93 protein-coding genes and 3 tRNA genes (2 of these 96 running past the window's edge) are annotated in these 115343 nt (G+C 73.2%); 32 read left to right on the top strand and 64 right to left on the bottom strand.

Going from position 1 to position 115343, the window contains the following annotated elements:
* On the bottom strand, positions 1-66 hold the 5' end (the start) of the coding sequence (locus ITJ40_RS04070) for a M23 family metallopeptidase (RefSeq protein WP_194665863.1). 1230 nt of this gene lie to the left of the window's left edge; 66 of the gene's 1296 nt are visible here — the first part of the coding sequence; its start codon is at positions 64-66; its stop codon lies off the left edge, out of view.
* A gap of 427 nt (positions 67-493) precedes the next feature.
* On the opposite strand from ITJ40_RS04070, the gene ITJ40_RS04065 reads away from it, so the two are divergent.
* From ITJ40_RS04065 to ITJ40_RS04055, 3 genes are all read left to right on the top strand, one after another.
* A tRNA-Glu gene (locus tag ITJ40_RS04065) sits at positions 494-569 on the top strand.
* Between the two features lie 21 nt (positions 570-590).
* Positions 591-667 (top strand) — tRNA-Asp (locus tag ITJ40_RS04060).
* Between the two features lie 69 nt (positions 668-736).
* Positions 737-812: transfer RNA gene (locus ITJ40_RS04055), tRNA-Phe, on the top strand.
* A gap of 69 nt (positions 813-881) precedes the next feature.
* Here ITJ40_RS04055 and ITJ40_RS04050 read toward each other — a convergent pair.
* Positions 882-1415, bottom strand: a complete 534-nt coding sequence (locus ITJ40_RS04050; protein ID WP_194665862.1) for an O-acetyl-ADP-ribose deacetylase — start codon at positions 1413-1415, stop codon at positions 882-884.
* A gap of 238 nt (positions 1416-1653) precedes the next feature.
* Between ITJ40_RS04050 and ITJ40_RS04045 the strand changes: the two genes are divergently transcribed.
* A complete protein-coding gene (locus tag ITJ40_RS04045; protein WP_194665861.1) occupies positions 1654-3489 on the top strand; it encodes a glycoside hydrolase family 15 protein in 1836 nt (611 codons plus the stop codon).
* A 29-nt stretch (positions 3490-3518) separates the two neighbouring features.
* Here ITJ40_RS04045 and ITJ40_RS04040 read toward each other — a convergent pair whose 3' ends face one another.
* The gene (locus ITJ40_RS04040) at positions 3519-4259 is read right to left on the bottom strand and encodes a YqjF family protein (RefSeq protein ID WP_194665860.1); all 741 of its coding nucleotides are present in this window, start codon (positions 4257-4259) and stop codon (positions 3519-3521) included.
* Complete coding sequence (locus ITJ40_RS04035; protein ID WP_194665859.1) at positions 4256-4738, bottom strand: MarR family transcriptional regulator; 483 nt, start codon at positions 4736-4738, stop codon at positions 4256-4258. The genes ITJ40_RS04040 and ITJ40_RS04035 overlap by 4 nt, the downstream gene beginning before the upstream one ends.
* 79 nt (positions 4739-4817) lie before the next feature.
* Between ITJ40_RS04035 and ITJ40_RS04030 the strand changes: the two genes are divergently transcribed.
* Positions 4818-5639, top strand: coding sequence for a TspO/MBR family protein (locus ITJ40_RS04030; protein ID WP_194665858.1), 822 nt, complete (start codon positions 4818-4820; stop codon positions 5637-5639).
* Between the two features lie 24 nt (positions 5640-5663).
* On the opposite strand, the gene ITJ40_RS04025 is transcribed toward ITJ40_RS04030, so the two are convergent.
* The 3 genes from ITJ40_RS04025 to ITJ40_RS04015 all read right to left on the bottom strand — a co-directional run bounded on the left by ITJ40_RS04025 (position 5664) and on the right by ITJ40_RS04015 (position 9678).
* Complete coding sequence (locus ITJ40_RS04025) at positions 5664-6707, bottom strand: NAD-dependent epimerase/dehydratase family protein (RefSeq protein ID WP_194665857.1); 1044 nt, start codon at positions 6705-6707, stop codon at positions 5664-5666.
* Positions 6708-6849: 142 nt separating this feature from the next.
* Positions 6850-8463 (bottom strand): lipopolysaccharide biosynthesis protein, encoded by a 1614-nt coding sequence (locus ITJ40_RS04020; protein WP_194665856.1) that lies wholly within the window; start codon positions 8461-8463, stop codon positions 6850-6852.
* A 165-nt stretch (positions 8464-8628) separates the two neighbouring features.
* Positions 8629-9678, bottom strand: a complete 1050-nt coding sequence (locus ITJ40_RS04015) for a glycosyl transferase (protein ID WP_194665855.1) — start codon at positions 9676-9678, stop codon at positions 8629-8631.
* Between the two features lie 183 nt (positions 9679-9861).
* On the opposite strand from ITJ40_RS04015, the gene ITJ40_RS04010 reads away from it, so the two are divergent.
* From ITJ40_RS04010 to ITJ40_RS03990, 5 genes are all read left to right on the top strand, one after another.
* Positions 9862-11805: a glycosyltransferase gene (locus ITJ40_RS04010; protein ID WP_194665854.1), complete on the top strand. Its 1944-nt coding sequence runs from the start codon at positions 9862-9864 to the stop codon at positions 11803-11805.
* A 199-nt stretch (positions 11806-12004) separates the two neighbouring features.
* The gene (locus ITJ40_RS04005; RefSeq protein WP_194665853.1) at positions 12005-12652 is read left to right on the top strand and encodes a hypothetical protein; all 648 of its coding nucleotides are present in this window, start codon (positions 12005-12007) and stop codon (positions 12650-12652) included.
* 40 nt (positions 12653-12692) lie between these two features.
* A complete protein-coding gene (locus ITJ40_RS04000; protein ID WP_194665852.1) occupies positions 12693-13148 on the top strand; it encodes a VOC family protein in 456 nt (151 codons plus the stop codon).
* 751 nt (positions 13149-13899) lie between these two features.
* Complete coding sequence (locus ITJ40_RS03995; RefSeq protein ID WP_194665851.1) at positions 13900-14370, top strand: hypothetical protein; 471 nt, start codon at positions 13900-13902, stop codon at positions 14368-14370.
* A gap of 478 nt (positions 14371-14848) precedes the next feature.
* Entirely contained in the window at positions 14849-15214 is a 366-nt protein-coding gene (locus ITJ40_RS03990) for a hypothetical protein (protein ID WP_194665850.1), read from the top strand.
* A 579-nt stretch (positions 15215-15793) separates the two neighbouring features.
* On the opposite strand, the gene ITJ40_RS03985 is transcribed toward ITJ40_RS03990, so the two are convergent.
* From ITJ40_RS03985 to ITJ40_RS03945, 9 genes are all read right to left on the bottom strand, one after another.
* On the bottom strand, positions 15794-17182 hold the full coding sequence (locus ITJ40_RS03985; protein ID WP_194665849.1) for a polysaccharide biosynthesis tyrosine autokinase: 1389 nt from the start codon (positions 17180-17182) through the stop codon (positions 15794-15796).
* Positions 17179-18549, bottom strand: coding sequence for a hypothetical protein (locus ITJ40_RS03980; protein WP_194665848.1), 1371 nt, complete (start codon positions 18547-18549; stop codon positions 17179-17181). The genes ITJ40_RS03985 and ITJ40_RS03980 overlap by 4 nt, the downstream gene beginning before the upstream one ends.
* Positions 18550-18715: 166 nt before the next feature.
* Positions 18716-24610 carry a PKD domain-containing protein gene (locus ITJ40_RS03975; RefSeq protein WP_194665847.1) on the bottom strand — a complete coding sequence of 1965 codons (5895 nt, stop codon included), beginning with the start codon at positions 24608-24610 and terminating at the stop codon, positions 18716-18718.
* A 46-nt stretch (positions 24611-24656) separates the two neighbouring features.
* Positions 24657-25898, bottom strand: a complete 1242-nt coding sequence (locus ITJ40_RS03970) for a glycosyltransferase family 4 protein (protein ID WP_194665846.1) — start codon at positions 25896-25898, stop codon at positions 24657-24659.
* Positions 25895-26713, bottom strand: coding sequence for a CDP-alcohol phosphatidyltransferase family protein (locus tag ITJ40_RS03965; RefSeq protein WP_194665845.1), 819 nt, complete (start codon positions 26711-26713; stop codon positions 25895-25897). The genes ITJ40_RS03970 and ITJ40_RS03965 overlap by 4 nt, the downstream gene beginning before the upstream one ends.
* Positions 26710-27942, bottom strand: a complete 1233-nt coding sequence (locus ITJ40_RS03960) for a DUF1972 domain-containing protein (RefSeq protein ID WP_194665844.1) — start codon at positions 27940-27942, stop codon at positions 26710-26712. Before ITJ40_RS03960 ends, ITJ40_RS03965 begins: the two co-directional genes overlap by 4 nt.
* A gap of 1 nt (position 27943) precedes the next feature.
* Positions 27944-29488 carry a sugar transferase gene (locus ITJ40_RS03955; RefSeq protein WP_194665843.1) on the bottom strand — a complete coding sequence of 515 codons (1545 nt, stop codon included), beginning with the start codon at positions 29486-29488 and terminating at the stop codon, positions 27944-27946.
* A gap of 347 nt (positions 29489-29835) precedes the next feature.
* Positions 29836-32430, bottom strand: a complete 2595-nt coding sequence (locus ITJ40_RS03950; RefSeq protein WP_194665842.1) for a right-handed parallel beta-helix repeat-containing protein — start codon at positions 32428-32430, stop codon at positions 29836-29838.
* Positions 32431-32713: 283 nt separating this feature from the next.
* Positions 32714-35356, bottom strand: coding sequence for a right-handed parallel beta-helix repeat-containing protein (locus tag ITJ40_RS03945; RefSeq protein WP_194665841.1), 2643 nt, complete (start codon positions 35354-35356; stop codon positions 32714-32716).
* A gap of 377 nt (positions 35357-35733) precedes the next feature.
* Here ITJ40_RS03945 and ITJ40_RS03940 point away from each other — a divergent pair, with 377 nt between their 5' ends.
* Positions 35734-36231, top strand: coding sequence for an adenylyltransferase/cytidyltransferase family protein (locus ITJ40_RS03940; RefSeq protein WP_194665840.1), 498 nt, complete (start codon positions 35734-35736; stop codon positions 36229-36231).
* Here the strand turns inward: ITJ40_RS03940 and pip are convergent.
* The gene (gene pip, locus ITJ40_RS03935; protein WP_194665839.1) at positions 36228-37196 is read right to left on the bottom strand and encodes a prolyl aminopeptidase; all 969 of its coding nucleotides are present in this window, start codon (positions 37194-37196) and stop codon (positions 36228-36230) included. The two genes, ITJ40_RS03940 and pip, sit on opposite strands and share 4 nt — an antisense overlap.
* A 119-nt stretch (positions 37197-37315) precedes the next feature.
* Here pip and ITJ40_RS03930 point away from each other — a divergent pair, with 119 nt between their 5' ends.
* Together ITJ40_RS03930 and ITJ40_RS03925 are read left to right on the top strand one after the other, a co-directional pair.
* The gene (locus tag ITJ40_RS03930) at positions 37316-38107 is read left to right on the top strand and encodes a GDSL-type esterase/lipase family protein (protein WP_194665838.1); all 792 of its coding nucleotides are present in this window, start codon (positions 37316-37318) and stop codon (positions 38105-38107) included.
* Positions 38108-38208: 101 nt separating this feature from the next.
* Entirely contained in the window at positions 38209-38814 is a 606-nt protein-coding gene (locus ITJ40_RS03925; protein WP_194665837.1) for a DUF1349 domain-containing protein, read from the top strand.
* 155 nt (positions 38815-38969) lie between these two features.
* Here the strand turns inward: ITJ40_RS03925 and ITJ40_RS03920 are convergent, their stop codons facing one another.
* From ITJ40_RS03920 to ITJ40_RS03795, 26 genes are all read right to left on the bottom strand, one after another.
* Complete coding sequence (locus ITJ40_RS03920) at positions 38970-39350, bottom strand: hypothetical protein (RefSeq protein ID WP_194665836.1); 381 nt, start codon at positions 39348-39350, stop codon at positions 38970-38972.
* A gap of 129 nt (positions 39351-39479) precedes the next feature.
* Positions 39480-40016, bottom strand: a complete 537-nt coding sequence (locus tag ITJ40_RS03915; protein WP_194665835.1) for a hypothetical protein — start codon at positions 40014-40016, stop codon at positions 39480-39482.
* Between the two features lie 2 nt (positions 40017-40018).
* On the bottom strand, positions 40019-40534 hold the full coding sequence (locus ITJ40_RS03910) for a hypothetical protein (RefSeq protein WP_194665834.1): 516 nt from the start codon (positions 40532-40534) through the stop codon (positions 40019-40021).
* A gap of 6 nt (positions 40535-40540) precedes the next feature.
* Complete coding sequence (locus ITJ40_RS03905; protein ID WP_194665833.1) at positions 40541-41893, bottom strand: hypothetical protein; 1353 nt, start codon at positions 41891-41893, stop codon at positions 40541-40543.
* A gap of 97 nt (positions 41894-41990) precedes the next feature.
* Entirely contained in the window at positions 41991-42506 is a 516-nt protein-coding gene (locus tag ITJ40_RS03900) for a hypothetical protein (RefSeq protein ID WP_194665832.1), read from the bottom strand.
* A gap of 6 nt (positions 42507-42512) precedes the next feature.
* Positions 42513-44651 (bottom strand): hypothetical protein, encoded by a 2139-nt coding sequence (locus tag ITJ40_RS03895; RefSeq protein ID WP_194665831.1) that lies wholly within the window; start codon positions 44649-44651, stop codon positions 42513-42515.
* Positions 44651-45040, bottom strand: coding sequence for a DUF6507 family protein (locus tag ITJ40_RS03890; RefSeq protein WP_194665830.1), 390 nt, complete (start codon positions 45038-45040; stop codon positions 44651-44653). The genes ITJ40_RS03895 and ITJ40_RS03890 overlap by 1 nt, the downstream gene beginning before the upstream one ends.
* 221 nt (positions 45041-45261) lie before the next feature.
* A complete protein-coding gene (locus ITJ40_RS03885; RefSeq protein ID WP_194665829.1) occupies positions 45262-47481 on the bottom strand; it encodes an acyl-CoA dehydrogenase in 2220 nt (739 codons plus the stop codon).
* 196 nt (positions 47482-47677) lie between these two features.
* The gene (locus ITJ40_RS03880; RefSeq protein WP_194665828.1) at positions 47678-49189 is read right to left on the bottom strand and encodes an aldehyde dehydrogenase family protein; all 1512 of its coding nucleotides are present in this window, start codon (positions 49187-49189) and stop codon (positions 47678-47680) included.
* Positions 49190-49216: 27 nt separating this feature from the next.
* Positions 49217-50218, bottom strand: a complete 1002-nt coding sequence (locus ITJ40_RS03875) for a proline racemase family protein (RefSeq protein ID WP_194665827.1) — start codon at positions 50216-50218, stop codon at positions 49217-49219.
* Positions 50219-50225: 7 nt separating this feature from the next.
* Positions 50226-51143 (bottom strand): dihydrodipicolinate synthase family protein, encoded by a 918-nt coding sequence (locus tag ITJ40_RS03870; RefSeq protein ID WP_194665826.1) that lies wholly within the window; start codon positions 51141-51143, stop codon positions 50226-50228.
* Entirely contained in the window at positions 51140-52765 is a 1626-nt protein-coding gene (locus ITJ40_RS03865) for an FAD/NAD(P)-binding oxidoreductase (RefSeq protein ID WP_194665825.1), read from the bottom strand. The genes ITJ40_RS03870 and ITJ40_RS03865 overlap by 4 nt, the downstream gene beginning before the upstream one ends.
* The gene (locus tag ITJ40_RS03860) at positions 52762-53115 is read right to left on the bottom strand and encodes a (2Fe-2S)-binding protein (protein WP_194665824.1); all 354 of its coding nucleotides are present in this window, start codon (positions 53113-53115) and stop codon (positions 52762-52764) included. The genes ITJ40_RS03865 and ITJ40_RS03860 overlap by 4 nt, the downstream gene beginning before the upstream one ends.
* A complete protein-coding gene (locus ITJ40_RS03855) occupies positions 53112-54392 on the bottom strand; it encodes an NAD(P)/FAD-dependent oxidoreductase (RefSeq protein ID WP_370532029.1) in 1281 nt (426 codons plus the stop codon). Before ITJ40_RS03855 ends, ITJ40_RS03860 begins: the two co-directional genes overlap by 4 nt.
* A 47-nt stretch (positions 54393-54439) precedes the next feature.
* The gene (locus ITJ40_RS03850; protein ID WP_194665822.1) at positions 54440-55153 is read right to left on the bottom strand and encodes a GntR family transcriptional regulator; all 714 of its coding nucleotides are present in this window, start codon (positions 55151-55153) and stop codon (positions 54440-54442) included.
* Between the two features lie 19 nt (positions 55154-55172).
* The gene (locus ITJ40_RS03845; protein WP_194665821.1) at positions 55173-56630 is read right to left on the bottom strand and encodes an aminopeptidase P family protein; all 1458 of its coding nucleotides are present in this window, start codon (positions 56628-56630) and stop codon (positions 55173-55175) included.
* Entirely contained in the window at positions 56627-57934 is a 1308-nt protein-coding gene (locus tag ITJ40_RS03840) for an alpha/beta fold hydrolase (RefSeq protein ID WP_194665820.1), read from the bottom strand. Before ITJ40_RS03840 ends, ITJ40_RS03845 begins: the two co-directional genes overlap by 4 nt.
* On the bottom strand, positions 57931-58869 hold the full coding sequence (locus tag ITJ40_RS03835) for an ATP-binding cassette domain-containing protein (RefSeq protein ID WP_194665819.1): 939 nt from the start codon (positions 58867-58869) through the stop codon (positions 57931-57933). Before ITJ40_RS03835 ends, ITJ40_RS03840 begins: the two co-directional genes overlap by 4 nt.
* On the bottom strand, positions 58866-59732 hold the full coding sequence (locus tag ITJ40_RS03830; RefSeq protein WP_194665818.1) for an ABC transporter ATP-binding protein: 867 nt from the start codon (positions 59730-59732) through the stop codon (positions 58866-58868). Before ITJ40_RS03830 ends, ITJ40_RS03835 begins: the two co-directional genes overlap by 4 nt.
* On the bottom strand, positions 59729-60721 hold the full coding sequence (locus ITJ40_RS03825) for an ABC transporter permease (RefSeq protein ID WP_194665817.1): 993 nt from the start codon (positions 60719-60721) through the stop codon (positions 59729-59731). The genes ITJ40_RS03830 and ITJ40_RS03825 overlap by 4 nt, the downstream gene beginning before the upstream one ends.
* Positions 60718-61680, bottom strand: coding sequence for an ABC transporter permease (locus tag ITJ40_RS03820; protein WP_194665816.1), 963 nt, complete (start codon positions 61678-61680; stop codon positions 60718-60720). Before ITJ40_RS03820 ends, ITJ40_RS03825 begins: the two co-directional genes overlap by 4 nt.
* A gap of 3 nt (positions 61681-61683) precedes the next feature.
* Positions 61684-63363: an ABC transporter substrate-binding protein gene (locus tag ITJ40_RS03815; protein ID WP_194665815.1), complete on the bottom strand. Its 1680-nt coding sequence runs from the start codon at positions 63361-63363 to the stop codon at positions 61684-61686.
* 146 nt (positions 63364-63509) lie between these two features.
* Positions 63510-65516: a glycoside hydrolase family 127 protein gene (locus tag ITJ40_RS03810; protein WP_194665814.1), complete on the bottom strand. Its 2007-nt coding sequence runs from the start codon at positions 65514-65516 to the stop codon at positions 63510-63512.
* 399 nt (positions 65517-65915) lie between these two features.
* On the bottom strand, positions 65916-67802 hold the full coding sequence (gene recQ, locus ITJ40_RS03805) for a DNA helicase RecQ (RefSeq protein WP_194665813.1): 1887 nt from the start codon (positions 67800-67802) through the stop codon (positions 65916-65918).
* Between the two features lie 111 nt (positions 67803-67913).
* Positions 67914-68315, bottom strand: a complete 402-nt coding sequence (gene trxA / locus ITJ40_RS03800; protein ID WP_012037481.1) for a thioredoxin — start codon at positions 68313-68315, stop codon at positions 67914-67916.
* 85 nt (positions 68316-68400) lie between these two features.
* Complete coding sequence (locus ITJ40_RS03795) at positions 68401-70560, bottom strand: ExeM/NucH family extracellular endonuclease (RefSeq protein WP_194665812.1); 2160 nt, start codon at positions 70558-70560, stop codon at positions 68401-68403.
* A 306-nt stretch (positions 70561-70866) separates the two neighbouring features.
* Between ITJ40_RS03795 and ITJ40_RS03790 the strand changes: the two genes are divergently transcribed.
* From ITJ40_RS03790 to ITJ40_RS03745, 10 genes are all read left to right on the top strand, one after another.
* On the top strand, positions 70867-71784 hold the full coding sequence (locus ITJ40_RS03790) for a sugar phosphate isomerase/epimerase (RefSeq protein ID WP_194665811.1): 918 nt from the start codon (positions 70867-70869) through the stop codon (positions 71782-71784).
* A 59-nt stretch (positions 71785-71843) separates the two neighbouring features.
* On the top strand, positions 71844-72851 hold the full coding sequence (iolG, locus tag ITJ40_RS03785) for an inositol 2-dehydrogenase (protein ID WP_194665810.1): 1008 nt from the start codon (positions 71844-71846) through the stop codon (positions 72849-72851).
* Between the two features lie 253 nt (positions 72852-73104).
* Complete coding sequence (locus tag ITJ40_RS03780; protein WP_194665809.1) at positions 73105-74082, top strand: sugar ABC transporter substrate-binding protein; 978 nt, start codon at positions 73105-73107, stop codon at positions 74080-74082.
* 102 nt (positions 74083-74184) lie between these two features.
* Positions 74185-75228 carry an ABC transporter permease gene (locus ITJ40_RS03775; RefSeq protein WP_194665808.1) on the top strand — a complete coding sequence of 348 codons (1044 nt, stop codon included), beginning with the start codon at positions 74185-74187 and terminating at the stop codon, positions 75226-75228.
* Positions 75225-76175 (top strand): ATP-binding cassette domain-containing protein, encoded by a 951-nt coding sequence (locus tag ITJ40_RS03770; RefSeq protein ID WP_194665807.1) that lies wholly within the window; start codon positions 75225-75227, stop codon positions 76173-76175. The genes ITJ40_RS03775 and ITJ40_RS03770 overlap by 4 nt, the downstream gene beginning before the upstream one ends.
* Before the next feature lie 53 nt (positions 76176-76228).
* Positions 76229-76990, top strand: coding sequence for a GntR family transcriptional regulator (locus tag ITJ40_RS03765; protein ID WP_194665806.1), 762 nt, complete (start codon positions 76229-76231; stop codon positions 76988-76990).
* Positions 76991-77069: 79 nt separating this feature from the next.
* Positions 77070-78806, top strand: coding sequence for a dihydroxyacetone kinase family protein (locus tag ITJ40_RS03760; RefSeq protein WP_194665805.1), 1737 nt, complete (start codon positions 77070-77072; stop codon positions 78804-78806).
* Positions 78807-78837: 31 nt separating this feature from the next.
* On the top strand, positions 78838-79299 hold the full coding sequence (locus ITJ40_RS03755; protein ID WP_194665804.1) for a ribose-5-phosphate isomerase: 462 nt from the start codon (positions 78838-78840) through the stop codon (positions 79297-79299).
* 4 nt (positions 79300-79303) lie between these two features.
* Positions 79304-80101, top strand: coding sequence for a triose-phosphate isomerase family protein (locus ITJ40_RS03750; RefSeq protein WP_194665803.1), 798 nt, complete (start codon positions 79304-79306; stop codon positions 80099-80101).
* Positions 80102-80116: 15 nt separating this feature from the next.
* Positions 80117-80839, top strand: a complete 723-nt coding sequence (locus ITJ40_RS03745) for a GntR family transcriptional regulator (RefSeq protein ID WP_370531990.1) — start codon at positions 80117-80119, stop codon at positions 80837-80839.
* Between the two features lie 7 nt (positions 80840-80846).
* Here the strand turns inward: ITJ40_RS03745 and ITJ40_RS03740 are convergent, their stop codons facing one another.
* From ITJ40_RS03740 to ITJ40_RS03695, 10 genes are all read right to left on the bottom strand, one after another.
* Positions 80847-81488 (bottom strand): hypothetical protein, encoded by a 642-nt coding sequence (locus tag ITJ40_RS03740; protein ID WP_194665802.1) that lies wholly within the window; start codon positions 81486-81488, stop codon positions 80847-80849.
* Between the two features lie 134 nt (positions 81489-81622).
* Positions 81623-82576 carry a 3-hydroxyacyl-CoA dehydrogenase family protein gene (locus tag ITJ40_RS03735; protein WP_194665801.1) on the bottom strand — a complete coding sequence of 318 codons (954 nt, stop codon included), beginning with the start codon at positions 82574-82576 and terminating at the stop codon, positions 81623-81625.
* 11 nt (positions 82577-82587) lie between these two features.
* Positions 82588-83550 (bottom strand): sugar phosphate isomerase/epimerase, encoded by a 963-nt coding sequence (locus tag ITJ40_RS03730; RefSeq protein WP_194665800.1) that lies wholly within the window; start codon positions 83548-83550, stop codon positions 82588-82590.
* 99 nt (positions 83551-83649) lie between these two features.
* On the bottom strand, positions 83650-85566 hold the full coding sequence (gene iolD / locus ITJ40_RS03725; RefSeq protein WP_194665799.1) for a 3D-(3,5/4)-trihydroxycyclohexane-1,2-dione acylhydrolase (decyclizing): 1917 nt from the start codon (positions 85564-85566) through the stop codon (positions 83650-83652).
* On the bottom strand, positions 85563-86531 hold the full coding sequence (gene iolB / locus ITJ40_RS03720) for a 5-deoxy-glucuronate isomerase (protein ID WP_194665798.1): 969 nt from the start codon (positions 86529-86531) through the stop codon (positions 85563-85565). Before iolB ends, iolD begins: the two co-directional genes overlap by 4 nt.
* Before the next feature lie 48 nt (positions 86532-86579).
* Positions 86580-88085 (bottom strand): CoA-acylating methylmalonate-semialdehyde dehydrogenase, encoded by a 1506-nt coding sequence (locus ITJ40_RS03715; protein WP_194665797.1) that lies wholly within the window; start codon positions 88083-88085, stop codon positions 86580-86582.
* Between the two features lie 28 nt (positions 88086-88113).
* The gene (locus tag ITJ40_RS03710; protein WP_194665796.1) at positions 88114-89055 is read right to left on the bottom strand and encodes a deoxyribose-phosphate aldolase; all 942 of its coding nucleotides are present in this window, start codon (positions 89053-89055) and stop codon (positions 88114-88116) included.
* Positions 89052-90011 carry a 5-dehydro-2-deoxygluconokinase gene (gene iolC / locus ITJ40_RS03705; protein ID WP_194665795.1) on the bottom strand — a complete coding sequence of 320 codons (960 nt, stop codon included), beginning with the start codon at positions 90009-90011 and terminating at the stop codon, positions 89052-89054. Before iolC ends, ITJ40_RS03710 begins: the two co-directional genes overlap by 4 nt.
* Before the next feature lie 105 nt (positions 90012-90116).
* Complete coding sequence (locus tag ITJ40_RS03700; protein ID WP_194665794.1) at positions 90117-90608, bottom strand: GNAT family N-acetyltransferase; 492 nt, start codon at positions 90606-90608, stop codon at positions 90117-90119.
* 10 nt (positions 90609-90618) lie between these two features.
* The gene (locus ITJ40_RS03695; protein ID WP_194665793.1) at positions 90619-91245 is read right to left on the bottom strand and encodes a TetR/AcrR family transcriptional regulator; all 627 of its coding nucleotides are present in this window, start codon (positions 91243-91245) and stop codon (positions 90619-90621) included.
* A gap of 90 nt (positions 91246-91335) precedes the next feature.
* Between ITJ40_RS03695 and ITJ40_RS03690 the strand changes: the two genes are divergently transcribed.
* Positions 91336-92058: an SDR family oxidoreductase gene (locus ITJ40_RS03690; protein WP_194665792.1), complete on the top strand. Its 723-nt coding sequence runs from the start codon at positions 91336-91338 to the stop codon at positions 92056-92058.
* Positions 92059-92072: 14 nt separating this feature from the next.
* On the opposite strand, the gene ITJ40_RS03685 is transcribed toward ITJ40_RS03690, so the two are convergent.
* The 3 genes from ITJ40_RS03685 to ITJ40_RS03675 form a co-directional block, all read right to left on the bottom strand.
* Positions 92073-92603, bottom strand: coding sequence for a GNAT family N-acetyltransferase (locus ITJ40_RS03685; protein ID WP_370531989.1), 531 nt, complete (start codon positions 92601-92603; stop codon positions 92073-92075).
* Positions 92604-92701: 98 nt separating this feature from the next.
* Positions 92702-94891, bottom strand: a complete 2190-nt coding sequence (locus ITJ40_RS03680) for a DEAD/DEAH box helicase (RefSeq protein WP_194665790.1) — start codon at positions 94889-94891, stop codon at positions 92702-92704.
* Positions 94892-95210: 319 nt separating this feature from the next.
* On the bottom strand, positions 95211-98465 hold the full coding sequence (locus tag ITJ40_RS03675; protein WP_194666940.1) for an efflux RND transporter permease subunit: 3255 nt from the start codon (positions 98463-98465) through the stop codon (positions 95211-95213).
* A 188-nt stretch (positions 98466-98653) separates the two neighbouring features.
* Between ITJ40_RS03675 and ITJ40_RS03670 the strand changes: the two genes are divergently transcribed.
* From ITJ40_RS03670 to ITJ40_RS03660, 3 genes are read left to right on the top strand one after another with little or no spacing between them, the layout of a single operon-like run.
* On the top strand, positions 98654-99052 hold the full coding sequence (locus ITJ40_RS03670) for a DUF2256 and DUF3253 domain-containing protein (RefSeq protein ID WP_194665789.1): 399 nt from the start codon (positions 98654-98656) through the stop codon (positions 99050-99052).
* A gap of 17 nt (positions 99053-99069) precedes the next feature.
* Positions 99070-99468: a hypothetical protein gene (locus ITJ40_RS03665; protein ID WP_194665788.1), complete on the top strand. Its 399-nt coding sequence runs from the start codon at positions 99070-99072 to the stop codon at positions 99466-99468.
* 12 nt (positions 99469-99480) lie between these two features.
* The gene (locus tag ITJ40_RS03660; protein WP_194665787.1) at positions 99481-99774 is read left to right on the top strand and encodes a hypothetical protein; all 294 of its coding nucleotides are present in this window, start codon (positions 99481-99483) and stop codon (positions 99772-99774) included.
* On the opposite strand, the gene ITJ40_RS03655 is transcribed toward ITJ40_RS03660, so the two are convergent.
* The 4 genes from ITJ40_RS03655 to ITJ40_RS03640 all read right to left on the bottom strand — a co-directional run bounded on the left by ITJ40_RS03655 (position 99747) and on the right by ITJ40_RS03640 (position 105713).
* Positions 99747-100808 (bottom strand): FUSC family protein, encoded by a 1062-nt coding sequence (locus ITJ40_RS03655; RefSeq protein ID WP_194665786.1) that lies wholly within the window; start codon positions 100806-100808, stop codon positions 99747-99749. The genes ITJ40_RS03660 and ITJ40_RS03655 overlap by 28 nt on opposite strands.
* 127 nt (positions 100809-100935) lie before the next feature.
* Complete coding sequence (gene glgX / locus ITJ40_RS03650) at positions 100936-103017, bottom strand: glycogen debranching protein GlgX (RefSeq protein WP_194665785.1); 2082 nt, start codon at positions 103015-103017, stop codon at positions 100936-100938.
* 111 nt (positions 103018-103128) lie between these two features.
* The gene (locus ITJ40_RS03645) at positions 103129-104100 is read right to left on the bottom strand and encodes a serine protease (RefSeq protein ID WP_194665784.1); all 972 of its coding nucleotides are present in this window, start codon (positions 104098-104100) and stop codon (positions 103129-103131) included.
* A 164-nt stretch (positions 104101-104264) separates the two neighbouring features.
* On the bottom strand, positions 104265-105713 hold the full coding sequence (locus tag ITJ40_RS03640) for a PLP-dependent aminotransferase family protein (RefSeq protein WP_194665783.1): 1449 nt from the start codon (positions 105711-105713) through the stop codon (positions 104265-104267).
* A 63-nt stretch (positions 105714-105776) separates the two neighbouring features.
* Here ITJ40_RS03640 and ITJ40_RS03635 point away from each other — a divergent pair, with 63 nt between their 5' ends.
* On the top strand, positions 105777-106442 hold the full coding sequence (locus ITJ40_RS03635) for a YitT family protein (protein WP_194665782.1): 666 nt from the start codon (positions 105777-105779) through the stop codon (positions 106440-106442).
* Between the two features lie 88 nt (positions 106443-106530).
* Complete coding sequence (locus ITJ40_RS03630) at positions 106531-108591, top strand: APC family permease (RefSeq protein WP_194665781.1); 2061 nt, start codon at positions 106531-106533, stop codon at positions 108589-108591.
* 268 nt (positions 108592-108859) lie between these two features.
* Here the strand turns inward: ITJ40_RS03630 and ITJ40_RS03625 are convergent, their stop codons facing one another.
* On the bottom strand, positions 108860-109990 hold the full coding sequence (locus tag ITJ40_RS03625; RefSeq protein ID WP_194665780.1) for an FAD-dependent oxidoreductase: 1131 nt from the start codon (positions 109988-109990) through the stop codon (positions 108860-108862).
* 208 nt (positions 109991-110198) lie between these two features.
* On the opposite strand from ITJ40_RS03625, the gene ITJ40_RS03620 reads away from it, so the two are divergent.
* Entirely contained in the window at positions 110199-110408 is a 210-nt protein-coding gene (locus ITJ40_RS03620; protein WP_012037444.1) for a DUF3073 domain-containing protein, read from the top strand.
* A gap of 140 nt (positions 110409-110548) precedes the next feature.
* On the opposite strand, the gene purM is transcribed toward ITJ40_RS03620, so the two are convergent.
* Positions 110549-111658 carry a phosphoribosylformylglycinamidine cyclo-ligase gene (purM, locus tag ITJ40_RS03615; protein ID WP_194665779.1) on the bottom strand — a complete coding sequence of 370 codons (1110 nt, stop codon included), beginning with the start codon at positions 111656-111658 and terminating at the stop codon, positions 110549-110551.
* An 89-nt stretch (positions 111659-111747) separates the two neighbouring features.
* On the opposite strand from purM, the gene purF reads away from it, so the two are divergent.
* Positions 111748-113208: an amidophosphoribosyltransferase gene (purF, locus tag ITJ40_RS03610; RefSeq protein ID WP_194665778.1), complete on the top strand. Its 1461-nt coding sequence runs from the start codon at positions 111748-111750 to the stop codon at positions 113206-113208.
* 36 nt (positions 113209-113244) lie between these two features.
* On the opposite strand, the gene ITJ40_RS03605 is transcribed toward purF, so the two are convergent.
* A complete protein-coding gene (locus ITJ40_RS03605) occupies positions 113245-113553 on the bottom strand; it encodes a hypothetical protein (protein WP_194665777.1) in 309 nt (102 codons plus the stop codon).
* Between the two features lie 49 nt (positions 113554-113602).
* Positions 113603-113983, bottom strand: coding sequence for a sterol carrier family protein (locus tag ITJ40_RS03600; RefSeq protein ID WP_194665776.1), 381 nt, complete (start codon positions 113981-113983; stop codon positions 113603-113605).
* A 373-nt stretch (positions 113984-114356) separates the two neighbouring features.
* Between ITJ40_RS03600 and purD the strand changes: the two genes are divergently transcribed.
* Positions 114357-115343: the 5' portion of a phosphoribosylamine--glycine ligase gene (purD, locus tag ITJ40_RS03595; RefSeq protein WP_194665775.1), read on the top strand. It continues 264 nt past the right edge of the window; only the first 987 of its 1251 coding nucleotides appear in the window; the start codon lies at positions 114357-114359; its stop codon lies off the right edge, out of view.

The following is a 115343-nucleotide window of genomic DNA, read 5'->3' as shown; positions in this document are numbered from 1 at the left end:
GCGGCCTCGCGGGCGCGATCGTGTGGCGCCCGTGGTGCGCGGTCTCCGGAGGAGGTCGTGGTGCATGGTGGTCCCGATCATCGTGTCGCCCGGCTGGCCGGCTGTGCCTCCCTGCAGGGCCGGCGGGGAGCGCGGATCACATCCGTCACACCTTCACCGGCTCTCACAGTAGCAACGGGGATGCGCGGCGCACAGCGCGCCGATGCGGGGATCCACGCTGAGGATCCCCTCCCCGAGGAGGGTCGAGCGAAGGCTAACCCGGCGGCAGGGTGCCGCCGGGGCAGCGCGCTGGCCGTGTCGCGAACCTGACAGGAGGCCACGAAGGCCCTGCCCGCCGACTCCCGCCGGCCCCGCCGCGAGCAGGCGACACGCCGCCCGATCCGCATGCCCTCGGGCGCGGGGCCCACGCGGGGACGGCCGATTTGAGTCCTCGGCCGGAGTGCGGTTATGCTGACGTGTCGGTTGCTGCGAGACCTGGTCCGCCAGGGCGAGCGGCCCCATCGTTTAGTGGCCTAGGACGGCGCCCTTTCACGGCGTTAACACGGGTTCGAATCCCGTTGGGGTCACCAGGCAATGTGATCGACATGCAAGGCCCTGTAGCGCAGCTGGTTAGCGTGCCGCCCTGTCACGGCGGAGGTCGCGGGTTCAAGTCCCGTCAGGGTCGCCACGGATATGAGCCCTCTCTCACGAGAGGGCTTCTGTCCGATGTGGGCGTCTTCTCGCAAGCCGCCCGCTCGCCTGGGTAGCTCAGTTGGTAGAGCGTTCGACTGAAAATCGAAAGGTCCGCGGATCGACGCCGCGTCCAGGCACCATCCGCCGGTCCCCGTCCCAGACGGCAGGGCCGGCGTTCCTCTTCCTCGGCCCGCGTCGGACATCGCGGCTCACGCGTCGGATGCGAGCGCCGCCTCGAAGGCCGCGAGCGCCTGGTCCGAGAACAGCACGAAGCGCACCAGCTCGATGCCGTCGCCCGCGCCGTCCGCAAGCGCGCCGCGCACGGAGGCGACCGCGACGCGCGCCGCGTCGTCGAGCGGCCAACCGTAGACGCCGGCCGAGACCGCCGGGAAGGCGACGCTGCGGATCCCGAGGCCGGCCGCCACCTCGATCGACCGGCGGTACGCGCTCGCGAGGACCGCGGTGCGGTCGTCGGATGCGGACCAGACGGGGCCGACCGTGTGGATCACGTGGCGCGCGGGCAGGCGGAAGCCGGGCGTCGCGATCGCGTCGCCCGCCGGCAGGCCGTCGGGCAGCTCGTCGGCGCGGATGCGGCGGCAGGCGGCGATCAGCTCGGGACCGGCCGCGCGGTGGATCGCGCCGTCCATTCCCCCGCCGCCGAGGAGCGACGAGTTCGCGGCATCGACGATCGCGTCGACGTCCTGCAGGGTGATGTCGCCGCGCACGGCCTCGATGAGCGTCATGGATCCAGCCTGGCCCGGGTCGACGCGGGGAGGGAGACCCGCGCGGACGACGCTGTCCGACGGGCCGCGACCGGAACCGTTCGGGTGGGCTCCGGGCACATCGGCAGTATTCGGAGCCCGGGGAAGAACGGTTGGGACGGCCGCCGCGTCTCCGGCCGGATGACGGCCCGGTCGCCAGGGGGCGACCCGGGGATACTGGAGGGGTCGGTGCCCTCCTGCCGGCGTCGACAGGAGTCCCATGTCCCAGCCCACGTCCCGCCCCGCACCCGAGCGCACCGACGGGTACGTCGCTCTCCGCAGCTACGCCGCCATCGGGGACGGGCGCACCGTCGCGCTCATCGCGGAGGACGGCGACATCGACTGGCTCCCGCTCCCGAACCTGCACACGCCGCCCGCGTTCGCCGCGATCCTCGACGCCCCGCACGGCGGCCGGATCACGCTGCGTCCCGACGAGGACTTCGAGGTGACGCGCGCCTACGTGCCCGGCACCAACGTGCTCACCACCACCTTCACCACGGCGTCCGGAAGCGTGCGCGTGACCGACGCGCTCGTCACGGGCGTCGCCGGGCGGCTGCCGTGGTCCGAGCTCGGCCGGCGCATCGAGGGGCTGACGGGCGAGGTGGCGATGAGCTGGCTCATCGCGCCCGGGACCGCGCTCGGCACGTCGTCCCCCTGGGTGCAGGCGACGCACAACGGCCCGGTCATCCGCGTGGACGGCGTGACGCTCGCGGTCGTCGGCCTCGACCACGGCCCCGCCGAGCCCGGGACGCAGTCGCTGTCCGGCGCGTTCACCACGCAGGAGGGGTCGCGCCACGTCCTCACGATGGTGGGGACCGAGCGGGAGCCCGTGCGGATCCCGAACCCGGAGATCGTGGACGAGGGCATCGACCGCACCATCCGCAACTGGCAGGGCTGGAGCGCCGAGTTCCGCTACGAGGGCGAGTGGGCCGAGGCCGTGCAGCGCAGCGCCCTCGCGCTCAAGCTGCTCGTGCACGCGCCGACCGGATCCATCGCCGCGGCCGCGACGACCTCGCTGCCCGAGCGGATGGGCGGCGGCAAGAACTGGGACTACCGCTTCGCCTGGGTGCGCGACCTCGCCTACACGGTGAACGCCCTCGTGAAGTTCGGGCTCCGCGAGGAGACGCACGCGGCGGTCTCCTGGATGCTCCGCACGATCCGCGACAACGGCCCCGACCTCCACGTCTTCTACTCGCTCGAGGGCGGCGTGCCCGAGGGCAGCTCGAACCCGGAGGTGCCGGGATGGCGCGGCGTCGGGCCCGTCGTCGACGGCAACGACGCGCAGGCGCAGCTGCAGCTGGGCGTGTTCGGCGACCTGTTCGACGTGGTGCGCACCTACGTCCGCGACGGCAACGTGCTCGACGCCGACACCGGCCGGCTCCTCGCGACCTTCGCCGACCGCACCTGCGACATGTGGCAGAAGCGCGACGCCGGCATGTGGGAGCTCGAGGACGAGCAGCACTACACGACCTCGAAGCTCGGCTGCTGGCAGGCCCTCGACTGCGCCGTCGAGCTCGCGGAGCTGGGCCAGATCCCCGGCGTGCCGGACCGCTGGCGGGCCGAGCGCGACCGGATCCGCACGTGGGTCGAGGAGGAGTGCTGGGACGAGGGTCGGGGCGCCTACGTCATGCACCCGGGCAGCCAGCGGCTCGACGCGAGCATCCTGCTGCACTCGATCTCCGGCTTCGACCGCGGCGAGCGCATGTCCCGGACGCTCGACGCGCTGCGCTCGGAGCTCGGCCGCGGGCCGCTGCTGTACCGCTACTCCGGCATGCCCGAGGAGGAGGGCACGTTCACGGCGTGCGCGTTCTGGCTCGCGGGCGCCTACGCGTGCGTCGGCCGGATGGACGAGGCGCGCGAGCTCATGGACGAGCTGGTCGACCTCGGCAACGACGTGGGGCTGTACTCCGAGATGATCGACGCCGACGACCACGCGTTCCTCGGCAACCTGCCGCAGGGGCTCAGCCACCTCGCGCTCGTGAGCGCCGCGCTCACGATCGACGAGCTGTCGGGCGGGAAGCCGCGCTCGACGCGGACGCCGCGCTCCAAGCGGTAGCGGGGCTCGGCGGCCCGGGGCGCGACCGACTAGGCGCGCGGGCGGAGAGGGCCGGCGAACTCCGTGCGGACGCCGCGGGAGAACAGCACCGAGTCGGGCGCGCGGTCGACGATCCCCGGGAGACCGGCGGCCGCGACCAGCTCGTCGTCGAGGCCGACGAGCTCAGCACGCTGGAGGGTCCACGCGTCGTGCGTGTTCGGCCAGTACCGCGTGACGCCGCCGCGGGCCACGTGCATGCCCCAGCGCGCGGTGAGGAAGTCGGCGAGCGGATCCCCCTCGACCTCCTCGCCGAGCGGTCGCACCGAGATGCGCGACGACGGGCGGGCGCCCGTGTGCCGGCGGGACGTGTAGGTGACGACGCCGTCGTGCTCCTCGTGCGTCATCGACGCCCACATGTAGGGCAGGCCGAGGCCCACGCGCGCGCCGAGCGTCGGCAGGAGCTTCGCGGCCTCGAGCGAGCGGAAGACCACGCCGCGGCGACCGTCGTCGCCCACGCTGTAGAGGCGCACGTTGAGCTCGGCGAAGGTGCCGGCCCACGGCACGGCGGGCAGGGGCGGGAAGGCGCTGCGGGACAGGACGAACGGGATGAGGCCGACCCAGCTGGATCCGCCGTGGACGTCGGGACGCGTGCCCGGCGGGAGGAGCGGGGCGACGAGCGCGGGATCCACCCGCCAGTGCACGAACGCCAGGTCGCTCCAGACCTGGCGGATGACCGCGCGGCCGGGGAGGTCGGGCGCGGCGGCGGAGATCGGATCCGCGGGGCGGGTCATCGAGCGCGCCCCGGGGCGGCGGCGGACGACGCGGACGCGCCGTCGGCGGCGGATGCCGCGGGCGCCGGGCGGCCGGCCGCGCGGATCACGTCGATGAGGCCGCGGCGCATCTCCTCCGAGCGGGCGAGCTCGGGGACGACGTCCTGCTCGAGCGCCTGCGCGCGCTCCCAGGCGTCGGCGCCGGCCGCGGTGCGGGCGACGACGTGGCGGCGGCGGTCGGCGGGATCCGGCGCGCGGGACACGAGCCCCTCCCGCTCCAGCCGCTCGAGCGTGCGCGACATGGTCTGGGTCTCGACGTGCGCGGAGCGGGCGAGCTGGATCTGGCTGAGCGGCCCGTCACGGAGCAGGTGCAGCGCGATGAGGCCCGCGTGCGTGACGCCGAGCGTCGTGAGCGCCTCCGACCAGGCGTGCTCGACCGCGCGCGCGGCCGTGGACAGCAGCCGCCCCGTGGGCCAGCTGGCGAGCTCGTCGTCCTGCACGGCACTCCTCCTGCTACAGTGATCATCAGCAGGCTTACTATCCGCCTGCTGACATTCCCATCGTAGAGGAGCGGACCGCATGGGCACCGTGAAGGACATCGTCCGGCAGATCGTCGTCATCTCGAGCATGGCGTTCGCCGTCATCGGCTCCGCGTTCGGCTCGGGCGCGTTCAGCGACCGGAGCATCCAGAACGCGTCGAGCGGTGCCTTGAGCGCGAGCTACACGCCCGTCGCGCCGGCCGGCCCCGCGTTCTCGATCTGGAGCGTGATCTACCTCGGGCTCGTCGCGTACACGATCTGGCAGGCGCTCCCCGCGCAGCGCGCCGACGAGCGGCAGCGCCGGGTCGGCTACCCCGTCACCGTGACGCTCGTGCTCAACGCCGTGTGGATCCTCACCGCGCAGGCCGGGTTCCTCGCGCTCAGCGGCGTCGTGATCGTGGCGCTGCTCGTGACGCTCATGTGGGTCTTCCACGCGCTCATGGCGACGCGGCCGCGGAACGCGGTCGAGGGCGTCGTGCTCGACGGCACCATGGGCCTCTACCTCGGCTGGGTGAGCGTCGCGTCGATCGCGAACATCGCCTCGATCCTCACGGCGTCGGGCTTCCAGCCGGGCACCACCGGGCGCGACGCCTGGGCCGTCGTGCTGCTGGCGGTCGCCGGCCTCGTCGGCGTCCTGCTCGCGCTCCGCGACGGCGGGCGGCTGGCGCCCTCCGCGGCGATCGCGTGGGGCCTCGCGTGGGTCGCCGTCGGACGCCTCACGGGCGAGCTGCTCTCGACGCCGGCCGCGGTGGCGGCGCTCGTGGCGGCCGGCGCGGTCGTCGTCGTGACGCTCGTCGCGCGCGTCCGCGCCGGGTGGACCGGGCGGGTCACCGCGCGTCCCGCGGTCGCCGCCGCCCGCTAGCGCCGCGCGTCAGACCGCCGCGGCTCAGCCCTCCGCGGCCGCCCGGTAGGCGGCGTCGGCCGCGTGCTTCGCGTCGACGAGGCGCTGGATCCGGCGGTCGGTGTCCGCATCCGGCCGGGTGAGCTCCGGGTGCTCGGCCCGCCACGCGACGATGCCGCGCACCGCGATGTGGAACGGGATCCGCGGCTGGAACGCGGGCACGAGGCGGCGGATCCGGGTCGTGTCGAACACGGCGCTGTGCGAGAGGTCGCCCACCACCAGCTCCGACCAGCCCCAGTCCGGCTCCACCACCGGGAACTGCTCGGCGGGCACGTGCACCAGCCGCGCCTCGACGCCGAGCGCGTCGGCGACGAGGTGGTGGATCCGAACCCACGTGGAGACGTCGTCGCTCGTGATGTGCAGCGCCTCGCCCACGGCGCGCTCGTCGCCGAGGATCCCGACGAGGCCGACCGCGAAGTCGTCCGCGTGCGTGAGGGTCCAGAGCGAGGTGCCGTCGCCGGGGACCACGACCTCGTCGCCGCGCGCGATGCGGTCGACGACCGTCCAGCCGCCCGCGAGCGGCGGGCTCGCCTCGTCGTAGGTGTGCGAGGGGCGGACGATCACGACGGGGAAGCCGCTCGCGGCGTGGTGGCGGAGGAAGGCGTCCTCCATGGCGATCTTGTCGCGCGCATAGCAGAGGAACGGGTTGGCGCGGAGCGTCGACTCGGTGATGGGCGTCTGGAGCGCGGGCTTGCGGTAGATCGACGCCGAGCTGATGGCCACGAACTGCCGGGTGCGGCCGGCGAAGAGCTCCACGCGGCCGTCGGCGCCCGCGGCGTCGAAGGACAGGAAGTCGACGACCGCGTCGAAGGTGCGATCGCCGATCGCGGCGAGGAGCGCGGCCGGATCCGTGACGTCGGCGACGCGACTCGTCACGCCCTCGGGCGTGCCGCGGCCCTGGGCGTCGGCGCCGCGGTTCACGACCGTGACGTCCATCCCGGCGGCGACGGAGGCCCGGACGCACGCGGCGCTGATCGTGCCCGTCCCGCCGAGGTAGAGCACGGACAGGCGGGCGGCGTCGTGGGTCACAGGGGTCCTCGTCATCGAAGCGGGGGCGCCGGTGGATCCGCGCCCTGCGTGCACGCTACGCCCGCGCCGGCCCCTCCCCGCCCGGGTCGGCGGGGGAAAGGTTGCGGAAGGTGCGCGGCGCGGGGCCGCCCGACGCGCGGGGCTAGGACGGGACGCGTGCGGCCGCGGGCACGTCGGCGGGCGTCGCCTCCGGATCGGGTCCCGGATCGGCGTCGGGCCCCGCGGCGGGCGCGGCCACCCGGCGGGCGCGCGGCAGCACGCGCGCCAGGTCGAGCACCCCGCGCACGTCGCGGCGCACGGCCGGGACGATCGCGACCGAGAGCGCGTAGAGCACGGCGGTCGTGCCGACGCCCGCGAGGAGCTGCAGCACGTCGGATCCGGTGTCGACCAGGGCGAGGAGCGCACCCGTCGCGACGCTCACCGAGCCCACGACGCCGATGATCCGCAGGGCGCCCAGGTAGAGCCGGCGCGTGGGGATCGGGGCCGTGCGCGACAGCCACCACAGCGAGATCGGCCAGCAGATGGCGGGCGCGGCGGCGTACCCGGCCGCGATGCCGACGATGCCGCCGGTCGATCCGATGAGGATGCAGCTGACCTTGATCACCGCGCTCAGGAGCGAGAAGCGGAACAGGTCGCCCGTCAGGCCGCGCGACACGTAGACCCAGTAGCCGACGAAGGCGAGGGTGTCGAAGATGCCCGCGATGGCGAGGAGGCGGAGGATCGGCGCGACGCTGTCCCACTGCGGCCCGAGGAAGACCGCGGTGATCGGCACGGCCGTCGCGGCGACGAGGCCGAGGCCCGCGCCGAGCGTGTAGCCGAGGGCGAGCTGCCCGCGCGCGACGTAGTCGGCGAACCGGCGCTGCTCGTCGGCGAGGCGGGAGAGCACGGGGATGGCGACCGTGGTGAGGGGGCTGCGGATCTGCGCGAGCGGCGTCATCAGCAGCTGGAACGCGCGGTTGTAGATGCCGAGCGACCCGGCGCCGAAGCGGAGGCCCACGAGGAACGTGTCGATGTTGTTGCTGACGTAGCCGACCATCTGGCTGGAGACCATGTTCCAGCCGAAGCGCAGCAGCGGGCCCATCGGCTCACCGCGGCGCGGGAGGCGCGGGATCCACCGGGCGAAGCCGACCGCGAGCGCCAGCAGCACGAGCGTCTGGGTGAGCTGCTGCGCGACGAGCGCCCAGTAGCCCCAGCCGAGGAGCGCGCCGCCGATCGCGACGAGGAGCGCGACCGCGGGCGCCGTGACGTCCGCCGTCGCGAGCGCACGGAACCGGAGGCTGCGGGTGAGGCTCGCGCGGTACTGGGTCGCGAGGCCGTTGAAGACGAAGGTGAGGCTGAGGGCGTGCGCGATGGGGATCAGCTCGTCGTGGCCGAAGACCGCCGCGAGCGGCCAGGCCGCGCAGAAGACCAGGGCGGCGAGGACGAGGCCGATGCCCGCGTTGATCCACCAGAGGTTGTCGCGCTGGCCGCGGCTGAGGTCGCGCGCCTGGATGGCCGCGTTGGAGAGGCCGAAGTCGCGGAAGATCTCGCCGACGCCGATGATCGCGAGCACCATCGCGAGCAGGCCGTAGTCGGTGGGCGTGAGCAGCCGGGCGAGGACGACGACGGACGCGACCTGGATGAGGATCCGGACGAGCTGCGCGCCGATCGTGACGATCGCGCCGCGGGCCGCGCGGGCGCCGAGTCCCTGCGTGGCGGCGGGCGGCGCCGCGGTCGCAGGCGCGGCGGAGGGGTCGCCGGGCAGGGCGGAGGGCATGGGGCTCCATCGTCGGGTCGAGGAGGGGGTGGCGACCGGGTCGGCTGCGGGTGACAGCCGGATCACCGCGAGCTCGGGTGTCAGGAGGACCGCACGGGTATGCGGGCCCTGTCCGATGCTAGCCGCGGGGGCGCGGGGATCCAGCCCCCGAACGGGTGCCGCGCGTCAGCCCCGCTCGACGCCGCGGCGGATCCGGAGCGCGCGCCGGTACGCCGACGCGTGCGCGGTGCCCGCCCGGTCCCAGTCGCGCGCGGCGAGGTCGGGGGACGCCGCGCGCGCGCCGGTGCGCACGGCCTCGGTCGCGCGCAGCAGCTCCTCGGGGGTCAGGTCGCCGTCGAACAGGTGGATCCAGCCCGGGCCGACCTCCTCGGCGAGCGCGCGGTTCACGGCGTTGTCGGGCACGAGCACCGGCCGTTCGAGCGACAGAGCCGCGAGCGCGCCGCCGGAGTTGTGCATGAACCGGTACGGCAGCACGACGAGCTCGGAGGAGGTGACGATGTCCACGAGCTCGGCGTCGGTCTGGAAGCGGAGGTCGAGGCGGATGCGGTCGTCGCCCGCGGCGAGCGCGCGGATCATGCCGGCGAGCTCCTCGGAGGACGGGTTCCCGCCGATGCGCAGCGACAGGTCGGCGCCCGCGTCGCCCGCGCCGCGGAACGCCGCGACGAGCTGCTCGACGCCCTTGTACCGGCGCACCAGGCCGACATAGCCGAGGCGGCCGGGCACCGCGTCGGCGACCGGCTCGTCGCGGAACCAGTCGCGGTAGTGGCCGTGCAGGATCGTGGCGACCGGCTGCTCGGCGGGGATCTCCGTGACGGGGTTCACGCGCACCCGCAGCGTCGTCATCCGCTCCATGAGCACGAGCAGCAGCGACTCGCGGCGGCCGATTCCCTGCGGCCGCTCGAGGTTGTGCACGGTGCGGACGATGGGGATCCGCCGGAGCGTCAGCCTCGCGAGGAGCGCGACCGTGAACGCCTGGCGGACCGCCTTCTTCAGCGGGCTGTGCCCGTCGACGAGGATCTCGGGCCAGTGCACGTGGAACACGTCGTAGCGGCCGAGGAGCGCGGTGCGCCAGCTGAAGTGCAACGGGCGGACGCCGGGGGCCTGGGCGAGCGCGCGGCCGAGCATCACGATGTACGGGTTCGTCGTCGGGCGCGGCGCCGGCGACGACTGGAGGACGACGAGGTCGCGGCCGGGCGGACGGGAGGGGACGGTCATGGCGCTCCTGAGCGGGATGACCGGGCGGGTCGTCGGGCACGGCCACGGGCTCATCGGTCGAGGAAATAGACTATGCCACCACCCGCCCGCACCCGAGGGCGGGCCCCGCCGGCGCGACCCCTGCCCGGCGACACCCGCCGCACCCGCCGCACCCGCCGCACCCGCCCGATCGATCGGATGCCCATGCCCCGCCCCGCCCTCCTCGCCGTCGTGGTCGTCAACTACGGATCCGCCGACCTCGTGCGCGAGAACGTGCTGCCGCTGATCGAGCGCCTCGATGACGCGCTGCTCGTGGTCGTCGACAACCGCACGACCGACGCGGAGCGCGAGCGCGTGCGGGAGCTCGCCGCGCACCCGTCGACGCGCGTGCACGGCGTCTACCCGGACGGCAACACGGGCTTCGGCACGGGCATGAACATCGGCGTGGACGCGGCCCGCTCGCTCGGCGCGCGCGAGTTCCTGCTGCTCAACCCGGACGCGACCATCGCGCCCGACCAGCTCGCGGTGCTGCGGGGCGTCGTGGCGGCAGATCCGCTCACGCTCGCGGCCCCGACCATCCTCCGACCGGACGGCAGCACGTGGTTCCGCGGATCCGACCTCTACCTCGCCGACGGACGGATCCGCTCCGCCGCCCGCCGCGCGCAGCACCCCGGCCAGGCGACCGAGCCGTGGCTCACGGGCGCGTGCCTGCTCGTGACCGACGAGCTGTGGACCCGGGTCGGCGGCTTCTCCGACGACTACTTCCTGTACTGGGAGGACGTGGACCTGTCGCGCAAGGTCGTGGCGGCGGGCGGACGCTTGCGCGTCGTGGAGGAGGCCGTGGCCGTGCACGCGGAGGGCGGCACGCAGAGCGCCGGCCACGCGAGCGCGGGCCAGGCGAAGTCGGGCACGTACTACTACCACAACATCCGGAACCGGCTCCTCTACGGGGCGCGCCACCTCGACGCGGCGGCGCTCCGGCGGTGGCGGCTGCTCACGCCGGTGATCGCGTACGAGGTGCTGCTGCAGGGCGGGCGGCGGCAGTTCGCGCATCCGGTGGCGCCCGTGACGGCGGCCGTGCGCGGGATCCGCGACGGCTTCCGGCTCTCCGGCGGCTGGCGCGCGGTGCCGTCGCCCGCGCCGACGACCGCAGCGGCCGGGGTGCCCGCCCGCCCGGTCGCGCCCGTCTCCTCGCTCGTCGTCGCGATCCTCACCTACCGGCGCCCCGACGACATCCGCGCCGTGCTCCCCCTCGTCGCCGCGCAGGCCGCCGAGCTCCGGGAGGCCGCCGAGGTCGATCCCGCGCTCCCCCGCGCCGTGCGGATCGTCGTGGTCGACAACGACCCCGCGGGCGGCGCCGGCGCCGCGGTCGAGGACGCCGCCTCCGCCTCCCCCATGCCGATCGCCTACGTGCACGAGCCGACGCCCGGCATCTCCGCCGCCCGCAACCGCGCGCTCGACGCCGCGGCCGACGACGACCTGCTCGTGTTCCTCGACGACGACGAACGGCCGGATCCCGGCTGGCTCGCCGCCCTCGTCCGCGCCCGGCAGGCCACCGGCAGCGCGGGCGTCGCCGGTCCCGTGCGCAGCGAGTACGAGGTCGAGCCCGACGCGTGGGTGCGCGCCGGCGGCTTCTTCGTGCGCCGTCGCCCCGCGACGGGCACGCGCCTCGAGGTCGCCGCGACCAACAACCTGCTGCTCGACCTCCGCGCCGTGCGCGCGGCGGGCCTGCGCTTCGACGTGGACCTCGGCACGCAGGGCGGCGAGGACACGCTCTTCACCCGACAGCTCGTCGCCTCCGGCGGGCTCCTCACCTGGTGCGCCGAGGCGGGCGTCGTCGACGTCGTGCCGCGCGCCCGCACCACGCGCCGGTGGGTGGTGCTCCGCGCCTTCAGCAGCGGGAACTCCTGGAGCCTCACCTCGGTCGCGCTCGCGCCGGCGTCCCCGGTCGCGCGCACGCGGATCCGCGCCGCGGCCACCGCGCGCGGACTCGTGCGCGCGCTCGGCGGCACCGGGCGGATCGCGGTGGGCGCCGTCACGGGCAGCGTCGCGCACCGCGCGAAGGGCACCCGCACGCTCGCGCGCGGCGCCGGCATGGTGGCGGGCGCGTTCGGCTGGTCGTACCAGGAGTACGCGCGGCGCGACTGAGCGGAGCCGCGCGGCCCGGCCTCCGGCGACCTCCCCTGGACGGGGGTCTCGTCGGCGGGCGCCCGCCGACGTAGGATCCGAGGGCAGAAGACCCGGAATCCTGCGTCGGTCGACCACCCATCGCCCGCCCGCCCCGCGCCGCCGACCCGCCCTGGTCGTCGGGCCCGTCTTCCGCCGTACCCGACGAGCGAAGAAGGCCATGCCCGCACCCGAGAGCACCCCGTCCGACCTGCGTCCACGGCGCGAGCGTCGCGCCCGCAGCCGGCGCACCACCGTCGTCGTGATAGGCGCCGCCTCCGTCCTCGCGGTCGCCGCCGTGGTCGGCACCGTCGTGGTGAACGGATCCGGATCCGACGCCCCCGCGGCCGCCGCCGACACGAAGGACTGGTCGGAGGTCGCCCCCACCGCGGGCGCCACCGAGGCCCCGGCCCCGCTCCCCGACGGCGACACCCGCGCGCTCGGCCAGGAGGTCGCGACCACGGTCGGCCTCGACGAGACCGCGACGTTCCCCGGCTCGATCCAGGCCCGCATCGTCTCCGTCACGCCGACCAGCACCGACGGCGGACGCGTGGGCGAGCTGAGCGGCGACGCGGTCGACGTGCGGCTCGAGCTCGTGAACGTCACGGACGCGGTCGTCGCGGTCGACTCCGTGGCCGTCAACGTCTTCTACGGCGCCGACCGCACGCCCGCGACGCCCGCCGACTCCGACACCGTGATCCGCGGCTCGCTCGAGCCCGGCGCGTCCGCGACCGGGGACTACGTGTTCAGCGTGCCCGCCGCGTCGGCCGACGCGATCAGCGTGGTCGTGGCGCGCGACGCGGGGTCGCCGGTGGTCGTGTTCCAGTAGAGCGCGACGCTGCGGCGTGTCGGAGCTCGATACTGATGCCATGGCATCACCGCTCGTCTCCGACATCGCCCACTCCGGTCTCACCGTGGCCGACCTCGACGACGCGTTGGCGCTGTGGTGCTCCGGTCTGGGGTTCGTGCTCGAGCGCACCTTCACGCTCGACGTGGAGGTCACGGCGGCGACCACCGGCGTCCGTGGAGCCGTGATCCGCGCAGCGACGGTGACGCTCGGCCCCCACCGGGTGGAGCTGCTGCAGTACGACCCGCCCCGGCTGCCTGAGTCCGCCGGCTCGCCCGCACAGGTCGGAGTGGTGCACATCGCGCTCACGGTCTCCGACCTCGATCGTGTGCTCGAGCTCTGCGCTGGACACGGCTGGAGACCGGTCGGGACACCTCACCGGATGACCGGTGGCGCCCGAGCCGGCACACGCATCATCTACCTCGAAGGTGCCCTCGGTGGATTCCTCGAGCTGATCGCGCCCCCACAGCTCCCATAGTGCGCTTCGGCTGTCGGATCTCGTCTGGTTCTCGATGGCTCGACGACCGATCCGTCGCCGACCACCAGAACTCTGCTCGATCAGCTTGACCGGCGTTCGACCTCACCCGTCACTCGACGAGGTCTTCCCAGACGAACGTCGTGGTCTGGCCCGACTCCCGCTCGCGGCGGATGATCGCGTAGGCGACCGCCGCTAGCGGCTCCGCTCACACGGGGGCAGCTGGATGCCGGGGAGCCTCGACCTGCGGCTGCCCTTCTCGCTGCTCCGAATCCGGACCACCACGACATCAGGCCGCAGCGGTGCGTCTCGAGCAGATGGTCCGGCAATAGTTCCAGAGCGGAGACTCCCACGCAGACACGTGACGCACGGTCAGATGTCGTTCTTCCATGCCCAGAGGCGCGCGCAGGATCGGTGACGGACGGCTGCTGGTCAGGTCCTGTCCGCTGCACTGATGACGATGATCATGTTCCAGGAAGGCTCGTGCGTCGCTCTTTCTGAGCCGAGGGGCTCTCCATTCGACGCGAAGGCTCGCTACAGCGCCGCGCGTTGCAGCCTGCCAGCCCCGATCGCTGGCGGGCATACGAAGTATGTGTAACACGGACCTTCTCATGTTGTCTACACCTCAAACAAAGGACAGAGAACCTCAACGCTCCTGCTATCGTCCGAGTTCTAGGTAGACCAATCATGCCGCTTCGCAGGTATCACGAGCCTGCAACGAGTGGGTGCGAAGACGCGAGGGGACACTAACGCCATGGATCGATCAGCGCAAAGGACGATCACACCCACGAGAAACGCCAGGAAGCGAACGCCGAAGCGTTCACGAGCGATTGCCGCTATTTCCGTCACCGCAGGTCTGGTTCTCTCGACCGTCACGGGAACCACCGCGGCACAGGCAGCGGACCCGGCGTTCGAGATATTCTTCGGGAAGGACTGCAGCGGTGGCGGTTCCGCATCGCGCGTCTACACGGGTGAGAACCTGGGAGAGGGATGGGTCAACGACACCTTCAATAAAACCCAATGGGGCTCCTGGGGCGTCAACCAGAGAGTCCGCAACAACGCCGAATCCATCTACCTGAGCAACGCTCACGTGAGGATCTACATCAACGGCGACCGCAGCCTCGCCTGGGAAGAGCAGTCACGCGGGCAGTGCTACAACCTGCCGGACGGAGTCAGCAACCACAATACGCAGTGGGCGACCTACAACTATTCCTTGCCGGTCTGAGTCCGCTCCTTCCCGGCCCCATGCGGCGCAAGACCGCATGCGGCCGACACGACCACCCGGGGCAACCAGGGCGACGGTCAAGAGGTCCGCGACAACGCCGAATCGATCGACGTCGGCAACGCCCTCAAGCGGATCCACGCGGATGGCGATCCCCCATGGCCCCAGACGGGAACAGCGATCACGGGGCGCCAGCTCCAACGTGCCGCACGCCGTCCCCCATGACGACACGGGATGGTCGACGTTCAGTTGCACCGGCTCACCACGCAGCCGCGGCTGAGGCAGCGCCCGCCAGTGCTCGAAGTCGAGTGCACCGGCACCGCCGCACATCGGGCCGCACGGGCCCGGTCATATGAAGATACGAGGAGAAGGACACACCATGGATCAATCACCCCAGCCGCGCACCACAACCGCGAGCATCTCCGGCCGGCGCGATCGGAGGCGATCACGCACAATCGCCGCAGTGTCGGTAGCAGCGGGCGTGGCACTGTCCACGTTGACGGGAGCCACCGCCGCCCAGGCCGCACAACCGACACCCGCGTTCGAGATATTCTATGGAGTCAATTGCAGTTCCGGCGGAAGCGCCTCACGCGTCTACACAGGCGAGAACGCCCGCGAGGGGTGGGTCAACGACACCTTCAACAAGACGACGTGGGGCTCCGCAGGCAACGGCCAGAAGATCCGCGACAACGCCCAATCGATCTACCTCAGCAACGCCCGGGTTCGCATCATCACCGAAACGGGCTACCCAGACTGGGAGGAGCAGTCGTACGGGGCCTGCTACAACTTGCCGGCCGGCGTGCACGACCACAACATCATGTGGCAGACATATGGGATCCCGGGATGACAAGCCGCTCCCGATCATCCCAGCTCATCGAATGACGAGACTCGTATTCGCTCGTCGCTCGATTGCGTGACATCGAGGAGTTCGCGTCGGATCGGCGGCTTCAGCCGGCGTGACGCCGAACGCGTCGATCTTCGACGCAGCGGGACAGCCCGGGAAGAGGACGTGCAGTCACCTGGTCGACTGCACGCCCTCTTTCCCTCTCACCGGCCATCAGGCGAGAGGCTGACAGCGCCGGCTCGCCGGCGTGAGACCCCACACGTCACAGCCGCCTCACGCAGAGATCCAGTGCCCGGCCAAGAAGATCTGGATGCTGATGGTCGGACACGACGACCTCCGCGTCGCCGCGCCGGATGAGGCGCTCACATTGATGCTCGGCGACGCACGCCTCGCCCGCCGCTGACGCGTGGACGCGACTCCCCTGGTACTGCATCCGGGAGCCTCTGTCTCCGTCGACGGCATCATCGTCACCGACGGCGATGATCCCGGCCTGCTGCCGTCTCCTTCGATGCCTGCGCACATGGGCCAGGTCATGCGCATCGGAGCCGCTCCGGCGGCGCCCCTCGTCGCCGCCTCCGCTCGTCACCCCGCGACGTGCGCCTTCCCCGCCCCACGCCCCGCCCGCCCCGTCTGCTCGGCCTCCGCGCGGTAGTACGCGCGCTTGTCCTTCGTGGGGCGCACCTTGTTGAGCACGACACCGAGGACGGATCCGCCCGACTTCTCGACCGCGTCGAGCGCCTCGGAGAGCTGGCCGCGGTGCACGCGCGTCTGGTCGGCGACGACGATCGCGCCGTCGGTCATGCGCGCCACGAACGCGGCGTCGGCGACCGCGATGAGCGGCGCGGTGTCGATCACGATGACGTCGTAGGACGCCTTGGCCAGGCCGACCAGGTCCTCCATGCGGGACGACGCGAGCAGCTCGCTCGGGTTCGGCGGGATCTCGCCGCTGGTCAGCACGTGGAGCGTGCCGTCTCCCCACGGCTGCACGACGTCCTCGAGGAGCGCCTGGCCGACGAGCACGGTCGTGAGGCCCGCGTCGCCCTCGAGCCCGAGGTACTGCGCGACGACGGGCCGGCGGAGGTCGGCGTCGATGAGCAGCACGCGGCGCCCGCCCTCGCTGAGCGACATGGCGAGGTTCGCGGCGACCGTGGACTTGCCCTCGCCGGGGATCGACGACGTGACGACGATGCTCGACGACCGGTCGCCGAGGAGCACGAAGCGCAGGTTCGCCTTGAGCTGGCGGAAGCCCTCGGCCGCGGTCGACAGCGGCCGGACCGCCATCGCGAGGCCCGTGACGCCGCGCTCGCGCTCGAGCGACCCGAGCAGGGGCGCGGTCGTGAGGTGGGCGACGGCCTCGGCGGAGCGGACGCGCGTGTCGAGCAGGCGCACGAGCGCGAGGCCGAGGAGGCCCGCGAGGAGGCCGAGCAGCAGGCCCGCGAGCGTGTTCGTGCGGCCGTTCGGCGCGGACTGGTTCTCGGGCTCGGGGGCCTCCTGGATCACGCGGACAGACACCGTGGGCGAGCCCTCGGCGCCCGTCGGCGCGTACGCCTCGGCGGTGTCGCGGAGGCTGGTCGCCACCGCGTTGGCGATCTCCGCGGCCTCCGACGGCGACGGCTCGGTGACGCTGATCTCCATGATCACGGTGTTCTGCGGCGTCGTGACGGTCACGGCCCGCGCGAGCTCCTGCGGCGTCTGGTCGAGGCCGACGCGGGCGATCACGGGCTCGAGCACCGCGGGCGACTCCGCGAGCTCGCCGAACGACAGCATCTGGCTCTGCGTGTAGGTGGCGCCCTGGTTGAGGTCGCTCGCGCTGGATCCGCTGCTCAGCGAGAAGTAGAGGCGCGACTGCGCGGTGTAGACGGGCGTCGCGAGCTGGGACAGGCCGAACGCGACCGCGCCGCCCGCGAGCGTGGCGGCGACCACGACGTACCAGAGTCGGCGGAGCAGGGCGGTGAACTCGTGGAGCGTCATCGTGAGGGGGTTCTTCCGGGTAGGAGCGGCGGGACGGTGCTGCGGGCGGGATCGGGGTGGCCGGCGGCATCGGCGTCGGCCGGTGCGTCGACGGGGTCGGGCGGCGGCTCGGACAGGGGCACGCCTTCGCGGCGGAGGATCTGGCTCGTCGCCGCGACCCCCGCGAGGAACCACACGAGCGTCGCGAACTGCGTGATGAGCGCCACCGACGCGAGCGCCGGGATCTGCGCCACGAGCGCGATGGTCGCCGCGGTCGCATGCCCGCGCAGCACGAGCCAGACCCCGACCGAGAGGGCGACGAGCACGGCGCCCGCGACCAGCAGGCCGAAGGTGAGGCCCGTGAGCACGAGCTGGCTGTCGATGGAGCGGAACGGCCCGTAGAAGACGCGGCCGTCGCTGCCGCGGTGGGCCTCGGGGGTCGTGCCGAGGATCCCCATGCCGGGCACGAGGCTGTAGAGGTCGCCGCGGTAGTCGGAGCTGGCGCTCGCCTCCGTGCCGGCGTCGTCGAACACGGACTGCACGAAGGGGGCGACCGCGGCCGCGACGATGACCACGCCCGCGGTGACGGTCGCGCGCACGCGGAGCGAGATCGCGTCGCGGAGGAACACGATCGAGAGCGCGAGGCCGAGCACCGCCCCCAGCATGCCGACGCGGCTGAAGGTGAGGACCGCGGCGAGCATCATCAGGGCCGTCATGCCGAGGCGCGCCACGAGGCCGAAGCGGGACGCGAGCGTGAGCGGGATCGCGATCGCGAGCGCCGAGCCGAGCGCGATCGAGTGGCCGTACGCGCCCTCCGCCCGGAGGATCCCGCCGCGCCCCTGCAGCGTCGCCCACGTCTCGCGGAGCCCCGCGTTGCCGGGCAGGAGCACGAACGGGTTCCATCCCGTGATGAACTCCACGATCGCGAGCGCGGCGACGACCGTGAAGACGACGGCGGTCATCGCGTGGAGCGACGCCATGCCGATCCGGTGCGCCGCGAGCCGCCCGAGCAGGTACCCCGGCAGCGCGTAGGTGAGGAACGTCACGAGCGTGGACATGCCGATGCCCGCTCCGCCGCCCACGACCACGCCGGCGAACCCGGCCGCGGTCATCAGCACTACCAGCACGTCGAGCGGCGAGACCCGGAAGCCGGGCACGGGCACGATCGCGAGGATCACGAGGACGGCGACCACCGTCGACGGCGGCAGGTAGTAGCCGCCGAGCGGAACCCCCGACCAGACGGGGACGAACGAGAGCACGACGAGCCAGAGGGCGACGGCCGTGCGCGGCAGGCGCCGCAGGACGAGCAGCAGGAGGGCGCCGCCCGCGAGCACGATGCCGAGGAGGAGCAGGGTCTGGAGGCCGGATCCGGCGAGCAGCCCGCTCATCGCGCGGCCGCCCCGGGGAGCGCGCTCGGACGTGGACGTGGACGACGCATGGCTCCCCCTCTCATTCCCCCGGCCGCCGAACGGCCCTGTCGATCATCTCAGTGCGACGCCCCGGTGGGCGGGTCCTCGGGACCCGCCCACCAGGGCGTCGTCGTCGCGCCTCAGGTCACCGGGCGGTGCCGTCCGTGACCACGAGGTCGTCGAGCGTGAACGCGACGGGCCCGGCGGCCGAGCTCGACAGGTAGGTCTGGATCCCGAACGTTCCCGCGGTCTGCAGGGCGGCCAGGGTCCCGGTCGTCGTCGACTGCCACGCGGTCGGCTCGGCCTGGCCGACGGGCCAGACCTTCGCGTTCATCGTGGTGGGCGACGTGCCCGTGACCTGCACGCGGACCCGCAGCTGCTGCCCGGCCGTGTACGTGACGTTCGGGACGACGACCGACTTCAGGTTCGTGCCGTTCTCGGACTGCACGATCATGACCTGGCCGGTCGACCGCACCCAGACCTGCGTCTGGTAGTACGACGTGCCGACCTGGCGCGAGTTGATCCGCACGTACGCGCCGCCGCCCGTGGGCACCCTGTCGAGCGCGAAGCTCACCTGCGCGTCCGATGCGGTGGTGCTCACGGCGTCGAGGCTCGCGGTGCGGGTCTCGCCGGCGGGGCTCGTGACCTGCGCCTTCCCGTCCGCCACCGTGAGGATCGACGCGTTGCCGGTGATGCGCCAGGCGCCCCCGGTCTCCGCCGTGCCCCAGCCGTTCGCGGCGGTGCGGGTGAAGGTGTCCTGCGCGAGGATCCCGGCGGCGGGCGGCGTGACGACCGGCGCCGTCACCGTGACCGTGCCGTCCTTCTTCGCCGACGCCAGGCCCGTGTCGTCCGTCACCGTGAGCGACACCGCGTAGGTGCCGGCCGCGGCGTAGGCGTGGGTCGCGGTCTTGCCGGTGCCCGTCGTGCCGTCCCCGAACGCCCAGGCGTACGAGGCGACCGTGCCGTCGGCGTCGGCGGAGGTGGATCCGTCGAACGAGGCCGTCAGGTCCTTTGCGGTCGACGTGAACGCCGCGGTCGGGGCCTGGTTCGCCGGAGCGACGACGGGCGCGGTCACCGTGACGGTGCCGTCCTTCTTCGCCGAGGCGAGGCCCTTGTCGTCGGTCACCGTGAGCGACACCGTGTAGGTGCCGGCCGCGGCGTAGGCGTGGGTCGCGGTCTTGCCGGTGCCCGTCGTGCCGTCCCCGAACGCCCAGGCGTAGGAGGCGACCGTGCCGTCGGCGTCGGTGGAACCGGATCCGTCGAACGACGCCGTCAGGTCCTTGGCCGTCGACGTGAACGCCGCCGTCGGGGCCTGGTTCGCCGGAGCGGGCGCGGGCGCCTGGCCGTCGCGGCTGACGACCAGGTCGTCGATCCGCGTCGTCACGGGCGCCGTCGCCGACCCCGAGAGGTAGGTCTGGATCCCGACGGAGCCGGCGGCCTGCAGCGCGGCGGTCGAGCTGGTCACGCTCGTCTGCCAGGCGGCGGGCTCGGCCTGGCCGGCGACCCACACCTTGGCCTTGACGGTGGTCGGCGAGGTGCCGGTCGTCAGGACGCGGACGCGGAGCTGCTGGCCGGCCTGGTAGGTCGTGCCGGGGAGGATGTACGACCCGACGGTCGTCGCCCCCTCCGACTGCACCAGCTGGATCTGCCCGGTCGCCTTGATCCAGACCTGCGTCTGGTAGAACGCCGACCCCACCTGGCGGGAGTTGACCCGGGTGTACGAGCCGCCGCCGGTCGGGACGGCGTCGAGCGAGAAGGTCGCGCTGACGTCCGACGACGTCGTGGAGACCGCGTCGAGGGTCATCGTGCGGGTCTCGCCCTTCGGCGAGACGACCTGGCCCCTGCCGTCCTGCACCGTGACGATGTTCGTCCCGCCGGTGACGCGCCAGGCGCCGCCGAGGTCGGCCGTGCCCCAGCCCGCCTGGACCGCGCGGCCGAACGAGTCCTGCGCGAGCACGTTCGACGCGGGCGCCTGGACGGTCACCGGCGAGGTGCTCGTCGTGGCGAGGCCCGTGTCGTCCGTGACCGTGAGCGACACCGCGAAGGTGCCGGCCGCGGCGTAGGCGTGGGTCGTGGTGCGGCCCGTGCCGGTGGTCCCGTCCCCGAAGGCCCAGGCGAAGGACGCCACGGTGCCGTCGGGGTCGCTCGACGTGGAGGCGTCGAGCGAGGCGACGAGGTTCGCCGCGGTGCTCGTGAACCGGGCGACGGGCGCCTGGTTCACGGGCGGGGCGGTGACCGTGACGCTCGCGATCGTGCGACCGGTCGCGCCCGTGTCGTCCGTCACCGTCAGCGCGACCTGGTACGTGCCGGCCTTCGCGTACGGGTGGGCGATGGACGCCCCGGTGCCCGTCGTGCCGTCGCCGAACTCCCACGTCCAGGACGCGATCGCGCCGTCCGGGTCGCTGGATGCGCGTCCGTCGAGGTTCGCGACGAGGTCCGCGGTGGTCGACGCGATGACCGCGGTGGGCTCCCGGTTGACCGGGGGCGCCACCACCGTCACCTGCGTGGACGCGGTGCCCGTGAGGCCCTTGTCGTCCGTGACCGTCAGCGTCACCGTGTACGTGCCGCCCGCGGCGTAGACGTGCGTGGGCGTCGGGCCGGTGCCCGTGCTGCCGTCGCCGAAGTCCCACGCGGAGGAGGCGACGGTGCCGTCGGCGTCCGTGGAGGCGGATCCGTCGAGCTTGGCCGTGAGGTCGGTCGCGGTCGCGGTGACCACGGCCGTCGGCGCGATGTTGACGGGCGCCGCCTTCACCGTGACGTCCTGCTGCGTGCGGTTCGTCGCGCCGCGGTCGTCCGTCACCATGAGCGAGACCGGGTAGGTGCCGGCCGCCGCGAACGTGTGCGACTGCTGCGCGCCGGACGCCTGGACGCCGTCGCCGAAGTCCCAGGCGTAGCCCGTGATCGTGCCGTCGGCGTCCGTCGATCCGGCCGCGTCGAACGCGGCCATGAGGAAGTCCGCCGTCTGCGCGAACTGCGCCTTCGGGGCCTGGTTGGGCACGCGGCCGGTCGTCCCGAGCGAGTAGTGGGTCGCGACGGTCGAGGGCGTGAGGACGGTCGGGTACACCGCGACCTCGTCCATGCGGCCCTCGAAGGTGCCGCTGGAGGAGTTCCACGTGTTGTCGCCGCCGATGCGCCAGTAGCCGTCGTAGCCCTGCGCCTGCGTCTGGCCGTTCTGGCCGACGAGGTCGCCGTCCACGTAGAGCTTCAGGCCGTCGGATCCCTGCGACGCGACCATGTGGTGCCACTGGCCGTCGTTGTAGGCGCGGGTCGATCCCGCCAGGTTCGTCTGGCCGGTCCACGTGCCGAACTGCAGGCGTCCGTCGTCCTGCATGTAGACGTGGCGGTCGTAGCTGCCGGAGAAGGCGAACGGATCCGCGTTGTCGCCGAACCCGATCAGCTTGCCGCCGCGCGTGGTGGTCGTCTGGAACCACATCTCGAGCGAGTAGGTCGTCGGGTTGGAGACCCGCTGCTGGCTCACCGCGATGCTGTCGGAGAACGCCGCCGCCTGGCCGACGGGGCCGGTGAGAGCGCCCGCCTGGCCGAAGCGCACGTTGCGTCCGACGTTGGCGCCGACGTCGTTCTGGCCGGCGTCCTTCAGCGTCGTGGAGCCGTCGGCGTCGTCGAGGCGCCAGTAGGACGACGGGTCGGCCGCGTACACGGCCTTGCCGTAGGCGTCCGCGGGCGCCGGCGGGATGGGCGAGGTGCGGCCGGACGCGACCAGGTGGTCGACGACGTCGGCGCGCGTGAGGGCGGTCGGGTAGATCGACACCTGCGCGATGTCGCCGGCGAGGTAGGCGCTCCGGGGCTGGTTGGGCCAGCCGCCGAGGTTGTCGCCGCCGACGCGCCAGTAGCCCGTGTAGTCCTGGCCGGCCGTGGTGTCCGCGCGCTGGCCGGCGAGCTTGCCGTCGACGAACAGCTTCATGCCGTCGCCGCTCATGGTGGCGACGATCTGGTGCCACTTCCCGTCGTTGAACCCGGGGGCCGAGCTCAGCGTCTGCGTCGCGCCGGTGTAGACGCCGAAGAGGATCCGGCCGTCGTTGTCGAGGTACACCATGCGGTCGTAGTTGTTCGACGTGCCCGTGCTGCTGCCGCCGAAGCCGACGACCTTGCCGCCCGAGGTCGAGGTCGTCCTGACCCACGACTCCACGCTGAAGGTGTTCGGCGCCTGCACCGCCTGCGGCGTGACCGCGAAGGACCCGTCCTGGCCGGAGAAGGTGGTGGCGGTGGATCCGTCGATCGGGCCGGCGGCGCCGCGCGTCGCGTTGTCGACCCGGAGGTCCTGGAACGCGACGTGGTCGAGGCCGGCGGTGCCGCCGTTCTCGTCGAGCGGGTAGTACGCGGTCGCGCCGTCGTCCTTCACGCTCGTGGCGTAGGCGTCGCTGCCCGACCGGTCGGTGATGGTGACGGGCGCGGCGCCGTTGCGGTCGGTGGAGTTCCCGGCCGCGTCGGTCACGACGACCTTGTAGGTGTGCGAGCTGCCGGGCACGAGACCCGTGTCGATGAAGCCCATCGACGGCCGGTTCCAGAAGGTCGAGTCCTGCGTCACCTGGTAGACGGGCGTCGCGGTCTTGCCGTCGCGGATCACCCTGTAGGTGAGGCGCGCGTTGTCGCGGTCGAAGGTGGCCTGCCAGGAGACGCGGGCCTCGCCCTTCGTGTACGAGATCGCCTTGGGGACGAGCTGGTCGTTGCCGTTCGGGCCGACCTTGTTCGTGGCGCCATTCGCCATCGCGTAGCGGACGAGGCCCTGCTGCGCGGTGGTGTTCACGAACGGGAACTCGCCGCCGACGACGACGTAGTCCTCGTTGCCGTTGACGCTCCAGGCCGCCTGGCCCTGGCCCGTGAAGGATCCCGTGACGTACTTCGGGAACCAGGTGAGCAGCGACGGCGACGGCGTGCCGGCCCAGTTGTGGTACCCGTACGGGTCGGCCGTGGCCGTGCCGGTCGCGGTCTTCGAGAACGCGAGGCTGTGCTGGAAGGTCCACGGGTCGGTCTGCGGGAAGCCGCCGATGTTGCCGCAGTAGTGCGGGTGGCCGGCGACGTACGCGACCCTGCTGGTGGCGAAGACCGAGTAGGTGTCGCCGTGGCAGTCCTCGACCCAGCTCACGACGCCCGTGTTGGGGTCGGCCGAGAAGGCGCCCTCGAGGTTGCCGCCGGCGCCGAACGTGTAGCCGGATCCGTAGACCCGGTCGTCGGTCGCGTAGAGGCTCGTGATCGACGACTCCGCGCCGGCGTTCTTGACCTGCTGGTTCGCGGCCCACGGGAGCGAGGCACCCGTCACGGGATCCACCGCGCCGAGCCCGTAGGTCGGCGTGCCGCTGAGCTGCGTGAAGCGGCCGCCGACGATGAGCTTGGACGCGTCCTTCGTGAGGGTGAGCGCGTCCACGACGGTGTCCGCATCCGCGACGAAGGCCGTGTTCTGGCCGTTCGTCGCGGACACCGCGGCGAGGTACTTCCGAGCGGCGCCGTTGACGCTCTGGAAGGTGCCGCCGAGGTACACGGTGTCGTTCGAGGCGCTCACCGTGCGGGTCTGGCTGCCCATGATGGGGCGGAATGCGGGGATGATCCTGCCGGTCGCGGTGCTGAACGCCGCGGCGCGGTAGAAGCCCTGGCCGTCGATGTCGGTGAAGTCGCCGACGACGTAGATCCGGGATCCGTCGGGCGACGCGGTGACCGAGAGCGCCTGCGCGTTGAGCTTCGGCGCGAAGGACGTGATGAGCGCGCCCGTGCGGATGTCGTACGCGAGCAGGTTGCTGCGGGGCGTGAGGTTCGTGCCGGCGGCGGCGCCCGCGGGGCGCGCGTTCTGGAACTTGCCGGCCACGTAGACCGTGTTGCCGACGACGACCTGCGACCAGGCGACGCCGTCGATCTGGGTCGTGGGCAGCGGGTCGGCGGTGACCGTGACGGGCGTCTTCGGGTCCGTCGGGTCGACGGGCGCGGAGTCCGCCACGGCGGGCTGCGCGATCACGACCGCGGACAGGATGACCGCGGCGGCCGCGGTCATCGCGGCCATGCGACGCCCCGCGGAGGAGAGGATGCTCATTTCGTCCTTGCTTCGGGTGGGTGGAGCGGGTGAGGGGTGCCGGTGGTCAGCGGGTGCTGGCCGGTCGGGGGCTGCCGACGCGCCTCGTGGGCGTGAGCATCGTGCCCACCGACCGCGCGATGCGCTGCCGGTAGAGCTCGGGTCCGTGCCGGTGCTCGGCGCGGAAGCGATCGCGGGCGGCCCGGGCGCGGTACGCGTCCCAGTCCGCCGCGATGGACTGGAGGGCGTCCGCGAGGGCGGCCGGATCCGAGGGCGGCACCAGCTGCGCCGACTCGTATCCGCCCGCGGCCTCGCGGAGGCCGGAGGTGTCGCTGACCACGACGGGCCGCGCGGCCAGCAGCGCCTCGACGGCCGTGTTGCCGAACGGCTCGTCCACCCGGGAGGGGACGACGCACGCGTCGGCGGCGGCCATGAACGGGGTGACGTCGGCGTGGAAGCCGTGCATCGTGATCCGGTCGTCGAGGCCGAGCACGCGGATGGTCGTGCGCAGCTGCTCCTCGTAGGCCTCGTAGCCGGGGAAGACGGCGCCCACGATGTCGAGGGTCGCCGGCACGCCGCGGTCGCGGAGCTCCACGATCGCCTCGACGGCGACGTCCACGCCCTTGCGGTCGGAGAGCCGGCCGACGTAGAGGACCCGGAGGCCCCCGTCGAGCGCGGCGCGCGCCGGGGTGACCTCGGCGGGGCCGGGCACGCCGTTGTGGACGACCTCGGCGCGGCGCGCGACCCGCGGGAGGGCGCGGCCGAGCACGTCGACGCTGTAGCGGCTGTTCGCGACCACGCGCGTGGCGAGCGCGAGCGGCAGGGCGAGCGCGGTGCCGACGGCACGCGACGCGGATCCCTCCGCCTCGTGCACGTGGGCGAGGACCGGGCGGCCGGCGAGGCGGCCGACGAGGATCCAGAGCGGGATGGTGACGGTGTTGACATATACGGCGTCCGGGCGCGTGCGGCGCACGAGGCCGAGGCCCGCGGACAGGCCGCGGACGGACTGGCCGACGAGGGCCGCGAAGCCGCGCGGACGCAGCATCGCCTTCCGCAGCACGGGCGTGGGCGCGTGGTGCACGACCGCGCCGACGCCCGTGAGCGCGGCGACGAGCGGGCCGTCGGACGGCAGGGTCACGACGGTGCGGGCGCCCGCGGCGACGAGGCCCGCGACGCTCTCGAGCAGCACGCGGTCGGATCCGTAGAGCTCGGCGCTCGGGTGCGCGACGAGGATCGTGCGGCCGCGGAGGTCGGCGCCCTCCTCGACGGCCGCGGCGAGCGCGTGCTCCGCGCCGGCGAACGCGGTCACGCGGTCATCCGGGCGGCACCGGCGGCGGACGGCGCGGACGCCGCCGCAGCGGGCTCGGCACGGCGCGCGTCGAGCGCGCCCATGTCGCGGAACCACTTGACCGACGCGAGGGCGAGGTGCCCGGCGTTCGCCAGCATCATCAGCGCGTAGACCGCGAGGAAGACGACCGGGGCGCCGAGCAGCGCGAACACGATGCAGAGGAAGCCGTAGTCGGTGGGGATCACGAGCAGCGAGCGCAGCAGGGTGGAGCGGCCGGCGTCGGGGGCCGTGGCGCCCGTGACCTGGTGCACGCGCTTGAGCTGGTCGTTGAGGATCATCGCGAAGAAGCTCGCGGCCGCGACGATCGCGTAGACGACGGGCACGAGCAGCCATGCGTCGGAGTCCGTGGCGGGCCAGCGGAACATCGACACGAGCACCGCGAGGTGCAGCGACGAGATCTTGATGCAGTCCACGACGTGGTCGAGCCACTCCCCCGAGAGCGAGCCGCCGCCGCGGAGGCGCGCGACCTGGCCGTCGGCCGAGTCGAACGCGTAGCCCACCGCGAGCAGCAGCCACACGGCGATGCCGAGCCAGGCGGCGGGCTGCACGAGCGCGATCAGGGCGATGCCCGTGAACGTGAAGGCGGCGCTGATCGCGGTCACCTGGTTCGGGGTCAGCCCCTGGCGGTACGCCCACGCGGCGAGCAGGCGCCCGGCCGGCCGGTTGACGCGGATCGAGTACGCGGGCGCGCCGCGGGCGGCCTTCTTCTGCGCGCTCGCCAGGCGGCGGACGACGTCGAGGTAGGACTCGGCGCGCGGATCGGCGGCGGCGGTCATCGGCTCTCCTCGAGGAGGAAGGACGTGCGGCTCGCGTCGCTCGCGCGCAGCTCCGGCTCCCAGCGGGTGGCCGACCGGATCCCGCGGCTCATCCCGTGCGTCGAGTAGCCGCGGGTCATGCGTGCCGCGAGCTCCTCGTAGCCGTCGGCGATGGCGTCCCAGTCGTAGGTCTCCTCGGCGCGCTCCTGCAGGCGGCGGCCGATCGCGACGGCCTCGTCCGCGTTCGCCTCGGCGCCCTCGACGAGCGCGGCGACACCGGCGGCGTCCGACCAGAAGCGGCCGTCCTCGCCGAGCACGTCGCGGTTGAACACGTTGTCGTGGGCGAGCGTCGCGGTCGCGGCGCCCATGGCGCGCAGCAGCGACGGGTTGGTGCCGCCGACCGAGTGGCCGTGGACGTAGGTGAGCGCGTGGGCGTAGAGCTGGTCGAGCTGCTCCTGGTCCCACACCCCGCCGAGGCGCTGGATGCGCGGGTCGGCGGTGGCGACCTGCTCGATGCGGTCGGTGTACGCGGCGGAGTACGGCGCGGATCCGACGACGACGAGCGGCAGCTTCGCGTTCGAGGCCGTGTACCCGTCGACGATGACGTCGACGTGGTTCTCCGGCTCGAAGCGCGCGACGACGAGGTGGTACTGGCCGGGCTCGAGGCCGAGCTCGGCGAGGCGGTCGCTGGCGGGGTCGCGCAGGATGTTGGCGCCGTAGGTGAGGAGCTCCGTGGGGATCCCGAACTCGTGGTCGTAGTAGTCGGCGATGCCCTGCGCGTCCGAGATGAGCGCGTCCGCGTTCTTCACGGCCATCTGCTCGGCCACGCGGTAGTACTTCTTGCCCATGCGGCCCCACTTGCCGCGCTTCCACTCGAGGCCGTCGACGTGCACGGCCGTGGCCGTGCCGCGCGAGCGGATGAGGGGGACGAACGGCGCGTTGGCGGCGTTGAACACGAAGGCCGCGTCCTGGCGCTTCCCGAGGGCCAGGTGGATCGCGGACAGCGCGGTGTGGCTGAGCGTCTCGATCGACTTGGTCTTGAGCGCGGGCAGGTGCACGAGCGTCATGCCGAGGTGGGTGCGGGGACGCGCGCGCTTCGTGGAGCGGCAGTAGACGGTGACGTCGTGGCCGCGGGCGGCGAGGCGCTGCCCGATCTCCTCGATGGCGGTCTCGAATCCGCCGTAGGCGGCGGGGACCCCGCGGGTCCCGACCATGGCGATGCGGAGTCGACGCGGTTCGATCACAGACATTTCAGTACGCCCCTACGGGTCGGGTGAGCACCCGGAAGGTGCGCCACATGATCATCACGTCGCCGGTCAGGGACCAGTTCTCGACGTAGTACAGGTCGAGCCGGACGCTCTCGTCCCAGCTCAGGTCGCTCCGGCCGTTCACCTGCCACATGCCCGTGAGGCCGGGCTTGATGAACAGACGGCGGTGCACGTGGCTCTCGTAGCCCTGCACCTCGGTGCGCAGCGGCGGGCGCGGGCCCACCAGGCTCATGTCGCCGACGAGGATGTTCCACAGCTGCGGCAGCTCGTCGAGCGAGTGGCGGCGGAGCACGGCGCCGACGCGGGTCACGCGCGGGTCGCTCCGCATCTTGAAGAGCGGCCCGGATCCCTCGTTCGCCTCCGCCAGCGCCGCGAGCTCCGCCTCGGCGCTCACCCGCATCGAGCGGAACTTGAGCATGAGGAACTCCCGGCCGGACTTCCCCACGCGCTGCTGGCGGAAGAGGGCGCCGCCCGGGCTGTCGATGCGGACGATGCCCGCGATGAGGAGCATCGCCGGCGCGAGCACGACGAGCGCGAGGCCGGCCACCGCGATGTCGAGGGCGCGCTTCATCACGTGCTTCCCGCCCTCGAACTGCGGGATCTCCACGTGGATGAGCGGGAGGCCCTCGACAGGACGGAAGTGGATCCGCGGGCCGGCGACGTCCGTGAGGCGCGACGCGAGCACGAGCTCGATCGACGAGCCCTCGAGCTCCCAGCCGAGCGTGCGGACGGCGTTGCTGCCGGCGCGCGGCTGGCTGGCGACGATGACGGCGTCCGCGGCGGTGCGGGCGGCGGCCGCGGCGACGGATCCGAGGTCGGAGACGACGGGGATCGTGCGCCCGGCGACCTCGAGGCCGGCGAGGTGCTCGTCGATCGCGACGCCCACCACCGTGTAGCCGGAGGCGGGGCGCAGCAGGATCTGCGCGGCCACGTCCTCGACGTCGGCCCGGGCGCCCACGACCACGACGCGGGAGAGGTGCGCGCCGTGGATCCGGCGGCGGATGAGCCACTGCCGCCAGCTCCACCGGGCGACGAGCAGCGCGACGACGCCGAGCGGGAACGCCATCACGACGTAGCCGCGGGCGATGTCGACCTTGAGGAGCAGGAAGCCGATCGCGAGCGCGCCGAACGTGATCGCCGACGCGTTGACGACCCGCTTGTACTCGGCGACGCCGACGCCCACGATGCGGGCGTCGCGGGTGCGGAACGCGCCGAGCACGGCGATCCACGCGGCCACGACGATCACCGAGACGACGCCGTAGTCGAGCTGCATCGAGCCGGCGTCGACCGCCGCGTCGCCCGTGCCGAAGCGCGTGAGCTGGGCGACGAGGACGGTGACGATGATGATCGCGTAGTCGCTCGCGATGAGGCGGGTGCGGTAGTCGCGTGCCCAGCGGCGGCCCGAGGGGACGGCGGGGACGGCGGGCGCGACGCCGGATCCGATGATCGGGCGGTGCGCCGAGCGCCGCTCGGTGCGCAGGCGGATGCGCTCGCCCCGGGTCGCGGGACGGTTCCTCGTGGTGCTCATCGCGTGCCGGGCAGCGCGTCGAGCGGTCGGAGGGTGCGGGGGGATCGGGTGGGGGCGGGGAGGCGCGGCCGACGGGCTCGGTCCAGCGCCGATGACGGGTTCATCGGGTGTGTGCCTGCGTTTCGGGTGACAGGTGGGTGATGCGGGGTGCGTCGAGGTCCGGGAAGACCTCGTCAGGTCCACGGCTCCGGGACGGACGGGCTGGGTGGGCCTCGTCCGGGAGCGTCCATCGCGGGTACGACGGGTGAACAGCGGGTGGTGACGGTGGCAATGCTAAACGCAGCCTGTGCCCCGTCGCCCCTCCCCCTTCGGGGGACGGATGTCCCCCGACCGCGCTCCGGCCGTCCTCAGCCGACCGCCGCCCCCAGCACGCGGGCGCCGGTGGCCACCCCGCGCAGCGTCGCGACCGCGGCGGGCACCGCGACGGCGACCGCCCCCTGCTGCGCCTGGATCTCGGTCGTGAGCCGCCAGCCGGATCCGAGCACCTTCCGGCCCACGACGTCGAGGCTCGTGCGGTCGTTCCCCGTGGCCCCGGTGAACGCCCCGACCGTGTCGTGGACGGCCGGGTCGCCGGGACCGCGGGCCCACACGATGGCCCACCTCGGGCTCGAGGCGACGTCGCGCTGGTAGACGTTGCCCGCGGTCGTGATCCCCATCTGCGTGGCGGAGCGCTCGTGCGAGTGGTCCTCCACCGCGAGCAGCGCGTTGCCGGTGCTGCCCTGCATCACGTTGTCGGCGACGGTGATGTCGGTGACGATCCAGGTGACCGTGGGATCCGGCAGCTGCTGCCGCGGGTCGTGGCCCGCCTCCCCCAGGTTCGCCGCGCGCCGGGTGCCCTGCGCGATGTCGACATCCCGCGTGTTGGCGGAGAAGGTGTTGGCCCAGACCTGCGCGTGGCCGGAGTCGTCGATCCAGAGGCCGGCGGCGCCGTTCCCGGCGACGACGTTGTCCACGAACGCGAGCTGCGCGGAGAGCTCGAACACGACGCCGCCGCCCGTGTTCGCGAGCACGTCGTTCCCCGCCACCGTCGCGTCGTAGACCGACTCGTCGAACCAGAGGCCGTTGCCGGCGCTGCGGAGGAACGCGCTGTCGACCACGTCCACGTCGCGGCTGCGGGTGATCTTGAACCCGCCCGAGACCGGCGCCCGGTTGAAGCCCTCGGTGTTGTCGTCCGCGACGAGCAGCTGCGAGGCGCGGAGCCGGTCGGCGTAGTTGGCGTGGATCCCGAGCATGCCGTTGCGCGCCGAGGTCACCGCCCGCAGGGTCACGTCCGTGGACTGGACCGAGAGGCCCGTGGTCGCGGTGTCGGTGATCGCGACGTCCGCGAGGGTCACGTTCCGGCCCGTGACGACGACCGCGCCCATGTCGGGGACGGACGGCGCGTACCGGCGGACGCCGATGCCCCGCACGGTGCTGCCGTCGCCGCGGACTGCGAGGGCGCTGACGCGGTCGCTGGCGCGCACGGTCTGGCCGGCCGGATCCGAGCCGAGGTGGAGGCGGTCGGCTGCCGTGTCGACGAAGAACGTGCCCGCGGTCACCTGCGCGAGCGACGCGACCTGCCGCTGGGCGGCCTGGCCGATCCAGACCTGGTCGGGGTGCGCGGCCATCGGACGGGCCGGGTCCACGAACGCCCAGCCCTCCCGCGTGCCGTCGGGCGCGCCGCGCGTGTAGGTGGGGCTCGCGTCGAAGGTCACGTCCCAGCCGGCGGCGTAGCGGGTGGATCCGGATGCGGTCCACGAGGTCAGCGTGCGGCTCCCGTCGAGCCAGACGGCCTCACCCGGGTACGACTGCAGCGTGAGCGCCTTGCCCGCGGGCATCACGACGGTCTCGCGGTAGGTGCCGGCGCGGACGACGATCGTGCGTCCCGACGGGGCGGCATCGACGGCCTTCTGGATGCTCGCGTACGGGGACGCCTTCGTGCCCGCGGCGGCGTTCGAGCCGGTGGGCGACGCGTAGACGCCGTCGGCGGGCGCCGGGTAGGTCGTGGTACCGACCGCGGCGGCGCCGGATCCCGTCCCGGGGCGCGCGTCGCCGCGGGGCACGGTCTGCTCCGGGTCGGACGAGGTCGGCGCGGGGGCGGTCGGAGTCGGAGTAGGCGTCGGGGTCGGCGTGGGCGTGGGCGTGGGCGTCGGCGTCGGCGTGGGCGTGGGCGTGGGCGATGCCGCCTTCGTGAGCGGACGGACCGTGACGTCGTCGAACGCGACGGCCTGCGTGGGCGACGACGAGGAGAGGTACGACCAGACGCGGGTCGCGGATCCCGAGACGAGACGGGCGGCGCTCGCATCGACCGCGGTCGCCTGCCACGCGGGCACGGCGGCGCCCTGCGGCCAGACCCGGGCGTCCACGGCGACCGCGGACGAGCCCGAGACGCGCGACTGCACGGTGAGCACCTTCCCCGGCAGCACGCCGCGCGCCACCACGACGTCGCCCACCACGGTGGTCTGCGCGGCCGTGGATCCGTTGACCCGCACGACGGACAGCCGGGCATCCCCCGCCGGGTCGACGCGGACGCTCGTCTGGTAGTACGACGAGCCGGTCACCCGCTGCTGCAGGCCCGCGTAGACGCCGCCGCCCGCGGCCGGGATCCGCGGCAGCATCACCTTCATCGTCGCCTCGGCGTCGGCGGAGACCGCGGCGGGCAGCGTGGCGGAGACGGAGGCACCGGAGCGCGGCAGGTCGACGACACCCTGCGTCCCGTTGACCCGGAAGGCCGACGGCAGGTCGCACGCGTACGCCGCGGATCCGGGGGCCGTGCCCCAGCCGCCGGTCGCGCTGCGCGTGAACGCGTCGGAGAAGACCGGGGCGCCCGCGACCAGGTCCTGGCCGCCCGCAGCGGCAGCGGGACCGGCGGCGACGAGCGCGGCGGGCAGGACGAGCCCGGCGGCGACCGCGAGCACGATCGCGTGCCGGGGGCGGACGGTGGAGCGGGACGTGCCGTTCATGGGACGGTCCTTGCGTGTGCGGCGGATGGCGGTGGATGCCCGTCCGGGGACGGGCTCGTGGTGCCATCCCAGGTTCCGTCGCGGCCGCTCGCCGGTCGCGGCGCAGGGGCCAGTAGTCGTACTCATCCCGCCGGATGCCGCACTGGTCGCCGCCCTGACGCCGCCTCCCGGCCTACCGGCGCCCCTACCGGCGGCAGCACCGGCGCCCCCGCGCGGGGACGCCCGCACACGACGGACGGGCCGACCCCTGAGGGGATCGGCCCGTCCTGTCACGCGCGCGGGATCAGCCCACGTCGGCCCCGAGCTCGCGCGCGCCGGTCAGCCAGCCGATGAGGCCCGCCACCTGGCCGATGAGCGGCACGGCCACCTGGGTCTCGACGCGGCGCACCTCGTCGGTGAGCCGGAAGCCCGAGCCCACGACCGGGCGCCCGTCGATCGCGAGGGCGGTGCGGTCGTTGCCGGTCGCCGCGCTGAACGCCTGCACGGATCCGTAGACGGCCGGGTCGCCGGCGCCGCGCGACCAGATCACAGCCCAGCCGGGGCGGTTCCCGGCGTCGCGCTGGTACACGTTGCCGGAGGTCGTGATGCCCATCTGCCCGGCCGAGCGCTGGTGCGAGTGGTCCTCGACGGCCAGCACGGCGTTGCCGGTGGATCCCTGCATCACGTTGTTCGCGATGTCGATGTCGGTCACCACCCACGTCACGGTGGGGTCCGGCAGCTTCTGGCGCGGGTCGTGGCCGGGCGTCGCGAGGTTCGACGCGCGGCGCGTGCCCTGCGAGATGTCGATGTTCCGGTCGTTGGCGACGAACGTGTTGTTCCAGATGTCCACGTGGCCGGTGTCGTCGATCCAGACGCCCTCCTCGCCGTTGCGGGCCACCACGTTGTCCACGATCGCGATGGTCGCCGACAGCTCGAAGGCGACGCCCGATCCGGTGTTGTCCATCACGTCGTTCCCCGTGACGTTCGCGTCGTACACCGACTCGTCGAACCACAGGCCGTTGCCGGCGTTGCGGAGGATCGCGCTGTCGGTCACGTCCACGTCGCGGCTGCGGGTGATCTTGAACCCGCCGGACACGGGCGCCCGGTTGAACCGCTCGGTGTTGTTGTCGGCGACGAGCAGCCGCGAGGCGCGCAGCCCGTCGGCGTAGTTCGCGTGCATCCCGAGCATGCCGTTGCGGGCGACGGTGAGCGCGGTCGCCTTCGCGCCGGTCGCCGTGATCGAGATGCCCGTGGTGGCGTTGTCGGTGATCACGAGGTTCTCGACCGTGACGTTCCTGGCCTGCACGACGACCGCGCCGAGGTCCGGCACCGAGGGCGCGTACCGGCGGATGCCGATGCCGCGCACCGTGCTGCCGTCGCCGCGGACGCTGAGCGCCTGCACGAGGTCGCTCGAGCGCACCGGCTGGCTGCCCGGGTCGGATCCGAGGTAGAGGCGGTCGGCCGCGGTGTCCACGAAGAACGTGCCGGCGGCGAGCTCGGCGCGCGAGGCGACCTGCTTCTGGGCCTGCTGCCCGATCCACACCTGGTCGGGGTGCGCGGCCATCGGGTAGGCCGGGTTCACGAACTGCCAGCCGGTCGCGGTGCCGTCGGGCTTGCCGCGCGTGTAGGTGGGGCTCGCGTCGAACGCGACGGTCCAGCCGCTCGCGTAGCGGGCGGATCCGGATGCCGTCCACGAGGACACCTGCCGGCTGCCGTCGAGCCACACCTTCTCGCCCGGGTACGACTGCAGCGTGAGGGCCTTGCCCTGCGGCATCACCACCGACTCGTGGTACGTGCCGGCGCGGACGACGACGGTGCGCCCGGCGGGGGCCGCGTCGACGGCCTTCTGGATGGTGGCGTACGGGGCCGACTTCGACCCGGCCCCGGCGTTCGAACCGGTCGGCGCGACGAACACCGCGTCGGCGGGGACGCCGTAGGAGGTGGATCCGACGGCCGCGGAGCCCGAGCCCGCGCGCGCGTCGCCGCGGGAGACGCCCCGCTCGGCGTCGGAGGAGCCGGAACCGGAGCCGGAACCGGATCCCGTGCCGGTGCCGGGGGCCGGGGCGGGAGCCGGGGTCGTCGGGGCGGGCGTCGGGGCCGGCGCGGGAGCCGTGCTCGGCGCCGTCAGCGGCCGGACCGCCACGTCGTCGAACGCGATCGCCTGCGGCCCGGACGACTTCGAGAGGTACGACCACAGGCGCGTGCCCGTCCCCGAGGCGAGGCGGGACGCGCTCGTGTCGACGGCGGCGGCCTGCCATCCGGGGACGGCCTGGCCGTCCACCCACGCGCGGGCGTCGATCGCGACCGCGGTGGATCCGGAGACGCGCGACTGGATGACCACCACGCGGCCGGGCGTGACGCCCCGGGCGACGACGGTGTCGCCGACCACGGTGGTCTGCGCCGCGGTGGATCCGGTGACGCGGACGACCGAGAGCCGCGCGTCGCCCGCGCTGTCGACCCGCACGCTCGACTGGTAGTAGGAGGAGCCCGCCACCCGCTGCTGGACTCCCGCGTAGACGCCGTTGCCCTGCGCGGGGACGCGCGGGATGAGCACGCGCGCGGTGGTCTCGCTGTCGACGGGCGCCGCCACGGGGACGGCGGCCGAGGCCGCGCTGCCGGCCCGGGAGAGGTCGATGACGCCCTGCCCGCCGTTGGCGCGGAAGGCCGAGACGCCGTCGTAGGAGTACGCGGCGGCGCCGGCGGCCTGGCCCCAGCCCCCGGTCGCGCTGCGGGTGAAGGAGTCGGAGAAGACCGGGCTGCCTGCGGCGAGGTCCTGACCCGTGGCGGCGCCCGCGGTCTGCGGGGCGACGAGGGCGGCGGGCACCGCCAGGCCGATCGCGACGGCGAGGGCCACCAGGTGGCGGCCGCGTGCGGGGCGCGATGCGGGCGCGAGGTGCTGCGCGGTGCGGCGGGGCGCGGATCGGGTGGATGGGGTGCGGTGGCGCATGCGGGCGGGTCCTCGCTCGGATCGATCCGTCAGACAGGCTGATGAAAACCCACCAGACGGGTGGGGTTCGTTGAATGTAACCCAGCACCAGCCTGTTGTGCCCCCCGAACGGAGGTCATGACGGGGGCGCGCCTCCCGCGCCCCCTGGATCAGCGGGATGCCCCCCGTTCGGGTATCCCGCTTCCGCGGCCGGCCGGGTCGCCCGTAAGATCGCCGCGGGTCCACCCGCTCCCCGTCGCCCCCACCCAGGGCGGCCGACGTACCCGCGTCGCGAGGAGCAGGAGACCCCCGCCCGGCGTACCCGCACCGGGCTGCACCCGATCCCGCATCCGCGCGTCCCCGCGCCCGGAACGCGGACGACCCGAGACACGTGCGCCATGACCCGAATCGGCTACGCCGCCGGTGCCTTCGACCTCTTCCACGTCGGGCACCTCAACATCCTCAAGCACGCCAAGAGCCGCTGCGACGTCCTCATCGCGGGCGTCGTCTCCGACGAGATGCTCGAGCTCAACAAGGGCATCACGCCCGTGGTGCCGCTCGCCGAGCGCCTCGAGATCGTGAGCCACATCAGCTACGTCGACCAGGCCCGCGCCGAGACGCTGCCGGACAAGCTGGACACCTGGCGCGAGGTCGGCTTCGACGTCTTCTTCAAGGGCGACGACTGGCGCGGCACCGCGAAGGGCGAGCGCCTGGAGGCCGAGTTCGCGGCCGTCGGCGTGGAGGTCGTGTACTTCCCGTACACGATGCACACCTCCAGCACCCGGCTGCGGCGCGCGCTCGACATCCTCAGCGGCGTGGGCGCGCCCGCGGCGGCTCCCGCGGCGACGCTCGCGCAGCCGGCTGTCCACGGATCCCCCGCGCTGGTCGGCCGCTAGGCCGTCAGGCGGTCCGCCGCGCGCTCGGTCGCCTGGATGAGCGCGTCGAGGATGCCCGGCTCGTCGAAGGCGTGCCCGGCGTCCGGGACCATCGTGAAGCGCGCCTCGGGCAGCGCCCGGTGCAGGTCCCACGCGGTGACGGCCGGCGTGCACATGTCGTAGCGGCCCTGCACGATCTCGGTCGGGATCCCGCGCAGCAGGTGCGCGTCGCGGATCAGCTGGCCGTCCTCCATCCAGCCGCCGTGCATGAAGTAGTGGTTCTCGATGCGCGCGAACGCGAGCGCGTACGTCGGCTCCGCGAACCGCGCCACCACCTCGGGCTTCGGCAGCAGCGTGATGCCCGAGGCCTCCCAGGTGGACCACGCGACCGCGGCCGGCCCGTGCACCGCGGGGTCGGGATCCGCGAGGAGCCGCGCGTACGCCGCGATGATCCCGCCGCGCTCCACGCCGGGCACGGGAGCCGTGAACGCCTCCCAGCCGTCGGGGTAGACCATGCCGGCCGGCCCCTCGTAGAACCAGTCGAGCTCGGTCGCGCGCAGCGTGAAGATGCCGCGGAGGATGAGGCCCGTCACCCGCGACGGGTGCGTCTCGGCGTAGGCGAGCGCGAGGGTCGAGCCCCAGGATCCGCCGAACACCAGCCAGCGCTCCACCCCCACGCGCTCGCGCAGCCGCTCGAGGTCGGCCACGAGGTGCCACGTGGTGTTGACGGAGAGGTCGGCCTCGGGGGTGGAGACGTGCGGCGTGCTCCGGCCGCAGCCGCGCTGGTCGACGAGGACGATGCGGTAGCGGGCCGGGTCGAACAGGCGCCGATGCGTGGGGCTCGTGCCCCCGCCGGGACCGCCGTGCAGGAAGACGACGGGGATCCCGGCCGGGTTCCCCGAGACCTCCCAGTGGAGGAGCTGGCCGTCCCCCACGTCGAGCATGCCGGTGTCGTATGGGTCGATCTCGGGGAAGAGGCTCTGCATGCGACGAGCCTACGGGCGGGCGCGATGAGCCCGACCCCCGGACGGGGGTCGGCGCCGCCGCCGCCGCCGCGTACCCTTCCAGGGAGCCGAATGCATCCCCACCCGGAGACGAGGACCCATTGCCCGCCCTGCCCGTGAGGCGCTCGTCGCCGGGGTCCGTCCCCCGCGCGGTGCTGCGGCCGCTGGTGCCCCTGGCCCACGGCGCCGTGGCCGCCATGGCGCGTCCCACCCTGCGCCTCCACCTCCTCCTCTACATGCGCGAGATGGAGGCCGGGATCTTCCCGCGGCACGACGACGTCTCGGTCGTCCCGGGGTCGGATCCCGAGCGCGTCCTGTTCGTCGGCGACATCGGCGTCGCCGGGTACGGCGTGCTCCTCGCCGGGATGGCGATGCCCGCCCAGATCGCGGCCCGGCGCGCGGCGCTGACCGGTCGCGGCGTGGAGTGGGAGAGCATCGCGGCGTACGACATGACGGCGCGGAAGGCCGCCGCCGCCATCGCCGCCCGCCCCGCGGCGCCCCTCGACCTGGCCGTGGTCGCGCTCGGCATCCCCGACGTGCTCGTCGCGACGTCGGTCGAGGAGTGGACCGACCGGCTCGCCGGCATCGTCGCGAGCATCCGCGCGCAGGCGGGCGACGCGTGTCGCATCGTCGTCACGGGGATCCCGCCGATGGACCGGTTCCAGCCGATCCCGATGGTCGCCCGGAAGCTCCTGCAGGCCCAGGTCTCCCGGCTGAACGGGGCCACGGCGCTCCTCGACGACCCGGAGCGCGGCGTGATCCACGCGCCCTACCCCGACATCTCCGGCACGCGCCTGCACGTCCGCGACCGCTTCTCCTATCGCGTCATGCACGCGCACTGGGCGGAGGCGGTCATGCCGTTCCTGGGCGACGCGCGGCCCGTCGCCCGCTGACGGGACGCGGGCTCCTGGCACGGCCGGCGATGGCGGAGGTGTCGGCCGCGGTGCGGCTCCTCCTCGCCGTGTGAGGTCCGCCCGCCGCGTACGGTCGTCGCATGAGCATCTCCCCCGCGCCCGACCGCGCCGACATCCCGTGGGCCGACGGCACCTGGACCACCCCGCCTGCGGCCGTGCGGATCCACGACGACGGCATGGAGGTCACCGCCCGCGAGGGCAGCGACGCCTGGCGGACCACCGCCTACGGCTTCGTGCACGACACGGAGCACGCCCTCGTCGCACCGCTGCCGCGGGGATCGGCCGTGGAGGTGGCGTTCACGCTCGACCTCCGCGAGCAGTTCGACCAGGCCGGCGTCTTCGTCCGGGTCGACGCGGAGACGTGGATCAAGGCGGGCGTCGAGCGCAGCGACGGCGAGGACGGCCTCGGCGCGGTCGTCACGCGCGGCGTCTCCGACTGGTCGCTCGCCCCGGTGCCGGGCTGGTCGGGCAGGCTCGTCACGATCCGCGCGAGCCGCTCCGGCGACGCCCTCACGGTGCGGGCCCGGGTCGACGACGAGCCGTGGCGGCTCGTGCGGGTCGCGCCGCTGGATCCCGACGCCGCGGTCACCGCCGGCCCCTTCTGCTGCGCGCCCACCCGCGCGGGCTTCACGGCCCGCTTCGCGTCGTGGCGCACGGGGCCGGCGGATGCGGCGCTGCACGGCTGAGGGGGCGGGCGTGGCATGGGCACGTCCGGCTTCCGAGACCCGGCTCGCCCGTGCTGCGACGGTCGGGACTACCCCCGGTACCGGGCGATCGCATCCCACTGCTCGAACTCCGGGACGGATTCCCAGTTGCGGGAGAGGTCGACGTCGTGGTGCTCCTACTGCTGGACACCGGGGCGGGACTTCGATTTCAGCCGGCGCGTCATCGAGCCGTCCAGCTTGTAGAGGATGGTCTCGGCGGTCAGCCATTGGTGCTGGAAGAACCGCCGCGCCTCATCCGGATACGTGTACTCGGTGCGACAGAAGAAGAACATCCCCGCCGGCTCTCGGCGGAAGTTGTGGATGCGCGTGATGCTCCCCCACTCATCGCAGAGGAACGTGTTGATGAAGTCCGCGTGCGGGGTGACCTCGAGCACGTAGTCGACAGCTCCCGCAGCCGCGCCCTCCTGTGAGCGAGCGACCACGGAGAACCAGTCGTCGGGTTCCTGCCTCCGCCCGTCGAACCGCGCCCGCGCTTCGTCACGCGTCAGCTCGGTCATCGGGACCCTCCTGGCGAATGACCACTGGTAGCAGTACTCGTATCCGCTCATCTCTCTCCTCCACGATCATCGATGTCCTTCAGCACGCAGGTGGGGCCATGCTCATCCAGATCACGTCGGTCTCGTCGATCATGATCCGCAGCGGGGTCGCCACCTGTCGGACACCCCGAAGCGCTCCCAGTCGCCGAACGCGGGAACGTCCTCCCAGTTCTCGCGGACGTCGACGTCCCGGTACTCCGACAGGTGCGTCTCGTTGACGGAGTAGTCGTAGACGACGTGCTTCACGTACCCCGTCGGATCGATGACTATCGACTCCGACCACACGGATTCGTTGAGAGGATGGAAACGGTCTGCGTCGGGGTAGCGGCTCTCTGTGACATGCCTCATGAACATGCGTCCATCCATATTCCTGAACCCGTACGCGAATCGCTGCGTATGATGCTGGTCCACGAATATGACCTTCACATACTCCGCATGAGGCAGGATCTCCAGGATGAACTCCGGGGCAGCCAGTTCACTCACCCCCTCGCGCTTGACACCGACGGAGAACCAGTGCTCGGGCTCGGCGACGAGACCGTCGAACCTGCGACGAGCCTCCGCTTCTGTCAGAGCCGCGAGAGGCCCCCGCTTTCTGCCACTCCATATCGTGCCGTACCGATATTCCACGATTACCTGTCGAACTTGCCGAAACGCTCCCAGTCCCCGAACTCAGGGACATCCTCCCAGTTCGGACTTACATCCACATCCCGATACTCCGACAGGTGGCGCTCCTTCGCGACGAGGTCATACACTGTCTCCCTGACGTACCCCGTTGGCTTGATGAGCATCGACGATGTCCATACCGTCTCATTCAGCGGATGGAAGCGCTCATCGTCAGGGTAGCGGTTCTCCGTGACATGAGTCATGAACATGCGCCCTTCCATGTTCTTGAACCCATACGCGAATCGCTGCGTGTGATGCTGGTCGACGAATATGACCTTCACGTACTTCGCATGAGGCAGGATCTCCAGAATGAACTCCGGGGCAGCCAGATCACCCGCCTCATCACGCTTGACACCCACCGAGAACCAATGATCCGGCTCAGGAACGAGGCCATCGAATCTGCGACGAGCTTCCACCTCCGGCAGGGCCTCAAGCGGCCCCCGCTTGCTGCCGCTCCACATTGTTCCATATACGTGCTTCACAGTCCCCTACTCCAACTTGTTATAGATATGACCATTAGTATCCCGGATAATAACATTACGATGAGTCGCATATTGGAGAAGATCTTCGGGTATTGCGCGCACCTGTGGTGGAATCTCCAAAACGCTCTTACCTGCCAATACTTCACCACCAAGAGATCGATTGGCGTCACTGAAGATTCTCGGGCGGCGGCTATATTCGGAGACTTGCGCTATCTCTTTTCCTGGCGCGTATTTGATCCGCAGCTCGTCTATATAGTCCCTTACGGTGCGATCCAGTATGTCAGAAAATTGCGAGTGCTTGCGTGAGACAATTTCCACGTTAGGTATGTACGAGTCGACGCGAGAACCATCCGCCAGCCGCACCTCATTGTGGGGATAGAAGCGATGATTCTCATAGTTGAACTTGGTGCCCTCGAGCATCCTGCGCCACGGCCCGGTGACTTTGGGGTCGTCGAGCATCCTCGTGAGCCACCGCGGAACGTCGTCGACATTACCAGCGTGGGCACTCGACGCTTCGTGATGCTCGTGAACATGCGCGCCACCGGCATCGTGGGCACTCGGCTCGTGGGTCGGATCCGCTCCCGGATGACTGTTCTCGTGCACGGCCCCCGGATCGTGGTCGGCATGGCCGACGCCTCCGTGGCCGTCCTGGACGGTTCCCGGCTCCACACGATGGGAAGCTGCGTCGCCTGCGTCCGCCGCGTTGGACATCGCGCGGGTACGCGCACTGTCCCCGACCTCCACATGCAACGTCGGGATCCGGTACCCGTCCGGAGTCACCACGTGACGCACCGCCACTTCCACGTGCGGCACACGAGCCACCGCATCCCGAAGCGCATTCATCACCGGGGCCGTCGCCGCGTGACCCAGCGCATCGGCCCGCGCCGCCACCTGCGTCATCAGATCCCCGACCCGGATCATCTCGGACCCCGCCACGACCGTCGCCCGCGCACCGGCACCCACCACACGCCCCGCGATCGACGCCGCATCCGCCGCCTCCGCCACACGACCACCGACCGACGCGACCCTGGCCCCGACCGAGACCACCTTCGCCCCCGCCGCGACCCCACCGCCCACCGGGATCAACAACGACCCCACGTTCACCGCCAACGAGCCCCATGCCCGCGCCGGATCCGTATGCCACAGCTCATCGCTGCCGACGAACCCGTCCACCATCAGCTGCTGCTTCTCCAGCGTCGTCTTCGAGAAGTCCCGCATCCACCCCGGCGTGGCACCGCTGGAATCATCCGCCAGCACCTGGAACAGCGGCGTCGGCGCGATCAACGCCCCCAGCCCCTCCACCACGCTCAGCGCCGCGTACGACAGATGTAATGCCGGACCGGAGACGCCCGGGCTCATAATTAGGACGCGAAGCTACTACCACATAAGACACCGCATCTACGCGGTTGAGGTATTCACCCTGTCCACGCGGCACCCGCGCCTACGTGCAACACATTCACCTGTCGAACTTACCGAAACGCTCCCAGTCTCCGAACTCGGGGACGTCCTCCCAGTTCGGACTTACATCAACACCCCGATACTCCGACAGGTGGCGCTCTTTCTCGACCAGATCGTAAGCGACCTCTTTGACGTATCCCGTCGGCTCAATGACGATTGACTCCGACCACACGGATTCATTAAGCGGATGGAAGCGCTCTGCGTCAGGGTAGCGATTCTCTTTGACATTTGTCATAAACATGCGCCCACTCAGATTCCTAAACCCGTATGCGAATCGCTGCGTATGGTGCTGATCCACGAATATGACTTTCACGTACTCAGCATGAGGCAAGACCTCGAGGATGAACTCGGGTGCAGCCAACTCACTCGCTCCGTCGCGCTTGACACCTACAGTGAACCAATGATCTGGTTCGGCGACTAAACCCTCGAATCTCCGGCGAGCCTCCGATTCGGCAATAGACTCAAGTGGACCTTTCTTTCGCCCACTCCACCTCGTGCCATACACGTACTTCAAGATTATTCACTCCAGCGGGTTGTAAATATGACCAGTAGCGTCTCTGATGACTACGTCATGCTCAGTCGCGTATTTAAGAACGTCTTCAGGAATGGGCTTGACCTGAGGTGGAATCTCAAGAACACTGGCACCCTGCAACTCGTCACCTCCGAGAATTTTATTAGCATCAGCGAATATCCTCGGGGGGCCGTGACGATCCGAGACGTGAGCGATCTGCTTTCCTGGCGCGTACTTGATACGCAACTCGTCTATGTAGTCTTTTGCCGTTCTGTCCAAAATGTCTGAGAGTTGCGTGTATTTACGTGAGACGATCTCCACGTCAGGGATATACGAGTCGACGCGAGAACCATCCGCGAGCCGCACTTCGTTGTGCGGAAAGAAGCGATGACGCTCGTAGTTGAAGCGAATGCCCTCAAAGAGCCTTCGGGTCTTCCACGAGATGTCGGGCCTGTCCAGCAGCTTGTTGAGCCACTGCGGAACGTCGTCGACATTACCAGCGTGGGCACTCGACCCTTCGTGATGCTCGTGACCATGCGCGTCACCGGCATCGTGGGCACTCGGCTCGTGGGTCGGGTCCGCTCCCGGATGGCTGCTCTCGTGCACGGCCCCCAGATCGTGGTCGGCATGGCCGACGCCTCCGTGGCCGTCCTGGACGGTTCCCGGCTCCACACGATGGGAAGCTGCGTCGCCTGCGTCCGCCGCGTTAGACATCGCGCGTGCACGCGCACTGTCCCCGAATTCCACATGCAGCGTCGGGATCCGGAACCCGTCCGGAGTCACCACGTGACGCACCGCCACTTCCACGTGCGGCACACGAGCCACCGCATCCCGCAGCGCATTCATCACCGGGGCCGTCGCCGCGTGACCCAGCGCATCCGCCCGCGCCGCCACCTGCGTCATCAGATCCCCGACCCGCACCAGCCCCGACCCCGCCACCACGCTCGCCCGCGCACCGGCACCCACCACACGCCCCGTGATCGACGCGGCATCCGCCGCCTCCGCCACACGACCACCGACCGACGCGACCCTGGCCCCGACCGAGACCACCTTCGCCCCCGCCGCGACCTCACCACCCACCGGGATCAACAACGACCCCACGTTCACGGCCAGCGAGCCCCACGCCCGCGCCGGATCCGTATGCCACAGCTCATCGCTGCCGACGAACCCGTCCACCATCAGCTGCTGCTTCTCCAGCGTCGTCTTCGAGAAGTCCCGCATCCACCCCGGCGTGGCACCGCTGGAATCATCCGCCAGCACCTGGAACAGCGGCGTCGGCGCGATCAACGCCCCGAGCCCCTCCACCACACCCAGCGCCGCCTTGCCCGCGTGATCCCAATCGCCCCACTGCTTGGTCTCCGGGTTGTACGACGCGAGGCTCCCGAGACCCTCGACCATCCCGCTGGCCGCGTCGCCCATGCCGCCGCCGAACGAGGTCACGCAGCTCGGCCGGCCCGCCGAGGTCTGCCCGAAGGGCATCCATTTGCCCTCCTTCGCCGCGGTCGCGAAGTCCGTGCCGTGCACGCGCGGTGCGCACGACGTCGTCGGCTGATGCGCCGCCGCGATCGCGTTCACGCAATCCGCCTGCGCCTCGTCCAGCGCCGTCGCCTGCGTCGCGATCGCCATGATCAGCGCGTCGTTGCGCTGTACGTACGGCATGTGCTGCGTCCACTCCACGTGGTGCAGGGAATCCGAACCCATGTGGTCGAGCGGGCCCCGGATGGGACCGGATCCCGCGGGCTCACCGCCGTCCGGCACCATGTCGTACCCCTGATCCGCCTGCGCGACGAACGCGACCGCCTCGGCCTTCAGCGCGATCAGCTTCGCGACGATGGGCGCCGCCGCGTCGGCGAAGTCCGTGAGGGCCTTCGCCACCTTCGTGAACCCGTCGGCGAGAGCCGTGGTCTCCTGCCCGACCGGCCCCATCACGGCCAGCAGCGCCTCCGACTCCGGCGCCTCGTACACCGTCGACATCGTCTGCCACTTGCTGACGGCCGTCGCGCCGTGCTGCGAGACGCCCGCCGAGGCGGAGGCGAGCGTCCACGAGGCGCTGCGGATGAGATCCGGCGCCATGTCGACGCCGGGGATGCCGTCGGGGTCGATGAGGCCGTCCGCGCGGCACGTGGCGCCGCCCGCGGTCGGGGCCATCAGCGGCCTCCTGCTCGAGAGGTGAACCAGCTGAAGTCGCCCGCCGCGCGCCCGCCGCCGCCCCCGACCGCATCGACCGCGGCCGTCTGCGCCCGCGTCATGTCGGACGCCATCGTGTCGTCGGCCTCCACGTAGTCCGTGGTCGCGGTGGCGGCGCCGAACAGGCACGCGGTGATGCGGTTCGTGACGTCCGTGACCGACGCGGTCTGCGCGTCGAGGAACGCCGCGAGCGCCGCCGGCACCGCGGTGCAGGTGGACGCCCCGGTCGCCACGTCGGTCTGCGCCCCGCCGATGCCGCTGATCGCCGTCGACAGGTCTTCCGATGCCTGCTGCACCGCGGTCAGGACGTCCTGGACGCCCTGCGGATCGATGCGGTAGCCCTCCGCCACGGACGTCTCCTCACGGTCGTCCGTCGGCCGCCGCGCGATCGGGTGGATCGCCTCCCGGCCTCCGCGCGAACGCGTGGGCACCCGGATCCCCGTGGCAGGCCGGTGGCCCCCGCTCGGGGGCGCTGCTCGGACGGGATCAGTCTCCGGGCGTCCCGCGGTGCTGTCAAACGGTGCGGGAGACGCCGCCGGGTGGTGTAGGCACGGCGGCGCGTCCGGTGCTCCTACTTCTTCGGGCTCTTCTCCATGCGCGGCGCCGAGCCGTCGGCGATCCGCGCGTCGCGGTACGCGCGCGCCTCGTCCTGGCGGTCCTTCTCCTCGCCGGAGGCGACGGGCGCGCGGACGTGGGCCGGCGTGTAGCCGAACGCGTCCACGAGGTCCTGCGCGTGCGGGCGCAGGCGCGCGACGAGCCGGTCGATGTAGGCCGTCACGGCCCGGGCGCGCGGCGCGCTGAGGCGGCCGTGGATCAGGAACCAGGCGAGGTCCTCCTCGATGAGGCGGAGGCCGAACAGGTCGCGGGTCCAGGTGAGGATGCGGCGCGTGCCGTCGTCCATCGCGCGGCCCGTCTCCGACGCGGGGTCGAGCGCCTCGGTGAACGCCTCCCACTGCAGCAGCTGCGCGTGCGCTCGGGCCGCCTCGATGAGCGCGTGCTGGTGCCGGTTGAAGAGGGCGGCGGCCTCGGCCGGCGGCATCTTCCGGGTGGCGCGGAGCGCGGTCGCGACCTCCCCGACCATCGTCTCCACGCGGCCCGTCAGGAGCGCGCGCTGGGTGTCCGGCTCGCGGAGCTGGCCGACGGAGCGGGCGGTGGATCCGCGGTCCGCGAGCGCCTGCCCGAGCGTGCGGAGGCCCGTGGAGCGCAGCGTGCGATCCGCGGCCTGCTCCACGGCGTACCGCGCGAGCACCCCGAAGTCGGCCTTCGCGAAGCGCGTGTTCACGTCGGTGAGCAGGCGCTTCGCGACGAGCTGCAGGAGCACGGTGTTGTCGCCCTCGAAGGTCGCGTAGACGTCGAGGTCGGCGCGGAGCCCGACGAGCCGGTTCTCGGCGAGGAAGCCCTGGCCGCCGCACGCCTCGCGCGCCTCCTGGATGGTGTCGAGCGCGTGCCACGTGCTGAGGGGCTTGAACGCGGCGGCGAGGGTCTCGAGGTCCTGCCGGTCCTGATCCGTGTCGGTCTTCCCGGAGAACACCGAGTCGAACTGCTCGAGCAGCTTCTCGTGCGCGAACGAGGCCGCGTAGGTGGTGGCGATGCGCGGGATCAGCCGGCGCTGGTGCCGCTGGTAGTCGAGCAGCACCTCCTCGTCGGTGCCGCCTGCGACGAACTGGCGGCGCTGGTTGCCGTAGGTGATGGCGATCTGGAGCGCGATCTTGGCGGCGCTCGTCGCCGCGCCGTCGAGCGAGACGCGGCCCTGCACGAGCGTGCCGAGCATCGTGAAGAAGCGGCGGCCGGGGCTCGCGATCTCCGACGTGTAGGTGCCGTCCTCGGCCACGTCGCCGTAGCGGTTGAGGAGGTTCGTGCGCGGCACGCGCACGTGGTCGAAGTGGAGGCGGCCGTTGTCGATCCCGTTGAGGCCGCCCTTGAGGCCGTCGTCCTCGCCGCCGACGCCGGGCAGGAACGCGCCCGTCTCGTCGCGGAGGGGCACGAAGAAGCAGTGCACGCCGTGGTTGACGCCCTGGGTCACGAGCTGCGCGAAGACCGTGGCGGCGCGGCCGTCGACCGCCGCGTTGCCGAGGTAGTCCTTCCACGCCGCGCGGAACGGCGTGTGCAGGTCGAACTCGCCCGTCGCGGGGTCGTAGGTCGCCGTGGTGCCGATGCTCGCGACGTCGGATCCGTGGCCGGTCTCGGTCATCGCGAACGCGCCGGGCAGCTCGAGCGTCATGATCCGCGGGAGCAGCTCCCGGTGGTGGCGCTCCGTGCCGAGGTGCATGACCGCGGAGCCGAAGAGGCCCCACTGCACGCCGGCCTTGATCTGGAGCGACGGATCCGCGGCCACGAGCTCCTCGAAGCCCGCGATGTTGCCGCCGTGGTCCTCGAGCCCGCCGACGGACACCGGGTAGGCGCGGTGCACGCCGCCGTGCTCGACGAGGATCTGCAGCTGCTCGCGCACGCGCGCCCGGTGCTGGTGCATGTCGAGGCCCTCGATGCGGTGCAGCTCGGGGCGGCTGGTCAGCTCGCGCGACGAGCGGCGGACGTCGGCCCAGCGCCCGAGCAGCACGCGGCCGAGGCCCTCGACGTCGACGCGGGGGCCGGTGCCGGCGCCCGCGTCGCCGTCGGTGCGGTCGAGATCACGCGCGACCTCGGCGTCCACGTCCCCCGCGACCGGCACGCCGGCCTCGCGGAGCGCGCCCTCGGGGAGCGCTGCCTCGCGAGCCCCGTCCTGCGGACCCGCGGCGGGGCCTCGTCCCCTCGTGCCGCGGGTGGTGCGTCCTCGTGCCGCCGTGTCGACCATGGATCCTCCGTGCCGTCGCCTGCACCGGCATCCCTGCCGGCACCGGCCACGCTATGCACGGATCCTCCACCTGCCGAAAAACACGTCGCGGGCCTCCAACGCGCTCCCGCGGTGAGCGGTCGCGGGTTGTGGGAACCCTCAGCGGCGGGCCGCCCGGACGGCCCGGACGGCCCGGACGGACGCGACGCGCCGCGCGTCAGGCGCGGGCGCCGCGCGCGCTCACCCGCTGCGGCACGCCCCACGGGTTCCGGGTGCGCAGCGGCTCCGGCAGGAGCACGTCGGGCACGCCCTGGAACGCGACGCCGCGGAGCAGCCGGTCGAGCGACGCGGTGCCGACGCTCGTGCCGCGGTCGAGCGTGGTGGCGGGCCAGGGTCCGCCGTGCTGCTGCGCGTCGGTGACGGAGACGCCCGTGGGCCAGGCGTCGACGAGCACGCGGCCGGCGCGGGCGGCGAGCACGCGGATCAGCTCGGCCGCCGCGGCATCGGCCTCGCCGTCGCCGAGGTGCACGCTCGCCGTCAGCTCGCCCGGGAAGGTGCGCGCCGCGAGGGCGGCGAGGTCCGTGCCCGCGGGGTACTCGACGAGCAGCGCGAACGGGCCGAAGACCTCGTGGCGGAGCACGTCGCCCGCGGCCTCGAAGTCGGCGAGCGCGACGGCGGCGATCGTGGGGGTCACGGACCCGTCGTCCCCGGCGGGCGCGCGGCCCTCCGCGACGAGGCGGACGCCGTCGACCGCGATGGCCGCGGCCCGGCCGCCCGCGTAGCCCTCGGCGATCTTCCGGTTGAGCATCCCGTGCGGGGCGACGGCGCCGGCCTCCTCCGCGAGCACGGGGTCGAGACCGTGGCCCGCGGGGATCAGCACGATGCCGGGCGCGGTGCAGAGCTGCCCGGCGGATCCGGCGGCGCTCGCCACGAGGGCCGCCGCGATGTCCGCCCCGCGCTCGGCGGCGGCGCGCTCCGTGATGACGACCGGGTTGACGCTGCCCAGCTCGCCGAAGAACGGGATCGGGTCGGGACGGGCGGCGGCGACGTCGGCGAGGAAGCGGCCGGCGCGCAGCGATCCCGTGAACGTGGCGGCGCGGATACGCGGGTCGCGCAGCATGGCGAGCCCCGCTGCCTCGCCCTCGATCAGCTGCAGGGTGCCATCGGGCAGGCCTGCCTCGACGAGCGCGGCGGAGGCGGCCGCGGCGACGCGGCGCGACAGCTCGGGGTGCCCCGGGTGCGCCTTCACGACCACCGGGCAGCCGACCGCGAGCGCCGACGCCGTGTCGCCGCCCGCGACGGAGAACGCGAACGGGAAGTTCGACGCCGCGAAGTTGAGGACCGGGCCGACGGGCACGAGGTACCGGCGGATGTCGGGGCGCGGGGCGGGCGCCGCGTCCGGATCCGCGTGGTCGATGCGCGCGTCGAGGTAGCGGCCGTCGCGCACGGCGGCCGCGAGGATCCGCAGCTGCACCGTGGTGCGCGTCAGCTCGCCGGCGAGGCGGCCGGGCGCGAGCGCGGTCTCCCGCTCGGCGACGGGCAGCAGCTCGGGGCGGATCGCCTCGAGCGCGTCGGCGACGGCGTCGAGCGCGCGGGCCCGGGCCGCCGGGGCGAGGGCTGCGAGGGGCGCGGCCGCCTCGGCGGCGCGCGCGGCGACGGCGTCGACGGTCGCGGCGACGGCGGGATCCACGGTCGGGTCGATGGTCGGGTCGGTCTCGTGCGGGGTCATGTCTCTCCTCGGTGGGGGCTCGGCCGGTCAGAACCGGAAGCCGCTCGGGAACGGGTCGGTGGGGTCGAGCAGGTACTGTCCCATGCCGGTGATCCACGCGCGCCCGGTGATGGCGGGGACGATGGCGGGCCGGCCGGCGACGGTCGTCTCCCGGAGGATCCGGCCGGTGAAGCGGCTGCCGATGAACGACTCGTTGACGAACACGTCGCCGACCGCCAGCTCGCCGCGCGCCCACAGCTCGGCCATGCGCGCGGACGTGCCGGTGCCGCACGGCGAGCGGTCGAACCAGCCGGGGTGGATCGCCATGGCGTGCCGCGAGAGCCGGGCGTCGGATCCGGGTGCGAGGAACTCCACGTGGTGGCAGTGGTCGACGCCGGAGATCTCCGGGTGCGAGGGCGCGTCCTGGTCGTTGATGGCGCCCATGATCGCGAGCCCGGCCTGGAGGATCTCCTGCTGCCGCTCCCGGTCGAACGGCAGCCCCACGTCGTCCAGCTCGACGACCGCGTAGAAGTTGCCGCCGAACGCGAGGCTGTACGGCACGGTGCCGTAGCCGGGCACGTCGATGGAGGCGTCCAGCCGCTCCACGTAGGACGGCACGTTCTCGATCGTCACGGACGCGGCCCGCCCGTCCTCCACGTCGACGCGCGCGATCACGAGCCCGGCCGGGGTGTCGAGCCGGATCGTCGTGACCGGCTCCTGCACCTCGACGAGCCCGGTCTCCACCAGCACGGTCGCGACGCCGATGGTGCCGTGGCCGCACATCGGCAGGCACCCGGACACCTCGATGTAGAGGACGCCCCAGTCGCAGTCGTCGCGCGTGGGCGGCTGCAGGATCGCGCCGCTCATGGCCGCGTGGCCGCGCGGCTCCGTCATCAGCAGGAGCCGCAGGTGATCCAGGTTCTCGATCAGGTGCAGACGGCGCTCGTTCATGGTCGCGCCGGGGATCACGCCGAACCCGCTCGTGACGACGCGGGTCGGCATCCCCTCCGTGTGCGAGTCGACGGCGTGGAAGACGCGGGAGGACCTCATCCGTCGATCATCGCCCGGCGAGGTGGTCGAGCGCGCGGCGCGTGTCGCGCGTGACCTGCTCCGCGACCGCGGCGGGCAGCGGCGCGCGCGGCGGACGCGTGGGGCCGCCCGTGCTCTCGCCGGCCACGTCGATCGACAGCTTGATGGCCTGCACGAACTCGGTGCGCGAGTCCCAGCGGAACACCGGCACGAGGTGCTGGTACAGCGCCTTCGCCTCCTCGATGCGACCGCTCGTCGCGAGCCCGTACAGCTCGACGGCCTCGCGCGGGAACGCGTTGGGGTAGCCCGCGAACCAGCCGACGGCGCCCATGATGAGCGACTCGAGCAGCAGGTCGTCGGCGCCCGCGATGACGTCGAGGCCCGTGAGGTCCTGGATCTCCGTCACGCGCCGGATGTCGCCCGAGAACTCCTTGATCGCCACGACGTTCTCGAGCGCGTCGAGGCGCTGGAGGAGCTGCGGGGTGAGGTCGACCTTGGTGTCGAACGGGTTGTTGTAGGCCATGATCGGCAGGCCCACCTCGTCGACGCGCGCGTAGTGCTCGACGACCTCGTCGTCGCTCGCCCGGTAGATGGTGGGCGGGAGGAGGAGCACGCCGTCGGCGCCGTCCTCGGCCGCGATCTCGGCCCACTTCTTGGCCTGGTGCCAGCCGACGCCGTGCACGCCGGCCACGACGATCCCGCGGTCGCCGACGGTCTCGACCGCGACCTGCACGACCTTGCGCCGCTCCTCGTCGGTGAGCGAGGAGTACTCGCCGAGCGATCCGTTCGGGCCGACGCCGCGGCAGCCGTTCGCCATCAGCCAGTCGCAGTGGGCGGCGTACGCGTCGTAGTCGACGGCGAGGCCGGCGGGGGCCGACGCGTCCTCGCGGAACGGCAGCGTGGTGGCGACGACGACGCCTCCGAGGTCCAGGGCGGGTGCGGTCATGGCAGGTCCTTCCGGTCGGTGGTGCGAGGCGGTGCGGGGGTGGTCGGGGGCGCGTGCTCGCGCGGCGGGTCGCCGGCGGGCGGCGGGTCGTCGGCGCCGGGCGCTGCCGCGGCGAGGGACGGGGGTCCGGCGTCGCGGCGCTCGTAGGCGGCGGCGAGCTCGCCGAGGCGCACGGGCGAGGCGATGGGGCGGCGGTCGGTCCCGGGACCGGGCGCGGCGGCGGGGGACGCGGCGGACGCGGATCCGCAGGCGGGCGCCTCGGCCGCGAGCAGCTGCTCGACGGTGCGCCCGCAGACGCGGCCCTGGCAGATGCCGAGGCCGGCGCGCGTCGCGAGCTTCATCGAGCGGAGGTCGGTGGAGGAGGCCGCGCGGGCGGTCTGCCGGAGCCGGCCGACGGGCACCTCCTCGCAGCGGCACGCGAGCGTGTCGTCGCGGAGCCAGCCGGTCCAGCCGGGGCGGATGCCGTGCGCGGCCTCGATGCGACCGGCGACGTCGTGCGCGACCGACCGCCGGCGGACGGCGGGGGCGACGGCGGCGTCGGACGGGGATCCGCCCGCGGCGCAGTGCCCGGCGACCTCGCCCTCCGCGAGGGCCTGGTCCACTCCCCCGATGCCCGTGATCTCGCCCGCGGCGAAGACGCCAGCGGGCCCGGCGCCCTGCGCGGCGTCCACCTCCACGAAGCGCTCCGCGCCGATGCGGCAGCCCGCGGCGATGGGCAGCTCGAGCCGGGGCGTGAACCCGTGGCCGACGCACACGGCGTCCACCCGGATCCGCCGTTCGGTGCCCGGGATCGGCGCCCACGCGGCGTCGAGGCGCTGCACGGTGACGGCCTCGACGCGGTCGGTGCCGTGCGCGGCGACGACCGCGCTGCCCGTGGAGTAGCCGATCCGCTCGCGCGCCAGCACGGAGACGTACCCGGCCAGCTCCGCGGCCTTGTGCGGCGCGCGGGCGAGGCCCGCCGGACGTCGCAGCCAGCCGCGGGCGAGCGACGGCACGCGCGCGGCCTCGTGGATCCCGACGACGCGCGCCCCGGCCTGCACGAGCGACACCGCGACGGGCAGGAGGAAGGGGCCGGCGCCCGCGACGATCACGCGTTCGCCGATCGCCACGCGCTCGCCCTTCGCGAGGGCCTGCGCGGCGCCCGCGGTGAAGACGCCGGGCAGGTCCCAGCCGGGGAACGGCAGCGTGCGGTCGTGCGCGCCGGTCGCGAGCACGAGCGCGTCGGGGCGGAGGGTCAGGGGTGCGCGGCGGGATCCGTCGACCTGGCCGACGAGCACGTGGACGACGGCGGCGGGCGGCGCAGACCCGTCAGCGGGCGCGGACGCATCCGGCTCCGGCCGCTCGATCGCCCACACCTGCGCGCCCGTGACGATCGCGCAGCCGTCGTCGGCGGCGAGCCGGGAGCGGAGCGCGGTGAACGCGTCCCAGCCGTGGTGCAGGATCCGCTCGCGCGCCGCCGGACGCGACTCCGGCAGGTGCCGCCAGTACTGGCCGCCGAGCTCGTCCGACGCGTCGAGCACGGTGACCCGGGCGCCGCGACCGCGCGCGGCGACCGCGGCAGCCAGCCCGGCCGGGCCCGCACCGATGACGACGACGTGCCGCCGGTCGTCCGCGCCGCTCACGAGGCCTCCCCCGCGCGCTCGTCGGTCACGGTCGCGCCGGGCACGGTCGCGCCGGGCCCGGTCTCGACCACGTCGCCCTCGACGGCGCGGCGCTGGCAGGCGCGCACGTCCGGCAGCCCGTTCACGGTGACGGTGCAGTCGAAGCACACGCCGATCCCGCAGAAGACGCCGCGGGGACGGCCTGCGCTCGCGGTCGTCCGCCATGCCAGGGTGCCCGACGCGAGCAGCGCGCCCGCGATGGTCTGGCCGCTGACGCCCTCGACGGGATCCCCGTCCACGGTGAAGCGCACGGCCGCGGCCGGCTCCGGGCGGATCGGGTCGCGCGCCGGATCCACGCGCCGAGGCGTCATGCGCGCACCCCGGCGGCGTCGGACGGCAGCGGGGCCCCGGGCATCCGCAGCCCGAGCGAGGCGCGCGCGACGGAGAAGGGCCGCACGTCGAGCGGGGTCGCGGCGCCCGTCATCTGCGCGACGATCATGTCGGCCGTCGCGACCGACAGGCCGATCCCGGCGCCCTCGTGCCCGCTCGCGTGCCAGAGCCCCGGCAGTCGCGGGTCGGGCCCGACGACGGGCAGGTGGTCGGGCAGGTAGGGCCGGAAGCCGCCGTAGGAGCGCATCGCGTTCGCCTCGACGAGGAAGGGGAAGAGCCGCACGGCCTTCGCGGCGAGCTCCTCGAGCACGGCCACGCGCAGCGACGCGTCGAAGCCCACGCGCTCGCGGCTGGATCCGATGAGCACGGTCCCCGACGGCGTCGACTCCACGACGCCCGAGGTCTGCAGCGCGCCGTCGCCGGATCCGACCGCGCCCACGTAGTCGCCGTCGTAGACCTTGTGCCGGATGCGGTGCGGCATGCGCGTGGTGACGAGCACGACGCCGCGGCGCGGCAGCACGGGCAGCTCGACGCCGAGGGTGCGCGCCACCTCGCCCGACCAGGGGCCGGCCGCGACCAGCACGTCGTCGGCGGCGATGTCGCCCGCGCTCGTCCGCACGCCGCGGAGGGCGCCGTCGGCGTCGAGCAGCGGGCCGATGACCTCGACCCCGGTGCGGATGACCGCGCCCGCGCGCCGGGCCGACGCGGCGAGCGCCTCGGTCGCGATGGCGGGCTGCACCTGCGCGTCCTCGGGGTAGTGCACGGCCGCGGTGATCGCCGGGTTCAGCCACGGCTCGAGCTCGAGCGCGCGACGCACGTCCACGGGGATCGCGTCGACGCCCGCGGAGCGCTGGGTGGCGGCGAAGGCGAGGAGCGGATCCGCGCCCTCGTCGGTGGTCGTGACGACGAGCCCGCCCTTGGGCTCGTACTCGATGGAGGGGAGCGCGTCGCCCAGCTCGTCCGCGAGCTCGGCGGCGACCTCGGGCCAGCGGCGGGCGGCCAGCTGCGCGAGCTCGAGCTCCGCGCCGGGGCCCTTGTCGGAGACGAGGATGTTGCCCTCGCCCTGCGCGCTCGTGCCGGAGGCGACCGCGGCGCGCTCGACGACCGTGACGCGCATCCCGGCCCGCGCCAGCGAACGGGCGCACGCCGCGCCGACGATGCCCCCGCCGACGACGACCACGTGACGCGTCATGGTGTCCCTGCTCTCACGGGTGGATGCGCCTCGGGAGGCGGTGTGGCGGTCGGCGGTGACAGTAATATGTCACACATCGTCCGCGAGGGGAAGCCCGACCGACATGCGGCGGATCAGGCGACCGGTTCCGCCAGCTCGGACTCCGCGACGGCGGCGGCCTCGTCCTCGCCGCGCCCCGCCCACCAGCCGGTGGCGTGCCGGATGTGCCGCACCATGAGCTCGTGCGACCCGGGGCCGTCGCCGGCGACCAGCGCCCGCAGCAGCTCGTGGTGCTCCGCCGCCGAGGCGTCGAGCATGGCGCTCTCCTTCATCGACGCGAGGCCGACGAGGCGCGTGCGCGAGCGGAGGTCCGCGATGGCCTCCGTGAGCACGGGGTTGCCGAGGATGCGCGTGAGCGAGAGGTGGAACTCCTGGTCGGCCTCGAGGTACGCGCGGAGGTCGCCCTCGCGCGCGCCCTGCTCGATGCGGTCGGCGAGCGCCTCCAGGCCCGGGAGCGCCTCGTCGGGCAGGCGCCCGGCGAGGCGCTCCATGGCGGGCGCCTCGAGGAGCTGGCGCACCTGCACCAGGTGGCCGAGCTCCTCGTCGCTCACCGCCGTCACGCGGAAGCCCTTGTTGCGGACCGTCTCCACGAAGCCGCGCTTCTCGAGCTCGAGCACCGCCTCGCGGACGGGCGTCGCCGAGACGTCGAAGCGCACGGCGAGCGTGGGCACGGTGATGAGCGTGCCGGGCTCGAGCTCGCCGGACACGATCGCCGCCGACAGGGCCTGGTGGACGTGCTCGCGCAGGCTCTCGCGCGGGGGTGCGGGTCGCAGTGCGGAGAGGCTCATGCGGATCCTCCTCCTCGGGTCAGGACGGGGATCGCTGCTCCCGCATCCAGGACTCCAGGCCCCGTGCGTCGATCGGCAGCGCATCCGACAGCACGTCGGACCCCGTCTGCGTCACCACGATATCGTCTTCGATCCGCACGCCGATGCCCCGCAGCTCCGGCGGCACCATCGCGTCATCCGGCGCGAAGTACAGGCCGGGCTCCACCGTCAGCACCATGCCCGGCTCGACCGCGCGGTCGTAGCCCGCGACCCCGGCGCCCGAGCAGTCGTGCACGTCGAGCCCGAGGTGGTGCCCGATCCCGCACACGAGCCAGCGCCGGTGGTGCTGGCCCGCGGGCGAGAGCGCCTCGTCGACCGAGACGGGCAGGATCCCCATGTCGTGCAGGCCCTGGGCGATGACCTCCATGGACGCGTGGTGGAAGTCGACGAGCGGGCGGCCGGGCGCGACGGCGTCGAGGCCCGCGCGGTGGGCGCGCTCCACCACGTCGTGCACGAGCCGCTGCTCCGCCGAGAAGGTGCCGTCGAGGGGGAACGTGCGGGTGACGTCCGCCGTGTAGAGGCTCCTGGCCTCCACGCCCATGTCGAGCAGCACGAGCTCGCCGTCGCGCAGCGGCCCGTCGCAGCGCACCCAGTGCAACGTGGTCGCGTGCCCGCCGCCGCCGACGATGGTGGCGTAGCCCGGGCCGTTGCCGACCGTGCGCGCGTGCCGGTCGAAGGTGCCCTGCAGCCAGCGCTCGCCGCCGTGGGCCTGCGCCCGCGGGATCTCGCGCACGACCTCCGCGAAGCCCTCGACCGTGTCGTCGACCGCGCGACGCAGCTCCTCGATCTCCCACGCGTCCTTGATCACGCGCAGCTCGCCGAGCGTCGCCACGAGGGCCGGGTCGCGCGGCACGTCGGCCAGCGCCGCGGGCACGCCGGTGACGGCCCCCGCCCGACGCACGGCGCGGACGCCCGCGAGGTCGCGCGCGATGCGGTCGGGGTCGCGCACCGGGATCCCGAGCACGGCCTGCCAGTCGGCGTGCGCGGGCGCGGGGCCGACCCAGAGCTCGCCGTGGTCGGCGTCGGAGTAGAAGCGCGGGTCGCCGGGGTGGGCGGGCGCGGGCACGTGCAGGACGGCGTCGTGGCCGCCCGGCACGGCGTGCATCACGAGCACGGCGCCCTCGATCTGCACGCCGGTCAGCCACACGAAGTCGCTGTCGGCGCGGAACGCGTACCGGCAGTCGTCGTTCCGCGTGGGCGCGTACCCGCTCACCACCGCGAGGGTGACGCCCGGCAGCGCGGCGCTCAGCCGGGCACGGTGCGCGGCGGCCGCGTCGACCGCTCCGGGCACGGTGGCCGGCGTGCGGTCCGGCGTGATCCAGCCGCGCGCCATGAGGTCCTGGAAGGCGGGCACCTCCGCGAGGCGCGGCGGGCGGCGGGACTCGGGGGTGCACCCGGGCGTCGTGCCGGGCGTCGTGTCGTGGGTCGTGTCGGTCATCGGGGCAGGCCTCCTCCGTCGCGGGCGATCATGTCCATCAGCCGCCCGAGCACGCCGGGTGCTCCGAGGCCGTCGTGCTCGTGCTCGTTCGTGATCCACGCGCGGGTGTTCCCCACGCGCGCGACCGTGTCCTGCTGCAGGCCCGCGTCCACGTACATGTCGTCGTGGTAGATCGCGGCGGCCACGGGCACGTCGTTGCCGGCGAGCCGGGTCGGGTCGTAGAGCTCCGGCCAGTCGTCGCGGCGGGCCATCGCCTCGACCGCGCCGCGGAACGGGCGCAGCAGCCGGATCTCGTCGAACATCCAGGGGTACATCATCTCGCCGGTGAGCAGCAGCGGTCGGGCGGTCGGCGCGAACGCGGGGTGTCGGCCGCGCTCCCGCTCGGCGGCCCACGCGGTCGCGGGTCGGGTGCCGGACGCGTAGATGCTCTCCTGCATCGCCGCGAACAGCGGGTTCGCCGCGTACGAGGTGAGGCGCAGCGCCTCCGCGAGGAGCACGTCCGTGGGCTCGCCGCGGTCGTCGAGCGCCTCGTCGAGGAGCGCGTGGATCCGCTCGCGCCCGGGCGCCATGCCGAGGTCGATGCCGATGGTCTGCAGGCGCCGGACGGTGAGCACGTCCCCGTCGGGCAGCGTCACGTCGCCGACCTGGAGCCGGTCGGCGAGGCGGGACAGGATCCCCACGTCGGCCGGGTACCGCGCGTGGTACCCGGCGTTCTTCCGGACCGTGCGCGGGTAGGTCCGGCGGTAGACCTCCTCGGCGTCGGGGTCGAGCGAGGCGAGGCCGCCCGTCACGTAGCAGGCCGACAGCGCCTCGGGCGCGAGCGACAGGTACGTGAGAGTGAGGAACCCGCCGTAGCTCTGGCCGAGCGTCGACCAGCGGCGCCCGCCCTCGAGGTGCTGCCGGAGCGCCTCGGCGTCCTGCACGATCGAGTCGGCCCGGAAGAGCGCGAGGTACCGGGCGGCGGACTCGTGGTCGTCGCCGAAGCGGGTCATCGTGCGCGCGGTGACGGGCGTGCTGCGCCCGGTGCCGCGCTGGTCGAGGAGCACGACGCGGTGCGTCCGGAGGGCGTGGCCGATCCAGCCGCCGTCGTCCAGCACGCGCGGCGACTTGCCGCCCGGACCGCCCTGGAGGTACAGGAGCGCAGGCAGGTCGTCGCTTCGGCGGTCGGGAGCGACGAGCTCGCGGGCGAACACCGTGATCGTCGCGGTGGGCTCGCCGTCGCGCGCCGCCGCCCAGTCGAGCGGGACCTCGATCTCGTGGTCGGTGACGTGGACGCCGGGGACGGTCGCGGATCCGACGATCACGCGGCCGACCCGCCGGCCGTCTCGATCGCCGTGGTGTCGAGGCCGGCGGCGGCGCGCGCGACCTGGCGCTTGCGGTCCCACTCCGGATCGATCCGCGGCACGGCGTCGAGCAGCGACCGCGTGTACGGGTGCCGGGGCCGCTCGAACACGTCGTCGCGCGTGCCCTCCTCCACGACCTTGCCAGCGCTCATCACCGCGACGCGGTCGGAGAGCTGGCGCACGACGGCGAGGTCGTGCGCGATGAAGACGTAGCTGAGCCCGCGCTCGCGCTGGAGGTCGCGCAGCAGCGCGATGACGCGCGCCTGCACCGTCACGTCGAGCGCGGAGACCGCCTCGTCGCACACGATGAGGCCGGGGCTCACGGCGAGCGCCCGGGCGATCCCGATGCGCTGGCACTGCCCGCCCGAGAACTGCGCGGGGTAGCGCTGCGCGTGGTCGGGGTTCAGGCCCACCCGGTCGAGCAGGTCGCGCACGAGCTGTCCGTGCCCGCCCGGCGTCGTGATGCCCTGGTACCGCAGCGGCGCGCTGATGATCTGCTCCACCGTGTGCCGCGGGTTGAGCGACGACGCCGGATCCTGGAAGACCACCTGCACCTGCCGTCGGAACTCGCGGAGGGCGGCGCCCCTCGCGTGCGTCATGTCCTCGCCCTTCAGCGCGAACGTGCCGGAGGTCGGGTCGAGCAGGTGCGCGATGATGCGCGCGGTCGTCGACTTGCCGGACCCGGACTCCCCCACGATCGAGAGCGTCTGCCCGGTCGGCACGTCGAGGCTCACGCCGTCGACCGCGAGGAAGCGGCGCACGGGCGGCCGCAGCCCGCGGCCGCCGCGCGTCACGTACTCCTTGGTGAGGTCGCGGGCGGAGAGGAACGGCTCCGGCGTCGCGGCGGCGGGCGCGGTCGAGGCGGATGCGGGCGCGGAGGCGTCGTGGCGGCTCATGATGCGGGTCCCGTCGTCAGGCGGTCGTAGGCGGCGTCGATGCGGGGGATCGCCTCGAGCAGGGCGTGCGTGTACGGATCCTCCGGCGCGGTGAACACGCGCTCGGTGGTGCCGCTCTCGACGCGGTGCCCGCCCTGCATGACGAGCACCTCGTCCGCGAGGGAGGACACCACGGCGAGGTCGTGGGTGATGACGAGCATGCCCATCCCCGTCTCCGCGCGGATGGAGCGCATGAGGTCGAGGATCTGCGCCTGCACCGTCACGTCGAGCGCGGTGGTCGGCTCGTCGGCGATGAGCAGCTCGGGCTCGAGGCACAGCGCCATCGCGATCATGATGCGCTGCCGCATGCCGCCCGAGAACTGGTGCGGGTAGTGGTCGACGCGCGTCGCGGCCTCCTTGATCCCGACCCGGTCGAGGGCCGCGATCACGGTCGACCGCACGGACTTCCGCGAGCCGGAGCGATGCGACCGGTAGGCCTCCTCGATCTGCAGCCCCACCGTGTAGTAGGGGTTGAGCGAGGAGAGCGGATCCTGGAACACCATGGCCATGCGGTCACCCCGCATGGCCCGCAGCTCCTTGTCGCTCCGGCCGACGAGCTCCTCGCCCGCCAGCTTGATGCTGCCGGTGACCTTCCCGCCGCGGGGCACGAGGCCCATCACGGCGAGCGAGGTCATCGACTTGCCCGAGCCCGACTCCCCCACGATGCCGAGGGTGCGGTCCGGCTCCACGCGGAAGGAGAGGTCCTTCACGACCTCGACGGGCCCGCGCGAGGTGGGGAACGCGATCGTCAGGTTCGCGACCTCGAGGAGCGGCGTCCCCGGGACGGCCCGGGCGGGCGGCTGGTGCGGTGCGGTGGCGGTCACGAGGTGATCCTCACTCGGGGGTCGAGCACGGTGTAGAGCACGTCGACGACCACGTTCCCGACGACCACGAAGGCCGCGGCGAGGAGCGTGACGCCCATGATGACGGGCTGGTCGTTCTTGGCGATGGAGTCGGCGGCGAGCTTGCCGACGCCGTTGAGGCCGAAGATCTTCTCGGCGATCACGGCCCCGCCGAGCAGCCCGGCGAAGTCCATGCCGAACAGCGTCACCACGGGCGTGAGCGACGGCCGGAGGGCGTGGCGGCGGATCACGAGCGACGCCGACAGGCCCTTGGCGCGCGCGGTCCGCAGGTAGTCCTCCTGCAGGGTGTCGATCACGTTGGCCCGGACGATGCGCGCGTAGATCGCCGCGTAGCCGAGCGCGAGCACGATCCACGGCATGAGGTACGAGTCGAACCACATGACGGGGTCGTCGGAGAACGCGACGGACTGCGGGAACGGCAGCACCTGCAGCTGCACGACGAGCACGTACTGCAGGAGCAGCGCCGCGAAGGTGATCGGCACGCTGATCCCGGTGAGCGCCGCCGCCATCGCGGTCCGGTCCCACACGCTGCCCTGCTTGATCGCGCTGACGAGTCCGCCGGCGACGCCGAACACGACCCAGAGGACCGCCGCGCCGACCGCGATCGTGATGCTCACGGGGAGGCGGGACAGCATCAGGTCGAGCACGGACTGCTGCGTCTGGAAGCTGAAGCCCAGGCAGGGCGCAGAGCACTGGATCGCCGTCGGACCGTCCCCGTAGGTGCGACCGGTGAAGATGCCCGTGACGAAGTCGCCGTACTGCGCCCAGAACGGCCGGTCGAGGCCGAGGAGCTGGCGGATGGAGTCGATCTTGTCCGGCGTGCAGGTCTTGCCGCAGATGGTGACGGCGGGGTCCGGCTGGAGCAGGAAGAAGATCATGTAGGTGAACAGGCTGATGAGCGCGAGCACCACGAGGGCCGCACCCAGCCGGCGGACGAGGTAGCCGATCATGCCGCCTCCCCCTGCTCGAGCGCGGTGCGGAGGTGGTCGCCGAAGACCGTGAACGCCAGCACCGTGAGGAAGAGGAACGAGCCGGGGACGACGAAGTACGCCGGGTCGACCGTGTACCAGTTCACCGAGTCCGAGATCATCTGGCCCCATGAGGGCGTCGGCGGCAGCACGCCCACCCCGAGGAAGGACAGGCCCGCCTCGGTGCCGATGTAGCCCGGCACCGAGAGCGTGGCCAGCACGATGATGGTGCCGCGCAGGTTCGGCATCACCTCCCGGAAGATGACGCCCATGGAGGAGGCGCCGGATGCCCGGGCCGCCTCCACGAAGTCGCGCGTGCGGATCGTCATGGTCTGGCCGCGCACGAGGCGCGCCGTGTACGGCCAGCCGAAGACGCTGAGCGTGAGGACGAGCAGCGCCGGCCGGTTGCCCGCGGGCAGCGCCGAGAGGATCGCGATCATGAAGATCAGCGCCGGGAAGGCCATGAGGAGGTCCATGACCCGCGACACGATCTGGTCGGCGATCCCGCCGAAGTAGCCGGCGACCATGCCCGCGACCACGCCGATCGTCGTGGTGATGACCGTGGCGGAGACCGCGATGAGCAGGGACACCCGGGCGCCGTACGCGATGCGGGCGAAGATGTCGCGCCCGTTCTGCGGCTCCACGCCGAACCAGTGCGAGGCGCTGACGCCGCCGAACGGGCCGATGGGGAGGCCGCCGAGGGCCGGGTCGACGGCGTCGGCGTCGAAGGTCGTGGGACCCCAGCCGGTGATCCCGGACAGGAGCGGCGCGAACACCGCGAGGATCACCACGAGCACCACGAACACGACGCTGGCGATGACGGACGGCTTCGACCGGAGGGCCGCGACCACGCGCTTGGCCGGCGTGACGGCAGGCGGCCGTCCCGTCGGGTAGGCGGGGGCCGAGTCGGGCGCCGAGGCGCCCTGCAGGGTGGCGGTCACCGCCTACTTCCCCGTGTGGAGGCCGATGGTGGCGAAGTCCGGGGCTCCGTCGTAGAGGGGGCTCGAGTACGCGTTCCGGACGTTCTGTCCCAGGACGAGCACGGCCTGGCCGTAGAGGAGCGGCACGACGGGCGCGAGCTGCTGCACCTGCTCGTCGAGGTCGCCCCAGGCGGTGTCCGCGGCCTTCAGATCGGTCATCGCCGAGACCTCGTCGATCTTCGCGTTGATCGCGGGGTCGTTGATCTGCGACAGGTTGCTGTTGCCCTTCTCCGGGATCTGGCGTCCGTCGAAGAGGATCGGCAGCACCGTGCTGGCGGAGTTCCAGTCGGGGCACCAGCCGGCCTCGGCCGCATCGTGCTGCTGCGAGGTGGTGGCGATGGTCTCGTTGTAGGTCGCCGTGTCGAGGAGGTTGATCGCGACGGTGATGCCGACGCGGGCGAGGGACTGCTGGAGCGCCTCCGCGGCCTTCTGCGAGGTCGGCACGCTGGCCACGTCGAGCGTGATCGTGAAGCCGTCCGGCAGGCCCGCCTCGGCGAGGAGCGCCTTCGCCTTGTCGACGTCACCCGAGCTGTCGGTGCTGGGGTAGAGGTCGAAGTCCTTGTGGCCGGGGACGCTGCGGGTGAGGATCGTCGACGCGGGCTCCGCGATCATGGGGCCGCCCGCCACGTCGGCGAGGGACTTCTTGTCGACCGCGTACTCGATGGCCTGGCGCACGCGCACGTCGCCGAGGTGCGGCTTCGTCGTGTTGAGCGCGAGGTACGTGGTGCAGCCGGTGTCGCCCGAGACGGTGCGCGCCTTGATCTGCGGCGTCTGGATGCGGGAGACGGACGCCGCGGTGATCCCGTAGGCGATGGCGTTCGCGTCGTCGCCCTGTCCATCGATCATGCGCTCGTCGATGGTGGCCTGGTCGAGCCCCATCGTGAAGTCCCACTCGTCCGGCTTGGCGGTCCGGACCTCGTCCGTGGAGGCGTCCCACTCGGGGTTGCGCACGAGCGTGAGCGACTGGCCGGGCGTCCGGGCGCTCACCTTGTACGGCCCGGAGGAGATGGGCTGCTGGTCCACGCTCGTGACGGTGACGCGGTCCTTGTCCACGGGGAACGGCACGAACGTGCTCTGCGCCGTGACGCTCGCGAACTCCGGCACGGAGCGGTTGAGGTGGAAGACGATGGTCTTCTCGTCGGGGGTCTCGATGGAGGCCAGGTCGCCGGACTGGTACGGGCCCTTGTAGGCGTCGCCGCCCTCGAGGTACGTGCGGGCGTAGGGCGAGCCGATGGCGAGCGCGGGGTCGAAGGACCGCTCCACGCCGAACTTCATCGACTGGCTCGTGATCGGGGAGCCGTCCTCGAACTTCAGCCCGTCCTTGAGCGTGAAGGTCCACTCGGTCGCGTCGGCGTTCGACGTCCCGGTGTCGGTGGCGAGGTCGGGCGCGATCGTGGCGCCGTCCTTGCCGGTGGTCGTGGTGAGCGTGCGGTAGATGAGCCGGTAGACGTCCGCGAGGTCGGTCTCGTAGCCCATCGCGGGGTCCAGGTGCGGGAAGTCCGACAGCTGCAGGACGTGCATGGTGCCGCCGGTGTCGGCGGGTCCGGTGATGTCGGCGGCGGACTTGCCGCCTGCGCCGGCGCAGGACGTGAGGGCGAGGCTGGCGGCGAGGGCCAGCCCGACTGCGGTGATTCGTCTGTTCATCGGACTCTCGTTTCGTGGATGGCGGCCGAGGCGCACCGGGTGGGGAGTGACGGACGGGGTCGTGCGATGGAGGGGATGGGGGAAGCGGGGGTGCGCGCGACCGCCCGGACCGGGTGGATCCGGGTGGCGTGCGCGCGGAGGGCGGCTCAGCCGGTGTCGGCGGCGCGGATCCAGACCCGCATCGCCCCCGGTGCCCGGTTGCCCCAGAGGGCGTAGGGCACGAGCACGGCGTCGACGGGGTCGGCCGACGCGGCGGGGGCGGTGGTGCCCGGGACGACCTCGGGGTAGAGCTCGTCCGGAGCTTGCAGCGCGCGGCGGAGGCGCACGGCGAGGGCGACGCCCGACGCGGGATCGGCGGCGTCCGACGCGGGGCCCCACGGCGCGGCGAGCGGGAGCGGCACGGTCCGCGCCGCCGCCAGGTCGCGCGGGTCGAGGAGCAGGTCGTCGACGGGGGCGCCGGCGTCCTCCTGCTCGACGGCGAACACGATCGGGCCGCGCGCCACCGCGAGGCTGCCGCGGGTGGCGTCGAGGTGCGGGTGGGATCCGAGGGCCCGCACGGGCATGTCCAGCTCGACCACGAGCGCGTCGCCGGCGGCCCAGGCGCGGGTGGCGCGGATCCACCGGTCGCCGGTCCCCGCGTCGACATCGGCCGCGGATCCGTCGGCGCCCGTCACGACCGCGGTCGCGGACCGGCACCAGCCCGGGCGGCGCAGCACGATGCCGGTCTGGGCACCCGATGCGCGCAGCACCTCGACGCGCACGGCGCCGTCCCACGGGTAGGCGGTCGTGATGCGCACGTCGATCGCGTCGGTGCGGATCACGGACGCGGCCGGGTGCGCGATCACCAGGTCGTCGCCGTCCTGCACCGCGACGTGGTCCTGCAGCTCGCTCATCCAGCGCACGATGTTCGGCGGGCAGCACGGGCAGGTGAACCACGGGCGGCGCATCAGCTCGCCCTCGGTCTCGGCGCCGGACTGCGCGTGGTGGTCGGGGCGGCGCTGGAGCGGGTTGTCGTAGAAGAAGCCCGTGCCGTCGGCGGAGAGCCCCACGGCGTAGGCGTTGAAGAGCACGGTCTCGTGCGTGTCGAGGAAGCGGGGCTCGCCGGTCGCGAGGAAGAGCCGCCATGCCCACTGCATCACGGCGATGGCCGCGCAGGTCTCGCTGTAGGAGCGCTCGCTGGGCAGCTCGTACGCGTCGCCGATCGCCTCGTCCGAGTGGCGGCTGCCGAGCCCGCCGGTCACGTAGAGGCGGGTGCGCACGGCGTCGTCGAAGAGGCGGACGGATGCGGCGAGCAGCTCGGCGTCGCCCGTCTCCGTCGCCACGTCCGTCGCGCCCGCGGCGAGGTACGCCATGCGCACGGCGTGACCCGTGACGGCCGGCATCTCGCGGAACGGATGCGCGTCCTGGAAGTACTCGGCGGGGAAGATCCGCGTGGCCACCGTGCCGTGCCCGCGACGGTCGACGAACGCGGAGGCGAGGTCGAGGTAGGACCGCTCCCCCGTCTCGCGGTGCAGCTCGACGAGCGCCATCTCGACCTCGGGGTGGCCGCAGACCTCGACGCGGCCGCCCGGGCCGAACGCGCGGACCGCGGCGTCGGCGAAGCGGCGGGCCACGGCCAGGAGCCGGCCGTCGCCGCCCTGGCGCGAGTGGGCGACCGCGGCCTGGATGAGGTGACCCAGGTTGTAGAGCTCGTGGCCCCAGGCGAGGTCGGACCAGGGCTCGCGGTCGGATCCGGGCCGCTGCACGTACGAGCCGATGTAGCCGTCGTCCGCCTGCACGCGCTCGAGCACGTCCGTCGCCTCGTCGAGGAAGGCGCGCATCTCCGGGCTCGCGGCGCCGCGGCCGACCTCGTAGGCCACGCCCTCGAGGGTCTTGTAGACGTCGGTGTCGAGGAACGGGTAGCGCGGGACGGGTCGCTCGCCCGCTCCGTCGACGGCCGCGCGGAGATCGTCGAGGTTGCCTGCGGCGGTCATGGACGCGATGGCGTGGGGGATGGTGCTGGCCCGGTTGCGCTCCTGCCACGCCCCGAGCAGGCCGCCCTCCAGGGTGACGCCGTCGCTGCCCAGCGGGCGCCGTGATCCCGTGCTGGGGAGGACGGCGGCGCGATGCTCCGCCGCGCGGATAGCATCCGCATCTGCTCCGGTCACTGCCATGGTGCTCCCTCGTCCGGCCTCGGGCAGCCGGTGGTAGGTGACATATTACAAATAGGCCATACGGTGTTGGCAATGCCGATGAAGCCTCTGCGGCCTCCCGTTACACGCTGTTTACATGCGGCCCCGGACGCGAGGCACGTCGCGGACCGCCCGTTACCACGCGATGAGCGCTCCCCACAGCCAGCGTGGAGGCCGCAGCCGGACCAGTACGATCGTGGGCAACGGCGACAGCTCTTCGGGTGAGCTGTCCCGCCAGCGCCGGGCCGGTCTTCGGGTAAAAGTCGGCCGTGTGCGCGGCTCGGTCCCGCAGCCCTCGAGGCTCGGGACCGGGTCTCCTCCCCCGTCGCCGCGCGGATCCGCCGACGTCCCGGTCGGTCGACTCGCGATCGAACGGGCGTCCTAGCCGGCGGCCGCCGATGCCGCGGCGACGACCGCGAGCAGCCCCTCGCCGTACGTGTCGAGCTTCTTCTGGCCCACTCCCGTGATGCCGGCGAGCTGGCCGAGGTCCTGCGGGCGCACGGTCGCGACCTCGCGCAGGGTGACGTCGGCGAACACGACGTACGCGGGGACGCCCTGCTCCTTCGCCTGCTCCGAGCGCCAGGCACGGAGCGCCTCGAACAGGCCCAGCGCCTCCTCGGGCAGGTCGACCACCTGGCCGCCCTTCGCCCGGGTGGTGCGGGTGCCGCGTCCGCGCACGAGGCGCTCGGGCTCCTGACGCATGGGCACCTGCCGGGATCCGGTGAGCACGTCGCCGCTGCCCGGGGTGATGACGAGGGTGCCGTAGCCGTCGTCGCTCACGCCGAGGAGGCCCTGGGCGAGGAGCTGGCGGACCACGCCGCGCCACTGCACGTCGGTGAGCTCGCCGCCGATGCCGAAGGTGGCCAGCTGGTCGTGCCCCTGCTGCCGGACGCGGTCGGTCTCGTTGCCGAGCAGGATGTCGATGAGGTGCGCGGCCCCGAAGCGCTGGTTCCGCTCGCGCTGCAGCCGCACGATCGTGGAGAGCAGCTTCTGCGACGGCACCGTGGCATCCCACGTCTCGACGGGCTCGAGGCACGTGTCGCAGTTGCCGCACGGCCCCGTCTCCTCGCCGAAGTAGCGGAGGAGCTGCACGCGGCGGCAGCCGACCGTCTCGCACAGCGCGAGCATCGCGTCGAGGTGCTGCGACAGCCGGCGTCGGTGCTGCGCGTCGCCCTCGGACTGGTCGATCATGCGGCGCTGCTGCACCACGTCCTGCAGGCCGTAGGCGAGCCACGCGGTGGACGGCAGGCCGTCGCGGCCCGCGCGACCCGTCTCCTGGTAGTAGCCCTCGATGGACTTCGGGAGGTCGACGTGGGCGACGAATCGCACGTCGGGCTTGTCGATGCCCATCCCGAACGCGATGGTGGCGCACATGACGATGCCGTCCTCGCGGAGGAAGCGCGCCTGGTTGCGCTGCCGCACCGCCGCATCGAGGCCCGCGTGGTACGGCAGCGCCGTGATGCCCTGCTTGTTCAGCGCCTCCGCCGTCTGCTCGACGGTCTTCCGGCTCAGGCAGTAGACGATGCCCGCGTCGCCCGCGTGCTCGTTCTTGATGAGGTCGACCAGCTGCTTGCGCGGCTCGGCCTTGGGCACGATGCGGTAGCGGATGTTCGGCCGGTCGAACGAGGAGACGAAGTGGCGCGCGTCCTGGAGGCCGAGGCGCGCCGTGATGTCGGCGTGCGTGGCCTCGTTGGCGGTGGCGGTGAGCGCGATGCGCGGCACCTCGGGCCAGCGCTCCTGGAGCATCGACAGCGCGAGGTAGTCCTTGCGGAAGTCGTGGCCCCACTGGGAGACGCAGTGCGCCTCGTCGATGGCGAAGAGGGCGATGCGGGCCTCGTCGAGCAGCCGGCCCATGCGGTCGAGGATGAGGCGCTCGGGCGCGAGGTAGAGCAGGTCGAGGTCGCCGTCGAGGAGGGCGCGCTCGACCTCGCGGCTGGTCTCGAGGTCCTGCGTGGAGTTGAGGAACGCGGCCCGGACGCCGACGGCGCGCAGGGCGTCGACCTGGTCCTGCATGAGCGCGATGAGCGGGGAGATGACGACGCCCGTGCCCTCGCGCACGAGGCTCGGGATCTGGTAGCAGAGCGACTTGCCGCCGCCCGTGGGCATGAGCACCAGCGCGTCCCCGCCGCCGATGACGTGCTCGACGATCTCCTGCTGGTCGCCCCGGAAGGCGTCGTACCCGAAGACCGTGCCGAGGCGCTCGAGGGCGGGGGCCAGGGCGGTGCCGGACGCGGCGGATCCGGCGGGCGCGGGAGGGGTGGAGGTCATCGGGGCAATCGTATCCGGGGCGTGCTCGGCGGGCGGCGGCGGTGCGGGCCGTGGGGACGCGGACGGCCCCTCCCTGCTGGGGAGGGGCCGTCGGCGCGGATCAGGCGCGGATCAGATCGCGGTCGGGTCGGCGCTCGCGCCGGGCGTCGCCTGCGCGGCCTCCGCGGCGGCCTGCTCCTTGAGGGCGGCCACGTCGACGGCGCGCACCTCCTCGATCAGCGACTCGAGCGCCGGGGCGGGCAGCGCGCCGGCCTGGCTGAAGATGAGCGTCTGGTCCTTGAAGATCATGAGCGTCGGGATGGCGGAGATGTTCGCCTGCTGCGCGAGGAACTGCTGCGCCTCGGTGTCGACCTTGCCGTGGACGATGTCGGCGTGCTTCTCGCTCGACTTGTCGAAGACGGGCGCGAACTGCTTGCAGGGGCCGCACCAGTCGGCCCAGAAGTCGACGACGACGATGCCGTTGGAGTCGACGATGCTCTCGAAGTTCTCGGCGGTCAGCTCGGTGGTGGCCATGGTGCGTCCTCTTCTCGTGCTCGGTTCGTGCGGTCTCGGGGTGCAACCGGGCGCGCGGCCCGCGCATTCCGCGTGCGGCGGGCGGCTACCAGACGAGGACGATCGACGGCCAGACGGTGCTCGACCCCTTCGCCTGGTCGCCGCCCGCGTAGCTCGCGGTGATGAGGTGGATCCCGCGCGCCAGCTTCGGGAGCGTGACGGTCGCGCGCCCGGCGTCGGCCGCGGTGACGTCGACGGAGGCGATCGCGCGGCCCCCGTCGAGGATCTGCACGCGGCCCGCCGGAGCCGTCGCGCCCGCGGCGAGCTTCACGGAGTACCTGACCGGCTGCCCGCTGCGGACGAGGAGGCGGTCGGCGTACCCGACGAGGGTCGAGGCGTCGCGGATCGTGTCGAGGCCCACCTTCACGGGGTCGTGGTCGCTGGAGCGGAAGGCGCTGGATCCGTCGGTCGCGGCGCCGCCGTACTCGCGCGCCGCCCACTCCGGCGCGTTGACGTCCCACACCCCGACGCCCGTGACCGCCGCGGCGCCGGCGCGGGTCGCGAGGACGTGGTCGAGGGATCCGACCTCGCCGTCGAAGGAGTAGGTGCGCTGACCGGGCGCCTTCGCGGCCACGAGGTCGACGAAGCCGGCGTCGCGGAGGGCCTGGATCGGGTCCTCCTCCGAGTAGGCGTTGAAGTCGCCGAGGAGGTAGAGGAGGTCGGATCCGCTCGACGCCTCGAGCTCGCCCGCGAAGCGCGCCACGGCCTTCGCCTGCGCCACCCGGTCGGCGTTGAAGAAGCCCTGGCCGTCGGCGGGCTGCGTGCCGGATCCGGACTTCGACTTGAGGTGGTTCGCGACGACCGTGAACGTCCGGTCGCCCCCGCGGAAGGACTGCGCGATCGGCTCGCGGGCGTTGCCCCACACGGTCTCGTCGATCTGCGTGGCCGCGGCGCCCACGGGCGTGACGGCGTCCGTGCGGTAGATGATCGCGTTCTGGATCTCGTCCGTGGGCGTCGACGCGAGCGCGGCGGGCGTGCGCACGTAGTCCCACACGCTCTTCCCCGCGGCGTCGTTGAGCCCGCGTACGAGGTCGGCCGTCGCGGTGTCCGCCGGCTCGCCGAACCGGGTCGAGTTCTCGATCTCCATGAGCGTCACGACCTGGGCGTCGAGGCCGGTGATCGCGGTCACGATCTTCGCGCGCTGCTTCCGGAACCCCTCCGCGGTGGCGGCGCCGCGCTCGCCGAGCGTCGTGAAGTAGTTGAGGACGTTGAACCCGGCGATGCGCACGTCGCCGCCCACCTCGGGCGAGGACGCGGGCCGCGGGTTCCCGCTCGTGAAGGTCGGCACGCGGCCGGCCGCATCCAGCGACGTGAGCGGCGTCGTGGGCTGGAGGCGCCAGTCGTCGAACCCGTAGGCGAGCACGTACGGCAGGGCGGGGAAGACCGGCACGTCGCCGTTCCGCACCACGCGGTCGGCCGTGTAGTAGGGCTGCGTCGCGCCCGCGGGGTACGCGCCGTTCGTGAGCTGGATGTTGTAGCCGTCGTCGAGGAGGAGGCGCCTGGCGCGGTTGTCGGCGGCGATCCGGTCGGCCTCGGCGCCCGGGCGCACGACGTCGGTGGCCTTGACGGGCAGGTCGGCGCCCGCGCTCAGCCAGAGCGTGCCGTAGGTGTCGAGCTGGTGCGCGGATCCGACGCGGTAGTCGCCCGTCGGCGTCACGAGCATGCTCTCGAGCGACTCGCGGTCGGCGCCGCGCAGCGTGTCGGGCAGCGGGGTGGCGGCGGGGACGCCGACGCCGGCCTCGACGAGGTCGGTCGCCGTCGCGGCGATCTGGGTCTGGCCCTGGCGCTCGGAGGCGGTGCCCGTGACGCGCACGAGGTCGCCGATCGCGACGGCCGGGTCGGCGCTGGCGAGGTAGACGAAGATCCCGTCGGAGGCGCCCGGCGTCGCGTCGGCGGCGCCGCCGGAGCCCCGGGTCTGGATCACGATCCCCGCGTAGCCGCTCGCCCCGCGGTAGTCGGCGGTGACGACCCCCTCGACCGTGACGACGCGTCCGGCGAACGGGGTCGCGCTGCCCGTGCCCTGCACGTCGGCGATGGCGACGGTCGCGGCCTCGGCGGGCGACGCGACGAGCGCGGAGAGCCCGAGGGCCAGGGCGGTCGCGACGGCCAGCGGGCGGGCGACGCGGCGGGCCCGTGTCGCGCGGTGCCCCGCCGTCACGACGGCGGATCCCGATCCGGATCCGGGTGCGGTCTGGGTGTCGTGCATGGCGTCGTCCCCCTCGGCGTCGCGGGTTCCCCCGCGCGGGGGATCTCCCGTCGAGCGTAGGCCGGGCGGGCCCCCGGGCGGCGGGCCGCAACCGGATCGTCACCGGCCCGTCACGCGTTCGTCGCGGCGCGCCGGGCGGACAGGCCGGACGATGGCGGAGCGCCTCTCCCACGTACTATCGTCAGGACAAACATCCCGCCCGCCGGCCCGAGGAGCAGTGCGACGCCGCATGGTCCAGACACGCACCACCCCCGCATCCCGCGCCGCCGCGACGGACCGCGCGACCCGGCCCGCGGGAGCCGCCGCGTGAGGGCGACCGTCGCCGGCGCGCCCGTGAGCTTCGGCGTGTTCGAGCTGACGCCCGAGGGCGCCGAGGTCGTCACGCCGGACGACATGGTCGAGGCCCTCGCCGAGACCGGCTACTCCGGCATCGACCTCGGCCCCGTCGGCTACCTCGGGCGCGGGCGCGAGCTGCGCGACCGGCTCGCGGGCGCGGGCCTCGAGCTCGCGGGCGGCTGGATCCAGCTCCCCCTCTCCGACGACGACGCGTTCCAGGCCGCGCTCCCCGAGCTCGACGCCTCGCTGCGCGTGTTCCAGGAGGCCGCCGAGGCCGGGCCGGCGCGCCTGCCGCTGCCGACGCTCGCCGACGCCGGATCCGCCACCCGTGCCGCCGCCCCCGGCCGCGGCGCCGAGGCCGACCCGCTCGACGACACCGCGTGGCCGCGGCTCGTCCGCAACACCGCGCGGGCCGCGGAGATCACGCGCGCCGCGGGCTTCGAGCCGACCTTCCACCACCACGCGGGCACCTTCGTGGAGTCGCCCGCGGAGATCGACCGGTTCCTCGACGCCGTCGACGTGGGCCTCACCCTCGACACCGGCCACCTCGTCATCGCGGGCGGCGACCCGCTCGCGGCGATCTCCCGCTGGGGCGCGCGGATCACCCACCTGCACCTCAAGGACGTCGACGGCGCCGAGCTCCGCCGCGTGCTCGCCGCGGGCGGCGGCATGCGCGAGGTGTGGTCCTCCGGCGCCTTCGTGGCGTTCGGGCGCGGCGACGTCGACCTCGCGAGCGTGATGGCCGCGATCGAGGCGCAGGGCTACGACGGCTGGGTGGTGGTGGAGCAGGACGTGCTCAACGCGCCCGACGCCGACATCCGCCGCTTCCGGGCCGAGCGCACGGAGGACCAGCGCGTCAACCGCGAGGCGCTCCGCACCTGGGCCTGATCCGGCGCGCGACCCACCGCGCACCGGAACCACCACCACGACACACGAGGATCCACGACATGACCACCACCCCCCTGCGCTTCGGCCTGATCGGCACCGGCCGCATCGGCCAGGTCCACGCCGCGAACATCGCCGCGGATCCCGACGCGGAGCTCGCGTGGATCTGCGACCCCTTCGTCGACGGCGCCCGCGCGCTGTCCGCGCGCCTCGGCGGCACGGTGACGGAGGACGCCGCCGCCATGATGGCCTCCGGCGGGATCGACGCGGTCCTCATCGCGTCGCCCACGCCCACGCACGTCGACCTCATCGCGCAGGCGATCGACGCCGGCCTGCCCGTGCTGTGCGAGAAGCCCATCGACCTCGACATCGCGCGGGTGGATGCGCTCCTCCCCCGCGTGCTGTCCTCCGGCGTGCCCGTGGCGCTCGGCTTCAACCGCCGCTTCGACCCGGCCTTCGCGGAGGCGCGCGCCCGCGTGGCCGCGGGCGAGATCGGGGAGCTGGAGCAGCTGTCGATCACGAGCCGCGATCCCGCCGCGCCGCCCGCCGCGTACGTGGCGGTCTCCGGCGGGATCTTCCGCGACATGACCATCCACGACCTCGACATGGCGAGGTACTTCCTGCCCGACATCGTCGAGGTGCAGGCGACCGGATCCACGACCTTCGACCCCGGGGCACGCGAGCACCGCGACTTCGACACGGCGGTCGTGACGCTGCGCGCGTCCACCGGCGCTCTCGTGGTCATCACGAACTCGCGGCACAGCGCCGTGGGGTACGACCAGCGGATCGAGGCGTTCGGGTCGCGCGGATCCCTGCAGGTGGCGAACGCGCTCACGAGCCTCGTCAGCGTCTCGACCGCCGCGAGCGTGGAGGGCAAGCCGCCGTACCAGGACTTCTTCCTCGAGCGCTACGCCGCCGCGTACGTCGCGGAGCTGCGCGCCTTCATCCGGCTGGCGCGCGGCGAGGCCTCCGACAGCCCGACCTTCGCCGACGGCCGCGCGGCGCTCGTGCTCGCGGACGCGGCGCAGCGCTCGGCCGAGGAGCGCGTGGCGGTGCCCGTCTCGCTCTGACCGAGGGGCTCCACGCACGACCCGCCCGACCGCGCGCGCCGCGGTCGGGCGTCGTCGCGCGCGCGGCATGCGCCGAGGAGGCGGCACACTTGAGGGTCGGACCGGGCGGGGAGCCCGCCGGACGACGACGGGTCCCGACTGGGATCCGTCTTGTCAGCATGTGTTGACAAAGCACGTCGGGCGGGACGAAGATCGCCCCGACGACGACGTCCAGGACCCCGCACGCGGGCGTCCGCCCGACAAGGAGCATTCGATGAAGAACAGATTCCTCGCCCCCCTCGGCCTCGCGGTCGCGGCCGGGTTCCTCCTCACCTCGTGCGCGGGCACCGGGCAGGAGGCCCCGCCCACCGCGGGCGGCGCGAGCGGAGGCGGCGACCTCACGTTCGCGCTGGTCACGCACGGCGCGACGGGCGACGCCTTCTGGGACCGCGTCAAGTCGGGCGCCGAGACCGCAGGCGGCCAGTACGGCGCCACCGTCACGTACAACTCGGACCCGGATCCCGCCAAGCAGTCGCAGCTCATCGACAACGCGGTCGCGCAGAAGGTGAACGGGATCGTGGTCTCCATGGCGAACCCGGACGGCGTGAAGGACAGCGTCGAGAAGGCCGTGGCGGCGGGCATCCCCGTGGTCACGATCAACTCCGGCATCGAGCGCTCGGCCGAGTTCGGCGCCATCACCCACATCGGCCAGAGCGAGACGGTCGCGGGCGAGGCCGTCGGCAAGCGCCTCGGCGACGCGGGCCTGAAGAACGCGCTCTGCGTGATCCAGGAGGCCGGCAACGTCGGCCTCGAGGAGCGCTGCTCCTCCGCGGCGAGCACCTTCTCCGGCCAGATGGCGAACCTCCAGGTCGACGGCACGAACGACGCGGACGTGAAGGCGACCATCAAGTCGAAGCTGCAGGCGGATCCCTCCATCGACGGCGTGCTCACGCTCGGCGGCCAGTACGCGCTCGACGCGGTCGGCGCGGTCGAGGAGTCGGGGAGCTCGGCGAAGATCGGCACGTTCGACCTCTCGGAGGACGTCGTGAGCGCGGTCGAGGCCGACAAGATCCTGTTCGCGGTCGACCAGCAGCCGTACGTGCAGGGCTTCCTCGGGATCACCGCGCTCGACCTCTACGCCACGAACGGCAACGTCATCGGGGGCGGCCAGCCCGTCTACTCCGGACCCGCGTTCGTCACGAAGGACAACGCGGCGCAGGTCGCCGAGTTCGCGAAGAACGGCACCCGCTAGGCGGTCGAGCCGGGCGCGCCCGAAGCGCCCGGCCCGCCGTCCGGCCCTCCAAATCCCCCGCACCGCCCCGCACTCCCCGACGCTCACCGAAGGAGCCCCGCGTTGACCACGACGGACATCGTGACGATCGCCACGAGGCCGCGCCTCGAGAACAGGCCGATCCGCAAGATCCTCGCCCGACCGGAGATCGGCGCCCTCGTGGCCGCCCTCGCCGTGCTGGTGTTCTTCTCCCTCTACACGCCGCAGTTCCTCACCCTCGCCGGCGCGGGGGTGTGGCTCGAGTCCGCATCGACCTTCGGGATCATGGCGGTCGCCGTCGCGATGCTGATGATCGGCGGCGAGTTCGACCTCTCCGCCGGCGTGATGACGGGCTTCTCGGCCCTCGTGGTCGGCATCCTCACGTCGCACTACGGGCTCAGCATCTGGGTGGCGGTGCTCGTCTCCCTCGTCGCGGCCCTCGCGGTCGGCGCGCTGAACGGCTTCCTCGTGATGAAGACCGGCCTGCCGAGCTTCATCGTGACGCTCGGCACGTTCTTCGCGCTCGCGGGCGTCGACCTCGCGGTCACGAAGCTCATCACGGGCCAGGTCGCCATCCAGGGCATGACGAAGGTGCCGTCCTACGACGCCATCCAGCCGATCTTCGGGTCGTCGCTCCAGATCGGCGGCGGCAACTTCTACGTCTCGGTCCTGTGGTGGTTCGCGGTCGCGGCGGTCGCCACCTGGATCCTCCTGCGCACGCGTGCCGGCAACTGGATCTTCGCGGTCGGCGGCGCCAAGGAGTCCGCCCGCCAGGTGGGCGTCCCGGTCTTCACGACGAAAGTGGGGCTCTTCATGGGCACGGCGGGCGCGGCCTGGCTCGTCGGCATGATCTCGCTGTTCCGCACCTCCACGGTGCAGGCGAACACGGGCGTCGGCCAGGAGTTCATCTACATCATCTGCGCGGTCGTCGGCGGCTGCCTGCTCACGGGCGGCTTCGGCTCGGCCGTCGGCGCGGCGCTCGGCGCGCTGATCTACGGCATGGTCTTCCAGGGCATCACCTTCGCCCAGTGGGACACGAACTGGCTGCGCACGGTGCTCGGCGGGATGCTGCTGGCCGCCGTGCTCCTCAACGACCTGGTGCGCCGACGCGCGGGAGGCGGACGATGAGCGCCGAGACGAGCGCGAGCGCCGCGGCCCTCGCGTCCGAGCCCCTCGCGGGCGCCGTCCCGGGAGCGGCCGAGGAGGCGGGCGGACGCCCCACTCCCCCGCTGCCTCCCGTCGGCACGACCATCCTCGAGGTCCGCGACATCGGCAAGAGCTACGGCGCGGTCAACGCGCTCACGGGCGTCTCGACCGTCGTCGCCGCGGGCCAGGTCACGTGCGTGCTCGGCGACAACGGCGCAGGCAAGTCGACCTTCATCAAGATGCTCGCGGGCGTGCACGCGCCGAGCGAGGGCACGATGCTCCTCGACGGCGAGCCCGTGACCCTCGGCTCCCCGCGCGCCGCCCTGCAGGCCGGCATCGCGACCGTCTACCAGGACCTCGCGGTCGTGCCGCTCATGCCCGTGTGGCGGAACTTCTTCCTCGGCTCGGAGATCACGAAGGGCAAGGGGCCGTTCCGTCGGCTCGACGTGGCCGCGATGAAGGCGATCACGCACGAGCAGCTCGCGCAGATGGGCATCGACCTGCGCGACGTGGACCAGCCGATCGGCACGCTGTCCGGCGGCGAGCGCCAGTGCGTCGCCATCGCCCGGGCCGTGCACTTCGGCGCGCGCGTGCTGATCCTCGACGAGCCGACCGCCGCGCTCGGCGTCAAGCAGTCCGGCGTCGTGCTGCGGTACATCGCACGCTCGCGCGACCGGGGGCTCGGCGTGGTCTTCATCACGCACAACCCGCACCACGCGTTCCCGGTGGGCGACCGGTTCCTGCTGCTCAACCGCGGATCCAGCCTGGGCACGTTCGAGAAGGACGAGATCACGCTGGGCGAGCTGACGAGCCTCATGGCCGGCGGCGCGGAGCTGGACTCGCTGGCGCACGAGCTCGCGCGCGACCCGGGCTCCGACCCGGAGCCGGGCGCGGGGCCGGAGGGTGCGGCGCCGGCGGCGGGCCGCTGAACGGCCGCATGCCAGGATGAGGCGTTGACCTGACCTACGAGGGAGCGATCGACGTGACGCAACCGGAGCAGATCCTGCCCCCCGACCTGTTCCTCGCGCTCGACCGCTCGGGACCCGTCCCCCTCTACTACCAGGTGGCCAACCTGCTGGAGACGGCGATCCACGACGGCACCCTGCCCGCGGGAGCGCGGCTCGAGAACGAGATCGCGCTCGGCGCCCGGCTCGGGCTCTCGCGCCCGACCATCCGGCGGGCGATCCAGGACCTCGTCGACAAGGGCCTGCTCGTGCGCCGCCGCGGCATCGGCACGCAGGTGGTGCACGGCCGGGTCACCCGGAACGTCGAGCTCACGAGCCTCTACGAGGACCTGGAGCGGCAGGGCCAGACGCCGCGGACCGAGATGCTGTCGTCGTCCCGCGGCGAGGCCGACGAGAAGGTCGCCGAGGCGCTGGGCGTCGAGGTCGGCAGCCCCGTGCTGCACCTCACGCGGCTGCGCACGGCCGACGGCGTGCCGCTCGCGATCCTCGACAACGTGCTCCCCGCGCCGTTCGTCGACCTCGAACCGGACGACCTCGCCACCCACGGGCTCTACCAGCTGCTGCGCGGACGCGGCGTGATCATGCGGGTCGCCAAGCAGCGCATCGGCGCCCGCGCGGCCACCGCGTCCGAGGCGCGCCTGCTCGACCTGCCGCGCGGCGGCGCCGTGCTCACGATGTCGCGCACGGCGTTCGACAGCTCGGGTCGCGCCGTGGAGTACGGCCAGCACTGCTACCGGCCCGACCTGTACTCGTTCGAGATCACGCTCGTCGACCGGTAGTGCGAGCCCCCCGCCCCTGCCGAACGGATCCAATATCCTATAGGATCTCCTCACGTGCTCGATGAGGAGGACTCCACGGATGACCCGGCTCTGGAACGACCCCGCTGACTTCGCGGACGACATGACGGACGGCTTCGTCCGCGCCAACGGCCGGTGGGTCCGACGCGTGCACGGCGGTGTCTCCCGCTCGACACGCGCGGCCGAGCCCGAGGTGGCGGTCGTCATCGGCGGCGGATCCGGCCACTACCCCGCGTTCGGCGGGCTCGTCGGGCCGGGCCTCGCGCACGGCGCCGCGATGGGCAACCTCTTCGCGTCGCCGTCCGCGCACCAGGTCGAGTCGGTGATCCGCTCGAGCGAGCAGGGCCGGGGCGCGCTCCTCCTCTACGGCAACTACGCGGGCGACGTGCTGCACTTCGACGACGCGCAGGAGCGCGTGCGCGGCGACGGGATCGACTGCCGCACGGTCGTCGTGACGGACGACATCTTCAGCGCCTCCCCTGACGAGCAGGCCAAGCGCCGCGGCATCGCGGGCGACCTCACCGTGTTCAAGGCGGCGGGCGCCGCATCCGCCGCGGGCTACGACCTCGACGGCGCCGAGCGCGTCGCCCGGCTCGCGAACGCGCGCACCCGGTCGATGGGCGTCGCGTTCACGGGCTGCACGCTGCCGGGCGCGGATGAGCCGCTGTTCTCGGTGCCGGAGGGGCGCATGGCGATCGGGCTCGGGATCCACGGCGAGCCCGGCATCGACGAGACCGACATCCCCTCGGCAGACGGCCTGGCCGAGCTGTTCGTGACGCAGCTGCTCGCCGACGCCGAGATCCCGGAGGACGTGTCGGTGCGCGGCGCGCGCGTCGTGCCGGTGCTCAACGGCCTCGGATCCGTGAAGACCGAGGAGCTGTTCGTCGTGTTCACGCGCGTGGCCGATCTGCTCGAGGAGGCGGGGATCACGCTCGTGGATCCGCAGGTCGGCGAGTTCTGCACCAGCTTCGACATGGCGGGCGCGTCCCTCACGCTGTTCTGGCTCGACGAGGAGCTCGAGCGGCTGTGGACGGCTCCCGCCGACACCCCGGCCTTCCGCAGCGGGGCGTTCGACGGGTCCGCGTTGCAGCCGGTGGACGCGCGCGAGGAGGACGAGGTCGACGCCGCGATCCCGGACGCCACGGACGCGTCGCGGCAGGCGGCCGCCCGGATCGCGGCCGCACTCGACGCCGCGCACGCGGTCGTCGCGGAGCACGCCGACGAGCTCGGCCGCCTCGACGCGGTCGCGGGCGACGGCGACCACGGGATCGGCATGCTGCGGGGATCCCGCGCGGCCTCGGAGCGGGCGGCGTCGGCCGTCGCGCAGGGCGCCGGCGCGCGCACGGCGCTCCGGCTCGCGGGCGACGCGTGGTCGGACAGGGGCGGTGGGACCTCGGGCGCGCTCTGGGGCCTGATCCTGCAGGCGGTGGGCGATGCGCTCGACGACGCGGACGCGGATCCCGTGACCGCCGAGTCCGTCGCCGCGGGCGTGGGCGCCGCGCGCGACGCGGTCATGGACCACGGCAAGGCCGCGCTCGGCGACAAGACGATGGTCGACGCGCTCGTGCCGTTCGCCGAGGCGCTCGCCGAGCGGGTCGGATCCGGCGCGCCGCTCGCGGAGGCCTGGGCCGCCGCGAGCGCCGCCGCGCAGGAGGCCGCCGACGCCACCGCCGCGATGAGGCCCGGCATCGGCCGCGCCCGCGCCCACGGCGAGCGCTCCGTCGGCACCCCCGACCCGGGCGCGATCTCGCTCGCGCTCATCGCCGCGGCCGTCGGCCGCACGCTCGCCGACCGGTGAGACCCAGCAGCACCACCAGGAGGAGGACCGGATGACCAGGACCTGGCGCATCGTCGTCGGCGCGGACGACGCGGGATACGACCACAAGGAGGCGATCAAGGCCGACCTCGAGGCGAGCGGCCTCGTCGCCTCGGTGGTGGACGTGGGCGTCGACGCCGACGGCCACACCAACTACCCGACCGTCGCGACCACCGCCGCCGAGATGGTCGCGCGCGGCGAGGCCGACCGGGCCGTGCTGATCTGCGGCACGGGCCTCGGCATGGCGATCGCGGCGAACAAGGTGGCCGGGATCCGCGCCGTCACCGCGCACGACGGCTTCTCGGTGGAGCGGAGCGTGCTGTCCAACGACGCGCAGGTCCTGTGCATGGGCCAGCGGGTCGTCGGCGTCGAGCTCGCGCGGCGCAACGTGCGCGAGTGGCTGACGTACGAGTTCGACACGTCGAGCGCGTCGGCCGACAAGGTGGACGAGATCCGCGCGTACGAGACGAGGTAGGCGCGTGACCGCGCGGCCGGCGGTGATCGGCGTGAGCCTGAAGATGCACCTCGGGCACGCGGAGACGGTCGCGTGGTGCGAGGCCGTCGCGGCGATCGCGCGCGCGCATCCGGCGACGACGGGCGGCGAGGCCGAGCTCGTGGTGCTGCCGTCGTACCTGTCGGTGCCGGCCGCCGTCGGCATCCTCGACGGGCTCGCCGCCGTGGGCGCGCAGGACCTCGCCACCGAGGACGCCGGGGCGTTCACGGGCGAGGTGTCGGGCGGGCAGATCCGGGAGCTGGGCGGCGCGTTCGTCGAGGTCGGGCACGCCGAGCGCCGGCGCCTCTTCGGCGAGACGGACGAGGTCGTGCGGAGGAAGGCGGACGCGGCGCTGCGGGCCGGGCTGGTGCCGATCCTCTGTGTCGGCGAGGAGGCGCACGGGGATCCGACCGACGCCGCCCACGAGTGCATCCGCCAGCTCGACGACGCGCTCGCCCTCGCCCGCGAGGCCGGGCACGGCGGCCGCATCGTCGTCGCGTACGAGCCGCAGTGGGCGATCGGCGCGGCCGAGCCGGCGCCCGACGCGCACATCCGCGGTGTCTGCCGCCGCCTGCGCGCGCACGTGCGGGGCCTCGACGCGCACCCGGCATCCGCCGTGATCTACGGCGGCAGCGCCGGCCCCGACCTCCTCACCCGCATCGGCGACGACGTCGACGGCCTCTTCCTCGGCCGGTTCGCGCACGACCCGCGGGCGGTCCGGGCGATCCTCGACGAGGTGCACGCGCGCGCCGCGGCCCGCCCGGCGTCCGACGCCGCCCGCTGACGGCAGACTGTCCTGGTGACCACCGGCCTCCCGTTCGACGCGACCTCGATGCCCGCCCGGCAGGGGCTCCGCGACCGCGTCTACGACCTCGTGCTCGACATGCTGATGGGATCCGCGATGGAGCCGGGGTCCCGGCTCGCCATCGACCAGATCGCGCGCGACCTCCACGTCTCCCCCACACCCGTGCGTGAGGCGCTCGTGCAGCTGGAGCGCACCGGTCTCGTCGCGCGCGAGGCCCACAAGGGCTACCGGGTCGCGCCGCCCATCGCCGGGGAGCAGCTGGAGGCGCTGTTCGACGCGCGGCTCGTGCTCGAGAGCGGGGCGACGGCGCTGGCCGCCGCGGATCCGGGTCGGCTCGTGCCCGCGCTCCGGGAGGCCCTCGCCGCGCACGAGGAGACGACCCGGCGGATCCGCGCGGCGGCGGACGGCGCCGAGATGCCGGTCGCGCTCATCCGGGAGTACTTCGTCGTCGACTGGGACTTCCACCACCGGATCTTCGAGGCCACGGCCAACCCGTTCCTCCTCGACATGTCGGAGGCGATATCCACGCGCGTCCACCGCATGCGGCAGACGATGCGCACGGGCGTGCACGACGCCGACGACGCCGTGCACGAGCACCGCGCGATCATCGCCGCGGTCGCCGAGGGTCCCGAGGCGGCGGCCGCCGCGATGCGGGCGCACATCGAGCGGGTGCGGGAGCGGTCGCGCCGGGACGCGGACGACGCGACGTCGGCGTGACGCCCCCTCATCGAGCGCGGGCCGCCTCCTCGCCGTCGCCCCCGGACGCGGATCCGACGCGGAGCTCGTGCTCCTCGCCCGCGATCGAGAACGTGACCACCACATCGCCGCCGTCACGCCGCATGCGGTAGCCGCCCTCGCTCGACGGCGGCGGCCCGCCGTCCACGCTCATCGAGGAAGGCGATCGGTCCGGAGCGGAGGGCGGCGCGGGGACGAAGGACCAGCCCTCCCGACGGCCCACGGACACCGACACCCCTGCGAGCGACGACCCCTCGGCCACAGCCACCATCTGGCCGTCTACGGTGCCGACATCGAGGTACCGGACGGTGCCGAGCATCGAGAACAGGACGTAGAGGCACAGCAGGAGCGACACCCCGACGGCCGTCACCACCGCGAGCGACATCGCGCCGATGCGGATCACGCGGTGCACACCCGCGGTGACCGCTGAGGTCCCGACGACGAGGGCGACGACGAAGGCGAGGCCGCCGCCGATCCACGTGACCTCCCACAGGGTCCCCGGCCCGAGCTCTCCCACGACGAGCACCCGCGCCGGATCAGTGTGCGCGACGAGGACAGCAGCAGCCACGGCGGCCAACGCGAGCACCGATCCCGACACGGCGAGGAGGACTGCGGTGACACGACGGGGCATGCACCCGAGCGTGACATCGCGCGCACGCCGCGTCGTCGGTGAGGAGCAGCACGTCCCTCATCCGAGGAGAGGACTTCTCGCTTGAGCGGGCGGGCGAGCGGGCGAGCGGACCGGCGCCGACTCGTCCCCCGGACTCACCCGATCGGCGCCGGCCCCAGCTCGTCCATCAGCTCCTTGATCGCCACGTAGGCCTTGTTCCGGTACGCGACGAGCGCCGCGGTGCGCTCGGCGGGCACGTCGAGGTAGCCGGATCCGGTCTTGGTGCCGTACTCGCCCGCATCGACGTGCGCCTGGAGCGAGGCCGGCGTCGCGAACCGCTCGGGCCAGCGGGTCTGCAGCGACGCGTAGCAGAACGCGTAGACGTCGAGGCCGGCCATGTCGGCGATCGCGAACGGGCCGAAGACCGGCAGGCGGAAGCCGAAGGTGGTGCGGACGATCGTGTCGATGTCCTCGGGGGTCGCGATGCCCTCCTCCACGATCTGCGTCGCCTCGTGGAAGAGCGCGTACTGCAGGCGGTTGAGCACGAAGCCCGTGGAGTCGGTGACGCGCGCGGTCTCCTTGCCCGTGGCCGCGACGATCTCCTCGGCCATCGCGACGGCCGACTCGTCCGTGCCCGCGTGCGGGATCAGCTCGACGCCCGGGATGAACGGCGCCGGGTTCGAGAAGTGCACGCCGAGGAACCGCTCCGGGTTCGTGACGGCCTCGGCGAGCGAGCCGATGAGGATGGTGGAGGTGTTGGATCCGATGACCGCGTCGGGCCGGGCCGCCGCCGAGATCCGGCGCAGCGTCGCGTGCTTGATCTCGAGCTTCTCCGGCACGGCCTCCTCGATGAAGTCGGCGTCGGCGACGGCCTCCTCGATGGACGCGGCGGGGGTCACGGCGGCGCTGATCCGCTCCACGGCGTCGGCGGGGAACAGCCCGTCGGCGACGAACCTCGCCGCCTCCTCCAGCAGGCGCCCGTGGTTCGCGACGGCGATCTCCTCCGAGATGTCGGCGATGCGCACCCGCGCGCCCGCGAGCGCGAGCACCTGCGCGATGCCGCCGCCCATGTACCCGGATCCGACGATGGCGATGTTGCGTGCGGTCATGGTGCCCTCTCCTAAGCGTCGCGCGTCTGCGGCAGCAGCGTGCGGATGTAGTCGCGGTTCTCCGCGCAGACGCCGAGGCTGTCGCCGCCGTACTGCTCGGTGAGGATGATCCCGTCGAAGCCGAGCTCGACCGCGTCGCGGATCACCTGCCGGTAGTCGATGAGGCCGGCCTTCATGGTGGTGGGCACGCTGGTCGCCCAGCTGCCGTCGGCCGCCTCGTCGCGCATGTAGTTCTTCACGTGCCAGTAGTTGGCGTACGGCAGCGTCTTCGCGTACAGCTCGCGCCAGCTCTCGACGGGGCGGTGCAGGCGGATGAGGTTCGCGACGTCGGGGTTCAGCCCCACGTTGTCGAGGCCGATCTCCTCCACGAGCCGGACCGCGCTGTCGGCCGTGCCGAGGTAGGTGTCCTCGTACATCTCGAGCGCCATGCGGAGGCCGAGGTCGGCGGCGTGCCGGCCGAGCTCGCGGAGGCGCGTGACGGCGGCCGCCCACACCTCGGGGTCGTCGGGGTCCTTCGGGCCCGGGGCGGTCCAGAACCACAGCGCCTTCCGCTGCGCGTCGCTGAACGGCTGGTGCAGGCCCGTCGAGAAGACCTCCATGCCCATCTCGGCGATCGCGTCGATGGTGCGGTGCGCGTAGGCGAGGTTCTGCGCCTCGTGGCCCGGCATGATCACGCTCTGCCGCTGGAGGTGCACCGACGGGATGCCGACGCCGTGGTCCCGGGCGACGGAGACGAGCTCGTCGCGGCGGGCGGGCTCGAGGTCCGCCGGGCGGACATGGCTGTCGGCGAGCTCGGCCAGGGTGAAGCCCTCGCGCGCGATGTCGGCGAACATGCGATCCCACACCGCGGTGTCGGCGTCGTGCAGCGCGGTGCCGTCGCGGCCGACCGTGGCGAAGCCGTGCAGGCACGTGGCGATGGGCCAGTCCGCGGCGGTGAATGCCGGGGCGGGGTGGGTCGCGTTCGTCTCCGGCATGCTGCTCCATCGCGGTCGTCGGGTCCCGGATGCCCGGGATCCAGATCCTATAGGAAATAGCATCCGGGCGGCCAGGGCCGCTCCGGCACCCAGTACGCGTCAGCCGAGCAGCGGTCGCTGCGCCCTCTTCCGCTCCACGTACTCCGCGTGCGCCGCCTGCGTCGAGGGCATCTCGGAGACGCCGGGCACCGGCACGTCCCACCAGCCCTCGCCGTCGGGGCCGTAGACGAGCGGGTCGCTCTCCACGTGGATCACGGTGGTGCGGTCGGACGCCTTGGCGCGCCGCACCGCCTCGCCGAGCGCGGTCGTGGCGTCGGGGCCGGGCGCGACCTCGATCACGTCGACGCCGTAGCTGCGCGCGTTCGCCGCGAGGTCCACGGGCAGCGGCTCGCGGCCCTCGAAGTTCCGCGTCTCCGGGTCGAGCTGCCGGTAGCGGGTGCCGAAGCGCTCGGTGCCGACCGTCTCGGAGAGGTGGCCGATGGACGCATAGCCGTGGTTCTGGATGACGACGACGATGATCTTGATCCCCTCGGCCACCGCCGTCACGAGCTCGGTGTGCAGCATGAGGTAGGAGCCGTCGCCCACCATGACGATCACGTCGCGGTCGTCGCCGAGCGCCTCCGCGCCGCGCTTCACGCCGAGCCCGCCGGGGATCTCGTAGCCCATGCACGAGAACGCGTACTCCACGTGGTAGCCGAGCGCGTCGCGGACGCGCCACAGCTTGTGGAGGTCGCCGGGCAGGGATCCGGCCGCCTGCACGACGACGTCGCGCGGGTCGGTCGCGGCCTGGACGGCGCCGATGATCTCGGGCTGGCCGGGCAGCGCGCCGCCCGTGGGGGCGAGCGCGCGGTCGACGGCGGCGTCCCACTCGCGCTTCTCGCGGGCGATGCGGTCGGCGTACGCGGCGTCGACGCGCGTGCCGGCGAGCGCCTCGATCAGCGCCTCCAGCGTCTCGCGCGCGTCGGCGACCACGGGCAGCTGCGTGCCGTGCTTGTAGGCGTCGAACGCGGCGACGTTGACGTTCACGAAGGTCACGTCCGGGCGCTGGAACGCCGTGCGGCTCGCGGTCGTGAAGTCGGAGTAGCGCGTGCCGATGCCGATCACGACGTCGGCCTCCGCGGCCAGGCGGTTCGCGGCGGTGGATCCGGTGGCGCCGATCCCGCCGACGTACTGCGGGTGGTCCCAGGCGAGGGATCCGCCGCCGGCCTGCGTCGTGCCGACCGGGATGCCCGTGGCCTCGGCGAAGCGCAGCAGCGCCTGCTCGGCCGCGGAGTAGATCACGCCGCCGCCCGCGACGATGAACGGCGTGCGGGCATCCCGGATCGCCTGCACGGCGCGCGCGAGCGGGCCACGCTCGGGCAGGGGCCGGCGCAGGTGCCACTCGCGCGGTGCGAGGAACGCGAGCGGCACGTCGAGCGCCTCCGCCTGCACGTCCTCGGGCAGCGCGATGGTCACGGCGCCGGTCTCGGCCGGGTCCGTGAGCACGCGCATGGCCGCGAGCGCGATCGAGTACAGCTGCTCGGGCCGCTGCACGCGGTCGAAGAAGCGGGACAGCGGGCGGAAGGCGTCGTTGACGCTGAGCCCTAAGTCGTGCGGGTGCTCGAGCTGCTGCAGCACCGGATCCGCCACCCGGGTCGCGAACGTGTCGCTCGGCAGGAGCAGCGCCGGCAGCCGGTTCGCCGTCGCGAGGGCCGCGCCCGTGAGCATGTTGGCGGCGCCCGGCCCGACCGATGCCGCGCTCGCGTAGGTCGCGAGGCGGCGGTGCATGCGCGCGAAGCCGACGGACTGATGGACCATCGCCTGCTCGTTGCGGGCTTGGTGGTACGGCATGAGGTCGGGATCCTGCGTGTTGGCCTGCATGAGGGCCTGGCCGATGCCGGCCACGTTGCCGTGGCCGAAGATCCCGAAGACGCCGGGGATGGTGCGCTCGCGGTGGTCGCCGTCGACCGTCCACTGGTTCGCGAGGAACGCGACGAGCGCCTGGCTGACGGTCATGCGGGTGGTGGGCTCGGTCATCGGGACGCGGCTTCCTGGTCGGGGTCGGAGGCGTGGGGCGTGTCGCCGGCGGCCGCGGCGTCGGCGGTGAACGGCAGGCGCGGGTCGATCTCCTGCCCGGCCCACGTGCCGCGGATCCAGCCGTGCGCCGGGTGGTCGCTGATGAGCCAGGCGCGGTCGGCGCTCGGACCCGCCATCACGTTGAGGTAGTAGAGGTCGTAGCCGGGCGCCGCGACGGCCGGCCCGTGGTAGCCGTACGGCACGAGCGCGACGTCGCCCGTGCGCACGACGGCGTCGATCGCGATCTCCCCCGCGGGCGACGAGGAGGTGTGGAAGAGGCCGAACGGGTCCGCGTCGGCAGGCGCCTCGAGGCCCTTCCCGACGGCGGTCTCGAAGTAGTAGATCTCCTCCAGCTCCGACTCCTCCCCCGGCCTGTCCTCGTCGTGCTTGTGCGCCGGGTAGCTCGACCAGTTCTCGGCCGGCGTCAGCACCTCGCAGACGATGAGGCGCTCGGCGTCGAGGGATCCGGGCGTGCCGGGGGTCCCGAAGTTGTGCACCTGGCGGCTCGACCGGCCGGCGCCGCGCAGCTCGACGGGCACGTCCTCGCGGGCGATCCGGTGGCTCGGCACGTGCCGGGTGGCGGGCGACTCGGCGACGGCCACGCGGCCGGATCCGGTGAGCACCGCGCTCGCGTCGCACGACAGGTAGAGCACGTCCGTGGGTCCCGCGAAGACGGACGCGCGGCCCTCGAGGTCGGTGACGCGCTCCTCGCCGTCGGCCTCCCGGTGCCGCACGGCGAAGGATCCCGCGAGCGGCACGACCATGCGCTCCACTCCCGCGGCCGGCAGCGCGAGCTCCTCGCCGTCGGCGAGCACGGCGACCCGGAGGCCCGTGTGCTGCCAGCCGGGGACGGATCCGTCGACCACGCTCTCCCAGCCGTCGCGGCCGATGCTGCCACGCGGGTGCAGCCACTCGTTCGTCGTCATGCGCGTCTCCGTCGTCGTCGGGTGCCCGGCCGGCCGGGTGGGGGGGTGTCAGTTCTGCGGGAAGCCGAGGTCGACGCCGCCGTGCGACGGGTCGAGCCAGCGGCTGGTGATCGCCTTGGCTTGCGTGAAGAACCGCACGCCCTCGGCCCCGTGCGCCTTGGTGTCGCCGAAGAGGCTCGAGCGCCAGCCGCCGAACGAGAACGTGGCGACGGGCACGGGGATGGGGACGTTGATCCCGATCATGCCGACCTGCACCTCGTTCTGGAAGCGGCGCGCGGCCCCGCCGTCGTTCGTGAAGATCGCCGTGCCGTTGCCGAACGCGCCCGCGTTGATGAGCGCCACGCCCTCCTCGTAGGAGCGCACGCGCACGACGCCCAGCACGGGTCCGAAGATCTCCTCCGTGTAGGCGCGCGAGCTCGTAGGCAGCTCGTCGATGAGCGTCGGGCCGAGCCAGAAGCCGTCGGCCTCGCCGTCCACCTCGATGCCGCGGCCGTCGACGACGACGCGCGCGCCGTCCTCCTCGGCGATGGCGATGTAGGAGGCGACCTTGTCGCGGTGGGCCTCGGTGACGAGCGGCCCCATGTCGCAGCCGCGGCGACCGTCGCCCACGCGGAGGCCCGACATGCGCGACGTGATCCGCTCGATGAGCGCGTCCGCGACGGGCTCGACCGCGACGACCACGGAGATCGCCATGCAGCGCTCGCCCGCCGAGCCGAAGCCCGCGTTCACGGCGGAGTCGGCCACGAGGTCGAGGTCGGCGTCGGGCAGCACGAGCATGTGGTTCTTGGCGCCGCCGAGGGCCTGCACGCGCTTGCCGTGCTTCGTGCCCGTCTCGTAGACGTACTGGGCGATGGGCGTGGATCCGACGAACGAGATCGCGCGCACGTCCGGGTGCGTGAGCAGCCCGTCCACCGCCTCCTTGTCGCCGTTGAGCACGGTGAAGACGCCGTCGGGGAGGCCCGCGCGCTTCCACAGCTCGGCGATCCAGATGGCGGCGCTCGGGTCCTTCTCGCTGGGCTTGAGGATCACGGCGTTGCCGGCCGCGATGGCGATGGGGAAGAACCACATCGGCACCATCGCGGGGAAGTTGAACGGCGAGATGATCCCGACGACGCCGAGCGGCTGCTTCGTCGAGTACACGTCGACGCCCGTGGACACCTGCTCCGAGTACTCGCCCTTGAGGTGGTGCGCGAGGCCGGTCGCGAACTCCACGACCTCCTGGCCGCGGGTGATCTCGCCGAGCGCGTCGCTCACGACCTTGCCGTGCTCCGACGTGATGATCTCCGCGAGCTCGCCCTTCTCGGCCTCCAGCAGCTCGCGGAAGCGGAAGAGGATCGCCTGCCGCTTGGCGAGCGACAGGTCGCGCCAGGCGGGGAACGCGGCGTGCGCCGACGCGACGGCGCGCTGGATCTCGTCGCCGTCGGCGAGCGCGACCTCCTTCGTGACGACGCCGCGCGCGGGGTCGTAGACGGGAGCCGTGCGGCCGGAGGCCGAGGGCGAGCGGGCACCGTCGATCCAGTGCGGGACGACGGGGAGCGGGGCGGTGTCGGTCATGGTGTCCTCAGGCGGTCGGGATCGGATGTCAGGAGCGGGGGCGGCCGTGCACCAGGTCGACGGCCTGGTCGACCGCGCGGGCGACGTCGCCGTCGGCCGGGTGGATCAGCGTGCGGCCGACGACGAGGCCGCGGACGCCGGGGAGGTCGAGCGCGTGCTCCCAGCCGGCCCAGGTGTCCTCGCTCGCGCCCTGCGGATCCCCGCCGAGCAGCAGCGTGGGCAGGGTGGTCGCGGCCATGACGCGGGCCATGTCGTCGACGACGGGCAGCTTCATCCACGTGCGCGCGGACGACGAGCCGAGGCCCGACGCGACGGCGATCGAGGTGATCACGGCGTCGGGCGTGAGGTCGTTGACGATCCGGCCGTCCTGCCAGGCGCTCATGAACGGCTCGAGCATGATCGGCAGGCCGGCGCGCACGGCGGCGTCGACCGCGCGGGCGTTGGCCTCGAGGGTCGCGGCCGTGCCGGCGTCGCCGAGGTTGATCCGCACGAGCGTCTTCGCGAAGTCGAGGCCGTCGCGCACGATGCCATCCACGTCGTAGGCCGTGAAGCGGTCGTCCATCTCGAAGGTCGCGCCGCGCAGGCCGCCGCGGTTCATGGATCCGACGACCACCTTGTCGTCGAGGAGGCCGAGGAGCGCGAGGTCGTCGACGATGTCCGGGGTGCCGAGCACCCCGTCGACGCCGTCGCGCGTGAGGGCGGTGGCGAGGCCGGCGAGCAGCTCGTCGCGGTCGGCGAGCGCCATCGGGTCGTCGCCGACGCCGAGGGCGCCGCGCGCGGGGTGGTCGGCGGCGACGATGAGCAGGCGGCCGTCGTCGCGGATCAGCGGGCGGCGCGCGCGGGCGGCGAGCGCGCGGGCGACGGCGTCGGGGTCCGTGGCGCGCAGGTCGCGGAGGGCGGCGAGCGCGCCCGGGAGGTCGCCCGCGCGGACGAGCTCGGCGGGCGCCCTGGCGGCGTCGACCGCGGTCATCGGATCCGCTCCAGCACCGCGTCGACCTCGGCGGTCGTCGGCATGGCGGTGGAGCACTCGCGGCGGGAGGCGACGATGGCGCCCGCGACGTTGGCGAAGCGCAGGATCCGCTCGAGGTCCCAGCCGGCGAGCAGCCCGTGCACGAGCGCGCCGCCGAAGCCGTCGCCCGCGCCGAGGCCGTTGACGACCTCGACCGGGTACGGCGGCACCTCGACGGTCGCCTCGCGCGTCTTCGCGAGCACGCCCTTCGGGCCCTGCTTGACGATCGCGAGCTCGACGCCGCGGTCGAGCAGCGCGTCGGCGGCCCGCAGCGGATCCGTCTCCCCCACCGCGATCTCGCACTCCTCGCGGTTGCCCACCGCGACCGTCACGTGCTCGAGCGCGCGGCCGACCTCGCGGGTCGCGTCCGCGGGCGACGACCAGAACATCGGCCGGTAGTCGAGGTCGAGCACCGTGAGCGGCCGGCGGGCGCGGGCGGCCCAGGCGGCGTGGTGGGCGCTGCGGCTCGGGTCCTCGCTGAGGCCCGTGACGGTGGACCAGAAGACGCGCGCGCCCTCGATGGCCGCGGTGTCGAGCGCGTCGGCCTCGATGCAGAGGTCGGGCGCCTTCGGGCGGCGGTAGAAGTAGAGGGGGAAGTCGTCGGGCGGGAAGATCTCGCAGAAGGTGACGGGCGTCGGCAGGTCGTCGACGGGCGTGACGAACTCCGCGGAGACGCCGAGGCGCTCGAGCTCCCGCGTGACGTAGCGGCCGAACGGGTCGTCGCCGACGCGCGAGATCAGCGCGGCGGATCGGCCGTGCCGGGCGGCCGCGACCGCCACGTTGGCCGCGCTCCCGCCGAGGTACTTGCCGAAGGTCTCGACGTCCTCGAGGCCCACGCCGTCCTGGAGCGGGTAGAGGTCGACGCCGACTCGGCCGATCGTGATCACGTCGTGGATCGGGGTCGGGGCAGGGCTCATGTCGGCGCTGCTTTCTCTTCGGCGGGAGGGGCGGTGCTGATGCCCCTTCAACGTAGCCTATGTTCTGACATGTGCACATGGTCTGGCATGCCGGATCCGCCCGGCTCAGTCGAGCGGCAGGTGCATCACGTGCAGGCCGACGAGCCCGTCGTCCGCGTGGTCGAACGCCTCCGGGACGGTCCCGACGATCCGGAAGCCGAGCGACCGCCACAGGTGCACCGCCGCGTGGTTCGTCTCCACGACCGCGTTGAACTGGATCGCCCGGTAGCCCTCCGCGCGTGCCCACGCGATGACGTGCTCGCCGAGCGCGCGCCCCACGCCGCGGCCACCGTGCGCGGGATCCACGAGGAACGATCCCGTGGCGACGTGCGCGCCGCGGCCCGGCCGGTTCGGGCCGGCCTTCGCGGATCCGAGGACGGTGCCGTCGTCGCCCACCGCCACGAAGGTGCGGCCCGGCGCCTCCGCCATCCAGTTCGGGCGGGCCTCCTCGAGCGACTGCCCGGCCGGGAGCGCGTAGGTGCGCCCGGCGTCGACGATCGCGCGGTAGAAGGGGTGGACGCGCGTCCAGTCCGCGTCGATGGCGGGGCGGATCTGCATGCCGTCGAGGCTATCCGGCGGCTGCCGCGACGCCGAGCGCGGGCAGCAGCACCTCGTCGACCACCGCGACGAAGAACGCGCGTCGCACCGGTCCGCGGCCGGCGGCGAGCCGCTGCGTGCTCATCGCCGGGACGACCTCGGCGAGCATCGCCAGGGCGGCGGCGGAGCGCGCGGGCGCCTCGCCCCGCTCGACCCCGCGACGGAGCAGGCGGCCGTAGACCTCGACGTACGGATCCGTGACCTCGGAGCGGATCGCCCGCGCCAGGCGCTCGGAGCCGCGCATCGCGGGCGCGAGTCCGGCGAACACGGCCGCGCGGCGGTCGGGGCCGCCGAGCCAGCCCGAGTCGACGACGGCCAGGAGGTCGTCGCGCAGGGATCCGGTGTCGGGCAGGGTCTCGGCCTCGGGCGGGCGGCCGACGCTGCGGATCGCGGCGAGCACGAGGTCCTCCTTCGTCGCCCAGCGCCGGTAGATCGTGGTCTTCGCGCGTCCGGTGCGGGCGGCGACCTCGTCGAGGGCCATGCCGTCGTAGTCCCGCTCGGCGACGAGGTCGAGGGCGGCGGCGAGGATCGCGGCGTCGCCCGAGCGGTCGACGGGCCGGCCGACGCGGGGTCGGGGTGCGGGGGCCGGCGTGTCCATCCGGACCAGGATAGGCCCGTCGCGGAGTTCCGCTACTCGGGAGTATCGTTTCATTCCGCAGACCGCATCGCGGTCGCAGGAGGAGGAGCCATGCAGATCCAGGACGCGGTCGTCGTCATCACCGGAGCGTCGTCGGGCATCGGCGCGGCCACGGCACGGGCAGCCGCCGCCGCGGGTGCGCGGGTGGTGCTCGCGGCCCGGCGGGAGGAGCGGATCCACGCGCTGGCGCAGGAGATCGGCGGCGACGCGATCGCGGTGCGCTGCGACGTGACGGACGCGGGCGACGTCGCCGCGCTCGCGCGGGCCGCCCGCGACGCCTTCGGCCGCATCGACGTGCTCGTGAACAACGCGGGCCAGGGCCTCCAGTCGTCCATCGAGGACCTCGCGCTCGACGACCTCCGCGCCGTCCTCGAGCTGAACCTCGTCGCGCCCCTCGCGGCGATGCAGGCGGTGATCCCGACGATGCGCGCGCAGGGCGCCGGCGCGATCGTGAACGTCAGCTCGGGCACGACCTTCGCCGACGTGCCCGGCACGGGCGGCTACGTCGCGTCGAAGATCGCGCTGGAGCGCCTGTCGGCGATCGCCCGCGCGGAGCTGGAGGGCACGGGCATCGTCGTCTCGACGCTCATCCCGTTCGCGACCGAGACCGAGTTCATGACCTCGATCCGCGCGGGCCGCGCCGAGGCCGAGGCGATGACCGCGGGCGCGACCTTCGACACCCCCGAGACGGTCGCCGACGCCGTGCTCGCGCTCATCGCGAGCGGCGACGCCCGGATGGACCTGGTGCCGGCGGCGTACGGCGGGTCGCGCTGACCCGCTGACCCGGGTCAGACGGCCGGCTCGTCCGCCAGCCGCTGGAAGAGCACGTGGTCCTGCCACTCCCCCGCGATGCGGAGGTAGCGCGAGGCGAGCCCGTACCGCGTGAAGCCCGCGCGGGCGAGCACCGCCTGCGACGCGCGGTTGCCGAGGAGCGTGCCCGCCTCGACCCGGTGCAGCCCGAGCTCGCCGAACGCGAGGGCGACCGCGGCCTCGACGGCGGAGGTCGCGAGGCCGCGACCCGTGCGGTCGGCGGCCAGCCAGTAGCCCATGGCGCACGACTCGAACGCGCCCCGGACGATGGTGCTGAGGGTGATGCGCCCGGCCACCGCTCCGTCGTCGTCGACGATCGCGAGCGGCACGCACTGCCCGCGCGCGTGCTGCGCGAGCGCCGCCTCGACGTCGGCGCGCTGACCGGCGGGGGTGTCGTGGTCGGGATGCCGGATCGGCTCCCACGGCGCGAGGAACGCGCGGCTCCGCAGGCGCAGCTCGGACAGGGCGGGGGCGTCGTCGGGCGTCAGCAGGCGGATCCGGTCGGGCACGCCATCGAGGATGCCAGACCGCGTGCACGCCACGCGCACGACGACGGCCGCCCCACCCCGCTGAGGGGTGGGACGGCCGTCGTTGTCGTGCGTGGGCGCTAGACGCGCGCGAGGTCCGCGATGACTCGGTCCCCGGCGGCGGCCATGACCGTCGTCGCCTTGATCTCGGCGCGGCCCAGGAGGTCGTCCATGCGACGGCGGCGGGCCTTCGTGATCAGCGTCACGACGGTGCCCTGCTTGCCCGCGCGGCCCGTACGGCCGGCGCGGTGGAGGTAGCTCTTGTACTCATCGGGCGCGTCGGCCTGGATGACCAGCCCGATGTCGTCCACGTGGATGCCGCGGGCGGCGACGTCGGTCGCCACGAGCACGCGGACCTTGCCGCTCGTGAGGAGCTGCAGGTTGCGCGTGCGGCGCGCCTGGTTGAGGTCGCCGTGCAGCGACGTTGCCGGGATGCCGGCGTCCTCGAGCTGGTCGGCGAGCTGCTCGGCGAACGCGCGGGTGCGGGCGAAGATCAGCGTCTTGCCCTCGCCCGACGAGAGCTGCTCGATGATCGCGGCCTTGTCGCGCTGCTCGATGAGGAGCACGCGGTGGTCGATGGTCGACGACGCCTGGTCCTCGCCCGCGACCTCGTGGACGCTGGGCGACGGCAGGAACTCGTTGACGAGCGTCGCGACGCCCTTGTCGAGCGTGGCGGAGAAGAGCAGGCGCTGGCCGTCCTTCTTCACCTGGCGGAGGATCCGCTGCACGGGCTCGAGGAAGCCGAGGTCGCACATGTGGTCGGCCTCGTCGAGGACCGTGACCACGATCTCCGAGAGGTCGAGGCGGCCCTGGTCGATGAGGTCCTCGAGGCGGCCGGGGGTCGCGATGAGGATGTCGACGCCGCGCTGCAACGCACCGACCTGCTTGAACTGCGGCACGCCGCCGAAGATCGTGGTCGTGAACAGGCCCACCGAGCGGGCGATGGGCTGCACGGTGCGGTCGATCTGCATGGCGAGCTCGCGCGTCGGGGCGAGGATCAGCGCGCGGGGCTTGCGGCCCATCTTGCGGTTCTTCGCGCCGTCGTTCTCGAGCAGGCGCTCCACGAGGGGCGCGCCGAACGCGATGGTCTTGCCGGATCCGGTGCGGCCGCGGCCGAGCACGTCGCGCCCCGCGAGCACGTCGGGGATCGTGGCGGCCTGGATGGGGAACGGGCTCGCCGCGCCCAGCTCCTCGAGCACGCGGACGATGTTCTGGCCGAGGCCGAGCGCCGCGAAGGTCACGCCGTCGACGTCCTTGGCCGTGGTGGCCTGGGCCTCGAGGCGCTCGAGCACGACGTCCTCGGCGGGAGCGTGGCGCGGGGCGCCCTCCTTGCTCGGGTAGAAGTCGCTGTCGCGCTTGGGGCGGGCGTCGTCGTAGGACGGGCGCTCGGTGCGCTGCGGGCGGTCGCCGTAGGAGGGACGCTCGGAGCGCTGGGGGCGGTCGCCGTAGGACGGACGCTCGGAGCGCTGCGGGCGGTCGTTGTACGACGGGCGCTCCGTGCGGGCCGGGCGGTCGTTGTACGCGGGACGCTCCGATCGCTCGGCGCGGTCGCCGTACGACGGGCGCTCCGTGCGCGCCGGACGGGAGTCGTTGTACGACGGGCGCTCCGTGCGAGCATTCCGGTCGTTGTACGACGGACGCTCGGACCGCGGGGCGCGGTCGCCGTACGAGGGACGCTCGGCGCGGTCGTTGTACGCGGGGCGCTCCGAACGAGCCGGACGGTCGTTGTACGACGGACGCTCCGACCGCTGCGGCCGGTCGTTCCCGTACGACGGACGGTCGTTGCGCGGCGCGCGGTCGTTGTAGGACGGACGCTCGGAGCGCTCGCCGCCACGGTCGGGACGCGAGTTCCCGTACGACGGACGCTCGGAGCGCTGTCCGCGCTCGGCGCCGTACGAGGGACGCTCGCTGCGCTGGCCGCGGTCGTTCCCGCCGCCGTACGAGGGACGCTCGCCGCGCTGCGGGCGGGCGTCGCCGCGCTCGGGACGCTGGCCGGCGCGGTTCGGGCGGTCGCCATACGCGGGACGCTCGCCGCGACCGGCGGGGCGCTCGGCGCGGGGCTCCCAGTTGGGGCGGTCGCCGCCGCGCGCGGGACGGGCGGCGCCGCCGCGCTGGGGGCGGTCGTCCTGGCCGGAGCGCTGCGCGCGCTCGTCGGCGTTCCAGCGCTGCTTCTTGGGCGCGGGATCGGAGTTGTAGCCGCGGTGGTTCGGGCTGCGGGATCCCGCGGGGGCGCGCTTGGCGCCGCGCGGGGAGTCGTTGTTGTAGGGCATGAGGGATTCCTCGTTCTGCTCGGATGCATGACAATGCGCATGTGCGAAGCAGCGCGCTACAGGATCAGGGTGCGCAGAGCTGCTCTCAACCCGGGCAGTCGTCGACCGGGGGCCGTGTCATCGCGTGACGTACCCCTCTGCGGAACGAGAGGGGGAAACCGGCCCACCTGACTGACAAATCCGATCCGCCCGGATGGATGGTCCGGTAGCGGTGTCAAGAGCCGACTGGAGCACACTACCGGACCGGCGCCCCGGGCACCAGGGCAGCGCTCCGCCCGGGCGCGCCCCGCGGCGCCCCCGGGCGGGGTCGGGAGCGGGGTCAGCCCGCGGCGCCGGCCTCGGTCGTCGACGCGGATCCGCCCGCCGGCAGCCCGCGCTCGGCCCGCTTCCGCTCGCCGCGCGCCCGGATCCTGAGGCCCGCGCGCTCGACGAGCGAGTACAGCGACGGCAGCACGAGCAGGGTCAGCACGGTGGACGAGAGCAGGCCGCCGATCACGACGATCGCGAGCGGCTGCGAGATGAACCCGCCGTGCCCGGTGAGCCCGATCGCGAGCGGCAGCAGCGCGAAGATCGTCGCCAGCGCCGTCATGAGGATGGGCCGGAGCCGGCGCCCCGCACCCTGCAGGATCGCCTCGCGGAGCGCCATGCCGCGCGTCCGGTACTGGTTCACGAGGTCGATGAGCACGATCGCGTTGGTCACCACGATGCCCACGAGCATCAGCAGGCCGATGATCGACGCGACGCCCAGCGGGATCCCCGTCACCACCTGCAGCAGCACCGCGCCGGTCGCCGCGAACGGCACCGAGACGAGCAGCACGAGCGGCTGGATGAGGCTCCGGAACGTCGCGACCATGATGATGTAGACGATCAGGATCGCCGCCAGCACCGCGAGCCCGAGCTGCCCGAACGCGTTCGACTGCTGCGATGCGACGCCGCCGAGCGACGCCTGCGCGCCGGCCGGCAGCTGCACGCCCGCGACGGCCTGCGAGACCTCGGACGAGGCGAAGCCCACGTCGTCGCTGCCGGGCGTCGCGCTCACGGTCGCGCTGCGGAACCCGCCCGTGGTCGTGACGGTCGCTGGGCCGTCGGTCACCTCGACGGTCGCGAGGTCGCTGAGCGGCACGAAGCCGCGCGCGGTGGGGATCCGGAAGTCGCGCAGCCCCTGCAGGCTCTGCGCGGCGTCCGGGTCCTGGATGTAGATGGAGAGCGTCTTCTCGTCGATGACGACCTGCCCGACCGCGGCCGGCAGGCGGCTCGCCGTGACGATGCCGCCCACGGCCTGCTCGCTGAGCCCGGCAGCCGCGGCCTTGGCCCGGTCGACGGTCACCGCGATGTACGGCTGCGTCTCCGAGAGGTTGCTCGTGGCCTGCTCGATGGACGGGATGTCCTTGACGGCCGCGAGGACCGCGTCGGCCGAGGTCGTGAGGTCGTCGGAGTCGTTGGCGGTGATCTCCACGGTGATGTCGCTCGAGGAGAACCCGCCCGACGACGCCGCGAGCGACACGTCGCCCACGTCGGTGAGGCCGTCGACCGCGGTGCGCACGCGCTCGCGGATGGCGTCCTGGTCGGCGTCCGCGTCGGTGGTGAGCGCGAACGTGATCCCGCCGCCGCCCCCGAACGCCGAGGTGAGCGAGGTGCTGTCCGAGCCGATCGAGGTCTGCACGGTGTCGACGCCCTGCACGCCGATGAGCGCCTGCTCCACCTTCGTGGCCGCGGTGTCCTGCGCCTCGAGGCTCGTGTCGCTCGGCAGCTCCTGCGAGACGGTGAGCGTGTTCTGCCCGCTGTCGCCGAGGAAGTTGGTCTTCATGCTCGGGATGAGCGCCACGGTGCCGCCGAGCACGAGGATCGCGAGGACCAGCGTCACCGCCGAGTGCTTGAGCGTCCAGGCGAGGATGGGCCGGTAGCCGCGCTGGAGGCGCGTCGGGGCGCCGATGCCCTCACTGCCGCTCTCGCCGTCCGCGGCGTGCGATCCGCGCGCCCGTCGGCCCGAGCGCCCCCGGTCGTCGGTGGATCCCCGGACGGCGGCGTGCGCGCCCGTGCGCGTGGTCTCCGCCGCGGCCGCCGCGGCGGCCTTCCTCCGCGCCCGACGCGACTCGCCCTCGGGCCGCAGGAACCAGTACGCGAGCACCGGCACGATCGTCAGCGCGACGAACAGCGACGCGGCGAGCGCGATGGTCACGGTCAGCGCGAAGGGCCGGAAGAGCTCGCCCGTGATGTCGCCGACGAGCGCGATGGGCAGGAACACCGCGACGGTCGTCGCGGTCGAGGCCGTGACCGCGCCCGCGACCTCCCGCACGGCCGCGCGGATCGCGTCCAGCCGGTCGGGCGTGAAGGAGAGGTGCCGCTTGATGTTCTCGATCACCACGATCGAGTCGTCGACCACGCGCCCGACCGCGATCGTGAGCGCGCCGAGCGTGATGATGTTGAGCGTGTAGCCGGAGGCGAGCATCCCGATGAAGGTGATGAGCACGGACGCCGGGATGGAGATCGCGGTCACGATGGTCGACCGGATCGACATGAGGAAGACGAGGATCACGAGCACCGCGAACACGAGGCCGAGCAGGCCCTCGGTGGTGAGGCTCGAGATCGACTGCTCGATGAACGGCGCCTGGTCGAACACGACGGTGAACTTCGTGTTGCTCCCCAGGTCGTCGGAGAGCTGCGGCAGCAGCTGGGTGACGAGGTGCGACACGTCGACCGTGTTGCCCGCTGGCGTCTTCGTCACCGCGATGGTGAGGGACGGCTGGCCGTCGACGCGCGAGATGCCGGTGGTCGGGTCCTGTCCGAGCTCCACGGTCGCGACGTCGCCGATCGTGAGCTGACGCCCGCCCGCCGCGCCCAGCAGCGGCAGCGAGGCGAGGTCCTGCGTGGATCCGAGGCGCGTCCCCGACTGCACCGACAGCGTGGTGCCGTCCTCCGTCACCGAGCCGGCGGGGAGGAGCTTCCCGTTCGCGTCGAGCGCGTCGCGGATGGCCTGGTTCGAGAGGCCCTCGGCCTGCAACTTGGCGGGATCCGGGGTGATGACCACGCGCTGCCCGACCGTGCCGAGCAGGCTCGCGTCGCGCACGCCCGCGAGCTTGCGGATGTCCCCGAGCGTCGACCGCTCGAGCGCGGCCGTGAGGTCCTGCGGGCTGAGGTCGCTCGTGACGGCGATCTGGATCACCGGCAGGTCGTCGATGCTGCCCGCGATCACGACCGGGTCGATCCCGTCGGGCAGCGTGGTGCGGATCCGGTTGATGGCCTGGTCGATCTTCTGCTCGGCCGTCGCGAGGTCGGTGCCGTAGGTGAACGACGCGGAGATGACGGACGAGTCGGTGCGCGAGGTCGCGGTGGAGGACTCGAGGCCCGGGACCGCCTGGATGGCGCGCTCGATGGGCGTCGACACGTCGGTGTCCACGACCGCGGGCGACGCGCCCGGGTACGCCGTGACGACCGCGAGCTGCGGGAACGACACCGACGGGATGAGCTCCTGCTTGAGCGTCGTCAGCGCGATGCCGCCGAACACCCCGATGACGATCGTGATGAGCGCGATCAGTGCCCGGTTGCGGAGGCTGAAGACGGAGAGGAGATGCAGGGGGTGCTCCTTGTGGGACGCGGGCCGCGGGTGCGGCGGTCGCTCGGACCGCTGATCGCCCGCACCGGGAACCCGCCCCGTGGGGGAAGTATCGCATCCGGCGTCGGGAAATCCCCGCTCGCGCCGGGTTTTCAGTAGTGCGTCATCGCATCCCGCCATCGCCCCTGTCCGCGGAGCATGCTGGAGGGATGGCGCACCGGGCATCGAGCACGAAGGACACCGTCCCCGAGCCCAAGACCTGCGCCTCGTGCGGCCGCACCGTCGAGTGGCGCAAGAAGTGGGAGCGCGACTGGGATCAGGTGCGCTACTGCAGCGACGCGTGCCGACGCCGGGGCGTCACCGACGTCGACGCGCGGCTCGAGCGGCGGATCCTCGACCTCCTCGCGCACCGCGCCGGCGGCGCCACGATCTGCCCGTCCGAGGCCGCCCGCGCGGAGTCGCCCGACGACTGGCGCGAGCTCATGGAGCCCGCCCGACGCGCGGCCCGACGACTCGTCGAGGTGGGCGAGGTGGAGATCACCCAGAAGGGGTCGGTCGTCGATCCCTCCACCGCCAAGGGGCCCATCCGGATCCGCCGCCGCCGCTGACGAGGCACACTAGGGGGATGCATCGACCGACCCTCACCGTCCTGGCCGCCGTCGCGAGCGCGGCGCTCCTGTCCGGATGCGGGGCCAGCGCGCAGTTCACGTCGCCCACCACCGAGATCTACGCGACCACGGCGGACGCCCAGACCGCGCTCGGCACGGCGATGCCGACGTGGATCCCGGCCGACGGCACCCTCATCCGCACCAAGTCCGAGGCGAAGGCCGGCAGCATCGTCGCCGTCCAGACCGCGACGCCCGCGCCCGCGCCCGGCGGCTGCACCGACCTGCAGATGAGCGCCATCCAGGACACCTGGTGGCCGCCGGAGATCGACCCCGCGACGGTCACCTGCGCCGACGGCTGGAACCTCTTCGGCGCGAACGGCCGCATCTACGGCTGGAGCACCACGGTCCTCCCCTAGGCCCGTCGCGCCATGGCCGCCGCATCCGCCAGCCCGGGTCGCTCCCGCGACCGGCTGCTGGTCGCCGGCGCCGTGCTCTGCTTTGCGGTCCTCGTGTCCGCCGCGCTGCTCGCCGCCGTCACGCTGGCCCAGAGCACCATCCTCATCGACGAGCTGCCCCCGGCCGACTACGGCATCGCGACCTCGCCCGAGTACGAGGCGCTCGGCCGGCAGGCGCTCCTCTGCGGCGCCGTCGCGGCGCTCGCGCTGACCGGCGGCATCCTCTGCGTCGTCCGCCGCTACGGTGTCCCCGCCGCCGGCCGCTGACGCCGCGCCGCCAGCGTGCGCAGCACGAGGATCACGAGCACGCCGACCGCCGCGCCCACGACCGTGTCGACCACCCGGTCCGCGACGAGCGGCAGCACCGGCAGCGTCCGGCCGAGGCCGCCCATCACGAGCGCGAGCGGCGTGATGAAGACGAGCGCCAGCCCGTAGTGCTTCCCGACCGCGAGCTCGGCGGCGAACTGGCACGCGACGGCGACGGCGATCACGGCGGGCGCCGGCAGGTGCAGCGCGAGGATCCCCGCGGCCACGACCGACCCGGCGAGCGTCCCGAGAACCCGGTGCGCCACGCGCGTGAAGGACAGCGGTCCGCGCACCACGGGCAGCACCGCGACGAGCGTCACGACCGCCCAGTAGTGGTGCCCGAGGCCGAGCGCCACCGCGATCGCGCCCGCCACGAGCGCCCCGACGACGTTGGCGACCACCGCGGTCCACGCGGCCGGGTCGCGGTGCACGGCGGCGTCGCGCACGGGGATCCGCGGCAGCGCGCGGAACCGGTGCGCGTGCGCGTCCGGCGCCCACCGCCGCAGCAGCCAGCCGGACATGCACACGCCCGCGGAGAACAGGATCGCGGCGATCGCCGTCACGAGCGCGTCGCGCGCCTGGGCCGCGTCCACCGGCACGGCCGCGCAGACGACGAGCCCGAACACGGGGAAGAGCGGATGCGGCGGCACGAGGCTCATGGCCGTCGACACGAGGGACGCCCCGCCCAGCACGATCGCGAGCCCCACGGCCTCGAGCGCGAGCGGCGCGTCGGCGAGCGCCAGCAGCACGCCGGTGGAGATCGCGACGAGCATCATCCCGGCCCCGGCGCCCACGCTCGCGAGCCGCAGCCGGTACCGCTCGTTCCGCCCGTAGAGCCCGGTGAAGGCGCCGAACGACGCGTACAGGGCGAGGTCGAGCCGGTCGATCGCGAGCAGCACGACGAGCGGCACGAGAAGGCCGACGCTCGCGCGCATCGCGGCCTCGAGGTCGAGCGTCCGGGTCGACGGCGGCCTGGGGGCGGGCGATGACGTCACACGGGGTCCGATCTCCCCGGGAGCGGAAACGGGGCATCCCCACGGTACGCCCGCCCGGCGCCCGCCCCGGACGCGCCGACGCGCCCCCGGAATCCCGAGGGCGCGTCGGTCGATCTCGCGGGTGCGGCTAGGAGCGCGCGGCCCGCAGCACGGTGAACGAGCGGTCGCGCACGAGGATGCTCGTCGCGTCCTCGGTCACGTTCTGCTCGGCGTCCGACGAGATGGCGAGGTGCCACGAGACGCCGATCCCCTCGGGCAGCTGGAACTCGACCGGGCCCTCGGCCGCGTTGAACGCGACGAAGAACGCGTCGCTGTCCTTGCCCTTCATGATGACGCCGATGCTGAAGGCGTTCGGGTCGGTCCAGTCCTCCGGATTCAGCGTGGCGCCGTCGGCCCGGATGAAGCGCACGGCCTCCTTCGCGCCCTCGACGTCGTCGCCGCGGAACCAGATGGGACGCAACGCCCGGTTGCCGCGACGCAGGCGGATCAGCTTCCGCGTGAAGTCCTGGAGATCGCGGTCCGCGTTCGCCCAGTCGAACCACGAGATCTCGTCGTCCTGGCAGTAGGCGTTGTTGTTGCCGCCCTGCGTGCGCGCGATCTCGTCGCCGCCGAGCACCATCGGCACGCCCGACGACAGCAGCAGCGTGCCGAGCATGTTGCGGCGCTGGCGGTCGCGGATCGCGTTGACCTCGGGGTCGTCCGTCGGCCCCTCGACGCCGGCGTTGGAGGAGCGGTTGTCGCTCTCGCCGTCGTTGTTGTCCTCGCCGTTGGCCTCGTTGTGCTTCTCGTCGTAGGACGTGAGGTCGGCGAGCGTGAAGCCGTCGTGCGCCGTGATGAAGTTCACGCTGCACAGCGGCGAGCGGCGGCCGGACTCGTACACGTCCGGGCTGCCGGTGATCCGCTGGGCGAGCGCGCCGAGCACGTTCTGCCCGCTGTGCCAGAAGTCGCGCACGTCGTCGCGGAACTTCCCGTTCCACTCCGACCAGTCCGCGGGGAACCCGCCGACCTGGTATCCGGCGGTGTCCCACGGCTCGGCGATCATCTTCACGGGCGCGAGCACCGGGTCCTGGTGGATCAGGGTGAGGAACGCGCTGTGCAGCTCGGCGTCGCCGTCCTGGCGCGTGAGCGTGGTGGCGAGGTCGAAGCGGAAGCCGTCGACGTGCATCTCCTCGACCCAGTAGCGCAGCGAGTCCATGATGAGCGCGAGCGCGGCCGGGTGGCCGACGTTGAGGCTGTTGCCCGTGCCGGTGGTGTCGAAGTACGACGCCTCGTCGCCCTCCACGAGCCGGTAGTAGGAGGCGTTGTCGATGCCCTTGAGCGACAGCGACGGGCCCATGTGGTTGCCCTCGGCGGTGTGGTTGTAGACCACGTCGAGGATCACCTCAAGGCCGGCGGCGTGCAGCGCCTTCACCATCTCCTTGAACTCCGCGACCTGCTGGCCGCCGTCGCCCGCGGAGCTGTAGTCGGAGTACGGCGCGAGGAAGCCGATCGAGTTGTAGCCCCAGTAGTTGCGCAGGCCCTTCTCCTCGAGGTGCGAGTCCTGCATGAAGTGGTGCACGGGCAGGAGCTCGACGCTCGTGACGCCGAGGTCGGTGAGGTACTCGATGGCGCTGGGGTGCGCGAGGCCGGCGTACGTGCCGCGGATCTCCTCGGGCACCGACTCGAGCTGCTGCGTGAAGCCCTTCACGTGCACCTCGTAGACGACGGTCTCGTCGAGCGGGGTGCGCGGCGCCTCGTCGTCCTCCCAGTCGAAGCGGCGGTCGGCCACGACGGAGCGGGGCATGGACGCGGCGGAGTCCGCCTCGTTGATGGCGGACGGGTCGTCGAACGTGTGCGCGAAGACGTCCTCACCCCAGGTGGGGTGGCCCTCGATCGCGATGGCGTAGGGGTCGAGCAGGAGCTTGGCCGGGTTGTGGCGCAGGCCGCGGGACGGGTCCCACTCGCCGTGGACGCGGAGGCCGTAGCGGGTGCCGATGCCGGCGCCCTCGACGAGGCCGTGGAACACGTGGCCGGTGCGCTCGGAGAGGCGCGTGCGGGACTCGGTGCCGTCGTCGTCGAAGACGCACACCTCCACCGCCTCGGCGGTCTCGGAGTACACGGCGACGTTGAGGCCGCTGGGCAGACCGCCGTCGCGGGCGACGACGGTCGCGCCGAGCGGGTACGGGCGGCTGATGTAGGAGCGGCTGATGGGAGGCAGGTCGATGGTCACCGGTTCAGTATGCTCGCGCCCGCCCAACTCCTTCGTGCACGAAGGGCGATCCCCAGGCGGCGGTCCGGTGTCCGGCGCTCGGCGGACACCGGACCGCCGCCCGCGGGGCGGCTACCGCCCCTGGAGCGAGGAGAAGGCGCGCTGCGCCTCCGCGCCCCACGTGGCGAGGAGCACGCCTCGGCCCGCGGAGGCCCGCGCGACGACCGCGTGCTGCTCGCCGGTGAACGTCAGCACCGGGGATCCGGCCGCGCCCTTCCCGAGCGCGCACGGCAGGGAGGTCTGACCGCCGGCGTCGTGCTGCGGGCGGCCCTGGCACGCCTCGAGCCCGGCCGTGGCGGATCCGGCGGCCGGGTAGCCGAGGATCGCGAGGCTCGGCGCCTGGCCGGTGGCCGGCACGAGCGTCGATCCGAAGACGGGCTCGGCCGCGCCGACCGACGCCGCGAGCACCTCGCCCGCGGGGCCGCTCACGCGCGCGAACCCGGCGTCGTCCGAGGGACGGCCGCTCGTGGTCCACGCGGAGGAGACGGCCGCGACGCGCACCGGCCAGATGCCGTGCGGCGCCGCGGCGCCCTGCGCGCCGGGGATGAAGGTGGCCAGGGGGGTCGCGGCGCCGGTGCGCTGGTCGACCAGGCAGTGGGCGGCGGTCGCGATCGTGTCGCCGGTCGGGGTGTCGACGACGCTCGCCGTGCACGCGTGGTTCCGCCCGCCCGCGACGTAGAAGAGGACGCCGACGAACGGCTGGTCGGGGTGGGGGACCGCCGCGGCGTCCGCGGCGGTCGCGTCCGCCGACGTGGACAGGGTCGCGTACCGCGAGGCCGAGGCGTCGACGGTCGAGGCGTCGGCGGCGAGGGCGGCGGCGCGGGCGGCGGGCGTCCAGTGCGCCGCGGCGGCGGCCTGGTCGGCGGACGCGGGGACGACGACGGTCGCGTCGGTCGCCGCGTCGGCGGCCGATGCGGCGGACGGCACCGCGAGACCGGCGGCGGCGAGGCCGCCGACGAGCGCCAGCGCGGCGTACGCGTGACGGGTCCGGCCGGCGGAGGCCGCCGGGGTCGAGGCGGGGGTGGATCGCGGACGGATGCGCATGGTGTTCTTCCTCCAGGATCGAGTGGGTCACGACGCTCCGCTGGAGCGGTACCCGTCGACCCGGGATCAGAGGGACGCATGCCGCTCGCGAGAGGTCGCGCGGACGCCTGGACGCTACCCCCCGGGGCGCCGTCGCCGTCGGCGGCGTCCCCAACCGCGGCGCCTCACACGAGGATCGAGCGGTCCTCCACGTCGTGCTCGAGACCCGCCACCGGTGCCAGGCCGCGCCAGGCGTCCTCGAGGATGTCGAGCGCCCGGTCGGTGGCGGCGGGCGGCGACGTGATGGGGATCCGGAGGAACCGCTCGAACGCGCCGTCGTGCCCGAACCGGCTCCCGCCCGTGATCGCCAGGCCCCGCGACCGCGCGGCCAGCGCGAGCTCCGTGCTCACGGGCGCCCCGATCCCCACCCACACCGCGAGCCCGCCGTCGACGTGCGGGACCTCCCACCCGGGGAACCGCCGCGCGAGCTCGACCTCGACGTGGTCGCGCGTCTCGCGGAGCCGCGCCCGGCGCTCGGCGAGGATCCCGTCCATCCCGCCCAGCACCTCGGCCACCACGAGCTGCTCGAGCACGGGGGTGCCGAGGTCACGGGCCGAGCGGGCCCGCGCCAGCTCGCGGAGCAGCGGTCGGCCGGCGCGGATCCAGCCGACGCGGAGCCCGCCCCACACCGTCTTCCCCACTGACCCCACGAGCACGACCGCGCCCGGCGACCCGTGCACGGCGAGCGGCGGATGCGACTCGGCCCGGTCGATGTCGAGCTCGGCCGTCGTCTCGTCGGCGATCACGGTGACGCCGTGCGCCTCGGCGAGCGCCACGATCCGCGCCCGCTGATCCTCCGGCATCGTCCGCCCGGTCGGGTTGTGGAAGTCCGGCATGAGGTAGGCGAGCGCGGGCCGCGTGCGTCGGATCGTCTGCGCGAGCACGTCCTCGTCCCAGCCGTCGGCGCCGACGCCCGCCCCGACGAGCCGCGCGCCGGCGTCGCGCAGCGCCTGGATCGCGTGCGGGTAGCTCGGCTGCTCGACGAGCGCGCGGTCGCCGCGGTGCACGAGCACGGAGGCGAGGAGGCCGATCGCGTGCTGCGCGCCGACCGTCACCATGACGTCGTCCGCCTCGGTCGGCAGGCCGCGCGCGCGGTAGCGGGCCGCGATCGCCTCGCGGAGCTCCGGGAGCCCGTCGACGTCGTAGCCGTGCCCGTCGAGGTGCGCGGGCAGCCGGGCCGCGGCGCGCATCGCGGCATCGGCGAGCGCGGGAGCCGCGGGCACGGCGGCGCGGCTCATGTCCGCCACCTCGCATCCGTCGGCCTCGGCGCGGGGCGCGCTCCGCGGGATCCGCGTCACGCTGCCCGAGCCGCGTCGGCTCGCGAGGTGGCCGGTCCCGCGCAGCGCCGCGTAGGCCGCCGCGACCGTGGTGCGGCTCAGCCCGAGCGCGGCCGCGAGCTCGCGCTCGGCGGGGAGCCGCGCCCCCACGGGCACGCGCCCGTCGAGCACGAGGTGCCTGATCCCGTCGGCGAGCGCCTGGTACGCCGGGCTGCCGGGACGCGCCCACTCCCCCAGCAGCGCGGTGAGGGCGGTCGGGCCGAGCACGATGGAGGGAGCGGATCCGGCGAGGGTCATGAGGCCACAGCCTGTCGATTGGCCTCTTGTCCCGCAACCTCCGGACGCGATTGGATCTCCAACATGCTCCGACGCTCAGTCCAGTTCGCCATCGGCATCTTCCTCTACGGCTTCGCCATCGGGATGATGCTCCAGGCCGCCATCGGGGTCTCGCCCTGGGACGTCCTCGCCCAGGGCCTCGCGATCCAGACGGACCTGCCGTTCGGCGTCGTCACCAACATCGTCGGCGCGCTCGTGCTGCTGCTCTGGATCCCCATCCGCCAGCGTCCCGGCTGGGGCACCGTCCTCAACGTGCTCTTCGTCGGCTACAGCGCGCAGGTCGCGCTCGCCGTCGTGCCGGCGGTCGACAGCCTCTGGATCCGCATCCCGCTCTTCGCCGCCGGCCTCGTGCTCCTCGGCCTCGCGACGGGCCTCTACATCGGGGCGCACTTCGGCCCGGGCCCCCGCGACGGCCTCATGACCGGGATCCACCGCCGGACGGGCTGGCCGGTCTGGCGCGTCCGCGTCGGCATCGAGCTGGTGGTGCTCGCGATCGGCTGGGCGCTCGGCGGGGACGTGGGCGTCGGCACGCTCGCGTTCGCCCTGCTGATCGGCCCCGTCGTGCAGCGCGCGCTCCCCCTGTTCGACCTGCCCGTCCCCGCCCGGGCGCCCCGCCGACGCACGCGCGGCGGCACCCCGGACGGCCCCGCGGGACCCGTCCCCACCGGCCCGGTCGCGACGGTCGGATAGTCCGCGGGGCGACGCGGATCCAGCGGGGTCACGGGCCGCGCCCAGCGCCGTCGCGGCCCGGGCGCGTCGCCATGTATCGTGGCCGCTCGTGACTCCGGACCCCCAGGCTCCCGAGAGCAGTCCCGCCAAGCGGCTGCTCATCGGCGAGAAGCTCGCCAGCGACAAGCTCGAGGGCCAGCTGCTCCCCAAGCACCTCGCGCTCCCCATCTTCGCGAGCGACCCGCTCAGCTCGGTCGCGTACGCGCCGCAGGAGCTGCTCCTCATCCTCACGCTCGGCGGCCTCGCGTTCCTGAGCTTCGCGCCCTGGGTCGCGGCCTGCGTCGTGATCCTGCTGGTCGTCGTGGTCCTCAGCTACCGCCAGCTCATCAAGGCCTACCCGTCCGGCGGCGGCGACTACGAGGTGGCGCACAAGAACCTCGGCGAGAAGGCCGGCCTCGTCGTCGCGTCCGCGCTCCTCGTGGACTACATCCTCACGGTGGCGGTGTCGGTGGCCTCGGGCGTCGACAACATCATCAGCGCGGTCCCCGAGATCGCGCCGTTCCGGGTCGAGATCGCGGTCTTCTTCGTGGCGGTCCTCGCGGCCGTGAACCTCCGCGGCGTGCGCGAGTCGAGCAAGGCCTTCGCGGTGCCCACGTACCTCTTCATCGCGAGCGTGGGCCTCATGATCGTCGTCGGCCTCGTCCGCACGGCGCTCGGCGACCCGCCCGTCGCGGAGTCCGCCGCCTACACGGTCGACACGCCGAGCCTGTCGCAGGTCGCGTTCATCCTGCTGCTGCTCCGCGCGTTCTCGAGCGGCTGCTCCGCGCTCACGGGGGTCGAGGCGATCTCGAACGGCGTGCCCGCGTTCCGCACGCCCAAGGTCAAGAACGCGCAGGCCACCCTCGTGATCATGGGCGGCACGGCCATCGTGCTGTTCGTCGGCCTCACCACCCTCGCGCTCATCGCGCAGGTGCACTACGGCGAGCACCCGTGCGATCTCATCGGCTGGACCGCCTGCGCCACGGAGCCGCAGAAGAGCCTCATGGCGCAGGTCGCCGGCGCGACGTTCGGCGACGGCAGCGTGATGTTCTACCTGCTGCAGGCGACCACGGCGGCGGTGCTGCTGCTCGCCGCCAACACCGCGTTCAACGGGTTCCCGCTGCTCGGCTCCGTGCTCGCCAAGGACGCGTACGCGCCCAAGTCGCTGCTCACGCGCGGCGACCGCCTCGTCTACAGCAACGGCATGCTGCTGCTGGCGCTCGGCGCGACGCTGATCCTCGTCGTCTACCAGGCGAACCTCACGCAGCTCATCCAGCTCTACATCATCGGCGTCTTCGTGTCGTTCACGCTCGGGCAGACCGGCATGGTCGTGCACTGGACCCGCATGCTCCGCGAGGGCTGCGCGAACCGCGGCGAGGTGATCCGCGGCCTCGCCATCAACGCGTTCGGCGCGCTGCTCACCGCGCTCGTGCTCATCGTCGTCACCATCACCAAGTTCACGCACGGCGCCTGGCTCGTCTTCGCGATCATGCCGGTGCTGTTCCTCCTCATGCTCGGCGTGAACCGCTACTACCGCGACGTCGAGAAGGAGATCGAGGTCGACCCGGTCACGGTCTTCGGCTCCACGGGCGACCACGCGGTCGTGCTCGTCGGCCGGATGCAGAAGCCCGTGCTCAAGGCCCTCGACTACGCGATCGCGGCGAACCACGACAGCATCGAGGCGGTGCACGTCTCCGTCGACGACGAGGCGACGAAGCTGCTCGAGCGCCAGTGGATCGAGATGGAGATCGAGATGCCGCTGCGCATCGTCGCCTCGCCGTACCGCGACATCAGCTTCCCGCTCATCAAGTACCTGAAGTCCCGTCGCGCGGAGCACGGCAGCGAGATCATCACGGTCTACACGCCCGTCTACATCGTCGGCCACTGGTGGGAGACGCTGCTGCACAACCACAAGGCCCGTCGGATCCGCCAGAAGCTGCTGCTCGTGCACGGCGTCACGCTGGCGCTCGTGCCGTGGCTGCTCGACTCGTCGGAGCTCATCTACGGACGCCGGTCGCGCCCCGTGCCCGGGCAGGACCGCCGCGGCGAGCCCGTGCGCCCGGTCTCGCGCCGCCCCGGCCCGCCTCCGACCACGCCCGTCAAGCACACCAGCGGCCGCCGGACGCCGTAGGCCCACCGCACGCCGGGGTCCCGTGTCCTCCAATTGGAGGACACGTCTGTAGACTCGTTGGTGCACGAACTCTTCCCCCGAGAGGTCGTGCAGGTCGACCGGACGATGGGTGCCCCTATGGCAGGGCGCCCGGCCCCGGTCGGATCACGTCCGGGCCGACCCGTGAGGCCCGGATGGACGTGGGGGCCCCGCCGCGAGTTCCCGCAGACGGCGACGGCCCTCACGCCCCCTCATCCGCGGAGGCCGCCCGAGAGGGCGATGCGGCACGTCAGCCGAGGGTCGCGACGACCTGCCGGGCGACGCGTCGGCCCGCGCGGTTCGCGCCGATCGTCGACGCCTGCGGCCCGTAGCCCGCGAGGAACACCCGCGGATCCCGCGCCGACACCCCGGACTCGACGCGCACGCCGCCCTCCTTCTCCCGGAGGCCGAGCGGCGCGAGGTGCCGGATCTCGGGCCGGAAGCCGGTGGCCCAGATCACCGCGTCGACCTGGTCGCGTCCGCCGTCCGCCCAGACGACGCCGTCCTCCTCGAAGCGCGCGATGGGCCCGCGGCTGTCGAGCACCCCGCGCCGGATCCCCGCGACGATGCGCCGCGTGCGCGGCACGCCCGTGCCGCTGACGATGCTCGGCAGCGCCTCGCCGGCGCGCGCAGCCTGGTCCTGCAGGTCCACCGCGCGCACGGCCGCCTCGACGTCGAGCTCGCCCGCCTCGAGGAAGTCGACGGGACGACGCGTGGACCACATGGCGCGCGCGGCCACGCCCTCCAGCTCGAGGAGGAAGCCGATGGCGGAGGTGCCGCCGCCCACGACGAGCACGCGGAGCCCCCGCAGGTCGGCCGCCGCACGGTAGCCGGACGTGTGCAGCTGCCGACCGCGGAACGTCCCGAGCCCGGGGTACGAGGGGATGAACGGGGCGCCCCAGGTGCCGGTGGCGTTGACGACGAGCCGGGCGACGCGATCGCCGTCGGTGCCGCGCACGAGCAGCGGACGGGCGGAGTCCGACGGATGCGCGGCCCGCCGACGCGACGCGGCGGGCGGCGGCGCGTCCGCGTCGAGCACCGCGCGCACCTCCACCGGGCGGGCGACCCGCAGGTCGAAGTGCTGCTCGTAGCGGGCGTAGTGGTCGCGGACGACGTCGCGGGCCGGGAGGCGCCGGTCGGCCGTCGCGAACGAGATGCCGAGCTGGGACATGCCGGGGAGGTCGGCCACGCGGTGCGCGGATCCGAGGCGGAGCGCCGCCCACCTGTGCTGCCACGCGCCGCCCGTCGCCGGACCGCGGTCGAGCACGACGGCGTCGGTCCCCATGCGGAGGCCGAGCCGCTGCAGGTGGTACGCCACGGAGAGGCCGGCCTGTCCGGCACCGATGACCACGACCTGGGTCTCTACCGGTTCGGAGCTCATGGGACGACCAGGCTAGCGCCCGCTCCCCGGCACATGGCCGCCCAGCGACGAGGTCGTACGATGCGCCTGCGCGCTCCCGGACGGGGAGGACACGCCCGGGACGACGAGGGCCACATGTTAGGGTAGCCCCTAGGTTTTCTCCAATCCCTGTCCGCTGATTCCAGCGTTGTCACCGCCCGTCGGGGCCTGAGTCGTGAGGGGGTCTCGCATGGGGCGCGGCCGTCAAAAAGCTAAGCACACCAAGATCGCGCGAGAGCTGAAGTCGTTCAGTCCCAATGTGGACTACACCCAGCTGGAGCGCGAGCTGACCACCCACGGGGCGGTCGACGAGCAGTACGCGGCCGAGGCCGCCAAGTGGGACGAGTACGCCGACGAGCCGGACGCCTACGTCCCGGGCGACGAGCAGAAGCGCGCCTGATCCCGCCTCCGGCCCCGGCCGGATGAGCCACCGACCCGTCTCCTCGTGAGGCGGGTCCGCTCATGTGCGCCCTCATCCGCCAGCGTCGGACGTGCCCCGATGCGGACCCGTGAGGGCCGACGCCCGGAGCGTGACGCGGGTCAGTCGCGGTAGCGACCGGTGAGGCGCACGGCCCCGCCGTCGACGCCCTTGGCGCCCTGCTCGAAGCCGGCACCCGCCGGGGCGTCGCCGATCGTGACGCGACCGGCCTCCCAGCTGGGGATCCCGGCGGCGGTGAGCGCGCGCGCGATGCCGTCCGCGGCGGGCGCGTCCACCACGGCGATCATCCCGATGCCGAGGTTCCAGGTCCCCTCCGCGCTCTCGAGCGTCGAGCCCGCGATGCCGGCGAGCGCGCGGAAGACCGCGGGCGGCGACCAGGTGGAGCGCTCGAGCTCGCTGAAGGACCCGCGGGGCAGCACGCGCGCGAGGTTCGCCGCGATGCCGCCGCCGGTGACGTGGCTGATGGAGTGCACGGCCGGGCCGAGCTCCGGCTGCGCGAGCACGTCGAGCAGCGGCGTCGTGTAGAGGCGCGTCGGCTCGAGGAGGACCTCGCCGACCAGACCGCCGAGCTCGGCCGACGTGTCGCCGAAGCCGATGCCGGCCGTCGCGAGGATGTGGCGCACGAGCGAGAAGCCGTTGCTGTGCAGGCCGCTCGAGGCGAGCGCCAGCACCACGTCGCCGTCGCGCACGCGCTCGGATCCGAGCACGGAGTCCGCCTCGACCGCGCCGACCGCGGCACCCGCCACGTCGTAGTCGTCCGGCCCGAGGAGTCCCGGGTGCTCCGCGGTCTCGCCGCCGACGAGCGCGGTGCCGGTGTCGGAGCAGGCCCGCGCGATGCCGGCGACGATGTCCGCGATGCGCGCGGGCACGACCTTGCCGCACGCGATGTAGTCGGTCATGAAGAGGGGACGCGCGCCGACCACGACGATGTCGTCGACGACCATGCCCACAAGGTCCTGGCCGATGGTGTCGTGCTTGTCGATGGCCTGCGCGATGGCGACCTTCGTGCCGACGCCGTCCGTGGACGTGGCGAGGAGCGGGTGGCGGAAGCGGGTGAGCGCGCTCGCGTCGAACAGCCCCGCGAATCCGCCGAAGCCGCCGATGACCTCGGGTCCGTGCGTGCGGGACACGGCCTCCTTCATCAGCTGGACCGCGAGATCGCCGGCCTCCGTGTCGACGCCGGCCTCTGCATACGAGCTCTTGGTGGTCACGCGTACAGGGTAGCGGCCGGGCGCGTCGCTCCCGTGTGGGACACTGGCCTCTCCCCCACCTCTTCTACTCTTCAGGAGTCAGCCGAAGCATGTGCGGCATCGTCGGCGTCGTATCGTCCGAACCCGTCAACCAACTCGTCTACGACAGCCTCCTGCTCCTGCAGCACCGCGGTCAGGACTCCACCGGCATCGCCACGGCGGAGGGCAACACCTTCCACGTGAAGAAGCTGAGCGGCCAGGTCCGCGAGGCCTTCCGAACCCGCGACATGCGGTCGCTCCTCGGCACCATGGGCCTCGGCCACGTGCGGTACGCGACCCGCGGCAGCGCAGCCGACGAGGACGAGGCGCAGCCGTTCTACGTGAACGCGCCCTACGGCATCGTCCTGGTGCACAACGGCAACCTCACGAACACGCGGGAGCTGGCACAGGAGCTCTTCCACGTGGATCGCCGCCACACCAACACGAGCTCCGACACCGAGCTGCTCGTGAACGTGCTGGCGCACGAGCTGCAGTCGCAGGTCTCGGGCCTCGCGCTCGATCCCGACCAGGTGTTCACCGCGGTCGAGCGGGTGCACGAGCGCGTGCAGGGCTCCTACGCGTCCATCGCGATGATCGCCGGCCACGGCATGCTCGCGTTCCGCGACCCGTTCGGCATCCGCCCGCTCACCCTCGGCCGCCGCGAGCTCGCGGGCGGCCGGATGGAGTGGGTCGTCGCGAGCGAGTCGCTCGTCATGGAGTCGCTCGGCTACGAGATCGTGCGCGACGTCGCGCCCGGCGAGGCCGTCTTCATCACGATGGACGGCGAGATGCACGCGCGCCAGTGCCACCCGGCGCCACGCCTCATCCCCTGCGCGTTCGAGTTCGTCTACCTCGCGCGGCCCGACTCGGTCATGTCCGGCATCGGCGTGTACGACGCGCGCCTGCGCATGGGCAACCGGCTCGCGGCGACCATCGCGGAGCACAGCCCCGCGGGCGACATCGACGTGGTCATGCCCATCCCCGACTCCTCCCGGCCGTCGGCCATGCAGGTCGCGCAGACGCTCGGCATCGAGTACCGCGAGGGCTTCTACAAGAACCGCTACGTCGGCCGGACCTTCATCATGCCGGGGCAGGCGCAGCGCAAGAAGTCGGTGCGGCAGAAGCTCAACGCCATGAGCTCCGAGTTCCAGGGCAAGAACATCCTCATCGTCGACGACTCCATCGTGCGCGGCACGACGAGCCGCGAGATCGTCGCCATGGCGCGCCAGGCGGGCGCCAACAAGGTGACGTTCACCTCCGCCGCCCCGCCGGTGCGCTACCCGCACGTGTACGGGATCAACATGCCGTCCCGGCAGGAGCTGATCGCCCACGGGCGGAAGATCCCCGAGATCGCGCAGGAGCTCGGGGCCGACCATCTCATCTACCAGGAGGTCGCCGACATGCGCGACGCCATCATGGAGGGATCCACGGGCGTCGAGGACCTCGAGATGAGCTGCTTCACCGGCGAGTACATCACCGGCAACGTGACGCCGGAGTACCTGTCCTGGCTGGAGCGCACGCAGCTCAGCTGATCGGCGTGCCGTGGTGGCCGGCGGCCGGGTGCGGGATCAGGCGCCCGGCTCGCCCCGCTCGCGCTCGGCGGTGAGGACGCGGGATCGACGGGACGCCGCGCGGTCGAGCGCCAGCGCGATCAGCGCGGCGAGCCCGCCGAAGAGGACGACCGCGAACAACGCCAGGAACGCCAGCACCTGCGCCGCGGAGAACTCCGGGTTCGGCGGGAACGTGAGCGTGAGGACCATCGCCACGATGATCCCGAGGACCGCTCCGACGCCCATGAAGCGGAAGTAGCGGGGGGACCGCCGCACGAGGACCTCGGTGCGGCGCTCGTCGTCGGGTTGGGGTCGGGCGTCGGTCATGGACCCATCATCCCCCGTGCCGCCGACGCGGGACGAACCGCGGCGGCGCTCAGCGGTCGGCCGGGAGCTCCCAGGGCACGGGGACGAGACCGCGGAGGTCGGCCCGGAGGCCGGATGCGCGCACCTGGCCCGCCGCGACGCCCGCGTCCCAGGTCGTGCCGCCCGTGGCGAGCGCGATCCACGTGGCGGGGTCGGTCTCGATGACGTTGGGCGGCGTGCCGCGCGTGTGGCCGGGGCCCTCGATGCACTGGACGGCGCCGAACGGCGGGACGCGGACCTCGACGGTGCCGCCGGGCGCGAGATCCGCGAGCGCCTGCAGCAGGAAGCGCACGGCCGTGGCCCGCGTCTCCCGGTCGGCGTCGGCGCCCTGGGCGAGCGCCGCCCGCACGGCGGGCTGTCCGACGGTGGGGTGGATGCGCGCCTTGGCCATCGTCCCAGGATGCCAGAGCGGCGGGGGCCGGACCCGCCCGCCGGCGTCGCGCCCCTCCTAATGGGGCGTCGCCCCGCGTCCGCGCTTTGGGGGACATCCATTACCGTGTATGGAAGTGCAGCGCGGTGACACGACCCGCTCGGCACGACAGGACGCCCGCCCTCCCGTCGCCTCCCCCGGCGACGGGAGGACAGGGACGATGCGCCCGCCGGCGGACCCGAAGAACGCCGGAGCGGGCAGGGAGCCGACCCGGGCCGTGCCCGCGGCGGGTCGGCCTCCCACCCTCCGCCCCCTCGCGAGGCGCGGCATCGGCGCGTCCTCCTCCGCCCCCAGGGCCCCGGTCCGGTGGGGTGGGCGTCGATAGGCTGGGGGCGTGAAGATCCTGGTACTCGGTTCCGGTGCGCGCGAGCACGCCATCGTCACGGCCCTGCTCCGGGAGGACGCGGGTCACGACATCGTCGCGGCCCCCGGCAACGCCGGGATCGCCCGCGTCGTGCCGGTGGTGAAGATGGACATCGACGACCCCGAGATCGTCGCGGAGCACGCGCTCGCGGAGGGCGTGGAGCTGGTCGTCGTGGGGCCCGAGGCGCCGCTCGTCGCCGGCGTCGCGGACGCGCTGCGCACGCGCGGCATCCCGGTCTTCGGGCCGGGCCGGGCCGCCGCAGCCCTCGAGGGGTCCAAGACCTTCGCCAAGCGCATCATGGAGGAGGCGGGCGTGCCCACGGGCCGCGCCGCCCAGGCCGGCACGATCGACGAGGTCGAGGCCGCGCTCGACGCGTACGGCGCCCCCTACGTCATCAAGGCCGACGGCCTCGCCGCGGGCAAGGGGGTGCTGGTCACGGCCGACCGCACGCTGGCCCTCGAGCACGCGCAGCACTACCTCGGCCAGGGCACCGTCCTCGTCGAGGAGTTCCTCGCCGGGCAGGAGGTGTCGCTCTTCCTCCTCTCCGACGGCCACGACGTCGTCCCCCTGTCCCCCGCCCAGGACTACAAGCGGCTGGGCGACGGCGACGCCGGACCGAACACGGGCGGCATGGGCGCGTACTCGCCGCTGCCGTGGCTGCCGGCCGGCTTCGTCGACGAGGTCATCGACACCATCGCGCTGCCCACCGTGCGGAAGCTCGCGGAGGAGCAGACGCCGTTCATCGGGCTGCTCTACTGCGGGCTCATCCTCACCGCGGACGGCATCCGCGTGATCGAGTTCAACGCGCGCTTCGGGGATCCGGAGACGCAGGTCGTGCTGCCCCGCCTCGTCACGCCGCTCTCGCGGCTGCTGCTCGCGGCCGCGTCGGGCGAGCTCGGCGGCGTCGCGCGGCCGGAGTTCTCCGACGACGTCGCGGTCACCGTGGTGGTCGCGAGC

This window comes from Clavibacter sp. VKM Ac-2872, assembly GCF_015351105.1.
Lineage (GTDB): Bacteria > Actinomycetota > Actinomycetes > Actinomycetales > Microbacteriaceae > Clavibacter.
This window is presented reverse-complemented; position numbering and strand designations above follow the sequence as displayed.

Coding starts and splice junctions, on each gene's coding strand:
- ITJ40_RS03940 (WP_194665840.1), top strand. CDS start 35,734: ATGACCCGAATCGGCTACGCCGCCGGTGCCTTCGACCTCTTCCACGTC.
- ITJ40_RS04040 (WP_194665860.1), bottom strand. CDS start 4,259: ATGACCCGCCCCGCGGATCCGATCTCCGCCGCCGCGCCCGACCTCCCC.
- iolG (WP_194665810.1), top strand. CDS start 71,844: ATGACCACCACCCCCCTGCGCTTCGGCCTGATCGGCACCGGCCGCATC.
- ITJ40_RS03860 (WP_194665824.1), bottom strand. CDS start 53,115: ATGACGCCTCGGCGCGTGGATCCGGCGCGCGACCCGATCCGCCCGGAG.
- ITJ40_RS03975 (WP_194665847.1), bottom strand. CDS start 24,610: ATGAGCATCCTCTCCTCCGCGGGGCGTCGCATGGCCGCGATGACCGCG.
- ITJ40_RS03850 (WP_194665822.1), bottom strand. CDS start 55,153: ATGAGCCTCTCCGCACTGCGACCCGCACCCCCGCGCGAGAGCCTGCGC.
- ITJ40_RS03810 (WP_194665814.1), bottom strand. CDS start 65,516: ATGGCAGTGACCGGAGCAGATGCGGATGCTATCCGCGCGGCGGAGCAT.
- ITJ40_RS03760 (WP_194665805.1), top strand. CDS start 77,070: ATGACCCGGCTCTGGAACGACCCCGCTGACTTCGCGGACGACATGACG.
- ITJ40_RS03880 (WP_194665828.1), bottom strand. CDS start 49,189: ATGACCCCGCACGAGACCGACCCGACCATCGACCCGACCGTGGATCCC.
- ITJ40_RS03755 (WP_194665804.1), top strand. CDS start 78,838: ATGACCAGGACCTGGCGCATCGTCGTCGGCGCGGACGACGCGGGATAC.
- ITJ40_RS03690 (WP_194665792.1), top strand. CDS start 91,336: ATGCAGATCCAGGACGCGGTCGTCGTCATCACCGGAGCGTCGTCGGGC.
- ITJ40_RS03660 (WP_194665787.1), top strand. CDS start 99,481: ATGGCCGCCGCATCCGCCAGCCCGGGTCGCTCCCGCGACCGGCTGCTG.
- ITJ40_RS03945 (WP_194665841.1), bottom strand. CDS start 35,356: ATGCGCCACCGCACCCCATCCACCCGATCCGCGCCCCGCCGCACCGCG.
- recQ (WP_194665813.1), bottom strand. CDS start 67,802: ATGACCTCCACCCCTCCCGCGCCCGCCGGATCCGCCGCGTCCGGCACC.
- ITJ40_RS04000 (WP_194665852.1), top strand. CDS start 12,693: ATGGCATCACCGCTCGTCTCCGACATCGCCCACTCCGGTCTCACCGTG.
- ITJ40_RS04015 (WP_194665855.1), bottom strand. CDS start 9,678: ATGACCGTCCCCTCCCGTCCGCCCGGCCGCGACCTCGTCGTCCTCCAG.
- purF (WP_194665778.1), top strand. CDS start 111,748: ATGTGCGGCATCGTCGGCGTCGTATCGTCCGAACCCGTCAACCAACTC.
- ITJ40_RS03885 (WP_194665829.1), bottom strand. CDS start 47,481: ATGGTCGACACGGCGGCACGAGGACGCACCACCCGCGGCACGAGGGGA.
- ITJ40_RS03695 (WP_194665793.1), bottom strand. CDS start 91,245: ATGGACACGCCGGCCCCCGCACCCCGACCCCGCGTCGGCCGGCCCGTC.
- ITJ40_RS03825 (WP_194665817.1), bottom strand. CDS start 60,721: ATGATCGGCTACCTCGTCCGCCGGCTGGGTGCGGCCCTCGTGGTGCTC.
- ITJ40_RS03875 (WP_194665827.1), bottom strand. CDS start 50,218: ATGAGGTCCTCCCGCGTCTTCCACGCCGTCGACTCGCACACGGAGGGG.
- ITJ40_RS03835 (WP_194665819.1), bottom strand. CDS start 58,869: ATGAGCCGCCACGACGCCTCCGCGCCCGCATCCGCCTCGACCGCGCCC.
- ITJ40_RS03680 (WP_194665790.1), bottom strand. CDS start 94,891: ATGCCCTACAACAACGACTCCCCGCGCGGCGCCAAGCGCGCCCCCGCG.
- ITJ40_RS03870 (WP_194665826.1), bottom strand. CDS start 51,143: ATGACCGCACCCGCCCTGGACCTCGGAGGCGTCGTCGTCGCCACCACG.
- ITJ40_RS03740 (WP_194665802.1), bottom strand. CDS start 81,488: ATGCCCCGTCGTGTCACCGCAGTCCTCCTCGCCGTGTCGGGATCGGTG.
- ITJ40_RS03735 (WP_194665801.1), bottom strand. CDS start 82,576: ATGACCGCACGCAACATCGCCATCGTCGGATCCGGGTACATGGGCGGC.
- ITJ40_RS03960 (WP_194665844.1), bottom strand. CDS start 27,942: ATGTCTGTGATCGAACCGCGTCGACTCCGCATCGCCATGGTCGGGACC.
- ITJ40_RS03605 (WP_194665777.1), bottom strand. CDS start 113,553: ATGACCGACGCCCGACCCCAACCCGACGACGAGCGCCGCACCGAGGTC.
- ITJ40_RS03670 (WP_194665789.1), top strand. CDS start 98,654: ATGGCGCACCGGGCATCGAGCACGAAGGACACCGTCCCCGAGCCCAAG.
- ITJ40_RS03640 (WP_194665783.1), bottom strand. CDS start 105,713: ATGACCCTCGCCGGATCCGCTCCCTCCATCGTGCTCGGCCCGACCGCC.
- ITJ40_RS03625 (WP_194665780.1), bottom strand. CDS start 109,990: ATGAGCTCCGAACCGGTAGAGACCCAGGTCGTGGTCATCGGTGCCGGA.
- ITJ40_RS03700 (WP_194665794.1), bottom strand. CDS start 90,608: ATGCAGATCCGCCCCGCCATCGACGCGGACTGGACGCGCGTCCACCCC.
- ITJ40_RS03665 (WP_194665788.1), top strand. CDS start 99,070: ATGCATCGACCGACCCTCACCGTCCTGGCCGCCGTCGCGAGCGCGGCG.
- ITJ40_RS03965 (WP_194665845.1), bottom strand. CDS start 26,713: ATGACCGCCGCCGCCGATCCGCGCGCCGAGTCCTACCTCGACGTCGTC.
- ITJ40_RS03770 (WP_194665807.1), top strand. CDS start 75,225: ATGAGCGCCGAGACGAGCGCGAGCGCCGCGGCCCTCGCGTCCGAGCCC.
- ITJ40_RS03845 (WP_194665821.1), bottom strand. CDS start 56,630: ATGACCGACACGACCCACGACACGACGCCCGGCACGACGCCCGGGTGC.
- ITJ40_RS03780 (WP_194665809.1), top strand. CDS start 73,105: ATGAAGAACAGATTCCTCGCCCCCCTCGGCCTCGCGGTCGCGGCCGGG.
- ITJ40_RS03895 (WP_194665831.1), bottom strand. CDS start 44,651: ATGGCCCCGACCGCGGGCGGCGCCACGTGCCGCGCGGACGGCCTCATC.
- ITJ40_RS04030 (WP_194665858.1), top strand. CDS start 4,818: ATGGGCACCGTGAAGGACATCGTCCGGCAGATCGTCGTCATCTCGAGC.
- trxA (WP_012037481.1), bottom strand. CDS start 68,315: ATGGCCACCACCGAGCTGACCGCCGAGAACTTCGAGAGCATCGTCGAC.
- ITJ40_RS03980 (WP_194665848.1), bottom strand. CDS start 18,549: ATGAGCGGGCTGCTCGCCGGATCCGGCCTCCAGACCCTGCTCCTCCTC.
- ITJ40_RS03995 (WP_194665851.1), top strand. CDS start 13,900: ATGGATCGATCAGCGCAAAGGACGATCACACCCACGAGAAACGCCAGG.
- iolC (WP_194665795.1), bottom strand. CDS start 90,011: ATGAGCCCTGCCCCGACCCCGATCCACGACGTGATCACGATCGGCCGA.
- ITJ40_RS03955 (WP_194665843.1), bottom strand. CDS start 29,488: ATGAGCACCACGAGGAACCGTCCCGCGACCCGGGGCGAGCGCATCCGC.
- ITJ40_RS03950 (WP_194665842.1), bottom strand. CDS start 32,430: ATGAACGGCACGTCCCGCTCCACCGTCCGCCCCCGGCACGCGATCGTG.
- ITJ40_RS03905 (WP_194665833.1), bottom strand. CDS start 41,893: ATGAGCCCGGGCGTCTCCGGTCCGGCATTACATCTGTCGTACGCGGCG.
- ITJ40_RS03715 (WP_194665797.1), bottom strand. CDS start 88,085: ATGACCGACACCGCCCCGCTCCCCGTCGTCCCGCACTGGATCGACGGT.
- ITJ40_RS04045 (WP_194665861.1), top strand. CDS start 1,654: ATGTCCCAGCCCACGTCCCGCCCCGCACCCGAGCGCACCGACGGGTAC.
- iolD (WP_194665799.1), bottom strand. CDS start 85,566: ATGACCGAGCCCACCACCCGCATGACCGTCAGCCAGGCGCTCGTCGCG.
- ITJ40_RS03645 (WP_194665784.1), bottom strand. CDS start 104,100: ATGCGCATCCGTCCGCGATCCACCCCCGCCTCGACCCCGGCGGCCTCC.
- ITJ40_RS03985 (WP_194665849.1), bottom strand. CDS start 17,182: ATGACGCTCCACGAGTTCACCGCCCTGCTCCGCCGACTCTGGTACGTC.
- ITJ40_RS03635 (WP_194665782.1), top strand. CDS start 105,777: ATGCTCCGACGCTCAGTCCAGTTCGCCATCGGCATCTTCCTCTACGGC.
- ITJ40_RS03920 (WP_194665836.1), bottom strand. CDS start 39,350: ATGACCGAGCTGACGCGTGACGAAGCGCGGGCGCGGTTCGACGGGCGG.
- ITJ40_RS04005 (WP_194665853.1), top strand. CDS start 12,005: ATGCCCGCACCCGAGAGCACCCCGTCCGACCTGCGTCCACGGCGCGAG.
- ITJ40_RS03730 (WP_194665800.1), bottom strand. CDS start 83,550: ATGCCGGAGACGAACGCGACCCACCCCGCCCCGGCATTCACCGCCGCG.
- ITJ40_RS03710 (WP_194665796.1), bottom strand. CDS start 89,055: ATGACCGCGGTCGACGCCGCCAGGGCGCCCGCCGAGCTCGTCCGCGCG.
- ITJ40_RS03600 (WP_194665776.1), bottom strand. CDS start 113,983: ATGGCCAAGGCGCGCATCCACCCCACCGTCGGACAGCCCGCCGTGCGG.
- ITJ40_RS04010 (WP_194665854.1), top strand. CDS start 9,862: ATGCCCCGCCCCGCCCTCCTCGCCGTCGTGGTCGTCAACTACGGATCC.
- pip (WP_194665839.1), bottom strand. CDS start 37,196: ATGCAGAGCCTCTTCCCCGAGATCGACCCATACGACACCGGCATGCTC.
- ITJ40_RS03815 (WP_194665815.1), bottom strand. CDS start 63,363: ATGAACAGACGAATCACCGCAGTCGGGCTGGCCCTCGCCGCCAGCCTC.
- iolB (WP_194665798.1), bottom strand. CDS start 86,531: ATGACGACGAACGAGTGGCTGCACCCGCGTGGCAGCATCGGCCGCGAC.
- ITJ40_RS03620 (WP_012037444.1), top strand. CDS start 110,199: ATGGGGCGCGGCCGTCAAAAAGCTAAGCACACCAAGATCGCGCGAGAG.
- ITJ40_RS03795 (WP_194665812.1), bottom strand. CDS start 70,560: ATGCACGACACCCAGACCGCACCCGGATCCGGATCGGGATCCGCCGTC.
- ITJ40_RS04050 (WP_194665862.1), bottom strand. CDS start 1,415: ATGACGCTCATCGAGGCCGTGCGCGGCGACATCACCCTGCAGGACGTC.
- ITJ40_RS03925 (WP_194665837.1), top strand. CDS start 38,209: ATGAGCATCTCCCCCGCGCCCGACCGCGCCGACATCCCGTGGGCCGAC.
- ITJ40_RS04020 (WP_194665856.1), bottom strand. CDS start 8,463: ATGCCCTCCGCCCTGCCCGGCGACCCCTCCGCCGCGCCTGCGACCGCG.